At 40.2% G+C, this 115,343-nt stretch carries 73 protein-coding genes, 10 tRNA genes and 10 pseudogenes (2 of these 93 cut by a window edge); 29 read left to right on the top strand and 64 right to left on the bottom strand.

The window, feature by feature from the left end:
* Positions 1-5,800, bottom strand: the 5' portion of a protein-coding gene (locus tag JCM15074_RS02925; protein WP_025819815.1) for a GEVED domain-containing protein. It extends 608 nt beyond the left edge of the window; only the first 5,800 of its 6,408 coding nucleotides appear in the window; its start codon is at positions 5,798-5,800; the stop codon falls past the left edge of the window.
* A 483-nt stretch (positions 5,801-6,283) separates the two neighbouring features.
* Between JCM15074_RS02925 and JCM15074_RS02920 the strand changes: the two genes are divergently transcribed.
* The 5 genes and pseudogenes from JCM15074_RS02920 to JCM15074_RS24730 form a co-directional block, all read left to right on the top strand.
* Positions 6,284-7,336 carry an efflux RND transporter periplasmic adaptor subunit gene (locus JCM15074_RS02920; protein WP_025819814.1) on the top strand — a complete coding sequence of 351 codons (1,053 nt, stop codon included), beginning with the start codon at positions 6,284-6,286 and terminating at the stop codon, positions 7,334-7,336.
* A 9-nt stretch (positions 7,337-7,345) separates the two neighbouring features.
* A complete protein-coding gene (locus JCM15074_RS02915; RefSeq protein WP_025819813.1) occupies positions 7,346-10,597 on the top strand; it encodes an efflux RND transporter permease subunit in 3,252 nt (1,083 codons plus the stop codon).
* Complete coding sequence (locus JCM15074_RS02910) at positions 10,594-13,632, top strand: efflux RND transporter permease subunit (protein WP_025819812.1); 3,039 nt, start codon at positions 10,594-10,596, stop codon at positions 13,630-13,632. The genes JCM15074_RS02915 and JCM15074_RS02910 overlap by 4 nt, the downstream gene beginning before the upstream one ends.
* Before the next feature lie 241 nt (positions 13,633-13,873).
* Positions 13,874-14,428, top strand: coding sequence for a GNAT family N-acetyltransferase (locus JCM15074_RS02905; RefSeq protein ID WP_025819811.1), 555 nt, complete (start codon positions 13,874-13,876; stop codon positions 14,426-14,428).
* A gap of 41 nt (positions 14,429-14,469) precedes the next feature.
* Positions 14,470-14,649, top strand: a pseudogene (locus tag JCM15074_RS24730) (IS4 family transposase); the annotation flags it as partial.
* Positions 14,650-14,709: 60 nt separating this feature from the next.
* Here the strand turns inward: JCM15074_RS24730 and hrpA are convergent.
* The 3 genes and pseudogenes from hrpA to JCM15074_RS02890 all read right to left on the bottom strand — a co-directional run bounded on the left by hrpA (position 14,710) and on the right by JCM15074_RS02890 (position 20,328).
* Positions 14,710-18,584, bottom strand: a pseudogene (hrpA, locus tag JCM15074_RS20620) (ATP-dependent RNA helicase HrpA).
* 116 nt (positions 18,585-18,700) lie between these two features.
* Positions 18,701-19,117, bottom strand: coding sequence for a CBS domain-containing protein (locus JCM15074_RS02895; protein WP_025819810.1), 417 nt, complete (start codon positions 19,115-19,117; stop codon positions 18,701-18,703).
* Positions 19,118-19,284: 167 nt separating this feature from the next.
* A complete protein-coding gene (locus tag JCM15074_RS02890; protein ID WP_025819809.1) occupies positions 19,285-20,328 on the bottom strand; it encodes an isoaspartyl peptidase/L-asparaginase family protein in 1,044 nt (347 codons plus the stop codon).
* A 129-nt stretch (positions 20,329-20,457) separates the two neighbouring features.
* Here JCM15074_RS02890 and JCM15074_RS20615 point away from each other — a divergent pair.
* A pseudogene (locus tag JCM15074_RS20615) lies at positions 20,458-22,306 on the top strand (autotransporter assembly complex protein TamA).
* The gene (tamB, locus tag JCM15074_RS02880) at positions 22,303-26,121 is read left to right on the top strand and encodes an autotransporter assembly complex protein TamB (RefSeq protein ID WP_025819808.1); all 3,819 of its coding nucleotides are present in this window, start codon (positions 22,303-22,305) and stop codon (positions 26,119-26,121) included. The pseudogene JCM15074_RS20615 and the gene tamB overlap by 4 nt, the downstream one beginning before the upstream one ends.
* A gap of 169 nt (positions 26,122-26,290) precedes the next feature.
* Here tamB and rplY read toward each other — a convergent pair whose 3' ends face one another.
* Entirely contained in the window at positions 26,291-26,578 is a 288-nt protein-coding gene (gene rplY, locus JCM15074_RS02875) for a 50S ribosomal protein L25 (protein WP_025819807.1), read from the bottom strand.
* Positions 26,579-26,879: 301 nt separating this feature from the next.
* Here rplY and JCM15074_RS02870 point away from each other — a divergent pair, with 301 nt between their 5' ends.
* Positions 26,880-27,266, top strand: a complete 387-nt coding sequence (locus JCM15074_RS02870) for a hypothetical protein (RefSeq protein ID WP_025819806.1) — start codon at positions 26,880-26,882, stop codon at positions 27,264-27,266.
* On the opposite strand, the gene JCM15074_RS02865 is transcribed toward JCM15074_RS02870, so the two are convergent.
* The 10 genes from JCM15074_RS02865 to uvrY all read right to left on the bottom strand — a co-directional run bounded on the left by JCM15074_RS02865 (position 27,256) and on the right by uvrY (position 32,311).
* Positions 27,256-27,858 carry a prepilin-type N-terminal cleavage/methylation domain-containing protein gene (locus JCM15074_RS02865; protein ID WP_148300719.1) on the bottom strand — a complete coding sequence of 201 codons (603 nt, stop codon included), beginning with the start codon at positions 27,856-27,858 and terminating at the stop codon, positions 27,256-27,258. The genes JCM15074_RS02870 and JCM15074_RS02865 overlap by 11 nt on opposite strands.
* A gap of 523 nt (positions 27,859-28,381) precedes the next feature.
* Positions 28,382-28,467, bottom strand: a tRNA-Leu gene (locus JCM15074_RS02855).
* A gap of 32 nt (positions 28,468-28,499) precedes the next feature.
* Positions 28,500-28,570 (bottom strand) — tRNA-Cys (locus JCM15074_RS02850).
* 48 nt (positions 28,571-28,618) lie between these two features.
* A tRNA-Gly gene (locus JCM15074_RS02845) sits at positions 28,619-28,694 on the bottom strand.
* Between the two features lie 44 nt (positions 28,695-28,738).
* Positions 28,739-28,823 (bottom strand) — tRNA-Leu (locus JCM15074_RS02840).
* A gap of 32 nt (positions 28,824-28,855) precedes the next feature.
* Positions 28,856-28,929 (bottom strand) — tRNA-Cys (locus JCM15074_RS02835).
* 12 nt (positions 28,930-28,941) lie between these two features.
* Positions 28,942-29,017, bottom strand: a tRNA-Gly gene (locus tag JCM15074_RS02830).
* 182 nt (positions 29,018-29,199) lie between these two features.
* Entirely contained in the window at positions 29,200-29,748 is a 549-nt protein-coding gene (gene pgsA, locus JCM15074_RS02825; protein WP_025819803.1) for a CDP-diacylglycerol--glycerol-3-phosphate 3-phosphatidyltransferase, read from the bottom strand.
* Between the two features lie 46 nt (positions 29,749-29,794).
* Positions 29,795-31,627 (bottom strand): excinuclease ABC subunit UvrC, encoded by a 1,833-nt coding sequence (gene uvrC, locus JCM15074_RS02820; RefSeq protein ID WP_025819802.1) that lies wholly within the window; start codon positions 31,625-31,627, stop codon positions 29,795-29,797.
* 39 nt (positions 31,628-31,666) lie between these two features.
* Positions 31,667-32,311: a UvrY/SirA/GacA family response regulator transcription factor gene (gene uvrY, locus JCM15074_RS02815; RefSeq protein ID WP_025819801.1), complete on the bottom strand. Its 645-nt coding sequence runs from the start codon at positions 32,309-32,311 to the stop codon at positions 31,667-31,669.
* 743 nt (positions 32,312-33,054) lie between these two features.
* Between uvrY and JCM15074_RS02810 the strand changes: the two genes are divergently transcribed.
* Entirely contained in the window at positions 33,055-34,482 is a 1,428-nt protein-coding gene (locus JCM15074_RS02810) for an endonuclease/exonuclease/phosphatase family protein (RefSeq protein WP_025819800.1), read from the top strand.
* 145 nt (positions 34,483-34,627) lie between these two features.
* Here JCM15074_RS02810 and JCM15074_RS02805 read toward each other — a convergent pair.
* The 7 genes from JCM15074_RS02805 to JCM15074_RS20610 all read right to left on the bottom strand — a co-directional run bounded on the left by JCM15074_RS02805 (position 34,628) and on the right by JCM15074_RS20610 (position 40,775).
* Positions 34,628-34,717: transfer RNA gene (locus JCM15074_RS02805), tRNA-Ser, on the bottom strand.
* Positions 34,718-34,801: 84 nt separating this feature from the next.
* Entirely contained in the window at positions 34,802-35,974 is a 1,173-nt protein-coding gene (gene pncB, locus JCM15074_RS02800) for a nicotinate phosphoribosyltransferase (protein WP_025819799.1), read from the bottom strand.
* A 343-nt stretch (positions 35,975-36,317) separates the two neighbouring features.
* Positions 36,318-36,407, bottom strand: a tRNA-Ser gene (locus tag JCM15074_RS02795).
* 106 nt (positions 36,408-36,513) lie between these two features.
* Positions 36,514-36,969 carry an aspartate carbamoyltransferase regulatory subunit gene (gene pyrI / locus JCM15074_RS02790; RefSeq protein ID WP_025819798.1) on the bottom strand — a complete coding sequence of 152 codons (456 nt, stop codon included), beginning with the start codon at positions 36,967-36,969 and terminating at the stop codon, positions 36,514-36,516.
* A 1-nt stretch (position 36,970) separates the two neighbouring features.
* Positions 36,971-37,900, bottom strand: a complete 930-nt coding sequence (gene pyrB / locus JCM15074_RS02785) for an aspartate carbamoyltransferase (RefSeq protein ID WP_025819797.1) — start codon at positions 37,898-37,900, stop codon at positions 36,971-36,973.
* A gap of 478 nt (positions 37,901-38,378) precedes the next feature.
* Positions 38,379-39,857 carry an NCS1 family nucleobase:cation symporter-1 gene (locus JCM15074_RS02780; protein WP_025819796.1) on the bottom strand — a complete coding sequence of 493 codons (1,479 nt, stop codon included), beginning with the start codon at positions 39,855-39,857 and terminating at the stop codon, positions 38,379-38,381.
* Positions 39,858-40,517: 660 nt separating this feature from the next.
* Positions 40,518-40,775 (bottom strand): type 2 periplasmic-binding domain-containing protein, encoded by a 258-nt coding sequence (locus JCM15074_RS20610; RefSeq protein WP_025819795.1) that lies wholly within the window; start codon positions 40,773-40,775, stop codon positions 40,518-40,520.
* 272 nt (positions 40,776-41,047) lie between these two features.
* Between JCM15074_RS20610 and JCM15074_RS24725 the strand changes: the two genes are divergently transcribed.
* Together JCM15074_RS24725 and JCM15074_RS02770 are read left to right on the top strand one after the other, a co-directional pair.
* Positions 41,048-41,254, top strand: a complete 207-nt coding sequence (locus JCM15074_RS24725; protein WP_306302211.1) for a YdhR family protein — start codon at positions 41,048-41,050, stop codon at positions 41,252-41,254.
* A 9-nt stretch (positions 41,255-41,263) separates the two neighbouring features.
* The gene (locus JCM15074_RS02770) at positions 41,264-41,635 is read left to right on the top strand and encodes a hypothetical protein (RefSeq protein ID WP_025819794.1); all 372 of its coding nucleotides are present in this window, start codon (positions 41,264-41,266) and stop codon (positions 41,633-41,635) included.
* A gap of 52 nt (positions 41,636-41,687) precedes the next feature.
* Here JCM15074_RS02770 and JCM15074_RS02765 read toward each other — a convergent pair.
* The 7 genes from JCM15074_RS02765 to JCM15074_RS02735 all read right to left on the bottom strand — a co-directional run bounded on the left by JCM15074_RS02765 (position 41,688) and on the right by JCM15074_RS02735 (position 57,999).
* Positions 41,688-41,777 (bottom strand) — tRNA-Ser (locus tag JCM15074_RS02765).
* A gap of 100 nt (positions 41,778-41,877) precedes the next feature.
* Positions 41,878-42,393, bottom strand: coding sequence for a GNAT family N-acetyltransferase (locus JCM15074_RS02760; protein ID WP_084266944.1), 516 nt, complete (start codon positions 42,391-42,393; stop codon positions 41,878-41,880).
* 114 nt (positions 42,394-42,507) lie between these two features.
* A tRNA-Ser gene (locus tag JCM15074_RS02755) sits at positions 42,508-42,597 on the bottom strand.
* 98 nt (positions 42,598-42,695) lie between these two features.
* The gene (locus tag JCM15074_RS02750) at positions 42,696-43,193 is read right to left on the bottom strand and encodes a GlyGly-CTERM sorting domain-containing protein (RefSeq protein ID WP_025819792.1); all 498 of its coding nucleotides are present in this window, start codon (positions 43,191-43,193) and stop codon (positions 42,696-42,698) included.
* Positions 43,136-49,468: a M4 family metallopeptidase gene (locus tag JCM15074_RS23400; protein ID WP_159105269.1), complete on the bottom strand. Its 6,333-nt coding sequence runs from the start codon at positions 49,466-49,468 to the stop codon at positions 43,136-43,138. Before JCM15074_RS23400 ends, JCM15074_RS02750 begins: the two co-directional genes overlap by 58 nt.
* Positions 49,469-49,854: 386 nt before the next feature.
* Positions 49,855-56,778 carry a M4 family metallopeptidase gene (locus tag JCM15074_RS02740; protein WP_025819789.1) on the bottom strand — a complete coding sequence of 2,308 codons (6,924 nt, stop codon included), beginning with the start codon at positions 56,776-56,778 and terminating at the stop codon, positions 49,855-49,857.
* Positions 56,779-57,207: 429 nt separating this feature from the next.
* Positions 57,208-57,999: a PhzF family phenazine biosynthesis protein gene (locus JCM15074_RS02735; RefSeq protein ID WP_025819787.1), complete on the bottom strand. Its 792-nt coding sequence runs from the start codon at positions 57,997-57,999 to the stop codon at positions 57,208-57,210.
* A gap of 277 nt (positions 58,000-58,276) precedes the next feature.
* Between JCM15074_RS02735 and JCM15074_RS20600 the strand changes: the two are divergent.
* The 8 genes and pseudogenes from JCM15074_RS20600 to JCM15074_RS02695 all read left to right on the top strand — a co-directional run bounded on the left by JCM15074_RS20600 (position 58,277) and on the right by JCM15074_RS02695 (position 67,576).
* Positions 58,277-60,333, top strand: a pseudogene (locus tag JCM15074_RS20600) (bifunctional 2',3'-cyclic-nucleotide 2'-phosphodiesterase/3'-nucleotidase).
* Between the two features lie 101 nt (positions 60,334-60,434).
* Positions 60,435-61,040 (top strand): DUF938 domain-containing protein, encoded by a 606-nt coding sequence (locus tag JCM15074_RS20595; protein WP_037468962.1) that lies wholly within the window; start codon positions 60,435-60,437, stop codon positions 61,038-61,040.
* Positions 61,041-61,071: 31 nt separating this feature from the next.
* On the top strand, positions 61,072-61,917 hold the full coding sequence (locus tag JCM15074_RS02720; RefSeq protein WP_025819786.1) for a D-hexose-6-phosphate mutarotase: 846 nt from the start codon (positions 61,072-61,074) through the stop codon (positions 61,915-61,917).
* Between the two features lie 82 nt (positions 61,918-61,999).
* Positions 62,000-64,759, top strand: coding sequence for an intermembrane phospholipid transport YdbH family protein (locus tag JCM15074_RS02715; protein ID WP_084266941.1), 2,760 nt, complete (start codon positions 62,000-62,002; stop codon positions 64,757-64,759).
* Positions 64,760-64,782: 23 nt separating this feature from the next.
* Positions 64,783-64,953 (top strand): YnbE family lipoprotein, encoded by a 171-nt coding sequence (locus tag JCM15074_RS02710; RefSeq protein ID WP_084266946.1) that lies wholly within the window; start codon positions 64,783-64,785, stop codon positions 64,951-64,953.
* 10 nt (positions 64,954-64,963) lie between these two features.
* Positions 64,964-65,287, top strand: a complete 324-nt coding sequence (locus JCM15074_RS02705; protein WP_025819783.1) for a YdbL family probable chaperone protein — start codon at positions 64,964-64,966, stop codon at positions 65,285-65,287.
* Between the two features lie 138 nt (positions 65,288-65,425).
* A complete protein-coding gene (locus tag JCM15074_RS02700) occupies positions 65,426-66,499 on the top strand; it encodes a methyltransferase (protein ID WP_025819781.1) in 1,074 nt (357 codons plus the stop codon).
* 93 nt (positions 66,500-66,592) lie between these two features.
* Positions 66,593-67,576 (top strand): TDT family transporter, encoded by a 984-nt coding sequence (locus JCM15074_RS02695; protein ID WP_025819779.1) that lies wholly within the window; start codon positions 66,593-66,595, stop codon positions 67,574-67,576.
* An 80-nt stretch (positions 67,577-67,656) separates the two neighbouring features.
* On the opposite strand, the gene JCM15074_RS02690 is transcribed toward JCM15074_RS02695, so the two are convergent.
* The 10 genes and pseudogenes from JCM15074_RS02690 to JCM15074_RS20580 all read right to left on the bottom strand — a co-directional run bounded on the left by JCM15074_RS02690 (position 67,657) and on the right by JCM15074_RS20580 (position 75,216).
* On the bottom strand, positions 67,657-67,914 hold the full coding sequence (locus tag JCM15074_RS02690; protein WP_025819777.1) for a nicotinamide mononucleotide transporter: 258 nt from the start codon (positions 67,912-67,914) through the stop codon (positions 67,657-67,659).
* Positions 67,915-68,031: 117 nt separating this feature from the next.
* Complete coding sequence (locus JCM15074_RS02685; RefSeq protein ID WP_025819776.1) at positions 68,032-68,625, bottom strand: HAD family hydrolase; 594 nt, start codon at positions 68,623-68,625, stop codon at positions 68,032-68,034.
* A 100-nt stretch (positions 68,626-68,725) separates the two neighbouring features.
* Positions 68,726-69,961: a NupC/NupG family nucleoside CNT transporter gene (locus JCM15074_RS02680; RefSeq protein WP_025819775.1), complete on the bottom strand. Its 1,236-nt coding sequence runs from the start codon at positions 69,959-69,961 to the stop codon at positions 68,726-68,728.
* A 365-nt stretch (positions 69,962-70,326) separates the two neighbouring features.
* Complete coding sequence (locus JCM15074_RS02675; RefSeq protein ID WP_025819773.1) at positions 70,327-70,899, bottom strand: prepilin-type N-terminal cleavage/methylation domain-containing protein; 573 nt, start codon at positions 70,897-70,899, stop codon at positions 70,327-70,329.
* Positions 70,900-71,023: 124 nt separating this feature from the next.
* Positions 71,024-71,439: pseudogene (locus tag JCM15074_RS20590) on the bottom strand (DUF3010 family protein).
* 164 nt (positions 71,440-71,603) lie between these two features.
* On the bottom strand, positions 71,604-71,705 hold the full coding sequence (locus tag JCM15074_RS24720) for a DUF3144 domain-containing protein (protein ID WP_234400149.1): 102 nt from the start codon (positions 71,703-71,705) through the stop codon (positions 71,604-71,606).
* Positions 71,680-71,895, bottom strand: a complete 216-nt coding sequence (locus JCM15074_RS20585) for a DUF3144 domain-containing protein (protein ID WP_234400148.1) — start codon at positions 71,893-71,895, stop codon at positions 71,680-71,682. Before JCM15074_RS20585 ends, JCM15074_RS24720 begins: the two co-directional genes overlap by 26 nt.
* Before the next feature lie 256 nt (positions 71,896-72,151).
* Entirely contained in the window at positions 72,152-73,003 is an 852-nt protein-coding gene (locus tag JCM15074_RS02660; protein WP_025819772.1) for a PA4780 family RIO1-like protein kinase, read from the bottom strand.
* Between the two features lie 118 nt (positions 73,004-73,121).
* Entirely contained in the window at positions 73,122-74,153 is a 1,032-nt protein-coding gene (gene curA, locus JCM15074_RS02655) for an NADPH-dependent curcumin/dihydrocurcumin reductase (RefSeq protein WP_025819771.1), read from the bottom strand.
* Positions 74,154-74,174: 21 nt separating this feature from the next.
* Positions 74,175-75,216 (bottom strand): annotated as a pseudogene (locus tag JCM15074_RS20580) (alkene reductase).
* A 151-nt stretch (positions 75,217-75,367) separates the two neighbouring features.
* Here JCM15074_RS20580 and JCM15074_RS02645 point away from each other — a divergent pair.
* Both JCM15074_RS02645 and JCM15074_RS02640 read left to right on the top strand, forming a co-directional pair.
* The gene (locus tag JCM15074_RS02645) at positions 75,368-75,952 is read left to right on the top strand and encodes a TetR/AcrR family transcriptional regulator (protein ID WP_025819770.1); all 585 of its coding nucleotides are present in this window, start codon (positions 75,368-75,370) and stop codon (positions 75,950-75,952) included.
* A gap of 66 nt (positions 75,953-76,018) precedes the next feature.
* On the top strand, positions 76,019-76,714 hold the full coding sequence (locus JCM15074_RS02640) for a tRNA (adenine(22)-N(1))-methyltransferase (RefSeq protein ID WP_025819769.1): 696 nt from the start codon (positions 76,019-76,021) through the stop codon (positions 76,712-76,714).
* Positions 76,715-76,716: 2 nt separating this feature from the next.
* On the opposite strand, the gene JCM15074_RS02635 is transcribed toward JCM15074_RS02640, so the two are convergent.
* From JCM15074_RS02635 to JCM15074_RS02605, 9 genes and pseudogenes are all read right to left on the bottom strand, one after another.
* Positions 76,717-77,373, bottom strand: a complete 657-nt coding sequence (locus JCM15074_RS02635) for a LysE family translocator (RefSeq protein WP_025819768.1) — start codon at positions 77,371-77,373, stop codon at positions 76,717-76,719.
* A 124-nt stretch (positions 77,374-77,497) separates the two neighbouring features.
* On the bottom strand, positions 77,498-78,013 hold the full coding sequence (locus JCM15074_RS20575; RefSeq protein WP_234400147.1) for a thiol:disulfide interchange protein DsbA/DsbL: 516 nt from the start codon (positions 78,011-78,013) through the stop codon (positions 77,498-77,500).
* Positions 78,014-78,141: 128 nt separating this feature from the next.
* Positions 78,142-78,750: a Rossmann-fold NAD(P)-binding domain-containing protein gene (locus tag JCM15074_RS20570; RefSeq protein WP_051536807.1), complete on the bottom strand. Its 609-nt coding sequence runs from the start codon at positions 78,748-78,750 to the stop codon at positions 78,142-78,144.
* 20 nt (positions 78,751-78,770) lie between these two features.
* Positions 78,771-78,965, bottom strand: coding sequence for an NAD(P)-binding domain-containing protein (locus JCM15074_RS24715; RefSeq protein ID WP_051536806.1), 195 nt, complete (start codon positions 78,963-78,965; stop codon positions 78,771-78,773).
* Complete coding sequence (locus JCM15074_RS02620) at positions 78,955-79,443, bottom strand: DUF2919 domain-containing protein (RefSeq protein ID WP_025819766.1); 489 nt, start codon at positions 79,441-79,443, stop codon at positions 78,955-78,957. Before JCM15074_RS02620 ends, JCM15074_RS24715 begins: the two co-directional genes overlap by 11 nt.
* Before the next feature lie 48 nt (positions 79,444-79,491).
* Positions 79,492-81,500: pseudogene (gene ligA, locus JCM15074_RS20565) on the bottom strand (NAD-dependent DNA ligase LigA).
* 102 nt (positions 81,501-81,602) lie between these two features.
* Positions 81,603-82,030: pseudogene (gene zipA / locus JCM15074_RS25560) on the bottom strand (cell division protein ZipA); the annotation flags it as partial.
* Positions 82,031-82,390: 360 nt separating this feature from the next.
* A pseudogene (locus tag JCM15074_RS25555) lies at positions 82,391-82,534 on the bottom strand (cell division protein ZipA); the annotation flags it as partial.
* Positions 82,535-82,557: 23 nt separating this feature from the next.
* Complete coding sequence (locus tag JCM15074_RS02605; RefSeq protein ID WP_025819765.1) at positions 82,558-85,965, bottom strand: AAA family ATPase; 3,408 nt, start codon at positions 85,963-85,965, stop codon at positions 82,558-82,560.
* A 163-nt stretch (positions 85,966-86,128) separates the two neighbouring features.
* Here JCM15074_RS02605 and cysZ point away from each other — a divergent pair, with 163 nt between their 5' ends.
* Positions 86,129-86,902 (top strand): sulfate transporter CysZ, encoded by a 774-nt coding sequence (gene cysZ, locus JCM15074_RS02600; protein ID WP_025819764.1) that lies wholly within the window; start codon positions 86,129-86,131, stop codon positions 86,900-86,902.
* 190 nt (positions 86,903-87,092) lie between these two features.
* On the top strand, positions 87,093-88,061 hold the full coding sequence (gene cysK / locus JCM15074_RS02595) for a cysteine synthase A (RefSeq protein WP_025819763.1): 969 nt from the start codon (positions 87,093-87,095) through the stop codon (positions 88,059-88,061).
* Positions 88,062-88,144: 83 nt separating this feature from the next.
* Here cysK and JCM15074_RS02590 read toward each other — a convergent pair whose 3' ends face one another.
* The 9 genes from JCM15074_RS02590 to napF all read right to left on the bottom strand — a co-directional run bounded on the left by JCM15074_RS02590 (position 88,145) and on the right by napF (position 98,787).
* Entirely contained in the window at positions 88,145-90,958 is a 2,814-nt protein-coding gene (locus JCM15074_RS02590) for an ExeM/NucH family extracellular endonuclease (protein ID WP_025819762.1), read from the bottom strand.
* Between the two features lie 531 nt (positions 90,959-91,489).
* Positions 91,490-92,689, bottom strand: coding sequence for a conjugal transfer protein TraF (gene traF / locus JCM15074_RS02585; RefSeq protein ID WP_025819760.1), 1,200 nt, complete (start codon positions 92,687-92,689; stop codon positions 91,490-91,492).
* Between the two features lie 407 nt (positions 92,690-93,096).
* Positions 93,097-94,110: a class I SAM-dependent rRNA methyltransferase gene (locus tag JCM15074_RS02580; RefSeq protein ID WP_025819759.1), complete on the bottom strand. Its 1,014-nt coding sequence runs from the start codon at positions 94,108-94,110 to the stop codon at positions 93,097-93,099.
* A gap of 132 nt (positions 94,111-94,242) precedes the next feature.
* Entirely contained in the window at positions 94,243-94,383 is a 141-nt protein-coding gene (locus tag JCM15074_RS23915) for a TIGR02808 family protein (protein WP_084266939.1), read from the bottom strand.
* Positions 94,384-94,391: 8 nt separating this feature from the next.
* Positions 94,392-94,967 (bottom strand): NapC/NirT family cytochrome c, encoded by a 576-nt coding sequence (locus JCM15074_RS02570; protein ID WP_025819757.1) that lies wholly within the window; start codon positions 94,965-94,967, stop codon positions 94,392-94,394.
* A gap of 14 nt (positions 94,968-94,981) precedes the next feature.
* Positions 94,982-95,461, bottom strand: a complete 480-nt coding sequence (locus tag JCM15074_RS02565) for a nitrate reductase cytochrome c-type subunit (protein WP_025819756.1) — start codon at positions 95,459-95,461, stop codon at positions 94,982-94,984.
* A gap of 54 nt (positions 95,462-95,515) precedes the next feature.
* Positions 95,516-98,002, bottom strand: a complete 2,487-nt coding sequence (napA, locus tag JCM15074_RS02560; protein ID WP_025819754.1) for a periplasmic nitrate reductase subunit alpha — start codon at positions 98,000-98,002, stop codon at positions 95,516-95,518.
* A gap of 7 nt (positions 98,003-98,009) precedes the next feature.
* On the bottom strand, positions 98,010-98,288 hold the full coding sequence (locus JCM15074_RS02555; protein WP_025819753.1) for a chaperone NapD: 279 nt from the start codon (positions 98,286-98,288) through the stop codon (positions 98,010-98,012).
* A complete protein-coding gene (gene napF / locus JCM15074_RS02550; protein ID WP_051536805.1) occupies positions 98,278-98,787 on the bottom strand; it encodes a ferredoxin-type protein NapF in 510 nt (169 codons plus the stop codon). The genes JCM15074_RS02555 and napF overlap by 11 nt, the downstream gene beginning before the upstream one ends.
* Before the next feature lie 318 nt (positions 98,788-99,105).
* Here napF and JCM15074_RS02545 point away from each other — a divergent pair, with 318 nt between their 5' ends.
* The 4 genes from JCM15074_RS02545 to JCM15074_RS02530 are packed head-to-tail and all read left to right on the top strand — an operon-like array spanning position 99,106 to position 103,306.
* A complete protein-coding gene (locus JCM15074_RS02545; protein WP_025819749.1) occupies positions 99,106-100,581 on the top strand; it encodes a NarK family nitrate/nitrite MFS transporter in 1,476 nt (491 codons plus the stop codon).
* 56 nt (positions 100,582-100,637) lie between these two features.
* Positions 100,638-102,368, top strand: a complete 1,731-nt coding sequence (locus JCM15074_RS02540) for a bifunctional protein-serine/threonine kinase/phosphatase (protein WP_025819748.1) — start codon at positions 100,638-100,640, stop codon at positions 102,366-102,368.
* Between the two features lie 25 nt (positions 102,369-102,393).
* Complete coding sequence (locus tag JCM15074_RS02535) at positions 102,394-102,777, top strand: hypothetical protein (RefSeq protein WP_025819747.1); 384 nt, start codon at positions 102,394-102,396, stop codon at positions 102,775-102,777.
* 25 nt (positions 102,778-102,802) lie between these two features.
* A complete protein-coding gene (locus JCM15074_RS02530) occupies positions 102,803-103,306 on the top strand; it encodes an HPP family protein (protein WP_037468953.1) in 504 nt (167 codons plus the stop codon).
* A 32-nt stretch (positions 103,307-103,338) separates the two neighbouring features.
* On the opposite strand, the gene JCM15074_RS24710 is transcribed toward JCM15074_RS02530, so the two are convergent.
* From JCM15074_RS24710 to JCM15074_RS02500, 7 genes and pseudogenes are all read right to left on the bottom strand, one after another.
* Positions 103,339-103,665, bottom strand: coding sequence for a peptidylprolyl isomerase (locus tag JCM15074_RS24710; RefSeq protein WP_234400146.1), 327 nt, complete (start codon positions 103,663-103,665; stop codon positions 103,339-103,341).
* The gene (locus tag JCM15074_RS24705; RefSeq protein WP_234400145.1) at positions 103,626-104,150 is read right to left on the bottom strand and encodes a peptidylprolyl isomerase; all 525 of its coding nucleotides are present in this window, start codon (positions 104,148-104,150) and stop codon (positions 103,626-103,628) included. Before JCM15074_RS24705 ends, JCM15074_RS24710 begins: the two co-directional genes overlap by 40 nt.
* A 75-nt stretch (positions 104,151-104,225) precedes the next feature.
* Entirely contained in the window at positions 104,226-104,903 is a 678-nt protein-coding gene (gene narI, locus JCM15074_RS02520) for a respiratory nitrate reductase subunit gamma (protein ID WP_025819745.1), read from the bottom strand.
* A 10-nt stretch (positions 104,904-104,913) separates the two neighbouring features.
* Entirely contained in the window at positions 104,914-105,648 is a 735-nt protein-coding gene (gene narJ, locus JCM15074_RS02515) for a nitrate reductase molybdenum cofactor assembly chaperone (RefSeq protein ID WP_025819744.1), read from the bottom strand.
* Between the two features lie 4 nt (positions 105,649-105,652).
* A complete protein-coding gene (narH, locus tag JCM15074_RS02510; protein ID WP_025819743.1) occupies positions 105,653-107,191 on the bottom strand; it encodes a nitrate reductase subunit beta in 1,539 nt (512 codons plus the stop codon).
* Between the two features lie 11 nt (positions 107,192-107,202).
* A pseudogene (locus tag JCM15074_RS20550) lies at positions 107,203-110,965 on the bottom strand (nitrate reductase subunit alpha).
* A gap of 110 nt (positions 110,966-111,075) precedes the next feature.
* Positions 111,076-112,680, bottom strand: a complete 1,605-nt coding sequence (locus tag JCM15074_RS02500) for an MFS transporter (RefSeq protein WP_025819742.1) — start codon at positions 112,678-112,680, stop codon at positions 111,076-111,078.
* A gap of 328 nt (positions 112,681-113,008) precedes the next feature.
* Between JCM15074_RS02500 and JCM15074_RS02495 the strand changes: the two genes are divergently transcribed.
* Both JCM15074_RS02495 and narL read left to right on the top strand, forming a co-directional pair.
* Complete coding sequence (locus tag JCM15074_RS02495; protein WP_025819741.1) at positions 113,009-114,736, top strand: histidine kinase; 1,728 nt, start codon at positions 113,009-113,011, stop codon at positions 114,734-114,736.
* A gap of 18 nt (positions 114,737-114,754) precedes the next feature.
* Positions 114,755-115,343: the 5' portion of a two-component system response regulator NarL gene (gene narL / locus JCM15074_RS02490; protein WP_025819740.1), read on the top strand. It continues 53 nt past the right edge of the window; the window shows 589 of its 642 coding nt (coding positions 1-589); it begins with the start codon at positions 114,755-114,757; its stop codon lies beyond the right edge, outside the window.

Raw genomic sequence — 115,343 nt, 5'->3', positions numbered from 1 at the left:
TATTATTTTCTAATAAACCATCGTTATTGACGGTGCCAACTTGCGGTGGGCATAAGCCGGGGGCAGGAATGGTCTCATTGGCGGTTTCATAAATCGTATAATTATGTCCATCTAAAGCGGCTAATGCATAATCACCATTAACATCAGTTTGAGTAGACTGACAAGTCCCTGATGTTTGGTCATATAAGGTCACGACCACATCCGCAATACCTGCCTCGCCAGTATCAAGCACGCCATTATAAAATGGCAAATTATTAGCAATAGAGGTATCAGTACCGGCATCATTAAACACTTTACCACTGACTTTATAACCAACAATAACACTGTAATCTTCAACTTCACCGTCTTGTACAAAACCTGCTGAATCTGCAGCGGATAAGGTTTCAGTCGTCAAACGAAGACGAGCAAAGGTAATCGCTGGCACTGTTGCCGCTGTAAAACCACTAAAGTTTAACGTGGCACTGCCATCAGTCACTGTATCAACATCATCACAAGTCGCCTCTGCGAACTCATTATTACTGGCATCAAAACTGCCATTATTATTAAAGTCTACCCAACCATATACTGTGCCACCTAGATCATCAGTCCCATTATGATCGTTACAAACCACTGTCACTTGGTAATCGGTACTGTCTAAAAATAACCCCGGCATTCCCGGCACACCATCTTCATCATTACCATTAGAAATACCCGAAGTATCGGTTTGATCATCATCAGTTGCCGTATTAGGATAATCCTCAACGCCATCACTAAAACCATCACTATCAGCATCTGCGGCCTTTGAGCCAAGATGTAAATAAAAGCGGTTACTGCCTAACCCATGCTCTGCACCAGCTTCAGCTCTTATCGTTAAATAGCTACTCGGCGCATCACCAAAATCAGACTCTAAACTAAATACAAGCTTATGATCTTCAACCTCACCACCATCAACTTCCCCAGTTGAGCGTTCATCCCAACTAGTATTAGCAAGATCTGCGGGTAAACTTTGATTAGTTATTCGTAAACGTAAATAACTATTACCCTCCTGCACATTTTGAATATCAATCCATCGTAATAAAGCGGCACCAGTAGTTGACTCATCATCGTCAACACACTCTCTAGATGTATACTCACTGGCTTCAAATTGGTTATTTGCGTTAAAGTCAATCCAACCATGGACAATTGCCCCTAAATCAGCGCCACCAGCAAAATCATTACAGCCTAAATTAAGGGTAAAAGTAGATTTAGCTGAATCAAGTACCACATTATTAATAGCATCTTCATCATTACCAGCTGCAGTACCAGAGCTATCATTACTATCATCTAAATTGGCATCGGTACTTTGATAACTGCCTTCATCCAAATCGCCCTTTATATCGCCCAAATAAATATCAAGACCATTTAATTTATGCGCCGCACCGTCACTGGCTAAGAGTGTATGAAAACTATTATCTGTGCCATCATCGGGGGCATCACCAAAATCTTTGGCAATGGTACACACGTCAAAATCAGGTACTGTAGTGGTTAAATCAATACAAGCACCGCCAACGCGATAGCCAAAACGTTCACCCCCGGGGATTGCACCAGCGCCGCTTGCTGGTTGAAATTGATTATTAAAATCAATCATGCGCATCTGAATCAATGCAGCTTGGCTTAATGTCACTGAAGCCGTTAAATCATTATTATAAGCATTAGGATAGCCTTCACCATTGACGAGCGTCATATCGGCTTGTTCACCACTATATGAATAAGCAATTGAATAACCATCGTCCATCGAGCCACAAAACTCATAACTGCCCGGCCCAACCCAAAAGCTGTACTCAAGCGCGGTCATAGACTCCATTACGGTCGGAATAGGTAAAAAACTGGTGCTAATCGTTTCAGAGGTATGCGGCCCGCTAGGAGTGACCGGATTCGTGATATCCCATACCTGATCAGCGCTTTGACTGCCATTTGTAAATGACGCTAAACCATCCCAGCGACGAATTCTTACCTGCTCTTTATCTAATACTGAGCCCGCCCCATTACCAGTGCCTAAACTGCCAAAACTACACTGCGCAATAGGCACCGCTAAGGTAATTTGATGATCCTCAACTTCACCATGCTGCACCGGGTTATAAGCACGGTCATCTTGCCCAATACCATCACCATCAACCATCGGCGTGTCGGTAATTCGTAATCGTAAATAACTGCTACCGGGGCTGGTTATCAAGCCAGACCATGCTAGATTAGCACTACCATTTGTAGATATTGAGGTATCATCACACGCTGCAGTGGCATATTCACTGACCTCAAAATCACCATTACGATTAGCATCAATCCAACCATGAACTGTTGCCCCTAAATCACCACTGCTGCTGAAATCATTACAAATCACATTGAGAGAGTAATTGGCATCAGTAATGGTGAGTGGCAATGTGACCCCATCTTCATCGTTAGCAGAGCTGCCCTCAACGTCATCATCGGTTGCATTACGATTAGCATCGACACCATCAAAAAAACCATCAGTATCTTGATCGCCAACGTTACTCCCCAGATAAATATCACCATCAATGGTATGCGCTGGGCCACCATTAATAGCAAGCGTTTCATAATTACCCGTTGCGGTTCCCGCTAATGTGTCGGGCGCATCACCATAATCACAGGCGCTGCTATCCGCTACCACAAAATTAGCGCCACCAAATACATAACTACTACTCGCAGAATCATTAAAGTGAGTGGTATGGGCAAAATAGATACCATTATTAGGATTAACGGGGAGTACACCCGTTTGTACTGGCGAGGTTTCAATTACCGTACCATCATCATACATAGTGGTTAACTGAATAGTGGTACTGTTATCTGACTGAACATACATCTTCATCCGATAACGCTTGTAAGTACTGTTGACTCTTCCTGCATTATTAGTCATTGGATTGACTGCTCGATTAGTATAATTAATCGTTTGCGCCGTGCCATTCCAAGTGGCATGTGAGCCAACCCACAGTGCATTATCACCAATCAATACACCATTCATATTGTTATGGTCAGTTAACCAAAACATGGGGTCAGTATCTTCATTAAAGTAATTACGCAGCCTAAATTCAATTTCAATACCAATCGGATAAGTAAAAGCTTGTCCTGGAGCTAATATCTCTAATTCAAAGCGCTTCATTGGATTACCGACAGAATTACCTGCATTAGAGGTGAGCTCATCGCCTGTTATTGTTACCCCTGAAAAACCATCGGCAGGATCATCGTTATAATTAGACAATTGCGCAATTTCGGCGCCAGTCGCCGCCTGCTCTGAAGCAGAGCAAATCAATTGCGGCAATGACGGATCATTACTGACCACTAACTGTTGGTCTTCAATTTCGCCAAAGCCTGCAAGACCATAAGAGCGTGGATCTTCATTAGTTCCAGTTGCAGCATCTGTAAGTAGTTGATCACTCACACGGACTCGCATCATATAGGTATCAGCTAGCATTAAAGACGGTAAACTGGTCCACAGCAGAGTCTCTTCTGTGCTGCCATTTGCCACAACAATGGCATCGCCATTACCTGTGCCACCTTCAACAAATTCATCTCGATCAAAACGGCCATTTTGATCCCAATCTATCCAAGCATAAAGATAAGCATCACTGCCGCTGCTATTATTGACCATTTGATTATGCGTAAAACCGGTACTGGTGGCGTATAGCGCAACGTTACTCGGCTTATCTTCATCATTACTATTGTCATCGTCATCGGCACTAGCATTGCTATTTTGTAGACCACCGTTATCAGCATCAGGACTGGTCGCCCCTAAATAGATAGTAGGGAGAGTCGCAATTTGATGACGGGGACCATCATCACTTAATTGAGTACGATAATTGTTAGCGGCAATACCACTACTGGGATCAAGCGCATCACCAAAATCATAAAATCCACCCGTGGCACAACTACTGACATCATAATGAGCGCTATCAAAAGTCCAATTAGTACGATTACTTACCGGAATATTATCAATGACAAAGGAGATAGTTTGCCCAGCACTTAACGTAAATACTGGATATGCGAGACCGTTAGTGCCATCAATATGTTCCTGTCTAAGCTGCAAAACGGTGTAGGTTTGATCTGGCACAATATCAATGCCATCAGGATCATAATCTGTTTGCACATTATTATATGATGGATGCAGGTACATTCTGCCCTGCCCATAATTACCACTCACAGTAATCGTAGTATCATCACTGTATATGCCCGCACTCCAAAAGTTATTTATCTCAAAAGAGATACTATTAGCCTCATAACCTGCTGCGGGCAGGTATTGATAGCTAATTTCAACCTTGCCATCAGCAACATTCGAGTAATAAGTCCGATATTGTGCGACCTCCCTAACCGTATTAGCATCGGTTCTATGCACAAAATAACCAACAAAGCCGCTATTAGCTTGATTTATAGCATCGCTATAGGTCGCCTCAAGTCGGCCAATGGTTGGGCCATTATTGCGAATTAAATTGGCAGACCAACTGGTCGCCGTAAACTGCTCAGCGTAACTGCCATTACTGCCAGTCCACCTCATATAATTAGAGAGCGAATCTTCAAAAATATCGGTCACACAGACTTGATTAACGGGAGTTACGATACTTGTCGCTCTAATCGTCAACAGATGATCTTCAACATCACCAGCGCCACCAGCACTATATGAGCGAGGATCTTCATCAGCCCCAGTTGCAGCCCCAATTGGTAACACCGTACTAGAAAGACGCATCCGCAAGTAATGTTGGCCGTTTGCAACCAATCCAGCTAACCCCGTCCACTCAATATCTGCAGTTGTTACGCCATTTGCTACCGTAATTTCACCATTAGACGCACTGCCATTGGTCGCTAATTCATCAAGATCAAAACGGCCATTATTATCCCAATCGACCCATGCATATAAATAAGCATTGGTTCCTGTGGTATTGGTTAACGTAAGAGATTTATTTAACGATATCGCACTCTCAAAGATACTCAGATTACTGATGCTATCTTCATCATTGCTCGTATTACTATCATCACCATCTGCCGCGGTATTTGTATAAGCATCCGACTCATCATCAGTGACATTATTACCTAGATACAATTGGGTCGATAACGTATGACTAGGGCCATTATCATTAAGCTTAGTGCGATAATCGCCCACACCAACACCGATGCTAGTATCAGGGGCATCACCATAATCAATCCTCTCGACTACAGTCACAGTTCGGCTACCACTGGTCGTCCGCCAGCGATAATATTGATCATTTAAATGGGTATACCAACAATTTGAGCTATTTTGACCATCTTCAGCATTAGCAATACAAAAAGTCATATAGTCCGGCAAGGTAATATTGGCACTGCTGCCAGTATCTTGAAAACGGTGTAATACCGCTCTTACGGCCACATTACGATTTTGGTTACTGTCATAATAAGGGCCATAGAAGTTCGGATGAGTACTGCCCGTATTACAATGCTGCTTCCACTGATTATCTAAAAATAGTTGAATTCTATAATCTGGATTACCTAAATTAGTGATGTATCCACCCGAAAATGAGAGTCCATCAGGGCCACAACGCATTAAATGATGAATATTATCTTGGGTATCATCAGTATGCTGTAAATTAACAGAGGTATTGAGTAAGGTCAGTGATTGACCCACATTTAACTCATTAATGCTATTAGGAATAGAATTAGTTTGATTGGGCTCAACTCGAAAATAAACAGTCGCATGACTTGGCAAAGCTAACATGCATAAAGCAACCCCCACACATAATTGAATAAGTTGACGCGTAAGTGATAAATTCAACCTAACCTGAAAACCCAAAGTAACTAACATTTTATATCCTCGTACTAGGACCCTATAAGCTAAAGTTCACTCAACTTATTTAGGCGCATGCCACGATCTATTTATTAGTAACTTTTGCAACTATCACACCAACTTTTAATCCATTGAAAATACTAGTTATTTAATGATAATTCAGCTTGTGACAGGCAATTTAGAAATGATTATTTGCAAATTGAAATGGATTTTAAAATTGTGAGGTATGTTATAAATACTATTTAATCTCAAACAATTACAACTAAAGTATTAACCTTATTTTAAGGCTCACTAAATCATTTAGATATTCATCTATTATTCACAAGCATCCTGTTACATTTAAGTTAACTAATTTAGTGATTTTCACTACTAATTGATTAACAATTAATATTCACTCATTGTGCTATTTTTATTAAGCTATTGTTAATTAATAAATAAACGTCCTTGGCATAAAGCTGCTTATTAGCACATCATCATTAGATTATTGATTGGACTCAGCAAATGGATTTATATAAAAAAATAATTACCTTAGCATGCATCAGCTTGTTGATTAGCGGTTGCCAACCTGAACAAGAAGCTGAAGAACAGCAGGTATATGCGATTCCAGTCGAAACGGGGCAGATCAAACAAGGTCAAATCGCCTCTTTTTATGAAACCCATGCCACCCTCGAAGCACCGCAATCAGCACAAGTTGTGAGCCGCATTACCGGACTAATTATTGATTTAAAGGTTGAAGAAGGCCAGCAAGTCACCCAAGGACAATTACTGGCAACCATTGATGCTAAACGCCAGCAATATGATTTAGACAAAGCCGATGCTGAAGTCAAAATTATCAAGCAGGAGCTAGATCGTTTAATCAAAATCAAAAATAAGCAATTCACCAGTGCAGAGCGCATTGCTAAGCTCGAATTCAATTTAAAAGCTGCGATTGCTAGACGTGATCTTGCCGCACTGCAAGTTAAAGAGAGCCAAATAATCGCCCCTATTGATGGTGTTATCGCCAGTAGATATATCCATATCGGCACCATGGCTAAAGAGTTTGATCCACTCTTCTTTATTGTTAACCAACAGCAACTGCACGGTATCATCCATCTACCAGAAGCTGAACTTGGCAGCATTAAACTCGGCCAACATGCCAGCATTATGACCGCAGCAAAACAACACCATAATGCGAGTGTACTTAGAATAAGCCCTGTTATTGATAGTCAAACCGGCACTTTTAAAACCACATTATTAATACCTAACCCAAACCAACAACTTAAAACGGGCATGTTTACTCAAGTTAAATTGCAATACGACAGTCGTGACAATGCAATGACCATCCCCTATGAAGCCATCATCAATCAAGATAACCAATACAGTGTTTTTATTGCTGATGGTGATAAAGCCCTGCAAAAAACCGTACAACTTGGTTATAAACAAGATGATATGGTTGAGATTATTAACGGACTTGAGCTCAACGATAACTTAATTGTTAAAGGCCAACAAAACCTAAAGGACGACGTCTTAATCGAGGTAATTAATCGTAAAAACTTAGCTTCAGCAGATCAGTAAGGAGCTAACATGTCATTAATTACAACCTCAGTAAAACGCCCTGTCACCGTGTGGATGTTTATGATTGCGGTGATGATGTTCGGCATGGTGAGCTTCTCTCGCTTAGCCGTTAAACTGTTACCCGATTTAAGCTACCCGACCTTAACCATACGCACCTTATACGATGGCGCCGCCCCAGTTGAGGTTGAGCAACTCATCTCAAAACCTGTAGAAGAGAGTGTCGGTATTGTTAAAGGGTTACGTAAAATTCAATCCATCTCTCGCTCAGGTATGTCAGATGTAGTACTTGAGTTTGAATGGGGCACCAACATGGATATGGCCGCCTTAGATGTACGAGAAAAACTGGATTTAATCACCTTACCACTTGATATTGAAAAGCCACTCATACTCAGGTTTAACCCTAATTTAGATCCGATTATGCGTGTCGCGTTGGCTATCCCAAATCCAGAACCAAGCCAACTCAAACAAATCCGCACCTATGCCGATGAAGAGTTATCACGACATTTTGAAGCCATTAGTGGCGTGGCAGCAGTAAGAATTTCTGGCGGCTTAGAGCAGCAAGTCCATATTTTATTGGATCAACAAAAGCTGGCACAACTTGGACTCAATGCTGAACAAATTAATCAACAAATTGCCGCTGAAAATATTAATGTCTCTGCCGGTAAAGTGCTGCAAGGCAATAAAGAATATTTAGTGAGAACCTTAAATCAATTTGACTCGCTCGATGATTTAGCCAATACCATTATTTATCAAGATAATCAGCGTTTAATTCGCCTCAGAGAAATTGCGCAAGTTATCGATGCCCATAAAGAACGCGATAACATAACCCGCATCAATCAACAACAATCGATAGAGCTTGCCATCTATAAAGAAGGTGACGCCAATACCGTCGATGTATCAAAACGATTACAACAGTTTTTACAAAATCAACCACAACTGCCCTACCAATTACAAAGTAAAATTATCTACAACCAAGCTGAGTTTATTGAAAATGCCGTTAATGCAGTTACCCAAGCTGCCATTTGGGGCAGTTTGCTTGCCATGTTGGTTATCTACCTCTTTTTACGCGATGTGATAGCGACCCTCATTATCTCCATCTCTATCCCATTCTCAGTCATTGCCACTTTTAATATGATGTATTTTGCTGATATCAGCCTCAACATTATGTCATTAGGCGGCATTGCCTTAGCGGTGGGATTATTAGTCGATAATGCCATTGTGGTACTTGAGAATATTGACCGTTGTAAACAACAAGGATTAGACAAGATAAGCGCCGCCATCAAAGGCACAGCGCAAGTATCATCGGCTATCATCGCCTCCACCTTAACCACCTTGGCGGTATTTGTACCGCTTATATTTGTTGATGGTATAGCAGGAGCGCTATTTTCAGATCAAGCGCTTACTGTCAGCTTTGCATTACTGGCCTCATTATTAGTCGCTCTAACGGCGATCCCAATGTTAGCCTCACGCCAAGCCGTCAGTATCGATAAGCAAGCATTAATCCCAATTGAGCCTATCCAATTTACGGGTCGCTGGCACAAAATTCGTTACTACAGCATGAAAGTGCTCAGTGCGCCGATACTACTGCTGTTTAAATGGTTGCCGCTAGCATTGCTTAATTTCGCAGTATTAATGGTGCGAGCCATCAGTTGGTTATTATCGTTATTGATGCGTCCACTTAGCGCCGCGTTTAACGGCTTATTTAACCTTGTTAATCGTTATTACCAAGCCTTACTCAATCTCGCGCTTAAAGTCCCCAAATTAACGATTACCATCGCCATTATTGTTAGTGGCCTCGGCCTCGCCTTATTACCTAAATTAGGTGTAGAGCTGATCCCCAATATGAATCAAGGTGAGTTTTACCTTGAAATTCAACTGCCACCAGGCACCGAAGTCAGTCAAACCGATTTGGTACTCGCTCAATTAGCCAGCAGTATCAATCAACATCCTCAAGTCAAAGCCAGTTATAGCCAAGCAGGCAGCGGCGGCTTAATGAATGCTGATACCAATCGCAGTGGCGAGCATTGGGGACGCTTACAGGTCGTACTCACCGAGCCGCAGGCTTATCCACAAGTGAGTCAAATTTTGCGAGAGCAATTAGCCACTCAAGTGAATAACAACGCCACAATCGATCATCCCGCCCTATTCACTTTTAATGCGCCGATTGCAATTGAACTGACAGGTTATAACCTACAACAACTTAAACAGAGTGCAGACATACTGGTCAGTGCGTTAGCACAAGAGTCACGCTTTACCGATATCAGCAGCAGCTTAAAACAAGGTCAACCAGAGCTGAGTATTGAGTTTGATCACCAACGCCTTGCCGCTTTAGGTATTGATGCGCCAACGGTTGCCAGCCGAATTGCTCACCGTATTGGTGGCACAGTTGCCAGCCAATACACAGTCAATGACCGCAAAATTGATATTTTAGTGCGTAGTCAGGAACAGGAACGTAATCAGATTAGCGATCTTAACCAACTGATCATTAACCCTGAAAGTAAAATGCCCATTCGCCTCGATGCAGTGGCTACCATTAATCAAACCTATGGCCCCGCCGCAATTAATCGCATTGACCAGCAGCGAGTCGCATTGGTCACCGCCAATTTAAGCTATGGCGATTTGGAACAAGGCATTCATCAAGCCAACCAAGTATTGAGCCAATTATCACTACCGCGTTCAATTCAGGTTAACTTTGGTGGCCAAAATGAGGAGATGCAAGCGTCATTCGACTCACTCAAGATAGCCCTCTTACTGGCTATCTGTTTAGTCTACTTTGTGATGGCCAGTCAATTTGAGTCACTATTACACCCGCTACTTATTCTCGCAGTGATCCCAATGGCATTGAGCGGTGCAATTTATGGATTATATTTCAGTCAAACACCTCTCAGTGTGGTGGTGTTTATTGGGGTCATTATGCTCAGCGGGATTGTGGTCAATAACGCTATTGTGCTGATTGATCGCATTAATCAGTTACGCCAACAAGGGCTTGAAAAAATGGCCGCCATTTACCAAGGTGCCTGCTCAAGATTAAGACCGATTATGATGACCACGCTCACCACCTCTTTGGGGTTACTGCCGATGTTAATGAGCAGTGGTGAGGGTCATGAAATTCGAGCACCGATGGCAATTAGTGTGATTGCAGGTCTATTGTTATCCACCCTGCTCACCTTGGTGGTTATCCCTAGCCTTTATGCGGTATTTGATCGTAAGCAATTCTCAACCCATGCGAGCGAAACAAACACACAGGAGGCACAGTCATGAATATCACGGCACTTGCCTTAAAACGTCCTGTCACCACCAGCATGTTCTTTATTGCGATTTTGCTATTTGGTTTAGCGGCGGCAAAACTATTACCGTTAGAGTTATTTCCGGGTATTGAGATCCCACAAATCAATGTCCAAGTCCCCTATCAAGGTTCGACTCCAGCTGAAGTCGAACGCGATATTACCGCCATATTAGAGGAGTCATTGGCAACCATCAGTGGCATTGAACAGATAGAGTCTGACTCCAACCAAGATGGCGCCTACATTGAATTGGATATGAAATGGGGAGCAGATGTCACCAATTTAAGCCTGCAAATACGAGAGAAAATTGACAGCGTACAACATCTGCTACCAAAAGATGTAGAGCGTATTTTTATTCAACAATTCTCCACTTCTGATATGCCAGTATTAACCATTCGCTTATCCAGCCAACGGGAATTGTCAAATGCCTTTGATTTGCTCGACAAACAATTAAAAAGACCACTTGAACGAGTGATGGGAGTTTCAAAAGTCACACTATATGGGGTAGATCAAAAACAGATCGATATACGCGTTAATGCTCACCGCTTAGCGGCAACGGGATTATCACTCCAGCAATTACAACAGTATCTACTCAAACATAATTTTGTCATTAATAGTGGTGAAATCAGAGGTAATAACCAAATTATCCAAGTTTCCCCACAAGGTGAGTTCAAAAGCCTTGATGATATTCGCCAAATTGTTATCGCCCAAGGCACAACGCTCGCCGATATAGCCGACGTAAACTATCGCCTACCCGATCCGTTTGAGGGCCGCCATTTAGATCAAAAATTTGCAGTAGGACTGGATGTATTTAAAGCATCAGGCGCCAATCTGGTTGAAGTCTCTACGCGGGTTTTCAAGATTATTGATCAAGTCAAACAGAACCCACAATTTAATGGCATTAAGCTCTATATCATGGAAGATCAAGCCGAAGGTGTGGTGACCTCGCTTAACGATTTATTAGTCACAGGTTTAATCGGTGCGCTATTGTCATTTATCTGTTTATGGTTATTTATCAGACAGCTAACCATGACCTTGATTATTGTGGCATCGGTCCCGCTCTCCATCGCCATCACCCTAGCAGCCATGTATGTATTGGGTTATAGCCTTAATGTTTTATCTTTGATGGGATTGTTATTAGCGGTCGGAATGTTGATTGATAATGCCGTAGTCGTCACTGAAAGCGTGATGCAACAGCAACAAAACCAACAGCTAAGTCGCCAGCAACAGGTTCTCACGGGAGTCAACAAAATTGCCTTAGCAATATTAGCGGGAACGCTAACTACCGCCATTGTGTTTCTACCCAATATTTTTGGGGTTAAAGTGCAATTAACCATCTTTTTAGAACATGTTGCCATTGCGATTTGTATCTCACTGCTCACCTCTCTATTAATCGCTAAAACGTTAATCCCACTGCTACTCAGCAAGATTCAATTAAAGCCTCACAGTGTGGGTCAATCAGGTTTAAGTCGATATTACCAAAGGACATTAACTTGGGTGCTTAATCATCCTAAATTAAGCACCTTGTTCGCTGTACTGATACTGGCGTCTACCGCCCTACCGCTGCAAATGGTCGAACAAGATAATAACGAAGGCGGCGATAGTAAACGTCTATTCATTAATTACCAACTAGAAGGACGCCACAATATTGAAGTCGTCGAAGCCTTAGTTGATAAAATGGAGCACTATCTGTATGCCAATCAAGATAAGTTCCAAATCGATGCCGTCTATAGTTACTACGCGCCCTATACCGCACAATCAACCTTAATATTAAAACCTGAACACGGCGTTGAAGTTAATCAGTTAAAAGAAATGATTAAGCAAGATTGGCCCAAATTTGCCATCGCTAAACCTCAATTTGGCTGGGGCGGTAATAATCAAGGGATAAGATTATATCTATTAGGACGTTCAACCAGTGAATTAATCAGATTAAGTGAACAAGTGATCCCGCTACTACGAAATATAGAGGGCTTAACGGATGTAAATTCCGAATTTAATGGTGCTCAACAAGAGGTCGTAATTGCCATTAATCGCGATATGAGTGCTCGCCTTAATATGCCACTTAGTGACATTGCCCAAAATATTGGCCTCGCGCTACGCGGCGCGCCACTACGCTCATACAGACATGATGCTAACGGTGAGATCAGCATTGAGCTGGCATTAGAAAAGCAATGGCAACAGTCATTGAGTCAGCTTGAGCAATTACCCATCCTTAAACAGCATGGCCAAGTTTATCAGCTCTCACAACTGGCCCAGATTAGCATCCAGCCCAGATTTGACAGTATTAGTCGCACCGATCGACAGACCAGTCTGCAAATTGGAGCAAACTTAGACGACTTGACCACCGAAGCAGCCCAAGAACAAATTGAACAAGTGATGCAAGCGATTAATTTTCCACCGGGATATCGTTACTCATTATCAGGCAGTTTTGACAGACAAGCTCAAGAACAACAAATTATGCTGACCAATATGGTGCTCGCATTAATGATGATCTACATCGTAATGGCAGCACTATTTGAGTCGTTATTATTACCAGCCGCCATTATCAGCTCCATTATCTTTTCAATTACTGGCGTATTTTGGGGCTTATGGCTAACTGGCACACCAATGACCATTATGGCCATGATCGGCATCTTGATTTTAATGGGAATCGTGGTCAACAACGGCATTGTATTGATAGACCAAATAAATCAAAAACAACCGACTTTAGCTAATTTAAGTGAAAGCATCATCAATATTTGTATCAGTCGTTTACGGCCAGTATTGATGACAGTGAGCACCACAGTATTAGGCTTATTACCTTTGGCATTAGGCGATAACCAAATTGCTGGCGGCGGCCCTGCTTATGCACCAATGGCAACAGCGATTGTCTCGGGTTTGATATTTTCAACCTTAACCAGTTTAGTGCTAGTACCGCTTTGTTATCAAAGCTTCTATCGATTGCGTCACCAATGGGGTCAACACCTCGCTAGCGCTCAAGCACGCAGCCAACGCTGGTTATTCTGGACTTGATTATAAAAAAACTCACCATGCAAAATTAGAGTTGTTCAATAAAACGTACTACTGCTAGGTTATTAATAAATTTAAGTAAATACTGTTATATTTTTGAGGAGACTTAATGAAGTATTTAATCATTATACCTGTAACAATTATTTGCACAGCCAGAATATTCGCCCAAAAGTAATTTGTTTAAAAATGACAATTATACATTAGACATAACAAGTCAATAAAACGCTTAGGTAATTATAGTTATATGAGTAATTTTCCAATAATCGAGACTGAACGACTTATATTAAATGAACAAACCATTGATGATTCCAAATCAATTTTAGCGATGTTTTCTGATAATGATGTGACCCAATTTTATGATTTACACTTCAGCGAAGAAAATGAAGCGTTAGCATTAATCAACAGCGACATCATTAGATTTAAAGAAAGTAAGAGTGTTAGATGGGCAATCCGCGAAAAATCCAACAATAATTTAATAGGTAGTTGTGGTATTAATCGTTTTGACGAAAGCAACGATGTCGCAGTAATTGGTTATGAGTTAATGAAAAATTCATGGGGTAAAGGCTTTGCGACAGAAGCAGTAGTAAAAGTTGTTGAATATTCTTTTTCTAATCAATCCCCTAAACTCATCAATAAAATAGAAGCATACGTTATGCTTGGCAACACAGCATCTATACTTTTGCTCGAAAGAATAGGCTTCCAATGTGATGGTATATTAAGACAACACGGTAAATGGAAAGGCTCATATCATGATCTTAAAGTCTTTTCTCTTTTACGTTCAGATTTTATAAAAGCATAACACTACCCTCGGTTATTTGGACTGAATTATTAAACCATTACATAATAGACACACAATTGAGGTGGCTTACTTTATCACCTAATGGAAAATTTCCTGTTAAGCTGAAACAAATGCGAGCCGATATAAAGCACTTTATCCTTCCAGATAAAAGAAAGCACCGAACGTATCCACGCTCAGTGCTCTATATACCTAGCCGCTATCCACTTAAATATAAGCAATAATGATTATCCGAATAACATTACACTTATGAGTGTTTTTTATCTGAAGAAAACAATTAAGCTTTACACTTCATTCAACTGATTCACAATACGTTTTTCAGAGATTGGGTAAGCGGTACCTAATGTTTGCGCGAAACAAGAAATACGATATTCCTCAATCATCCAACGGGCGTCTAATAACACCTGCGGTGTAGGTGCCATCTTAGGGACTTTATTGAGCTTTTCTTGTAACAGTTGCTGCACTTTAGCAATGCTGATCATATGTAAGCGATCACGGGTTGGATCAACCGGTAATTTATCTAAACGAGTAATAATCCCTTTTAGATAACGGCTAATATCCGCTAAACGCTGCCAGCCACAAGCTTCAACAAAGCCTTTATAAACCAAGTGATCAAGCTGGGTTTGAATGTCACTCATCGCAAAGGCGATATCAAGGCTAATCTTACCTTTTAAGCGCTTCTTGATTTGCTGATACAGTGTCAAAATTTGCTCAACCTGCAAAGAGATAACTTCAGCAGTTGGATTTAAATCTTGTCTTACAATGTCTTTTGCTACATCAAATTGCTCACTTGAGCGCACACCTAAGCCTTTTTGATCTAATAATTGCTGCACCGCTGCGGCAATTATGTCGTCAATCAGGATCTGTACTTGCCCAAATGGATTAAAGTACATTGCAAGCTTGGCTTTATTGGGCAATGCTTGTTGTAAATGCTTAACCGGAGACGGAATATTGATTAATAACAAGCGTCGTAAACCTTCTCGATGTGCCTTAGCGGCATCGCGCTCATCATCAAACAATTTAATCGCCACACTGTCTTTTTCATCGACAAGCGCAGGAAACGCCTTAACTTCGTAATTGCCTTTACGTTGCTGGAACTGCGCCGGCAAATCACCAAAAGTCCACTCAGTCAGTGCTTGTTTTTCAATGCCTTTATCAGCCACATTCCGAATGGCTGTTGCCACAACCCCTTGCAGATTATTTTTAAGCAGATCGAGATCGCGCCCTTCTGCCACTAATTTGCCTTTATCATCTTCAATCTTGAAGTTAATCAATAAATGCTTAACCAGTTGTGTTTGATCAAAGTCTTCAGGGCTAATTCGTACACCGCTCATGCGCAGTAACTGCTTACACATAGCGTCAAGTAAACTGGCGCTAAATGGCTGCATAGCTTGCAAACATGCACGGGCATAATCAGGAGCTGGCACAAAATTACGACGTAAGTTTTTAGGTAATGATTTAATCAGTGCCACACATTTCTCATGTCTTAAGCCCGGTACTAACCAATCAAAGTCACTGTCTTCAACTTGGTTCAGCAACGCCACCGGAATATGCACTGACACACCATCATCTGCTGCACTTGGCTCAAAATGATAACTTAATGGCAAAGTAAGGTTCTGTTGATGCCACACATCAGGGAAGTCCAATGCCGAAATATGGTCACTATCACGCTTCATCAACATCTGTTCGTTAAAATCTAACAGAGTTGGATTTTGGCGCTTAGTTTTATTCCACCAGCCGTTAAACAGCTGAGCGTTATAGATGCCATCAGGAATGATTGGCTCATAGAAATCAACCAACACTTGCTCATCAACCAAGATATCGCGACGTCTTGATTTATGTTCAAGGGTTTCAATATCTTCTAGTAACTGTTGATTATTAATGAAGAAGGCTTCTTTAGTACGCAACTCACCTTCAGCTAAACCGGCACGAATAAAGATATGGCGCGATTCAATCGGATCAATTGGACCATATTGTACTCGGCGACGACTCACAACCGTTAAGCCGTATAGCTGCTGATTCTCAAGTGCAACCACACTGCCCTGTTTGGCCTCAAAATGTGGCTCAACATAGCTTTTCTTAATCAGGTGCTCTGCTAACGACTCAATCCATTCAGGCTGAATTTTGGCACAATGACGGGCAAACAACCGTGATGTTTCAGTTAGCTCGGCTGCCATAATCCACTTTGGCCCTTTTTTGGCTAATGGAGAGCCAGGGAACACAAAGAACTTACGGTTACGTGCACCTAAATATTCGTTATTCTGATCTTTAAAACCGATATGACTCAATAATCCAGACAATAATGCCTGATGAATTGCATCATAATTAGAGGGTTCTTGATTCAAACGCCATTTCAAGTCATGCACACTTTGGCGTAACTGAGTGTATAAGTCTTGCCATTCGCGTACACGCAAATAAGCAAGAATTCATTACGGCAATTACGGCGGAATTGACTGGCACTCAAATCATGACGTTTAGTTTGCACGTGCTGCCATAGGTTTAACCATGACATAAAATCAGAATCTTTATCTGCAAAACGTTTATGTGACTCATCAGCTTGTTGCTGTTTGTCTAATGGGCGCTCACGAGGATCTTGAATTGACAAGCCGGCAGTAATCACCAACGCCTCTTGTAAACAGCCAAGCTTATTCGCCTCAAGTACCATCCGCGCTAATCTCGGATCCAACGGAATTTGTGATAACTGACGGCCAAGTTGGGTTAATACCAGTTGACCTTTGCGACTCGCAACCGCTTGCAGTTCTTCAAGTAGCAGGAAACCATCACGAATATGACGCTGATCTGGCGGCTGAATAAATGGGAATGCGCCAATATCACCTAAACCAATCGCCAACATTTGCAAAATAACAGAGGCTAAATTGGTACGTAGGATTTCAGGATCGGTAAACCCACTACGGTTAATAAAATCTTGTTCGTCATACAAACGAATACAGATACCGGGCCCCACACGACCACAACGCCCTTGACGTTGATTGGCACTTGCTTGTGAAATCGGTTCAATCGGTAAACGTTGTACCTTGGTTCGATAACTATAGCGACTAATACGCGCAGTACCGGGATCAATTACATAACGAATACCGGGCACAGTTAATGAGGTTTCGGCCACGTTGGTCGACAATACAATACGTCGACCAGTATGACTTGAGAATACCTTTGACTGTTCGCCATATGATAAACGGGCATACAGTGGCAAAACTTCAGTATCACGATAATTACGACGATTTAGTTGCTCGGCGGTATCGCGGATTTCACGCTCGCCGTTCATAAAGATAAGAATGTCACCGGGACCTTCGGCTACTAACTCATCAACTGCGGCAAAAATACCATCCATTAAATCAAGATCAGCATCACTGTCCTGTACTAATGGACGATAACGGGTTTCTACCGGGTAAGTTCGACCTGACACTTCAATAACAGGTGCTTTATTAAAGTGATTTGAAAATCGTTCAACATCAATGGTTGCAGAGGTAATAATGACTTTTAAATCAGGACGCTTTTTAAGTACCTGCTTTAAGTAACCTAAAATAAAATCGATATTTAAACTACGCTCGTGGGCTTCATCAATAATAATGGTGTCATATTGATTGAGCAGTTTATCAGAGGTTAATTCTGCTAATAAAATACCATCGGTCATCAACTTAACATATGACTCTGGTTTAATTGCATCAGCAAAACGAACCTTAAAGCCCACCACTTCGCCTAACGGTGAGTTAAGTTCTTCAGCAATACGAGTGGCCACACTACGAGCAGCCAAACGTCGTGGCTGGGTATGACCAATTAGACCTCGGCTACCACGGCCAAGCTCTAAACAGATTTTAGGTAATTGAGTTGTTTTACCAGAGCCCGTTTCACCGGCAACAATCACAACCTGATTTTCATCAATGGCTTTAGCGATTTCATCACGCTTTTGTGAAACAGGTAAAGAATCTGGATATTCAATTGTGGGTCTTGCGCGTAAGCGTTGTTGCGCTTTTTCATAAGCTGCTAGTGCTTGTTCGCCAAGTTCAGTGAGTTCGTTAGTTTTTGCTTCACTTTCCGCCTGTTTATTCAATTTAAAAAGACGGCGGCGGATCCTAGCAGCATCAGCCTGAAAGCATTGTTGTAGAAAGGCACGTGAAAGCGGGTGAGTTTTAGCGTTCAAAACTAAATTCCCTTGCTAGAATCAAAAAAAGCGATCCTAACAAGGTTAACCGTATTTGGGTATCACTATTCGATGAAAAAACTATTACTGATTATCAAATAATGTGATTTTTGAGTTTAGGCAGGGGTTAAATAGCATTGCTGCATATAAATCGCCATGGCTTTAAGCACATCTGTACGATTAATTGTACCTATCACCTTCCCCGCATCAACTACGGGGTAAATTTTTGGCTTAGGGCCAACCATCTGTTCAGCAAGTTGCAAAATACTCTCTTGTGACGACACAAATAATACTTCCGTTTTCATACAATCTTCTACCGTTGCAACTAAATCACAGTGATAACTGCTTTTTAGCATCACAGCCAAACAATCCTGTTGTGATAAAAATCCCACTAAATGTTTTTGCTTATCAACCACAGGCGCACCCATTTTTTGATGTTTTAACAGCATATCAACGGCTTCAGCGATAGACATGCTTGCCTGTAGCAATACAGGTTGACGATCCATGTTATCGATTATTTTAATAGAATCCATAATTCAACCTCATCAAATGTGTTAGTAACATTAGTAAGTGTAGCTAATATAAATCATTATTTACGCCTCTAAACCGATTACACTAATCGATTGGTTCAATAGTATGAATTTGCCATAAAAAAACCGACTCAAAGTCGGCTATTTTAAGGTCATTAACGACAATTCAATTACTGATCTTGCCAAATCATCACTTGTGCGGGTTCGCCTTTACTACGGGTGGCGCGATACATACCCTCGGTATTAAACGGCGTCGCAATATTGCCGCGTTGATCAATCGCAATTACGCCCCCCGAGCCCCCTGCAGTAATCAATCTTTGGTTGATCACTTCATCTGCAGCGCGAATAATCGATTTATCCTGATATTTTACTTTGGCACAAATATCTCCAGCGACCATATAGCGAATAAAGTATTCACCGTGCCCCGTTGCAGAAACTGCACAAACACCATTTTCAGCATAAGTACCGGCTCCAATAACTGGCGAATCCCCAACACGCCCATAACGTTTTGCTGTCATGCCACCGGTAGAGGTACCCGCTGCTAAATTACCTTGCTGATCAAGTGCTACCGCACCTACCGTACCAAACTTATAATCTAAGTCGAGTGCATTCACACTGGCTTGATAACCTTGTGTCATCTCTGCCGCAGTGATTTTCTGCTTGGCATCGAATAGTTGCTGGTAACGCTGGGCAGTATCAAAATACTGGGTAGGCACTAACGACATACCTTGAGTTAAAGCAAACTCTTCTGCTCCTGCACCTTGCAACATGACATGAGGAGAATCTGTCATCACTTTATAGGCAAGTTCAATGGGATTTTTAATGTGTTGAACCCCAGCAATTGCGCCAGCATTCATAGTACGGCCATCCATAATCGATGCATCTAGCTCGTGGCTACCATCAAAAGTATATACCGCACCTAAACCGGCATTAAATAATGGACTATTCTCTAAGATAACAATTGATGCTTGAACCGCCGCCAAACTATCGCCCCCTTTGGCGAGTACCTTGTAACCAGCATCAACGGCTTCAGTTAATTTAGCGCGATATGCTTGTTGCTGTTCCATGGTCAGCTTGGCTTTAGAGATAGTACCTGCACCGCCATGTATCGCGATTGCAAAGGGTTTATCTTGAGTATTAGCTAATGCTGTATTTGTTAATGAACTCAAGCACAGTGCAAGTGAAAGTGATAATAGCGTTATGTTTCTTTTCATTATTGTAAGGTCTCTTTTTTATTTGAGTTATTTATCGCCAATTCGACCAGTAAATGACATCCTATCCTTGCTTGCAAGCAGAATACTGGTGACAATAGTCACAAGTTTGACTTTATATAAGCATTTCATTTGTTAGTTAAGTTATTTGGTTGTTACTTACGTCTTATTTTGTTGCTCACGCTGTTTACCTGCGCATCTGTTTATGCGGCAGATAATGATTGGCTTAATGTTAAAGTCAACGGGATAAATGGTGCGTTAGCTCAAAATGTAAACGCTTATTTAGGCGATATGCTACATCTGCGATTCATCGTCGTGCCTATCTGTTTAGCGTTAAAGATAAGGTAGAACAAGCCCTACAATCAATGGGCTACTATCACGGCAAGATCAGTCAACAAATCCAACAAACTAAAAAAGGCCCTTGGTATTTAACCCTATCGGTCACACCAGGACCTGTGACAAAAATCCAATGGGTTGACGTTAACTTTTCGCCTGAAATGCAACATGATCCAGTCTTCACTAAGTGGTTATTATCAGTCAAGATGAAACCCGGTGATGCCCTCAATCAAGGCACCTACGAAGCAGTCAAAAATGAACTATTAACACTGGCATTATCACGTGGCTATTTTGATGCACATTATAGTCGCTCTGAAATCCTAGTTAATCGGGACTTAAATACGGCGCAAATCAGCCTTGATTTTGATTCAGGCAAACGCTATCGCATTGGTGATATTAGCTTTGAAGGTGATACGCTTGAAGATGGCTTTTTAGATAGGCTGATCCCGTTTAAACCCCACAGCAAATATAACGCCAATAAGCTGAGCAAATTAAACCAACGTCTATTAGCGACCGGTTACTTTGCAAATATTAAAGTGATCCCACAAATGGATCAGGCGCAAGACCAACAGATCCCGATAAAAGTTGAGCTGGCGGATAAACCAGGCAACTCATTTCAAATAGGTATAGGTGCTGATATTGGTGGTAACACCACTAAGCCTTTTGACCCTCGTTATCGAGTCACTTGGAAAACACCACAAATTAACCGTTATGGACACTCACAAGAAACCACTTTTGAATGGTCTAAAGATCAACCAAAGTTTTTGACGACTTATACCATTCCGCTGACCCACCCATTAAATGATCAGCTCAAAATCCGTATGGGGATATTGCGTGAGCAATATGGCCTTACTCAGAGTTACAACAGTAATGATCATCAATTTGATAATACTGGTCATCTGGAATCAACTAAGCGACTATTCGGCGTATTAAGACAGCAATCTCTTAAACATAAATGGTTACTTGGCTATTCTGTTGAATCGATAAAGGAATCTTATACTCAATCAGAAATTGATTATGATCCTACTTTTTATCTATTTGGCATGAGTCTACAAAAGACGGTTCGCGGTGATAACAGCTTTGACCTAAATGGGGATACCAACAAATTTATAGTTTGGATTATGCCGACCCTGCATTAGGTTCTGCGACTCGACTTGCTCGCCTGCAGGCCAAGTTTAAATGGATCCACACCTTCTTTACTAAACATCGCATTGTCACCCGTTTAGATTTAGGTATTAACTACGCTAACGATTCTGATCTTGCGTTGATCCCACCATCATTAAGATACTTTGCCGGCGGTGATCAGAGTATTCGTGGTTATAGTTACCACGAGTTAGGCCCATATATTGATTACAATGCAGCCGATGGTAACATTTCACGCCAAGTCATCGGTGGCCGTTATCTGGCCGTTGGTAGTTTTGAATATCAATACTATCTAACCCCTACTTGGCGCGTGGCGGCATTTGTTGATGCAGGTAATGCATTTGATAAAAATCAGTTTGAACCCATCGTCTCTGTCGGCGGTGGTATCCATTGGATCTCACCAATTGGTCCAATTAAGCTCGACCTAGGCGTCGGTCTAAAAAATACTGAATTTCAACATCGCTCATGGCGATTGCATTTAACCATGGGTAGTGATCTATGACCGACGTAACCACACAAACTGAAACTGTAGCGCCATTAAAGCCTAAACCATCGCTATGTTGGCGAATCTTTAAATGGACTTGCCGTACAATTATCTACTTGCCACTGTTAATATTAATACTTGTGGCATTATTGATTGGTACCTCGTTTGGTAGCCGTGTATCAGTTTGGTTAGCATCAGAATTTGTACCCAATCTGCATCTGCAATATCAATCAGGCCGCTTAAATAAGAGCCTGCAATTAAGCCATGCTAGCTGGTCAATGGATGGTATTGCAGTGGCAACAGATGGCTTATCATTAACTTGGCAACCTCAGTGCTTATTAAAAAAACTGATTTGTGTTGATGAGTTAAGTAGTAGCAAAATAAAGGTGGATATAGACACCAGTAAATTTGCTAGTGATAGCAAACCAACTCAAACAGAATCAGATAAGCCTTTTCAATTAACGCTACCTTTTGATATTAGTCTGGACAAAGCCGACCTCAATAAGATTGATATTGCCGTTAATGATATGCACTACGGCGCTAATCATCTTGATTTAAAAGCAGCATGGACTCAATCAGGCTTAAAAGTGATGCAGCTAAATAGCGCAGGCTTAAAAGTGAATATTCCACTTGCAAGTGATGCCAACAAACCAGCTAAAACCCCACAATCACATGATAATGGTTGGCCTTTGGCACATATGCCAACTATTACGATGCCAATGCCCTTATTTGTTGATCAACTGACGATGAAGAATTCAGACCTGATCATTGGCAAAGAAGTTAATCACTTCAACAGTATTCAATTACAAGGCAGTTTTATTGGTAGCAAAATTAGATTAAAACAATTTGATATCGACCACACAGATGGCACCCTTGATTTAATGGGCAAAATTAGCTTAGCTGATAACTACCCTATGGCACTAAAATTAAATGCCGATATCAAACAATTAAGTCAATTACCGCAATTGAAGCAACAAAAGCTATCTCTCGCAGTAAGTCAAAGTTTGGCTGACTTAAAGATTAAAGCTGATGCTCAAGGGCCAATAAACTTTGGCCTTACGGGGTTAGTCAACTTGATGGATCCTGCATTAACCTACAAAGCTAATCTAACCAATGCCAAAGCCCATTGGCCACTCGATAAACCTGAATACAAAATGGCCAGTGTTTATCTGCAATCAGCAGGCAATTTAGACTACCAACAAGCTGTTGTATCCGGTTATGTGAGTAGCCCCTATAACGCAAGCGTTGCCATTGCTGGTGAACTTGCCCATCAACAACAGAAACTGGCAATAAAATCATTCAACCTTGTTGGTAACATGGGACGTGTTAGTTTAGATGGCTGGTTAGATTATCAACAGCAACTGACTTGGTACGCCAAAATGTATTTAAGTCAGTTTGATATGGCTAAACTCGGGCTAACCACCAAACAAGCTTTGCCACAAAGTTTAATTAACGGAAATTGGGTTACTACAGGCAAACTGAAAGATAAACATTGGCAAGTTGCATTGTCACAAGCCAATATTAATGGCCATGTTGAGCAATACCCATTCACCGTTAATGGCGATCTTAGCATCAATGATCAATACGCAATCAACTCTAATGGCTTAACTGCTGATGTGTTAGGAGCAAGTTTGCATGTAAAGGGTCATACCAATAAACACTGGAATATTAATGCTGATCTCAACATTCCGGACTTTAGCCGCTGGTTACCAGATGCGACCGGTGATTTGAAGGCAAAAATTGATGTCACAGGTAGTCGCGATAAACCTCAACTGAATGTCAATGGCCATAGCCAAGGGATCAGTTACCAGCAGTTACAACTGCTTGGTTTTGATATTAAAGGACTATATCAACTGTATGGTAAGCAGCAATTTTCAGCGCAAATGAGTTTAAAGCAACTGCAGCAACAGCAAACAGAGTTGAGTCATATTTTACTCGCAATTTCAGGCAATAAAGCAAAACAACAACTCACTCTATCCACCCGTGGTGATGTTGACCTAAATGCGAACATTCACAACCAAATTAGCGCTGACTTGCAAGAGTTCACTCCAGAGATTAATCAGCTTTCAATTAGCTCAATATTAGGCCATTGGCAACTGGACCACAGTATTACAGGTCAGTGGAATAATCAGCAACAGCAAGGTGTTGTCAATCCATTTTGCTTAGTTGATGGCGATAACCAACTCTGTTTAGATGAGCAAGTCAAACTGGCTAAACAAGGACAAGCAGCACTGCATTTTAATGGTAATGTAGGTCAATTATTGGCGCCATTTATGCCAACAAATATGAGCTGGCAAGGACCCGCAAAACTCACTTCAAGTTTTGCATGGCAACCTAAACAAAAACCAACGGCAAAACTTGCGTTAACCTTTGCGCCAGGCCAAATCAGCTTGACTCAACCTAACCATCAAGTTGCAAAAGTAAATTATCAACAAATTGCCCTGAATGCAGACTTAGATGCCAAAAAACTTAATGCCGCAATTAAAGTCGATACCGATAATTTGGCAGATTTAAATGGTCACATCAGTGTGAATGTCACGCCTGACAGAGCGTTAAGCGGTGAGTTATCATTAACACAAGTGTCACTATTGACCATTAAACAGTTTATCCCTCAGTTAGAGACATTAGATGGTAAATTGTCAGGTGATATTAAACTGGGTGGTAGCCTGATGTCGCCACAAGCATCTGGTGCAATCAATTTAGAAAAAGGTAAATTATCAGCCTCTGCCAACCCAACGTTAGTAAAAGATATCAATTTAGCGCTTAATTTTAGTGGCCAACGAGCAACAATTCTAGGCGCCTTAACAATGGGCAAAGGCCAAGCTAAAATTGATGGCGGCTTTTCTTGGCTAGATAATAAGTTAATTGCCAATATTAAAGTAAAAGGTGACAAACTTACTGTTATTCAGCCACCAATGGCAATCGTGCAGGTATCGCCAAATGTTGAAATTAGCTATAAGCAACATGCACTTAATATATCTGGTACGATCAATGTACCATCAGGCAATATTAAAATTGTACCGTTAGCACCCGGCGGCGTACCACTTTCAAGCGATGTGGTATTTAATGACTCTATTTCAGCAAAAGAGAAACAGGCTAAACCTATTGCGATAACGGCTAACTTAAATATTAATGTAGGCAATGAGTTAAAAGTCGACGGTATGGGACTCAGTGGCAAGATTGAAGGAACCTTGGCACTACAGCAAACGGCTTTTAGACCTCCGCTGCTTTTTGGTGATATAAAAGTCGTTGATGGTAATTATAAGTTTTTGGGACAAACCCTCGACATTAAACGCGGTGAAGTACAGTTTGCAGGCCCCATTTCCCTACCATCATTGAATATTGAAGCAGTAAGGGTCATTAAGGATGCCGATGTAACTGCGGGGGTTAAGATTACTGGGACACCGAAAAAACCTGTCGTTAAGCTATTTTCCAACCCACAAATGGAACAAGCAGAAATACTCTCCTATATCATCAAAGGTACTGGTATATCTGCTGATAGCCCAGACCAAAATGACTCATTAATGATGGGCGCCGCATTAACCCTAAGCTCACAGTTAAGTGGTGGTGCGATTAGTAATATTGGTAATACTGCGAGTAGCTTAATTGAGAAACTAGGTTTCTCTAATGTGCAACTAGATGCAAATGATGATGGTAAATTTGCGATTAGTGGTTATATCGGTAAAGATTTAATGGTCAAATACGGAGTTGGCTTATTTAATCCCGGCTACGAGATGACTGTCCGCTACTATCTATTATCACAACTCTATTTAGAGTCAGTTTCTGGCACGCTAGGACAAACTCTCGACCTTTACTATAGCTTTGACCTATAAACGATGACTAACCTCTCTCGTGGGTGCTAGAGAGGTTATCTAAATAAGAAACACATCCCCTCTTTAAACAAAGTCATCATCGACCACCGTAATAGTCTAACGCTCATCATTTCATAAATTATAGATACAAAAAAAGCGCCCTTAGGCGCTTTTACATATAAGCTTAAAATTAAGCGTATACGAAGTCGATGTGCTCAACTAATGGCTTGAATACGTGGCGCTGGATAGCTTGTGCACGTACTTTAACTTCAGTACCATCAAGAACGATAGTTAGATCGTTGTTGTAGAAATCAGCATTAGCTTGAATGTTGATAACATCTTTATGTTCGAAAACAATAGATACTGGCTCTTTACCAGCACCATAGATAACTGCAGGTACTTTACCAGCATGACGTAGGCGGCGGCTCGAACCTTTCCCGATTTCAGTGCGGGTTTGTGCAACGATAGTGTAAGACATGATCTACTCACTTAAATAAAATTAAAATGTGCTACCACTTTCGACCAGCGATAGCTCGCGCTCTGTACTTAGAGCGCGCGAATACTAGCATGCAAGCCCGAGTTTAACAAGTAATAGTTAACTCATTACCACAGGCATGATCTGTATCGAGACAAGATACAGATATGACAACTAAGCTTAAATGTATCTAATACGTTGCATAGCAAATCTATTATCGTTATGCAATATAGAATTACAGAGGTGGATCACACTTTAAGCTAAATTTTGCTGATAATGTAGCCAAAAATAATTGGTGAAACTTATGAAAACAAAATTAATTCACTTAAAAAACGATATTTGTTTATGTCAGCAATTAAGCGTCGAACTGCAGCAAGCAATTACCCAAGCTGCTTTTATTCCAGACTCAATTAATATTTTATTAATTGAGTTTTTAACCTGTAATCAAGAACAACATCAAAAGCTCACTATTCTTAGTATTTTAATTAAACAGCTGGTTAGTACTGAATATTTACATAGACTAGCGGCTTATATTCAAACACTGGATCAATACGTTGCTCAATGGCAGCAGCAACCCAATATGCAGCAGCTGAATAATATTTCACAACTCGTTAATCAACTATCAACTGAGTATATTCAAGCGCTAGAAGCAATACAGTCTAATGAAAATTTAGCCAATATCACTTCGTAATAGTCAGAACAGATTGCGTGATCTTGGTTTGCCCTGTTGCAGGAAAATATTGTAATTGCCAATTTTTACTGCCGATCGTTGGATTATCAGCAATATAATTATAATAGCAATATGCATTTGGATTAGGTTGATCATCTTCATCATATAATTTGTCAGCTTGATACCAATAAACGATATCATTACCAGGTGCAAAAGAGGTGGCAGACTGAGCGACTAATTTATAATGATTATCTAATAATCCATACCATAACGTTTCACAATCATTACCTGTTAGTACGGTCCCTTCATTACCATATACTCCAGTATCCACACCTAAAGGATAACCCGTTTTAGATGAATCAATATTACCTTGTCCATAACAAGCTAAATCCTTCGCAAAACCATCCTTACCCGATGCTAACCAGCAACTATGATATAAGTTCACACTAGATTTAAAGGCACCAAAAACAGCTTTAATCGTTTTTTCATGTGCATCTTGTTGTAAATTAATAAACTTAGGAATTGCTACTACCGCAATAATCCCAAGAATAATAATCACTACAACTAATTCTATTAATGTAAAACCTTTATTTTTAGCAATTTTATGAATCATTGAACTACTTGCCTCATCACCCCAAGCATACCAACGATTGGAGTTATAATTTGAGCATTATTATACTGCTGCCATTGCAGCTATATGAGTTAATTATAGTTTAATAATATGGTGCAATGCAGCTCAAAAAGAAATGAATGACAGTGGCAGGAGTTAATGATGCTCCCAAAGGTCACGTTATTTTTAATGCTAAAGAGAACGGTGAAAATAAAAAACAGATTAATATTGAAATCTGTTCTTCACAAAAATAATGGTACCGAAGTCAGACTGGTTTCTCGTTAAACTGATATGTTCATTCATACCTAACTCATCACTAACTCATCGATACGGCTAAATTTGAGATATAAAAAAGCCCCGACAAATGTCGAGGCAATCTCTTAATATGAGCATAATGGTACCTGAGGTCAGGCTTGTATCTCATTAAACCGATAAGCTTATTCATACCTAACTCATCACTAACTCATCGATACTGCTAAATTTGAGATATAAAAAAGCCCCGACAAATGTCGAGGCTAATCTATAATGGTACCCGAGGCCAGACTTGAACTGGCACGCTTATTCAGCGAGGGATTTTAAATCCCTTGTGTCTACCGATTCCACCACTCGGGCGTTGTCGTGTGTCTTATTAACTTTACTCTATGGAGCGCGACCCGGAGTCGAACCGAGATCGGCGGATTTGCAATCCGCAGCATAGCCATTCTGCCATCGCGCCCTAAAGCATTTTGTAATCATTTAGCCTACGCTAAACAGTTACTGAATTTGGAGCGACATATCGGGTTCGAACCGATGACCTATACCTTGGCAAGGTATCGCTCTACCAACTGAGCTAATGTCGCATATTGTGTTACATTTTATACCACTTCACTACCACTTTAAAAAATGGTACCCGAGGCCAGACTTGAACTGGCACGCTTATTCAGCGAGGATTTTAAATCCCTTGTGTCTACCGATTCCACCACTCGGGCATAGTGTGTTTAACGTATTGTCAAACATATAGTGGAGGCGCGACCCGGAGTCGAACCGAGATCGGCGGATTTGCAATCCGCAGCATAGCCATTCTGCCATCGCGCCATCTGATAAGATTGGAGCGACATATCGGGTTCGAACCGATGACCTATACCTTGGCAAGGTATCGCTCTACCAACTGAGCTAATGTCGCATTCTCTTACTTAATTTAACCGCTTAAGATAAGCTTTTAAATTAACTTCTTATCTTAGCCAAGCAGCGCTAACTGCCTGACTACGGGGACGCATTCTACCGATTTGGTTACCAGTGTCAATTAAGAATTTGCATATAAATAACTGGTTGCACACTAAATAATCTTATTGCACTTATTTTGATCTATTCAGCGGTTAAATCCTTCCAGGCCGCCATAATATAATTAAGCATTGACCAAAAAGTGAGTATCGCAGCGATATATAATAAGACAAAACTTGCATATACCATCCAATCGTCGTACTGCCAGATTAATCCCATAATCGCAATCATTTGTGCGGCAGTTTTATATTTACCAATCCATGACACCGCAACCGTACCACGTTTACCAATTTCGGCCATCCATTCTCTAAGCGCTGAAATAACAATCTCACGACCAATCATAAAGAGTGCCGGAAGCGTCAGCCATATATTGGCATATTGATCGACCAACAATACTAGAGCAGCAGTCACCATCAACTTATCAGCAACAGGGTCAAGAAACGCACCAAAGCGAGTCGACTGTTTCAGCTTTCTAGCAGCATAACCATCTAATGCATCAGTTAATGCAGCAAACCAAAACACAAAGGCTGCAGCAAAGGGAGTCCATGTGAATGGCAAATAAAACACAACAATAAATACAGGTAATAAAACTAAACGAAAAAACGTTAATGCGATCGGTAAATTAAACGGCATGATAAAACCAAAAAAGTCAAAAAGCAGCGCCAATCTTGCCCTAATTTTAATCCCCTCGCAATGCATCATGTATAGTTTGTGCCATTTCTTGGCTAATACCTGGTACTTTTGCTAGTTCAGCCACGCTTGCACCCTTTACTTGTTGTAATCCGCCTAAGTATTGTAATAATGCTTGCCGTCTTTTGGGACCGACCCCAGCAATAGTTTCAAGTGTTGATGTATTACGCGTTTTTTGTCTTTTATTTCTATGTCCAGTAATAGCAAAGCGATGTGACTCATCCCGAATATGCTGTATTAGGTGCAATGCAGGTGAATCATGAGAAATAGTAAAACTTTGCTCTGAATCGCCATAAATAAGTGTTTCTAAGCCGGGTTTACGGCCCTCGCCTTTAGCAATACCAATTAGCATTGGCACTTTATCGATATTGACAAATTTTTGGTCAACTATTTTTTGAGCGATACGCAGCTGCCCTAAACCACCATCAATAAACAAAATATCAGGGATCTTGCCCAGCTCAGTGATTTTATCAAAGCGGCGGTTAAGTGCCTGATTCATTGCAGCATAATCGTCACCACCTGTAATGCCTGAAATGTTATAACGCCGATATTCAGCTTTATTAGGACCTTGTCTATTAAATACCACACAAGAAGCGACAGTGCTTTCTCCCATCGTATGGCTAATATCGAAACATTCCATTCTCGCAATAGGTAACGATAGCTCTAATATTTCTTCTAACAATTGAAAACGTTGCTCAACCGTATTGTTATGAGCAAGCTTGGTCATCACCGCATTGGTCGCATTCGTTTGTGCTAAGCGTAAAAATTTAGCCCGGTCTGAACGCACCTGAGATTTAATCTGTACTTTTTTATCAAGCGCAGTACTAATCGCACTGCTTAACGCATCCATTTCATCAAATTCATGCTGCAAAATGATTTCTGTCGGGATGGTACGTTGTATATCGGCATTAAGATAAAACTGTAATAAAAATGAACGTAATACTTCATTCAATTCGGTTTGTGCAGGAATGGTAGGATAGTAACTACGGCTACCGAATATTTTACCTTGTCGAATAAACAACAGATGGAAGCAGGCAATACCATTGGCATAATGCACGCCAATCACATCCATATCTCCACGCTCACCTGAAACCTCTTGCTGTTCACTGACTTTTCTAAGTGCCAAAATTTGATCACGAATACCCGCAGCCACTTCATAGTGTTGTTCAGCAGCAGCTAATTGCATATTCTCAACTAAACTGTTCATTACCTGCTTATCTTTACCCCGTAAAAACAGTTCAGCCAGTTTCACCTGTTCCATATAATCATCTTCGCTAATCATATTCACACAGGGGCCGCTACAACGGCCGATTTGATATTGCAAGCATGGGCGAGAGCGCGATTTATAATAGATATCGGTGCATTGCCTTACTGGAAATATTTTTTGCAGCAGATGCAAACTCTCACGAACCGCACCGCCATTAGGATAAGGACCAAAATACTTACCTTTCGCTCGTTGTGGGCCACGATGATAAGCTAATCGAGGGTGTTGATGCTGGCTGAGGAAAATATAAGGGTATGATTTATCATCACGTAACAACACATTATATTTCGGCATATATTGCTTAATATAATCATGCTCTAAAAGCAATGCATCAGTTTCACTGTGAGTTAAGGTGACATCGACATTGGCAATATGAGAAACCAAAGCTCTGGTTTTTACGTGGCCAACGTTCTTACGGAAATATGAGGAAAGACGTTTCTTTAGATTTTTAGCTTTACCAACATAGATAACAACATCATTAACATCATACATACGGTAAACGCCTGCCGATGTTGATAATGTTGATAAAAATGCTTTTGAATCGAAATCAGAAGACATAACAAAATAGGCTAAGAAAAACTTAGCCTATCTATGCCACTAGAACTGTCCAGTATCAAGCATTTTATAGCGAATCGCTAAACGCGTTAATTCAACATCCCCATTTATGCCTAATTTGGCAAATAAACGATAGCGGTAACTATTCACCGTTTTAGGGCTCAAATTAAGCTGTTCAGAAATATCACTAACTTTTTCACCATTGGTAATCATCAGCATGATTTGTAACTCACGCTCAGACAAAGATGTAAATGGATTATCATCGGTTTGATTAAACTGACTCAAAGCCATTTGCTGTGCAATTTCAGGCGATAAATAGCGTTGTCCATGGGCAACTTGTCTAATCGCTTGCGTGACTTCCTCAGGTTTAGAACCTTTAGTGAGGTAACCTGATGCTCCAGCTTGCATTACCTTGGTTGGAAATGGATCTTCACTATGAATACTTAACACAATAATTTTCGCATCGGGTTGGATTCGAATAATTTTACGTGTTGCTTCCAAGCCACCAATCCCTGGCATATTCATGTCCATTAAAATTACATCTGCTTCGTTCTTACGACACCATTGGACTGCGGCCTCTCCATCGCCACACTCACCAACGACTTTGATTCCGCGCTCATCTTCTAAAATGCGGCGGATTCCAGTACGAACCAAATCATGGTCATCAACTAAATATACAGAGATCAATTCGTTATCCTATTGCTTTTTGGTTATTTGGTCTTGCTCATTGTTAATCTAACTTAATTCAAACAAATTAAAAAGAGAGTTGTTAAATAAATGCAACAAAAATAACGACATTTATTATTAAGTTAGCTTTATTATTGCATCAACAAGTTAGTTCAGCATAGATTTAACTGATTAAAATTAATGCTTACTTAATTGAAAAATAAAGAATTGTAATATCCACACCTTTAACATTAGCTAACCCTAAAGTAAGAAGCAGTCGATATTCTAACGACGAACATTTTTTTAACATTATGTAATTGAATTGGATTTTGCTTAGATAAAGGCAAGAAATCAAAGTTAAATTTATAATTTCTTGAGCGATATAACATATATAAGAAAAACTTGATAAAAACGGTTAACCCCGAAAGTGTCTCAGCAAAAAATCATACACGAAATAGTTACGACTTAATGCGATAAAACCACGTTAAAGCAGACTAAATCGATCAACGCTTGGATCTGTAAAAATATCGCCACTATCATCACTATGGGTAGAAAAATTAGATAACACAGTTCCAGACTCTGATAGTAACTGTGATGCAGCTATAACTGCTGCGTCATATTGCCTAACACCTCTCATTTATACATATCGTAACAAAGCTAATATTGCTTGAGCTACATAAATAAAGTCTAATTCAGCTCGAATAATTCCCTCATAAGCAATCAATAATAACGCTGCTATCTGGTGTTATTAATGGAAAACAACAATGAAAAAAACACTGCTATCTGCCCTACTTTCTTCGTTCTTCTTACTTGGCTGTAATTCAGATGATACTGTTACAGTGCCAGAGCCGACACCAGTACAAGGTGTTAAGTTTGCTCAATTCAACTTAGCCTTTGCTGTCGATAACGATCCGACTGAAAACTATCAGCGCTGGGTGGGGTATATGGCGCTAACCGTAGCTGAACAAAATGCATTGATTGACGCGTGGAAACTCGATGTAGAATCTGGCTCAGTTGCCAATGAAGAGCAACATCTGTTAGCTGAACGCGTTATTCAAATCCGTAATATTGCCGCTATCATCCAACAAAATCGCCCAGACGTATTATTGATGAATGAGTTCAATAACGATGGCACCGCAACCGATACTCAGGTATTAGAAGGTTTTCAAAACAACTATTTATCAGTATCACAAAGTTTAAACAGTGTTGATGGTGGCGATAGATTAGAGCCGATCCACTATCCATTCGCGCAGAACTACGCGACCAACACGGGTATGACTACAACATTTGACTTAGATAATAACGGTCAAACAGGTGATGCTAACGATGCCCAAGGCTTTGGTTTCTACCATGGCCATTACGGTTTTACCTTGCTATCAAAATATGAAATTGATACTGCTAATACTCGTACATTCCAAAAGTTTTTACGTAAAGATTTACCAAGCGCAGTCAATCCTAAGATCGAAATCTGTGATAGCCCTAAACATAAAATTCCTGAGGGTATGAAGTGTGGAGATCTATGGTTTGAAGAAGCAGAATGGAATGAACTGCGTCTATCTTCTAAAAACCACGTTGATGCACCAATCATCATTGATACACCAGAAGGTAAAGTAACCGTTAACGTACTTTTAGCGCACCCAACACCATCTGGTTTTGATACTGTGACTTATAATAACCGTTACCGTAACAGCGAAGAAAACGAATTTTGGAACTTCTACATCAATGGTGAACAATCACTTTATGATGATCAAGGCCAAAAAGGCGGTTTCAGCGGTACACACTTTGTGATGATGGGTGACATGAACGCTGATAACGTTATTGGCTCACAAATCCATGCTCCACACGACGGTATTATCAAGTTCCTTGGTAATGATTTAGTTAATCAAAGCGTTGCACAAGTCGGTCAAGCACATACTCCAATCAGTGCTGGTGCTGCTGAATCAAAGAACCCAGCCAATAACTGGAACGGTACTCACCCATACCCTGAAATTCGTACCAGTGTATTTGGCTCTCGTGCAGATTATGCCGTGCCATCAGCCAGCTTAGAAGTGATTGATTCAGGTGTTTACTGGGTTGCTGAAGGTGAAACTGGCCGCTTATTATTCAATGACGAGCGTGTTGGTAAGTATGGTGATAGCAAAGAAATTTCATCAGATCACCGCTTTGTTTGGACCACAGTAAAAGTTAACTAATCTGAACTATTAAAGGTGTAATTGCCATAAACGGGTAATTGTTGCTATCACTGGCTGCAATTATCCGTTTTTTTATGTGTAGAGTTTTACTTTGTTGCAGATAGCAAAAAGGCGCTTAACCTAAGTTAAGCGCCTTCTCTAAATATGGCGGAGGAGCAGGGATTTGAACCCTGGAACGGGATAAACCGTTGCCGGTTTTCAAGACCGGTGCATTCGACCACTCTGCCACCCCTCCGACGCGATGCATAGTATATACATCACTTAATGATGTAAACCGATTTTTATCAATTCAAGCGCGTTTGCTGATTAAACAGGCAATTTATAGTGGTAATTGATACGCCTGCTTTAATAACTGGATATACTCAGGATCACGACACATGGTTTTACCGGGACTGTCAGATATTTTAGCCACGGGTAATCCATTACATTGAGTCATTTTCAACACAATATTCATCGGCACAACCCCCTCTAAGTCACAAGTTAGATTGGTACCAATACCAAAACTAATTTGTGCTTTTCCTTGAAAATGCTGATATATCGCTAACGCTTTATTAATGTCTAATCCATCTGAAAAGATTAATTTCTGTTGCTGTGCATCAATACCAAGTTGCTGATAATGAGCAATTGCTTTTTCGCCCCACACAATGGGATCACCACTATCTTGTCGCACTCCACTGTATTGCTGAGCTAGCGCTAAATCAAAATCCGCTAAAAACGCATCCATACTAATGCAGTCAGTGAGTGCAATCCCCAATGTTTGAGGATATTCAGATAACCAAGCTTGTAACGCCATGGTTTGACTTTGACGTAAATCACTTGATAAACGTTGGTGACCTTGAAACCACTCATGAGCTTGAGTACCAATGGGAGTCAACCCTAGTTGCTTTGCAAATAAATAATTACTTGTGCCCACTAAATGTTGTGGCACTTGTTCAGCTAATTGCGTTAATACAAATTGCTGCACTTGATGAGAAAAACGGCGACGACTACCAAATTCAATCAACTTAAAATCAGTAAACTCACTCTTTTTCAACTGTTCGATTTTAGCCTGTAACGGCTTAATCGCTTGTTCAATCCCTTTTAACGGATACAAACGTCTATTACGTACTTCACTAATAATTTCAAGAATAGGGATTTCCCATAGAATCACCTGATGCCATGGGCCATCAATGCTAATATTCAAACGCTGATTAGCGGTAGTAATCTGTACTTGTTTTGGATCAAATCGAAATCGAGATAGATAATCCAGATAATCTGCTTTATAAAAACCTAAACTGGCTAAATATTCGATTTCGCTATCAGTTATAGCAAGCCATTGCAGCTGATTTATTTCCGCTTTAATCTCATCCAGATAAGGCAAAAGATCTTCATTGTTACGACATTCAAATTCTAAGGTAACCTGAGCTTGTGGATAGAGATGCCATACAGCTTGCTGCATATGTAACTTATAAACATCAGTATCTAATATGCTGGAAATGATTGGGTCGTTCACAGAGGTTCCTAAGATAACTAAACAACAAAATGAAATTAATGGAGTAACTTTGACATAATCAAGAATAAATATAAAAGTGATATTGCCTGCTTTTAAGCTTTATCGGTATCAAATGTATTAAAAACAAACAAAACGTACATTTACTCAATATAAAGTCGGCTTTTACATAACAGTTTACTTAAAACTTATGTTACTTCCCATTGCAAACCATAATTCTAATTAGTTTCTAAATAACAACAATACAGAGCATTGGTAAATAACTATTACTGAATAGCAATAATATTTTGCCAAATCATAGATAGCAAAAAGGCGCTTAACCTAAGTTAAGCGCCTTCTCTAAATATGGCGGAGGAGCAGGGATTTGAACCCTGGAACGGGATAAACCGTTGCCGGTTTTCAAGACCGGTGCATTCGACCACTCTGCCACCCCTCCGACGCCGTGCATAATAGCTAGCACCAGAGAGATTGTAAACCATTTTATTTTGAAGCAAGCTTAATCGTTCACAAAAACAACAAGTTGCTGTAAAAATGGTTAATTATTAATGTAACTCAGTAAAAAGACCACTTAAGAAGGTTTTTTCACAATAATGGCATTTCAGCTTTAATTCACAGCCAGTTTCACGTACGTTGAATTTGCTAGTAACAGGCTCATTCAAGCTAATGCAGTTGCTATTAGGGCAAGCAAATACACCTTCAATACGATTTGGCATAGCGACTTTAAACTTCTTTACCACTTCAAAGTTATCAATCACGTTAACTGTGGCATTAGGCGCAAACAAAGCTAACTGGTTAGCTTGCTCTTCAGTAAACTGAGTATTTTCAATTTTGATCAGATCTTTCATCTCGCCGTGACTCGGTAAATTTAAACCAATCGTCATACGTTTTGATGCATCAGCTAATTGAAAGAATCGTAAAATTTTAATACCAGTACCCGCTGGAATATGGTCAATTACTGTACCTTGAGCAATTGCCTCAACTTGTAATTGTTTTTTCATCTTATACTCCAAACTCATTGGTCAATACTAACGCTAACAATGCTTGTCTTGCATACACACCATTTTCCGCTTGTTGGAAATAATATGCATAAGGTGTGCTATCCACGTCCGTTGTAATTTCATCAATACGCGGTAATGGGTGCAGCACTTTTAAATTCGACTTCACACCATGAAGTAACTCAGACGTTAAGATAAAGCTTGATTTCATATGTTGATATTCAGTTTCATCTAAACGCTCTTTTTGTACTCGCGTCATATACAGAATATCTAATTGCTCCATCACCCCATCAAGTCCTTCATGTAAAGTAAACTTGATACCTTTATTTGTCAGTTCTTCTAACAAATAATCAGGCATACCTAGTGCAGCAGGAGCAATAAAGTGGAACTCACAGCCAAACAGTGACAAAGCTTGTGCAAGTGAGTGTACGGTACGACCATATTTAAGGTCACCCACAAATGCCACTTGCAAGCCTTCTAGAGTCCCTTGCGTTTCATAGATACTAAACAGGTCTAATAAGGTTTGAGTTGGATGTTGATTTGAGCCATCACCGCCATTAATGACTGGCACAGAAGAGAACTCGCTCGCAAGTCTTGCCGCCCCCTCTTGAGGATGACGCATAAAGAATGCATCACAGTATGATGAAATAACCTTTACCGAATCGGCAAGTGTTTCACCTTTTTTACCTAACGACGTATTACCACCGTCAGGAAAACCAATAACACTGCCACCTAGGCGCTGCGCTGCAGTTTCAAAAGATAATCTGGTACGTGTAGACGCTTCAAAAAAACAACTCGCAATAATCTTGTTTTTTAATAATTCAGGGCGTGGATATTCTTTTAATTGATTGGCGGTAGAAACGATAAGTTCTAACTCTGAACGAGTTAAGTCAGGGATGGAGATAATATCTTTTTGATACAAAGGGTTATTCATTGGCACAGCATCCTATTCCGATATTTAATCGGAGAAAAATTATAACAGCATATTTTAAGGACGTATACTTAATGTTCGTACAAACAACAACTTTTATGTACTAATCATACCATTGTAGCAGTTAGCCATTATAATTAGATTAAAACCGCACAAAACAACAAAATCAAACTGGCCGCACAAAAATAAAAATTTGAAACCAATAAAAACAATAGATTACAATAAAAAAATAAAAACCTCACTTTCCAAGCTAAAAAAATACCAACTACAACCATCGCCTTAGATTAGACATTTAAATAGAAAATGTTTTTTATTTAAAACTTTAATGAGTAAATGCTATTTTTACACAACCTAAAGATTAAAAGTGCATCTTAACAATAAGTTATACAATACAATAAAAACCATTACGGCAAACAATCAATCGTACTTCAACATCATGAAGTACGATTAAAATGAACAAAAACAACCGATATCAGATCAATTAACGTACAGCAATGGCGTTATGAGCGTTACATCGTTTATCATAATACTTAATCACTAATAAATAGCTAATAAACGCTGTAAAAGCACCAATTACATATGAATTATCAAAAATAAACCGGCTAACATTAAAAAACTGAGATATTAAACAGAAAAATGTGATACTAAATAAACATACAATCGCAGTTACATTAACACCTTTACAATAATAGTAGCGCCCTTCAGTGACTTTATATAAATCAACAAAATCTACCTCTGTTTTATGTTCAAACCAATAACTTGCCATATAGATACCAGCCATAGGCCCTAAAAATGCAGCCAAATTACCTAAAACAACAAAAATATAATTATCAGGATCTGCTAACACACTCCATGGCTGCCCAAGTAACGCCAAAAAGCTCGCTAAAATTATCGCTTTCTTATAACTTAAATGCTTAGCAAACAATGAACTAAACACCATCCCTGGCGGTACTAAATTACCAGCAATATTGGTCGTAATTGTTGCAAGAATAATAAACATTGAAAAAATAATAACGACGAAAGGATTATCAAAACGCGCAACTAACTCTGCCGGATTCCAGATGGCTTCCCCAAATACAATTAATGAACCATTAGTCCCTATCACACCAACTAAACAAATAAAGAGTGTCATTATTGGTGCACCAATTAACTGCCCTACCACTTGTGCTTTTTGTGACACCGCATTACGAGTAAAATCAGAAGTATTCAATGCGAGCGTACCATCGAATGCAATCATGGCACTTAGTGCAGGGAAGAATAATAACCAAAATGAAATATGACCTTGTTCAGCAACTGTAGTTGTTAATAACTGATTCCAATCTCCATTTGCAGCTTGATATGCCCAATAAACAACAGCCACACCAAGAAAGACCAAAATTGGGGCTGCTAAATTTTGTAAAAATCTTATACCTTCAGCGCCATGATAAGCAATGTAGATATTTAAAATAAAAAACAGCCCAAAACTAAACCACAAATGTATGCCAATATTCGACCAAAGTTCAGCAAAGATCCCCGTTAAGACAGCATCAACGGCTTGACCGCCAATCCAACACTGTACTCCAAACCAAAAACAACCTAACAATGCACGAATTAGTGTCGGTAAATAATTGCCGACGGGTCCAAAGATCATTTTAGATAACAAGGCAAAAGATGCACCATATTTAGTACCAAAATGCCCTAATGCTACAGCAGGCACCATAACCAGTGTATGACCCAAAACAATTACCAATACTGCCTGCCACCAGTTCATCCCTTTAGAGATCAAACCAGAAGCAAGCATATAAACGGGAATGGAGATCATCATCCCTAGCCAAAGGGTAAAATAATTCCAACTAGTCCATGTTCTTGCGCTTTCAGCAATTGGCATTGAATCTTGACTTAAACAGTTTCGATATTCATTTATATTATTAATTTCAGCAGAACTAATATTTCGTATTTTGTCATTTATCAAACCAAACATACCTGCACTCCTTGGCTTTATAAACAATTTATAATTGAAGTCATTAACTGTTTATAAATAAAATATATTTATGATAAAGATATTGTTGAAGCTATAAAATTAACTATGAAATCCATCTATTACAGTGATGAAAATCAAAACATTCACAATATAAATCATAAAATAACTTTATTGCATGATACAAAACACATTTCGCATTAAAATGATACATTGAGCACAGTGATTCATTTAACCTACTCTATTACTTAATATTGTCCAAAAAAACAAGATCGAAACATAACCACCTGATTTATAAGTATAAAAATTTAACTCAATCTATTTACAAGTAGTTTCACAATATTAACTCTTCAAATCAAAATAACTGTCATTAAAAGTCGTCGATATTAAATGAAATAGCTATTTATTACTTCCATCTTATACTGTAGTTAAACCATAAATTAAACTGATAATGGCAAAAAATCAGAGCTAATCGAAAATTAATCCACCAGTATCTTTCCATTATTTGTACATTTAATCATTCGCAATTTATTTACCAAGCACCAACTCATTTTGAAATTTAAAAAACTTAAATTAGCGCTCACCAAATAACAAATCATCAATGCTAACGAATAGATTGAATCGCTATTTAAACTATGATTCATTGCGATAATGGATTATGGCTCACACGCCCGTTATTCGCCGATTGTAATAGCATGGCATAAAAATCTCTTGCTTCGGGGCCCGTTTAGGCAACGTCAAATGCAATGGCACTTGATATTGTTGCGCTTGCTCAATAGCAAGTACAGTAACTTTAGTATTCGCTCTATATTCAACAATATGTTTAGGCAAACGACAATAGCCAACGCCCCGCTCTACGGCTCGAAAAGCATGATCAAAATTATCGACAGTGATACGTTGTTTCGATTTTAACCAGCCCACATTTTGCAGTTCTCCCTGATTCGCTTCTCCACCTAGATCTCATATAACGATTTGTGGAACTTTTATATTTAATTTATATAGGTCATGATGGTTTTATCAAAAAAAGCATAAGTCACTCAGACTAAATATTGGACATTAACTTCAAATAAAACGAGAACTATTTATGACAAAGTTACTTCAGATTGATTTCAAATATAATGGTTCATTTGGTATAAATATGAGCAATTCGCTTATTAAACTGGTCAAATCAAGAAGCTGGACTCATCTGAAATATTTGGACTGAAAGCCGTCAAAACCAGTTAGAAGGTGGGATTTATCTTTTTGATAATGAAGTAAACGCACAAGCTTATCTAGCCAAGCATACAGTACGCTTACCGCAAATGAGGATTACTGATATTCAGGGGATTGTATTTGATACGAATCAATCACCTACCATTACTAATAATGGCCCAATACTGACAACCTTTAAACAAAAATAAGGAGGAAATATGACTAACAAAAACTTTTTAACGTTGCATGCGGCTATTTACTTGGTTTTTGCATTAGCACTATTTTTTATACCAAATATATTTTGGCCTATTTATGGTGTTGAGATAAATGATAAATATGCCTATTTTCTATCCCAACATACGAGTATTTTTCTAGGTGGAATCGCTGCTATTAGCTATATGTTAAAAGACATAGAACAAGGTGCTATCGCAAAAAAACTATTAACAGCACTATTAATAGCAAATGTATTAGGTACCATCATTACCGTGTATGCTGGCCTAACAGGTATCTTTGTCGGTTTCGGTTGGAGTGATCCGGCTTTCTTTACTTTTCTATCGGTCTTAACTTATCTACAACTAAGAAAACAATAACCGTTAGATAGCAAAAAGGCGCTTAACCTAAGTTAAGCGCCTTCTCTGAATATGGCGGAGGAGCAGGGATTTGAACCCTGGAACGGGATAAACCGTTGCCGGTTTTCAAGACCGGTGCATTCGACCACTCTGCCACCCCTCCGACAGGTGTGCATACTACAGATAGCATACGCTGCTGTAAATGTTTTTTTGTAAAATCAGCATCGTACGTTTATTTTTACAACAACTTGCTCAAAAAACACTTAATTTGGCTTAATTTCAAATAAATACAGATCTAAATCATGTCCCGGAGCTCTAAAGCCAAGCTTTAATAACAGTTGCTTAGAGGCAACATTTTCAGCACTTACGCCAGCAAACACTTGCTCAACTCGGCAAGATTCACCTAACCATGACATACACTGCCCTAAAACCTCAGATGCAAATCCTTGCCGCCAAAATTGATATGCTAATAAATAACCTAAGTGCACTTGTTTAATCACATCTTTATCGATAATGGCAGGATAAAGGAAAATAAAGCCCATCAGACAGTCATCAGTGTTATTTAAGATCACCAACACTTCTGCTTCAGCTTGCATCTGTTCCAACCAAGTTAGCGCTTGTTGTCTAGTCACAATATCTTGAAAATTGTCAGGCAACGATTGTACAACCTCACTGGATAAGGTTTGTATAATCTGATCAGCAATATTGGTTTTAGCTAACTGCTGATATTGCTGCGCGCTAATCACTTGCGTGCGGAGTGTGTTAAATAGCATATTCATTAGCCACTACAGCATTTCAACTTAACGATAATTTAGTGTAATTAAATATTACTTATAAGCAAACGCTAGATAGCAAAAAGGCGCTTAACCTAAGTTAAGCGCCTTCTCTAAATATGGCGGAGGAGCAGGGATTTGAACCCTGGAACGGGATAAACCGTTGCCGGTTTTCAAGACCGGTGCATTCGACCACTCTGCCACCCCTCCGACGCGTGAATATTACTCAGCTCCCCACTATTTGTAAACTGCTATTTTAAAAAATAGCGCCAACTGCTCAAAAGCAGATCAACTCGTTTAAAAACAGTTCAAGTTCTGTTTAATTGTTCAGCTTTACGAAAACCTGCAATAAATAACAGTGCTAATAACATCAGTAAATTAATACTGCCGCCACTGCCCTCTCCAGCATCTGGTTGCGGTTGCGGCTCAGGATCTGGCGTAATTGGTTTATCTTGTACCAATAATTGTAATGCTTGCTTTACCGTTTGCTGTCCATCACTCACCTGTACACCAAAGTTAAGCCAAGTGTCTTTATCGACTTTAGGTAAAGTTAATTCGATCACCCCATGCCTAAGTTGCTGGAAGCTAACATCTGCAGCAAACTGCCATGTAAACTGTAATGGGTCACCATCCGCATCCATCGACTGTGATGCATCGATTAACACTTTGGTTTGCTCTAATCCAGAATTAGCCATCTTAACCTTGATTTGCGGTGCATTATTTTTAGCCGTAGTAAAAGCCACTAACGTCAGCGCCACTTCGCCATTTTGATGACCATCATGATCTGCATCACCATTGTCTGCCAATGTAAGCCTAATACACTGACTCCCCATGCTAAACCTGCCTGATATTGGCTTGAATCAAGAGCAGGACAATTGCCCTGTTTATCCTTAACACTGGAAGCTATGCTATCTCGTGTTGACTCTTGCAGTGTTTGCCAACCCGATTGGACTTGATAGTGATATAACTGAGTTTGTACATCTACCACTAAATTATCATTGAGCGACACCACAATACTGGTATTGCCTCGATTAAGGGTTTCAGTCACAACAAGGTCGATGACGGGTGTCTGCGCTTTAAAACTCTCTTTCGTTGCAGCGGTTAACAAACAATTGTCAGTCGCTGTTATGCGCTCGCATAAGGACTGCCACTGCGATATAGAAATCCCCACACCTACCGAGTTCTTCGGCTCAATCAAGCCACGTATTTGCTGTGACCAAGCACCACTACGCAGCATTTGTGCCTTATCACTACTCACTGGTAATCCTTGATTGATGTGTAATCTTGATTGCGCACTATCATTATCGACATAGTTACTGATGCCATCGAGATCATCATCAAAATAGCCTTCATCTATATCTGCTATACCATCTTTATCGGTATCGGCTTGAGTCAATTGTGCTTGATTAGTCACCAATACCAACGGTAGTTGATAATGCCTTTTATAATCGACCGTTGTGTCTGTAACCGTTAATGAATAATCACCTGCACTGAGCTTGGCCGGATCTAGCTGTAATTGATAAGGCGCGCGCTTAACCACTGCACTCGCTAATGGCTCATCAATTACAAATTCAATTGGCGGCATCACGTCATCTTGCTCACTTCCAATGATCTTAGCGGTTACTGTGACCAGCCCTGCTTGCATATTGATTTGATTCACCGCGCGCTGTTGTTGGCTGACTTGTATCTGTAACACGCCAGCGCCATGTTGATGAGCTTGCACCTGAGCCGTGACCTGTTCGCCTAACAAGGCATGCTTTGCACTCAGTAGCGTTAATTGGCTACCAGCGTCTATTTTATCAATCGCAATATTGCCTTGCTGACTTTGATCTATCACTAATTGTGCTTGCTGATAGCGACCATCTTGTTGCCATTGATACTGCACAGTCACCGGATAAGTCACCGCCTGACCAGACAACACGACCTTGGCTTGTAGATGACCTTGATGAGTCATCATTAGCTTAGGCGCAATGGAGACTAATGGCACAATATGCACAACAGCGGTTGCGTTTGCATGATTACCTGACGCATCTGTAGCAGTAAGTGGCACCTGCTGTGCGCCGGAACGGTAGGCTTTAGGCTGCGCAATTTTAACGGTAATATCACCATCAACTTTATCAATAGCATACAGGCCTATATCTCCCGCTAACCAAGTAAAGTAACCTTGTGCTGAAATTTGTTTAATTTCATTACTGCTAAATACGGGCGCTTGAGTATCCTGCACTATTAACTGTTGTTTAGCCTGTGATTGGTTACCTGCACTGTCGGTTGCAGTCCAAACAATTTGATATTGGCCTAACGCCAATGCTGAAGCCAAATTATGGCTAACCGTCGGTGGTAGCCAACCATTATCGGTCACGCCACCAGCAGGAAACTCAATCTCAGTCAGTGGCCCTTGCGCTTCGACATAAAGCGTATCAGCCAAATGGAATACCGGCGGTAACAATGAGCCTAATGTTGGATCTAATGGTACTTCATCTTCACCATCGTCAATACCATCATTGTCGCTATCCGCTTGATTGATATTACTGCCGATTTGATATTCCTGAGCATTGATTAAGCCATCATTATCATTATCCAATAACGCATCGCTGGCATCGGTATTTGATAAACCATGGCTTAATTCCCAAATATCATTTAAGCCATCACCATCTTGATCAATCTCAACTTGTTCGCCATATCGAATATTATCAATCCAAACCGAATCTTCGCCTTTATCAGAAAACTTGTCTTTGACATATTCGAACCTGAGTTTGTGAATACCACGCGGAATTGCCACAATTTGCGTACGCCACTGGATAATGCCGCTCAATTGCAAGGTCAGTTTATTATCAATATAGAGGTTAAATTTATCACAGCATGATTCTGTTGAAGTTTTAATATCAAACAAGATATACGACGATTTAAACAGATGCTGAAGTTCTATTTGCGCCCGTTGCAATGGACCAATGTTATCCGCCTTTAAACTGTACTTGCCCTGGGTTGCATAAGCATCGCTAATCACCCAGCTCGCATCAGCTTTAGTGGGTTTATACCAATTAGCCGGAACACTATTATCCTCAAATGACCATATATGTTGGCTAGCAAATTGAGGGATATCGTTAGCATCATTAGGATCTGTCGCTGCAATAAACTCCATATAATTACTATAGCCATCAGCATCATTATCTAATTGAGCATCTTGTTTATTATGAGGATTAAGTTGATGCTGCACCTCCCAACCATCAAAAATATGGTCAAGATCGGTATCGATGTGTCGTGGTAATGTTTTAGCCTTAAATTCGGCTAAATTATTTAAACCATCACCATCGCTATCAATCAGCGCATCGTTTTTATCACTAATATTAAATTGATTGGCAAGTTCCCAAGCATCAAGCATACCATCCTGATCATGATCCAAATTTGAATTCTCTGGCACGATAACCACATTATCAAGCGCAAAATGAGCTTGTGCATTTGCTCCTTGATATTGCCAACGCAGACAATTAGCTCCGGCATTCACTTTAATGACTTGGGTTTGCCATTGAGCCGTCTCGGTTAATACATGTTGGCTGTTGTCACCGTGTAAACTTAGCTGCGCATGTTCTAATTGATAATCAAAAACAACATAGCCTTGTTTAAACATACCGCAAACTGCGAGTTGATTATTCGTCATCGCCCCTGTTATTGCTAAGCTCACCAAACCTGCGGACGCTTTAGCTTGAGTAAAGTGCCACGGGCTATTTGATAAGGTGAACATTTGCCATGGCGATGTTAGTTGCGATTGTTCAAAAGAATCCGCAAAACTAACCAATGCTTGCGGTTTATTAGCCGCATTATTGGGATCCGTATTGGCTAAAAATTCCTGTAATTGGCTAAAACCATCACGATCGATATCAGTAGTTGCATCTGACTTATCCAGAGGATTAAGTTGATGAGTCACTTCCCAACCATCATCAATACCATCAGCATCTGAATCAGCAATCGTTGCCGATGTGCCTAATTGAAATTCGCGTAAATTAGTTAAACCATCATTGTCGGCATCCCAAGAGGCATCTGCGCTATTACTGATATCAAGATTATTAGCAAGTTCCCAATAATCAGGCAGTCCATCAGCATCGATATCTTGAGTCGAGTTAATTGACACTAAATGTACATTATCAATGACTAAGCGACTATTTTTAGCACTCGACTTTACTGCTATTTTGAGCCAGTTAATGCCTGCATTGATATCAATAATTTGTTTACACCACGTCGCTGAAGGTTGCAATGATAATTGTTGGTGTCGAGTCAGTAGACTCGCCTGCGCAGTGCTATTTAACTGATAATCAAACACTAAATAGCTCTGTTTAAATCGACCTGATAACGCAAGCTCAACATCAATATTAGCTTTACCGTCAAAAATTAAGCTTTGCCCTTGAATCGCGAGTTTTTTAACTTGCCAGTTAACTCGGTGGTTAACTAGATGACGCCATCTTGCGGTATTTAAACCTTGACTAAAATCATCATAAAAATCGTCAATATCTGCTGGCGTCGATTGTTTATTGTTAGGCTGACTGCCACCAATATATTCAGATAATGCATCAATACCATCGGCATCAATATCAGTATTGGCATCATCAACTAACGGATTTAAGCCAAATTGCAACTCAAAGCCATCATTAATCAAATCGCCATCGCTATCAGCATTATCAAGTAAGGTTTGTTGCTGGAACTCTTGTAAATTCGATAAATAGTCACCATCCCAATCTTGCTGGGCATCAGCGGTTAAGGTGGGATCTAAGCCATGTTGCAGTTCCCAAATATCAGGGATCTGATCACCGTCAGCATCACCATCAAAAGCGCCATAACTGACTTTATCAACAAAGATAAAGCTGCTATCACCACAGTTACCCGTTTGATAGCGCCACGATACTTTATGCAAGCCCGCTGTTAACGGATAGTGGTAATTTTGCCATTGTGCATTCGCTTTTAAACTCGCCACAGGTCTGCCATCAACCATGACAATTAATTGAGCTTGGCAAACATTATCGCTTTGCTGTTTAAAATTAAAATGCACATAGCCCTTAGCAAAGTAACCTTGCCAATCTAATTGTGCTTCAGCTACCGCTGAGCTAACACTGAGCGCCATATTGCCATCATAAGCCGCTAGGTTACTGGGCTGCCAACTGTCTGATTGCCAATTATGCGGTAACTGTTGCTGTTCAAATGAATAGGTTTTTTGACGAATTAATTCAGGTTTTTGCTTGGCATTACGAGGATCGGTCGCCAATACAAACTCAACTAGGTTAGTGAATCCATCCTGATCGATATCTTGGTTAGCATCACGCTTATCTAACGGCAATAACTGATGCTGTACTTCCCAACCATCACTCATGCCATCTTTATCAGTATCAGCATAAATTGGGCTGGTTTTGTACTGCACTAATTCGGCTTTATCAGTTAAACCATCACTGTCACTATCGGCAAGATGTGGATTGGTTAATGCATTGAACTCTTCAATATTGGTTAAACCATCGCTATCAGGATCGAAACCTGCATCATTACCATTAATATCTAAATCGTGCGCCTTTTCCCAAAAATCTGACATGCCATCATGATCTAAATCTAATTCTGGTAACTGTTGACATTGCACGCCCACCACAGCAAATGCATCAATCACATCAAAAGGGTTATAACCGAGATCGGCAGCACTATTAATAACGCCACAAGCGGCTGAATTAAAATCAGTATTTGGCAACCAATAGTTTTTATTGGCATATAACATGGCACTAAATGCTTTGCGCACATTCCATTGTGGTTTATGCGCCAGCAGATAGAAGGCGTGATTAAAGATACCACTACCAAAGTGGACATCCATTCCTTCTTGATAATCCTTAATATGGGCAACTGAGATCCCATCTTTAGTTGGATCATCAAAATAGCGCATAGCAGGCTTATGCTTGCTGATATCAGCACCGACTAACCAATCATTTTCACCTTTAACAAAGTACTCTACTGCCTCGCCCGCCATATCTGAAAATGACTCATTAATGGCACCAGACTGCCCCCAATAAATGAGTTTTGAATGTTGGCTGGTAAAACCATGGCTGACCTCATGGCCAACAATATCCAACGACACCATTGGGAAGTATTTATTGCCACCATCACCAAAACTCAATGCACTGCCATCCCACATCGCATTTTCAAAATTTTGACGATAATGCACTCGCATAATTAATTTTTTATCGAGAGGTTTAATGCCAAACCACTGCTGATATAACTCAACCACATTGGTGGCAAAGGCGTGGGCATCATTTAATGGCGAAAAAGCGCCATTAACTTGTTTATATTCATTATTTCCGCAACCAAATTGGTAAGGCGTAGTATTAGTCGTGCCATTTTTCATATCAATAGTCATGACATTGTCATTATTAAACTGACATTGCCCATTGCTATGGCTGACATCTAAGAATGGATAATCTTGGCCAAATTGATACTGGCCGACTTTAATATTACCACCGGGGCCGGTTGCTTGTTCAAACTGTAAGTTATTCCAATATTTAAGTATTTTACCGCTTTCGAGATCAATAATAATCGATGGAATAGCAATATTCCCTTGTGTATCGGTTATTTTCTTTTGTACAAATAAACTTAAATAAGCATGACCATCATCAATATAAATATATTTATTTCGTTCAAGTTCCTGACTATTATTTCGATCAAACCATCTAAATTTTGACAATATAAAACCATCAATGTCATCATCGACATTAACATCTTTATAATAAGTTGTATTTTTATCAAGGATTATATGATTATTGATGATTTTTCCATTTATATTATAAATATTGCTCGCTTGTTTATGTAATATAACTTGATGCGACCAAATTGGAATACCAGATAAATACTGTTGATAACGCTCATGCTTAATATCCTGATTAGCCAAGATATTGTCTAATTTAGTGGCGAGAATGATAGGTTCAAGATAAGGCTTATCAGCATCTACAGTTAACAAGCGCGTACCTTGTTTACTGCCCATCCCTAACGCGATTTGATTTAAAATGTCATCCTTATCTTGCAATGAAACGTTGTCAGCTGCTACAGCAGCGCCAAAACTCATGCATAGCAAAAGTCCAAGCATATTTAATACTTTATAATTCATAATATTACATATAATAATGGGCATTAATAACATTTAGCTTTTGCATATTATTTTTATAAAACAATCGCTAATGATGAGTTCTGTATAAAACAGGAATAATGAATAACTCTATTCATTGAATAATATTATATAGAAAGCTTTAGTCGTAGTTAGTTATACAGATCACAATTATTAGCCAAGCCTAATATTAAATTATCTCCACATTTGCAAATAACGATTTTATTAATCTCAAAATACTAACAAACTTATACTTGTTATTTCTATTTAAAACATAACTACTTTAAAAATAAAAACAGCACCTATTTTAAGGTGCTGTTTTTATATGTGATTATTTTATTAAGGCATTATTTTTGATAATACCTTGCTCTTATAATAAAAAGAACTAATAAACTGAGTATCGATAACGAACCACCACTACTCTCTTGTGCTGGTACTGCAGTTTCACTCACTACATTATTCACTTGTACCTGCACTTGCTGACTGACCTCGGCAATACCGTCTGACACCATTAGCTCAATGGTAAATTGAGTATGACTATCCACATTAGGCAGTTGCACTTCGAGCTTACCAGTAGCAATCTCAGTTGCCACTAATGCGTCAGGTAAAGTCCAGTGATAACGAAGTCGATCACCATCAAAATCAATCGATGCCGAAGCATCAATTATTATTTTGGTTGCTTCATTCGCCTGTGTCACCATTTGAATCACAATTTCAGGCAAAGTATTGGCTCTTTCAGTGACCACGACACCAGTAAAACTTACATGGCCATTACGCTCGTTATCATTATCGTATATGCCACCATCTGCTAGGGTTAACAAAATACAATTATCACCACTATTTAAACCAGCTTGGTAATTATCACTCATCATGTATGGGCAATTACCATTGATATCACTTTGTGCACTGGCAATATGATTATCACCATCAACCTGTAATGCTTGCCATTGATGTTCATCTGTATAAATAGCCAGAATATTATTTTCAGTTAATACTTTTTCCGACATAGCAGGCATTAGTAGCATAGCTTGAGTCGATGTAGTTTGATTCACCAACACAATATCAATAACAGGCGTTACCTGAGTAATTTGCGCATCAACAACCATGGTATTGTTTGTTGAAGTCGTCAATAAGCTTGCTCCCCCACCTGCCGGCTGATAAGGCAACAATTTGGCTATTGTTTCTAAGCTTAAATCTGCCGTTGCAGCACTGAGTCCATTAGTTTGTAAATTCAACCAACCTAAACGTAATTTTTGATGGCTCAAGGTCTGCAGTGGTGAATCACCATCAGAGATAGGTAATCTGGCATGATGACTGTCATTATCTAAATAATCGGCAATACCATCACTATCAGTATCAGCGAGGCCTTCCAGCAAGTCATCCACCCCATCACCATCACTGTCTTGATTACCTAACTGCGGCGTGTCATTAACAACCACCAATTGGCTAACATAATTAACAGTGTGTTTTTCGTGGGTATTAATCTCTGAAACCTGCACCGTAATTTGGTAAGTTCCCGCGGTTAATTGACTAGGGTCGATAATAAAGCCATCACTGATAGTACTGACTTGTGCTTGTTGCAGTTGTTCTGATAATTGATAACTCACCTGATGTAGATCAGAAGCATTGATATCATCGATATGAGTGACTAACGTCACTTCCCCAGCCGTTGCGCTCACTACGCTGACAGTCTGTTGATTTTGTTGTAATTCGATCCCAAGATCAGGCGCGAGGTTATAATCAATAATATTGACTTTGGCTTGTCTTTGCTCACTAAGACCGCTATTAGTGCTATAAACTAACTCGGCTGTCACCTCTGTCGAGGCATTAGCACCATCATCGACCACAAACCAAATCGCGCCTGATTGTCCCTCATTGATTTGAACGGAACCTGTCACTAACTGACTTAAACCATGTACTTGATAATCGACAACAACAGGATATTGCGCGGCTTTACCACTGAGTAAAATGGCCACTTGCGCATATTCACCCGGCTCAGCAAATGACTGCTCAACAATGCTCAGTTGAGGCAAAATTTCAACATTAACCAGATAAGTGGCTTGATTGCCTGCAGTATCAGCAGCCATCACACTAACTTGATGAGCACCCGAAGAATATTTTTGTGGCCCTTGTAGAGTCACTGATACTTCACCGTCAACTAAATCGAATGCGATAACATTAAGATGTTCACTGACATTAGTATAAAAACCGGCAGCATCAATTTGAACAACATCAACCAAGTCAAATTCAGGTGCCGTAGTATCACGAATGATGACTTGCTGCTGCGCTGAAGCACTATTACCTTCCCCATCAGTCGCAACCCAAGTCACTTGATATTGTCCAATCTCTAATTGGGCGGCTTGATCGTGCGTCACTTGCGGTGGTAACCAACCATTATCGCTTACCATTACTTGCGGCAATGTTAATGCGGTTAATGGCCCAGTGGCTTCGATATATAAAATATCATCAAGGTGAAACTGCGGCGCTTGATGTTGGCCAATATCGTCATCCATTGGCGCAGAATCTTCATTATCAATCACACCATCGTTATCAGAATCTATCGCGTTAATATTTGAACCAATTTGATATTCAAGTAAATTACTTAAACCGTCATTATCATTATCTAGTGCAGCATCAGAAGCATCCCATTGGTCTAAACCATTTAGGATCTCCCACTCATCCGGGATACCATCACTATCACTGTCTTTAAGTTGACGAATACCAAAGCGTAGATTATCGATCCATACCGTATCTTGTCCCTGCGAAGCACTAAAGTCTTTACGATAAACCAAACTCATTGTATGTACGCCAGCATCAATATTCACTAGCGCATTTTGCCAATCCTGCTCACCACCCGCACTGAATACCAATTGATTGTCGATTAACAAATCAAAACGGTCACAACAAGCTTCACTGGCGGTTTTAATATCCATTAACAGAAATGAATCACTAAAATGCGCTTGCCATTGAATCACTGCCCGCTCACTATCTGTAATCATATCTGCACCTAAACTATAGATCCCATCAGATGCTTGCGAATCGTCGATACGCCAACCCGCATCGGCAGCTTCAGGGATATACCAGCCTTGCGGTATTTCAGCTTGCTCAAATGATTGCGCCATCTCGCTAATAAACTGTGGCACTGAATTCATTGATGTTGGATCGGATTGAGCAATAAATTCTAAGTGATTACTGTAGCCATCACTGTCTGCATCTAATAGCGCATCATGTTGATCTTTAGGATCCAATCCATACTGAACCTCCCAGCCATCAGGCAGTTGGTCACCATCGCTATCAGCATAAAATGGATAGGTGGCCGCTAAATATTCACCTAAATTATCTAAACCATCATTGTCAGGATCTTGGCTCGCATCACTGCTATCACTCAAGTTAAGATTATTTTCGACTTCCCAAATATCCGGTATACCATCATTGTCATGATCACGCGCTGAATCACGAGCAACAATATGGATATTATCTAAGTGCATTAAACCCTGTTGATTAGATGACTCATAAGTCCAGCGCACAAAATCAGCGCCTCCATGATGAAAGATAACCTTAGTTTGCCATTGACTATCATGAGTTAAGGGCTGAGCTTCACCATTAATGACAATATTGGCACTGCAACAAGAAGCATCTTCAGGTAATAAATAATCAAAAACAATATAACCAACTGGCATTAAGCCTTTAATGCCGACACCTTGCGCTCCCATGGTCTCTGAGTTAATAGCAAGGCTTTGCTGACCATCACTGGCACTATCACGGTTAACTTGCCATTGATGCTCTCCATGCCCCACCAGCAACCAGCCGCTTGGTAATTCAGGCGTTTCAAAAGATTGGTATAAGTCAAATAACGCTATTGGCGATGATGTTGCATCAACGGGATTAGTCCCAGCCATAAATTCTTGCAGATTGCTGTAACCATCATTATCGCTATCAAGCTCGGCATCGTCATAATCTAATGGGTCTAACCCAAACTCGACCTCCCAGCCGTCATCTATTTGATCAAAGTCTGAATCACGGTTATTAGGTTCGGTTGATTGCTGGTACTCAGCTAAATTTGTTAAACCATCATTATCTAAATCTTGCAGTGCATCAGAGGCATCACTGATATTTAAGCCGTAACTTAACTCCCAAAAATCAGGCATTTGATCGTTATCATGGTCAACAGTAGAATTAGCACTGACCAGCAATACATTATCTAGTAATATTTGGTCGCTATTATCAAGTCCCTTAAACCACCACTCAATCAAATGACTACCAGCATCTAGACTAATAGCTTTAGTCTGCCAGCCTTGATTCTGCTTTAGCTCATGATTGTGATTATCCACTTTTACAGCGGCAACAGTACAACAAGCATCAGCAGCAATAATTTGATAATCAAACACCAAATAACTTCGTTTAAAAATCCCCCCAAGTGCTAGATTTAATGGAAATAACTGCTCACCATTGACCTTAATTAACTGTTGACCGTCAGGTGCGTTTTGTTGACTAAGATGCCAATTATTGGCGGCAATAGTATTTGATAATAATCGCCATAAATCTGGCAATTGAGCGGTTTCAAAAGAGTGTTTAAAGTCTGCTACCGCTTGAGGGGTTGAACTTTTATCTTGAGGATCACTATTAGCATAGAATTCTGCTAGATGATGATAGCCATCACCGTCACTATCTTGTAAATAATCAACCACTAATGGGTTAAGTTGATGGCTTACCTCCCACCCATCTGGCATACCATCATTATCACTGTCTGCTAAATAGATATCAGTGCCTAATATGGACTCATCAAGATTACTGACAAAATCGCCGTCCCAATCTTCACTGGCATCATTAGCATTAAACGGGTCCATCCCATGATTTATTTCCCATAAATCAGCAATGCCGTCACTGTCGCCATCACCATCAAAACGACCAAAACTGATATCATCAATCCATGCAGCATCAGCACCGCTGGTGACACTTGAGTCTTTACGGTATCGCCAACTAATACTGTGCACTCCCGCGTCTAGATGGTGGTTAACATGCTGCCACTGTTGCTGTGTATCGAGTTTTTTAACTAATTCACCATCGATATAAAGTTCAAGATAATCGCCATAACTTTCACTATCTAGATAGTAATTAAAATATAAATAACCCTCCTCAAATAAGCCTAACCAATGAATCTCTGCGGTTTGGTCATCATCAATCGAACGCGATCCTAATGAGTATTGACCTTGATGAGCTTGTTGATTATTAGTGAGCCAACCAGTATCAAACTGAGATGAAGTCGCCCACAGATGCGGTAATTGCTGGTTTTCAAACCCAAAATGTTTATTGGTAATTAATTCAGGTCTAGATAAGTGATCTGTCGGTATAGTGGACAATTGGAATTCAATTAAATTACTAAAACCATCACCGTCAAAATCATTATTGGCATCACCACTAAATAAAGGATTAAAACCGTATCTCACCTCCCAACCATCATTAATTAAGTCACCATCACTATCTGCAATCAGTGGCTCAGTTGCATAAATATTAACTTCATCACCATCGCTTAACGCATCATGATCGGTATCTGAGTGGAATGGATGAGTTTGATAATTAAACTCTTGTAGATTAGTTAGGCCATCTTGATCACCATCCAAGGCGGAGTCATCACTATTTGGATCTAAGCCAACGCCTATCTCCCAAAAATCAGACATGCCATCTTGATCTTGATCGATATGGTCAAGCCCAGTACACACGACTCCTACTTGAGTGAATGCACTATGCACATCGAATGGACTTAAGCCTAAATCGCTAGCGGCATTAATCGCACCGCAGGCACCATCAATATAATCTGTGCTGTTCAGCCAATAATTAACATTGGCATATAGCATCACATGAAATGCCTTTCGCACATCCCAGTTAGGACTATTAGCCAATAAATAGAATGCACGGTTAAATACGCCACTGGAATAATGCACATCCATTCCAACTCGGTATTGATCCGCGTGTTTTATCGAACGGTTATCACGGGTTGGATCTTCAAAATAACGTAATGCTGTGGTTCTCTTAGTAATATCGGCACCGACATACCAATCATTTTGCCCTAATAAAAACGACTCAGCAGCTTCACCTGCCATATCAGAAAACGCTTCATTAATACCACCGGATTGACCTTGGTAAATCAACTGCGAATGTTGCATGGTAAAGCCATGACTTACTTCATGGGACACCACATCAAGTGACACTAGCGGATAGAAGTCATCATGACCGTCACCAAATGTCATTGAGCTACCATCCCAAAATGCATTTTCATAATGGTTAGAATAATGTACCCGCATCAGTAATTGAAAATCGAGCGGCGCCATGCCATACCATTCTTGGTACATATCAAACACGGCATTACCAAAGGCATGGGCATCATTTAGCGGTGAATAAGCACCATTAATTTGTTTATGAGTATTACGATGACAATCAAAGCTAAAACTTTGATGATTAGATGAACCATGGGCCAAATCTACGGTTTTGACATGCTCATTTTCTAGGATACAAGTGTCACCTTCTTGAGTAACCTGTAATGAGGTAACATCTTCGCCATATTCATAAATACCCGTTTTTGCATTACCACCAGGCCCCGTAGCTTCAACATGTTGTACGTTATTCCAATGACGATAAATCACACCTGTTTCAGCATCAATAAGCAAATACGGCAAGGCGATTCCGCCCGTTTTGTCTTCTAATCTCGCTTGGTAATAAATAGTAATCCGCGCTTTATTAGCCTCAGTGACATAGATATAAGTTTGCTTGCTTACCTCAATATGGTCTGAGCTAAACTGTGGGTATTTAGTCGTAATATACTGATTTATCGCCTGCTCAATGGCAGGAGATATTGTTGCTGAATCATGTAACGCCAGCGCTTGTGCAGAAATGTCTTGCTCTAAATCTTGTGCCAATTGACCGTTTATCGCATAAACCTGATCATTATCTTTGCTATGCACCGCCACTTGCTGAGCCCAAATCGGTAAATGACCAAAATATTGTTGGTATTTTTGATGGCGGCGGTTTGAGTTCTGTTGGGGGGAAGCTGTTGATAATGCTTGAGGCGTTGAACCATTTAACGGTACTAGTCGGTATTGGGGATACGTTGCATCAGTGCTATGAACAGAAGTAGATGTATAGGATGAAGATAACTCAAGTTGGGCGACAATGTCAGCCTGATTAGCCATGCTGATTTTTGAAGATTGTGCCGCCAATGCCATCGTAGGCATTAAAACAATTGCAGTCATCCATACTGACATTCTATATTTCATCGTTAACATCCCTGTTAGTTGTAACCATGCAAACTAACTTTACCGATTACAATGCTGCGCTAAACTTCTGCATTTAATCTAAGTCATCATCCTTGTACTTATACAAATAGTAACATTTAGGGATTATTGCAACCAATTACTGAATACTTAATTAGGTATCACTAATCAAATGAAAAACAGAGAATTATTTAGGGAAGTCATGACAACATCATGATTTGTTAACAATTAATATTATTATTTAGTAAAATACATCAAAACAATGCCAATAAAAAGGTAATAAATATATTTATTTATTACCTAAAAGCATGACGAGTATCAGACTGAAATTTATAGTAAATCAACAGCGAAACAGGCAAGAATGAACAATAACTACGCCTTAAGACTTATTTTAGTCGTAGTCTGACCAAAATCACGACTTGTCAGACCAATTTATGCCTCTTCTAGCCAAATATTGCCTTGTAAATAATCGACAGCATGACCGGTTAATAACACTCTTTGCGCAGTGACTTCACAAATAATGTCACCGCCTCGAGTAGACAACTGCTTGGCAACTAATATTGATTTATCCAATTTATTGGCCCAGAAAGGCGCCAGTTGGCAATGAGCCGATCCGGTTACAGGGTCTTCTTTAACGCCAAGTTCGGGATAAAAACATCGACTCACAAAATCACATTTATCCCCTTTCGCAGTAACTATCACACCACGATAATCAAGTAATTCCCATGCGGCAAAATCAGGCGTTAATGCTAATAACTGCTGCTCACTTTCAAGCTCAACTAGATAGTCCATCCCAGCAAAAGTTTGCTTAGGAACAATCCCGTTTAGCCCTTTTAATAGTGCTTTTGGTGGTTCAACAGCTTGCTGTTCTACTTGAGGAAAATCAAGGGTTAAACCTTGGTCATTACGGGTAACCCATAACTCACCACTATTGCTATAAAAGCGTAACTGTTGTTGCGGGTGACCTAAATGAGTAAATAACACATGCGCCGCCGCTAAAGTGGCGTGTCCACATAAATCAACTTCTTCAGTTGGGGTAAACCAACGAATATCAAAACCTGATTTATTGGCCACTAAAAAGGCGGTTTCAGATAAGTTATTTTCCATTGCGATTTGTTGCAACAACTTATCATCAAGCCAATATGAAAGAGGACAAACGGCAGCGGGATTACCACTGAATGCTTGTGTGGCAAAAGCGTCAACTTGAAATATACGTATTTGCATTATTGTTCCTTCAACAATGGGTTAGCGCGTTAGTTTCGCTAAATGTCTGTTTATCTTAATTCACCCAATACAAGTTTCAAACACATTTGTATCATTCAGTTATCTTAATTTAGCAAAACATCGAGATATCAATCACAACTTATTAATAAACCAGTATCTAATTCAGACTGTACCGCTATTATTATGTGCCATACCGAGTTATTCCTACTACAACTTGGTCATGATTAATAGCAATTAAGCTATTAAATCCCTACTTAAAAATATTAATGAGATAATCATGCATAACAAGAAGATCCTGACGTTAATTATCGCTGGTGCTTTGGGCGTAACAGGCTGTAATTCAGACGACAATAGCCCAATTATCACGCCAACAGTTGAGTTACGAGTTTTAGAAACTTCTGATATTCATACCAATATTATGGATTATGATTATTTTAAATCTAAAGAAGATCAAACCATTGGTTTAGCGCGTACCGCATCTGTAATTCACGCCGCTCGTACCGAAGCTGACAACCATGTACTCGTTGATAATGGTGATCTATTACAAGGTAGTCCAATGGGCGACTACATGGCTAAGATCAAGTTAGAAGAGTGGAATGGTGAACACCCTGCGTATAAGGCAATGAACACACTCGATTATGCAGTCGGTAACATTGGTAACCACGAATTTAACTATGGTTTAGATTTTTTAAAGCAAGCGGTTGATGGTGCTAACTTCCCTTACATTAGCGCTAACGTTTTCTGTAAAATCGATAACTGTTATGACGGCAAAATGAAAGATCAACCGTTATTCAGCCCTTACCTGATTATCGAAAAACAAGTGACAGATACCAATGGCAACAACCATACCTTAAAGATTGGTTATATCGGTTTTGTGCCACCACAAATCGAGCAGTGGGATCGCGCGCACTTAAACGGCAAAGTATATGCCACAGGTATTGTTGAAGCCGCTGAAAAATATGTACCACAAATGAAAGCTGAAGGCGCTGATGTGATTATCGCTATTCCGCACTCTGGTATTGGTTCAACCACGGCTCCTGCTGATGTTAGCGCTGAAAACGCCACTTATGCATTAACCAATGTTGAAGGTATTGATGCGATTATGTTTGGTCACAGCCATGCTATCTTCCCACATGCAAGCTATGCTGACTTACCAAACACTGACATTGAAAAGGGTTTACTAAACGGCGTGCCTTCAGTGATGCCTGGTCGCTGGGGTGACAACTTAGGTATTGTTGACCTAACGTTAACCAAAACAGATGGCAAGTGGAACGTAGTTGATTCACGTGCAGAATCTCGCCCAATTTATGATGGCGCCAATAAAAAGCATTAGTCGATGCTGACAAAGCAATCCAAGATGCTGTCGCACATGAACACCAAGAAACACTTAAGTTTGTGGACCAGCCAATTGGTGAAGCATCTGCACCAATGTATAGCTTCTTAACCCTAGTGCAAGATGATCCGTCAGTACAAATCGTATCTGATGCGCAAATTGCTAAAGTTGAACAAGCTATTGCCAATATGTCAGAAGCTGAAAAAGCAAAGTTTGCAGGCAAGCCTGTACTCTCTGCCGCAGCGCCATTTAAAGCGGGTGGACGTCATTCAAGTACTGCAGACTCAGCGCAATATGTACAAGTTGATGCAGGTGAGCTTAAATTTAAGCACGCCGCTGACTTATACCTATATCCAAACACCTTAATGGCTGTAGAAGTTACCGGTGCTGAGCTGAAAAACTGGCTTGAATGTAGTGCAAACCAATTTAACCAAATTGATCCTAATAGCACTGCCCCACAAAACCTAATCAATTGGACTCACCCAACCTTTAACTATGACGTTATTGATGGCGTAACTTATAAGATCAACGTGACTCAGCCGAGCAAGTACGATGGTAACTGTGCTCTTGTTAATGCCGATGCTAACCGTATTGAGCAGCTAAGCTATACCAAACCTGATGGTACGATTGTGACAGGTGACGAGCTAGCCGCAATGAAGTTTATTATTGCGACCAACAACTACCGCGCCTATGGCGAAAAGTTTGATGGTACAGGCCCAGATCATGTCGTGATTGAGTTGCCAGATGCAAACCGTGAAGCTTTAGCGGCTTATATTACGGCAGAAACGGCTGAGCATGGTGTAGTAGATACTACTGCTGATGGTAACTGGGATTTTGCTGACATCAATACCCCTGACTTAGATGTACGTTTTGAAACGCAAGATTCAACTAAAGCAGCGGGCTTTATTGACACTTATAAAAACAGAGCGATGACCCAAGTAGCTAAAGACGACTTAGGTTTTGCTATCTATAAGCTTGATTTAACACCACAAGCTAAGTGATTTTTACTTAAAATAATCTAGCTCATATCAAAGCCAGTCGACCGACTGGCTTTTTTTTGTTGTAATAAGGCCACTGATCTCTTCACTAGATTTAAATCATCATGTCGATAGCTCAAATGGCGTTTTCGCAAGCCTGTGAAAATAATAAACAGCCCATTCTTAATCAATTAGAGTCACTATTAAGCAAGAGTAAACAGGTGCTTGAAATCGGCTCAGGGACGGGACAACACGCCTGTTTTTTTGCAGCGAATATGCCTTGGTTAACTTGGCATACCAGTGATCGCGCAATTAACCTACCCAGCTTAAATGCCAGATTGGCCGAACAAGCACCAAGCAATGTTAATAGCGCAATCGAGCTTGATATCACTCAAACCATGCCCGCAATAAGTCAGCAAATTGATTGCAGTTATAGTGCGAATACCCTGCATATTATGAATCAATCTCAAGTAGAGACTTTTTTTAATCGACTTGGCGACAGCTTTCCTAAATTACAACAGGCTATTTTTTACGGCCCGTTTAATTACCAAGGCCAATTTACCAGCGCCAGTAACCAAGCATTTGATAAAACACTTCGCGAACGCCAATTAGGTCAAGGGATCCGTTATATTGAATGGATCATTGAACTTGCAGGCCGTAATCAGTTACAGCTCAAACAAGATATAGGCATGCCTGCCAATAATCGTTTATTACAGTTTGTGTGTGTTTAATACTTTATATGAAATAATCGAAGGAAATAATATGGCTTCTATCTCGCAACACACCCATGCCAATGGTTTAGATTATATCGCAATTACTACCCCGCTATGTGATGCCCGTATTTTTCTACAGGGCGCACAAATAGACCAATTTACCCCAAAGGATAAAGCTGACTTGCTGTGGGTCTCAAGTGCTGACGAATATCTACCCGGTAGTGGTATACGTGGCGGAATTCCAATTTGTTGGCCTTGGTTTGGCGCTCATTCTAATCCTGATTGGCCACAACACGGTTTTGCTCGTACCCGTTTATGGCAACTTGATCAAAGCCGTATTGAAAATGATATCGCCTACCTCACTTTTAGCCTTACAGTTAATGAACAAGATAAACAATATTGGCCACACCAAAGCCAAGTGAGCATTGAGTTTGTATTGTCAGAAAAACTGCAGGTCAGTTTAATTACGACCAATACTGGTAGCGAAACATTTGAATTTACCCAAGCACTGCACAGCTACTTCCCAATTGGTGACATTCACCAATTAGTCGCACACGGTTTTGCAGGCTCAAAATATATTGAATTTGGTCAAGGCCCTTATTTACAAGAAGGCGATAGTGTTCGTTTTGACCGTGAAACGGATCGCGTCTATACACAACTTGCAGATAGACAATTACTGGAAACCCCTAATGGTGTTATTGAAATCATGCGCGACAATAGTCGCTCGGCGGTATTGTGGAACCCTTGGATTGATAAATCGAAATGGCTTGCTCGTTTTAATGATGAAGATTATCTGAAGATGGTCTGTTTGGAAGCCGCTAACGTCCTTGAAGATAAAGTGCAGCTTGCGCCAAATCAAAGCCAACGCTTAACCACCACTATCAGCTGGCGTTAACATCAATAGCTGACTACTGCACTGTAGTCAGCTAATTCCACAGCTGCTACACTAAAACAACCACTTGATTAATCAGTTAAACATGTCATTAAGATTATTAAAATACGTTGGATTATCAATAGTATCGATAACACTTTTAGGCATATTATTGTTTGTTAGTGGACGCTGGTGGTTGCCACAATTAGCGACGCAATTAACAGGACAACAACTCAAGATAGAGCAGCTTGACTATCAGCTCAATCTGCCAAATAACCTGCAAATATCACAATTTACTGGCCAATATCAGCAGCAACAAATCAATATCAAACACGCTAATATCCATTTTTCATTATGGCCATTACTGTCATTTAATTGGCCTAAAATGACTGCGGTTGATGTCGCTAATATTGATATAACCATCAACAGCAAAGTCCTTGCTCAACAGTTACAACAACCTAGCCATTCGCAATCAACACCATTTACCCTTGAACAGTTCAATCAGTTATTAGCAGAACTTCCCGACAGTAAAATTGATAAGCTCTCGCTATTTATAGATCAACAAAACACGCCACAATGGCAATTGCACCATTTTGCTTGGCAACAAGGTAAAGTGCAGGCTTGGCTATATTGGCAACAGCAAGCTTTAGCGATTATTCATAGCCAATTGAGCCAGCAAGATTGGCAAGTTAACGCCCATATTCCAGTGATGAATAATTTGAATATGCTACGTTGGCTTAGCCAACAACCGTATATCAATCACCAACTGGCGATTCCCACCGCTTATTTACAACAACTCGCAAAAGTCAGCACGCCAGCAACCATTGATGCTTCATTTAATATTGAGCCTGCGCAGCAACAAGCAACTGCCACAATCACCATTAATGATGCTGAATTCACGCTTGATTCGACTCATTTGCAGATTTTAAATAATACACAACAACCGCAACTCACCATGCAACTACAATATGGTTTACAGCAGCAACAACAAAAAAGTCTAACTGTTGCGCCATTGTCGTTAACGGTCCCTATCCATGCAGTGGCTAACTGGATTGACTTACCTGCCCCGCTGCAATTGTTGTTAGCAGACAAACCTCAGCAAACAGTGCTCAGTTTGCATACTGATCAACTGAGACTCGATCTTGCTCGCCAACAGCTCCAATTGGCTAAGCTAACCACACAACTGTCTGGTGCAGTAAATGCCACACTCACAGCCACTGACAATCAATTGAGCTATGCCAAGACCAACGCTTATTTAAACAATCACTGGCGGTTACAACTCGATGCCAATAAGCTTGATTTGGTCAAGCTAAAGTTAGTCAACAACCCAAAAACTCAGGCCAATATCGATAAGATAACACTGCAAGCTCAAGGGCAACTTGACATCAGCCCTAGCCAGCAGCAATTAGTCATTTCGAATAACAGTCAATTAACCATGACTAAACTAAAGTTAATTGACCAAGCTCAGCGGCTTACGAGCGAACAACTGACACTCATCAGCCTTAGCGATAGTCGTTTTAGCCATGATGCTAACACTGACACCAAGGTCACTAAGCTTTTAGGAAACGTATCACCACTAACACTGCAACTTAAACAAATCAAAGCCACAGACGACTCGGCTAAAATTGAAGCCGATATTGCTAAACTACTGCTCAGTAGTCATAAGCCTATTTCATTTGCAATCACGCCCTCTACACCACAACTACAATGGCAATATGCGCCACAACAAAATCAACTTAAGCTTAATCTGACAAATACCCAAGTAATCCAGCAAAAATCTCATGGCCATCAACAGCTGTTTATCGCAGAGAATATTGCACTGCAACAGCAATTAGATTGGGATAAAAAACTCACCACTCAAGAACAATGGCACTGGCAACAACTGCAGGTGACCAGTCAACATCAACTAACCAAAGCACTTCAGTTAGCGGGACAATGGCAAATCGATTGGCCAATACAACAACTGACCCAGCAACTACCACAGTGGCAATTACCCACATCGCTTAATGATATAAATGGCCAACTTGGGCTTAATATTGATACAAAAATGCAGCTTGGAACCCAGCCAAAAATCACAGTAAATCTTGATAGTCGTATTAACAATAGCGACATTAGTTTTGCCAATACTAAAATTAGCCAGCTTAATGTAAGTAGCCAATGTCACTGGCAAAACTATGGTAAACAAGCTCGCCAACTCAACTGTAATAAGCTTTCAAGCCAAATTGAGTCGATTGATAATGGCTTAACATTGTCAGATATTAGCAGCTCAGGCACATTGCAATTGACCCCGAATACTCACGCCCCAATCGCACTTAATTTAGCCGCCGAGGCTAAATTATTAGGCGGAAAATTAATGGTGCCCGCTTTCTCACTTGAGTCAAATCAAGATGCAAACTTATACCTCATTTTACAGGGCCTCAGTTTAGCGAAATTATTAGCGATTCAACCGCTACAAGGTATCTATGCCGATGGTGTTTTTGATGGTGTATTACCAGCAAACTTAACACACAATAAACTCACGATAAGCGGTGGCCGTTTAGCCGCTCGCGCTCCCGGCGGTCTGATTGAAGTCACTGATAATCCATATGTGACGGAACTCATGCAGTCTCAACCGGAGCTGTCCTTTGCTTTCAACGCATTAAAACACCTGCAATACTCAACTCTGGCGAGTACTTTTGACATGGATGCAAAAGGTGATGCTATATTAAAAGTCAAAGTGGAAGGAAAAAGTAAAGGAATTGAACGCCCTATTGTGTTTAATTACAGTCATCAAGAAAATATGTTACAACTATTAAAGAGCTTGCAAATTAGTGATAATTTACAAGATAACTTAGAGCAATCCATTCAGGATAAGGGGTCTTTGTGAAAATTAAATTAAGTCATGCCGTCATGCCATTAGTTGCAGGCATGCTGGTGTTATCTGGCTGTACGCCGACAGTACAAATAGCACCGCCAGACAAACCGATAGAGATTAATTTGAACGTTAAAATACAACATGAAATCAAAATCAAAGTTGATAAAGATCTCGATAAATTAATCAGTAACGATGAGTTGTTCTAAGGAAATTAAGATGAAATCAAAACTACTGCTATTAGTTGCAGGATTATTGTTTAGCTTGAATGCCTTTGCAATGACCCTACAAGACGCTAAAACAGCGGGATATTTAGGCGAACAACATAATGGCTACCTTGGCCTCGTTGCACCCAATGGCCAAGCTAAAGCGTTAATGCTAACGGTAAATGCTAAACGTAAAGCGTTTTACCAAAAAATTGCCACTAAAAATAATATCAGTGTTGAGCAAGTCGCTAAACTTGCAGCGCAAAAAGCTTATAACGCTACTGAAGCAGGCCAGTATATTCAAGACAGTAATGGCCAATGGCATCAAAAACAATAATCAATGATATAGGGCAATCATTACATTGCCCTAATTTCGCTATCCAATCGAGTAACTGGCATAATAATTTGCTTTAGTTATAATGGGTTAAGTTTAAATTACAGGTCATTTTCACCTGTACTAATAATAAGAATGAGTATGGCATTTTACCAATCACCAAAAAAAATCTCCGCATTCGACGCAAAATTTGAAGCTCAAAAAATCGCTTTTGCCCCAGTCACCTTCCAAGTTGCTCATTGTTTATTAAAGTTTGGCATCCTTGATTTTATTGATAAACAAGGTGATGAAGGTGCGAGTCTTACTCAAATCACTGAAGCACTATCTTTATCTGAATATGTGGTCAGTGTACTTATTGATATGGGACTAGGTATGGGCTTGGTATGGCAAAATCAAGATCACTATATTCTCGACAAGACTGGTTATTTTTTACTGCATGATGATATGGCCACAACTAACCTTAATTTTATTCAAGATGTTTGTTATCAAGGTTTGTTTGAACTGGATAAGTCACTATTAAGCAGTAAACCTGAAGGACTTAAAGTCTTTGGTGATTGGGATACCATTTACCCAGCATTAAGCCAGTTACCTGAACAAGCTAAAAAGAGTTGGTTCGAATTTGACCATTACTATTCAGATCATGCCTTCCCTATCCTATTACCACTGATTTTTGAACATCAACCAAAACACTTGGTTGATATTGGCGGTAATACGGGTAAATGGGCGCTTGCTTGCACTCAATTTAATGCCGATATTGAAGTCACTATTATGGACTTCCCTGGTCAGCTCGCCGTAGCCAAACAAAATGCCATTGAGCATGGGGTCGAACAACGAGTACACGGCTTTGCCACTGACCTATTAGACGATAACAGCCCATTTTATCAAGGCGCTGATACTTATTGGATGAGCCAGTTTTTAGACTGCTTTGCCAAAGATCAAATTTTAGCGATTTTAAAACGTGCAGCAGCCGCGATGAATAGCGATAGCCAACTGTTTATTTTGGAAACCTATTGGGATCGCCAACCGTTTGAAGCATCTGCATATTGTGTTAACGCAACCTCGCTTTATTTTACGGCAATGGCCAATGGTAATAGCCGCATGTATCACTCTAAAGATATGCTGAAGCTAATCAGTGAAGCAGGTTTATATGTTGATCAAGATACTGATGACATCGGCTTAGGTCATACCTTATTGCGTTGCAAACTTAAGCCTTAAATAAAATTTAATGTTAGATTAAACACAATCAATTATTTTTATTGTAATTAAAAACCTATAATCCTCTTATTGAATTAGATTATAGGTTTTTTTATGCGACAATTATCAAAAGCATTCGTTGCCAAAACAGCACATTTACCGAGCCCTATGGCAGGTTTAGCGCTAGGTATTGCTAGTTTAGGGTGGTCATGGGAATCAATGACGCCTGCATTACATGGCACTGCGCAAATTACAGGCGCAGCAATTGCTGGAGTAATGTTGCTATTTATTACCTTAAAAATTCTATTTCACCCAAAGGTTTTGATTAGTGAATTGGCACATCCTGTTGTTGGTAGTGTGCTACCAACTTATGCCATGGCATTGATGGTTGTGTCTAAAGCTGTTGGTATGTATGCAGCAAATGTAGGACTGGCATTATGGTTAATTGCTATTGCAATCCATATCGTATTTTTAACGGCCTTTATCTATTTCCGTGCCATTGATTTTAAATTAGAACATATGGTGCCAAGTTGGTTTGTACCACCAATCGGTATTATTGTTGCTGCGGTATCATTCCCAAGTGATGGCTATCCAATGCTAGCCAATGCAATCTTGATTTTTGGTATTGCTAGTTACATGGTGATGCTACCACTGATGTTATATCGCTTAATATTTTGTACACCAGTGCCAGATGCAGCCAAACCTACTATCGCTATTTTAGCTGCGCCAGCAAGCTTATCGTTAGCCGGCTATTTAACTATGATCCATAATCCGTCTATTCCATTAGTCGCATTATTGTTAAGTATTGCAGTATTAATGACATTAGTTATCTACTTAGCATTTTTCCACTTACTAAAATTACCATTTAGTCCTGGATATGCAGCATTCACCTTCCCAATGGTTATTGGTGCAACCGCATTATTTAAAAGCGCACATTGGTTAGTCCAATTTAATGGTTTTGAACAGTTTGCCCATGATGTTTTTAGAGCAGCGCAATTTGAATTAATCATCGCCACCATTGTTGTTAGCTATGTTGCCATTCGATATTTAATGCACTTTATACCTAAGTCACAACCAATGACTGTGGTTCATAAGTAATCTAATTTATTCAATATCAATCAAAATGCCGCCTATTATGGCGGCATTTTTGTCTATTGATATCACAGACTAGATAGTCCCTATTTAACGGCAACGTCGGGCTCAATATGCGCTGGCCGAGACCACTTGATGACTGCCCACACATTCATTAAGAAAAATAAAAAGTTTGCCACAACCATAGCGACACTGGCGGTCATGTACCCTAATAGTACACAGCTTAAATTGCCGGCAATCATAAAAATAAAACCTATTTTGTTTTTATTACCTACTTGCCAAATCGCTAAAAAAGTTAAGCTCATTGCTAGCCAATCGATACCATAATACTGCAAGAAATCCATTTCCTACCTATCCCTGTTAAGCTATTAACCACACTTGTATCACTACAGCATAGTTTGCTTAAAATAAACTCAATCAGGTTCACAATAACGACTAAAAACAAAGTAGAAATTTAATTGCTATTTGATCCGTACTCCCTGCATATATTGCTCATCAGCAAGCGCTAGCATCGCTAAATCTTCAGGGGTGTCACCATAGGCATAAATATACGCAAACTGCTCTAACATCACATAGTCTTTAATTCGTTTGGCTTTAGTCTCTCGGCTGCAATCACCTTGTTGATATTGACCGCTATAACGACCGTTAATGACTTCTAATTCACTGCAAAGTAACTCAATTCCTAACGAATCACACCAAGGCTTTAAGTACAAATCCAATGATGCCGATACCACAATGACTTTATCACCTTGTGCTAAATGCCAGTGAATTTTAGCCAACATATTATCCCGCACAAATGCTGGAATAACCGTTTCAGCAAAATGCAGCCCTATCGTCTTAACATCATTCGCCATGCGTCCCTTAAAAGCGTTACGAGTCACTCTTGGGCGCATTTTATAAGCTGGATAAAGTCCTAAGCGATATAAACAGTAATGAGGTAATACCGCTAAGCCACCAAAGACAAATCGCGTTTTTGTGGCTGAATAACGGATAAATTTTGAGTAGATATCGGCATCGGTAATGGTGCCATCAAAATCAAATAATGCCAGATTCATAGGGAAAGAAATAAAGAAGAGATGAACATCAGTATAACAAGATAAAGCCGCTAATTTATAGCGGCTTTAGTCATAGTCATTATTCTTAATTTGCGCTTTTTTAAGCCGCTAACTGACCAATACTGAACAGTAAACCTGCAATGGTTCCGCTCATTAAGTTCGCTAACGTTGCGGCAATCAATGCTTTAGCACCAATCTCGCCTAAATCTTTACGACGTTCAGGTGCTAATGACGCTAACCCACCAATCACCATCGCTAATGCCCCTAAGTTAGCAAAACCACAAAGCGCAAAACTGATAATCACTTGAGTTTTTTCAGATAACTGATCGGCAACCTTGATAAAGTCAACATAAGCCACAAACTCGTTAATCACCATTTTTTGGCCAATAAATGATGCCGCTGTGGTTGCTTCACTCCAAGGTACACCCAGTATCCAAGCCAAAGGTGCAAGCAATACCCCTAAAATAGCTTGCAGTGATAAATTATCAAAACCAAACCATGCGCCCGCACCGCCAATCATGCCATTAACCAGTGAAACTAAGCCGACAAACGCAATCAGTAATGCTGATACGCCTAGGACTTGTTGCATCCCCATAGCGGCGCCGCTTGCTGCGGCATCAAGTACGTTCGCAGGCTTATCTTCTAGCTCATCCATCGCGCGTTTGATGTCATTATTAGGCGTTTCAGTTTCAGGCCAAATTAACTTAGCAAACAGTAACCCCGCAGGCGCAGTCATAAAGGCGGCAGTTAGCACATATTTAACATCCACCCCCAAATTGATATAACCAATCATGGTGCCACCAGCTACCGAGCCTAAACCACCCGCCATCACGGCAAACAATTCAGATTTCGTCATGCCTTTAATAAAGGGTCTCACCATAGATGGCGCTTCAATCGGACCAACCATAATATTTGCGGTAGCCGACAATGACTCGGCATGACTTGTGCCTAAAATTTTAGCTAAACAGCCACCGACAATACCAATAACCCACTGCATAATGCCAAGATAATACAGCACGGCGATAACAGATGAGATAAACACAACAACACACAAGACGTTAATCACGAAGATAAAGCCGACACTGAAATTGGCGAGGTTACCGAATAAAAATGTTAAGCCCTGATTACCATAATTAATCACATGCATCACACCAGCGGAGATGCTATCAAGCATGGCCTGACCTGCTGGTACATACATCACAAACGCACCAAAGCACACTTGGAAAATTAAGGCACCTACCACAGTACGAATATTAATCGCACGACGATTTTCAGAAAACAAAACAGCCAAGCCAATTAAGGTCAACATACCTAATAAACTGATGAAAACTTCCATACATTTTGATCCAATAAAATAAGCACCGAGGCAGTGTATATATCGGTTAAAATGCAGCAAGCGATCTACATCACGTTAACAAGTATATTTAATCACTAACTAATAAATTATTATCAATTAATCTTAATCAGCTTGACATGCGAGGGTTTAATAACACTTCTGATATCAAAATAAATAATGTTTAATAATAATTATAACAAGTAATATATTATTGTATGATTATATTGCAGATGTTATTTAGTTCAATACACATTGAATAATGTCTTATATTGATCTCACAATAACTTTATAGAAATTTTATTACATATCAATTAACTAAATCTAATAAACAATATATTTTATTAGATTTAGTCTACTAAAAATTATTATAACTGTTTATCTTTTACTGACTCATAAGCCGCATTATTCACCTCAATATCACCAGTATTGTGGTTATAAACCATTTGTAAGGTATCTTGTTTATTCTGTACAAAATAAGCGGCAACATAAATACAAGTATCAGTGGTATAAGTAACACCGATATCAGAATCAATAATACCAATATGATTATCTTGATCGGTACCTTCTGCCGTGGTGCTGTTATCGGTTAAACCCTGCCATAACTCAATACAAGCATAGTATTGTCCATGCTCAGTAGTATCTGGCGAATATATTGCATCGACGCCCCAAGGATAACCCGTAGGTGAAGAATCAATAGTACCATCGCCATAATTAGCAAGGTTCTCCACCCGTCCCTGATGACTGCCAGTTAGCCATAATGAATGATAAAGCTTAACGGCTGAATCAAATGCGGCAAATTGACCTTTAATACTGGCGCGCTGCGCATCATCTTGTAAATTGATAAATTTAGGGATAGCAATAACACTAATAATTCCAAGTATGATGATAACCACAACCAATTCAACTAATGTAAAACCGTTATTTTGTTTACTTGCCATTTTAAGTTTCCCTTAATAGCTCAACGAAATTAACCATAGACTAGCCTATTGTTATAAGACGCTGATTATAATCAAGCCAACAGCATACAACATTAGTAGTATTGTTTTTTGTGAGCTAATACCATTACTCAGGCAGTAACTCATAGGCAAGATCATAAGCCTTACCTAAATCGACTGTTTTAGGCTTAACCGACTTATTTGTACCTGAACGTTTATCCGTTGCTCGAATCGTCGCCGGATGAACCAACTCAACCGCAACAGGGCTAACAGCGAGTAATACGCCTTCGAGAAGAAAAGTACCAGCTCCGCCCGCGCTTGACCACTGGTAGCACGGCGATTAATGACCACTTGTTCAACTTGATGTTCAAGGCAATAGGCTTTAAATGATTGGATAAACTCAGTCACGTCAGCTTGGGTGGGATTTTTAACTAATGCGAGCTTATTAAGCTTAGGAGCAAGCAATTGATGTTCTGTGCGAGTGCCCGTTAACGTGACAACTCGGCATTCATTTGCTTTTAAAAATAGACCTGCAACAACCATCGGATTTCTCGTTATATTGAATATTGTAGCCAACATAACGTGTTTAAGGGCAACGACCAACTATGAGTTGCCCTAACTGCGTAGATTTTAAACCAAATGAGTCAATTATTTACGAATAAACACCTTGAATAAATACCATGACTCAATATCAATACTACGGCGAATTATAGATGTGGATTGTACTTGTCGTAATTAGCGATGTACTCATCAATATTCTCAACCAACATCTTTTTATATTGCTCAGATAAAAAAGCGAATTGCTTCATCTTTCTCACCTTTAAACTCTTCTAAGCTTTCAGCCATTGCAGCAACATTAAATGCATTATAACGTGCCGCGGCATATAGAGTTGATGAACTCACAGCGCCAACATCAGCATCTTTAACTTGCTTGTTAGCTACAGCAATCACTTCATCAGCTCTTGCATAAAACTCTTTTGTTAACATTCCATCACTCATATTCTTGTTCTCATTCTAAATTAGGGCTACTTGATAGCAGCAAAAAAGCTGCTGCTATCATTGATTAAATCAAAAATGAAGCCAAGTTTTTTAGTCGTTTTCGTCATAAGATTGTTAACTGAGTCACCCAAACTAAGCAATCATTGCCCTACCTCGCAAAATGCTTATTTAGGCTTATACAAACTGAAAATTAGTACTATAAAAAACGTAATTAGATCAATAAATAGGTAATGAAATATTCAACCACCCCACAGTATTACTGCTCTGCGTCACTTATACGTTCAAGCCGCTCTTGCTCTTCCTCATATGCCGCTTTAATCTCATCAAGCACAGTATTAACGTCAGCTAAACGAGTATCTTCAACAAATTGACCTGTTAGCGGAGTATCAGGGGTTAACTCGCCGGCTTCATATAACGCCCAAATCTCTTGTGCATATTTAGTCTGTAATAACGGCGGCGCAAACTGACCATAATAGTGAGTAATATTGTCGACATCACGAGCAAGCATCGCTTTAGCGTTATTGTTAGCTGAGGCATCAACCGCTTGCGGTAAGTCGATAATAACAGGGCCATCGCTATCAACCAGTACGTTAAACTCGGATAAATCACCATGCACAATACCCGCGCACAACATACGAGTGATATAAACCATCATCTTGGCGTGATCGCGTATCGCCTCTTGCGCTGTAAAGCTGACATCATTGAGTCGCGGCGCTACATCACCATTGCTATCCGTAATAAGCTCCATCAATAACACACCATCAAAACAACCATATGGTATAGGAACTCTTACTCCCGCTGCGGCACATTTATATAAAGCATCAACTTCGGCACTTTGCCACGCTTTTTCTTGTTGTTCACGACCATATTTAGAGCCTTTCTCCATGGCACGACCACGGCGACTATTTTTACTCTTGCGTCCTTCTTGATATTGCGCAGCCTTTTTAAAACTACGTTGTAGCGCTTCTTTATACACTTTTGCGCAGCGGATATTATCGCCGCTCTGCACCATATAGACAGTGGCTTCTTTGCCACTCATTAATTGACTAATGACTTCGTCAACTAAGCCATCTTCAACAAGTGGCTGTAAACATTTTGGAGTTTTCATAGCGACGTTATACCTTAATTAGCGCAAAAAAATAAGTCAGCGTCATCATTTTCCTTGATATTTTGGCAACAAAAAAGGAGCCGTTAGGCTCCTTTTTCACAATAACATCAATGGTACGTTATAGCGGCTGATTAACTTGCACGACTAACTTACCAAAATTTTTACCGTTAAACAGTGTTAAAAATGCTTCAGGTGCATTCTCCAACCCCGTCACCTTATCTTCTCGGTATTTAATCTCACCACTGGCTAACCACGTTGCCATTTGTTGTGCAAACTCATTATAACGAGGCGCATAATCATCAAAAATAATAAAACCTTGCATCTTAATGCGCTTAATTAACAAGGTGGCCACTAACATAGACATGCGATCTGGACCATCAGGCAAGGCTGTCGCATTATATTGTGAGATCAAGCCACAAACAGGAATACGCGCTCCGGTATTAAGTAACGGTAGCACCGCATCAAATACTTTACCGCCTACATTCTCAAAATAAACATCAATGCCGTTATCACAAGCTTGAGCAAGCTGCTCTGCAAAATCATCAGCCAAATGATCGATACACTCATCAAAACCGAGTGTTTGCTTAGCATAAGCACATTTCTCGGCGCCACCAGCAATCCCCACTACACGACAACCCTTAATTTTTCCTATTTGACCCACCGTAGCGCCAACCGCACCTGTTGCAGCAGCCACAACTAAAGTCTCACCCGCTTTGGGTTGACCAATATCAAGCAAGCCCATATAAGCCGTAAACCCCGTCATACCCAATATGCCAAGCGCATATGACGGTTGCATCACATTGGCATCAATCTTAATCAGACCTTCACCATTAGAAATGCCATAATCTTGCCAGCCAGTATAAGCCAGTACCCACTCGCCTTTGACAAAGTCGGCATGCTTAGATTCAACCACCTGACATACGGTTGCCCCAACCATCACGTCATTAATCGCAACGGGATCAGCATATGAGGCTTTATCACTCATACGGCCACGCATATAAGGATCAAGGGATAAATAGACACTTCGCAGTAAAACTTCGCCATCAGTTGGCATGGGCGTAGCAACAGTTTCAAGACGAAAATCACTCGCAATAGACATCCCTTCGGGACGCGATGCCAATACCAAACGGCGATTCATTAATGTATTCATATTCAATATCCAGTTATACCGTTAAATCAGCTGCGCAAGCATCTCATCAGAGTAATCAATTAGAGGTTCACCACTTTTCAATTTGGCAACGTAATCGGGATTGGCAATCAATGGGCGACCGATAGCAAGTAGATCAAATTTACCGGCTTGAATCGCATCACTGCCAGTAGCAGCACTATAACCACCTACACCAATCAACGTTGCAGCATAATGCTCACGTAAATAACTTGAGACTCGACCATCAAGGAAATCAAACTCCAGCTGTCATCAAACATACCTTCATGCAGATAAGCCAAGTTACGTTGTGGTAATTGCGCCAGTAAATAATCAAATACCTGACGATCACGTGCATCTGCTGTCATATTGAAATAACCCGCAGGAGAAAGACGTAAGCCGACTCTGTCATGACCAATACGCTGACAAACTGCATCAACCACCATTAATGGAAAACGCGCCATATTTTCAGGCGTTTCACCAAATTTATCTTGGCGTTGGTTACTGGCATAATGTAAAAATTGATCGAACAAATAACCATTGGCTCCATGAATTTCCACACCATCAAAACCTGCATCAATTGCATTAGCAGCAGCTTGAGCGAAATCAGCAACCAATTGATCAATTTTGGTTTCTGTTAATGCTTTCGGCACGGTATAACTCAAATGGCGCATACGAGGCAAAGTGCCTTCTAAACCAATAGCGGATGGCGCTAGAACATATTCACCATCAAAGAATGATGGATGGGCAACGCGGCCGGTGTGCCAAAGTTGAGCAAATATTTTGCCGCCATTTTGATGCACTTTATCCGTCACTTTACGCCAACCCGCTATTTGCTTGTCATTGAATAAACCCGGCGTATTGGGATAGCCTGACCATCTGCTCGTATCAGTGTCGCTTCTGAAATAATTAAGCCTGTATCAGCTCTACGACCATAATATTCGACCATGGCATCGGTTGGGACTAGCTCATCATCCGCCATACAACGGGTTAATGGTGCCATCACAATGCGGTTATTTAAGGTTAATGTGTCGTTTAGTTTAAACGGCTGGAAAAGGATATTGTTCATGCTGATCTCATCTTGATTGCAAAATATGCTATTTACACTATTCTTTTTTGAACGAACGTTCAATACATATTTGAACGTTCATTCAAAATAATTTTGTCAGCGTCAATAAATACGATAGAATGACGCCACTTTAACTTTGTAAGAGCCCTTAATGCGTAAAGCTGAATTTGACCAACAACAAGTATTGCGTGCAGCGATGGAAGTGTTTATAGCCAAAGGCTATAGCAAAACCAGTATGCAAGATTTAAAACAAGCAACGGGCTTGCACCCGGGGTCAATTTACTGTGCGTTCACCAATAAGAAAGGGTTACTGCTAGCCGCACTAGAACATTACCGTAATGAACGCTTACTTGAATTTGAAGCACTATTTGCGAATACAGATTCAACACTTGCAGGCATAAAGTGCTATCTACAACACGTGGTTGATGAATGTGAACGAGAGCAAGTGAAGGATTGCTTACTACAAAAAGCATTAAGTGAACTCGTGCAGCAAGACAGTGAAGTTGAACAAGTCATTTGTGCCATGCTAAAGCAATATGAAGTTACACTTGCCAACAAGTTTGCGCTTGCTCAGCAAGCAGGTGAACTCAAGAATAACTGTGATAGTACCGAACTCGCGCAATTCTTTATGATGGGCATTTATGGCATTAGAACCCTGTCACACACTCACCCAGCCAAAGGCACACTGGCACAACTTGCGAATAAGTTATTTGATTATTTAACCATGCCAAGCTAATAAGCCGCTTCGCTAACACGCAAAAATCCCTTACAATGCCCGCCTTTTGTATAATAGCCATTAACAATGAAACTCAGTAAAAGATTGCAGCAAGTTGAACAAATAGTTGAAACCGGATATGACCATATTTGGGATTGTTGTTGCGATCATGGCCAACTTGGCGCGGCCCTGCTTAAAACGCAAATAGCCAAGCAAGCAATCACACCAGCTCAAATTCACTTTGTCGATATTGTCCCTGAGTTGATGGATACCGTTGCCAGTAACGTTAAGCGTTTCTTACCTAATACTGAGTCACTGTGGCAAACTCATTGCCTCGATGTCGCGCTGTTACCTTTAGACCTATACCAAGGTAAACATCTAATCATAATAGCCGGCGTAGGCGGCGATCTTATGATGCATTTTATCGATGCCATTCATCAGCAATATCCAACCCTTGAACTGGATTTTATTCTTTGTCCTGTACACCATCAATTTGCATTAAGGCAGCAGTTAATTGAGTTTAATTTTGGGTTAAAGCAGGAAGTGTTAATTAAAGAAAATAATCGTTTTTATGAAATTTTATATGTGACGAGTAGCCAACATAAGGGCGCGAATATTAGCCCTATTGGCGATCAAATTTGGCATGCAAGTTCAGTAGCACAAGCTGAGATTATCCAGCAATATTTAACCAAAACCCTTAGCCATTACCAACGTATTGCCCAAGGGACACCTGAGCAGGTTGAACCTATTATTCAAGCGTATAAAACAGTACAGATAAATTAACACTAAGACATATTATCTAACGTCGCTAATTTAACACCAAAGCTAATCAGTACCACGCCAGTAATCGACTTAAACCAGCGTTGCAAACTGCTATTTTGGCCAAAACGCTTAAGCCTGATAAACAGCATGATCATCAGTGAAAACCAAATTAAATTAATCAATGCGTGTAATGTCACCAACATAAAAGCACTGTAAATATCAGCGTTTGCTGATAAAAATTGTGGGAATGCCGCAAGATAAAACATCGACACTTTAGGGTTTAGCATATTCGTCAAAAAGCCTTCACTAAAATCACGACTAAAGCTGAACGCTTTTTTGTCATTATCGGCATACCGATTTTGCGAAGTGATTGTCCCTGAATGCTGTTGGTATTGCCACGCTGAAATTAATGATTTAATTCCAATCCAACACAGATAAAGCGCGCCTAACATTTTAAATACCAAAAACAGCTGCGCCGATTGAAGTATCACTATCGATATGCCCAATATTGATAATGCGCCATGAATATAAAAGGCCGCCATAAAACCAAGAATATTAACAAACCCCGCCTGTTTACCTGCAATCAATACTGTTTTAGCAATAAGAACCCCATTAGGGCCAGGGGAAATCACAAGTAAACTGGCAACGGTGATAAAACTAATAATGTGTAGCCATTCCATGATTAATCGCCTCCCGTTAAGAATTTCCTAAATAACATAATGAGAAAACTTTAAATTGTCATGTCTTTATTAAAACAAAAAAGGCCAGCAATGCTGACCTTTATCTATAACGCTTTATTACGATTTATTTGGTTTTCAATGTCATCAAATAATCAATTAACTTAGCCGTTTCAGCTGGGGTTTTATAACCCACTTGAATCACATACTTACCATTGACCAATAAAGTCGGTACGCCTGTAATGCCAGACAGTTGAGTTTCGACATCGTAATTTGATAATGCAAACTTCATATCAGTCGATTTAAGTGCTTGCTCTACTGCTGATTTTTTTACGCCATGATCAGTAAAGAAATAAACTAAATCTTGGCTATTCATAAATGGCTCACCTTTATCATGGATCTGGCTGAAGATATCCATATTAATTGATTTAGGTAAGTTAAACTTCTGCGTTAAATAATAAGCTTGCTGGCCTAAGATCCAACTTGGACGCCCTGCACCTACGGGGGTACGAGTAAAGGTGACTGTTTTAGGTAATAGGCTGACTAATTGTTCAATATTTTGTTCTTGCTCATAACAATGTGGACAATAATAAGAGAAAAACTCACGCACTACTGGCGTTTTAGCTTCTGGAATGCCCTGCACCGTTAAGTAATCAACTCCATCAACATATGCTGCGCCATTGCTTGTGCAGACATCATGCTCATTAGCATGATAAAAAAGCCTGCTAGACTTTTATTTAATAACTTCATTCTATTATCTCTATTGGTTAATCAACATGCATCCAGCATAGTTAATGGATCTTCAAATTGATAAACAAAGCCAAGTTCCTTGGTTATTAAGCTACCATCGACCTGTTTATCGGTGACTACTGTCTCATTAAATTGAGGAGCTGCTAGCCCCATATGCAGACAAGCTGCAGTATAAAAAGTTTCTTTAGTGGGATGCATAGGCGCAACTAGATTATAAACCTGACTGACCATAGGCCGAGTTAATAATAATTTAACTGCGCCAATACAGTCCGCTTGATGCACTAAATTAACGCAGGCATTAGCACCACTAATATTTTGTTTACCCGCAAAAAAACGACCAGGATGACGCTTAGGGCCAATCAAGCCTGCAAAACGCAATACCACCGTTTGTGGGTAGGCTAAAAATAACTGCTCAGCTTGTAATAATACTTGCTGTTTAGGTGAGTCATTAACCGCATCTTGCTCGGTCATTACCCCTGCATCGGCATAAACCGCTGTGCTGCTAATAAAAATAATCCGTTTAAATGAACTGAAATCAATCTGTTCAATGAGTGTTTGCAGTTGATTTAAATAAGCTTCCGCTTGAAACACTAAGGTTTGAGGTTGACGTAGCTTGGGCGGAATACTCACAACAATGGCATCTGCGTCACTTATTTGAGAAATTGCTGCAGACGATACGCTTGATCCAAATCCAGTTGTACAGGTTCAATACCATATTGTGCGAGCTGCTGAGCCGTTACTTTTTCGCGTTTACTGCCGCAAACGGCAATATTATCGGCAATTAACGACTTTGCTAAGGCTAAACCAAACCATCCACATCCCACTATGGCAACTTTATTGACCATCAACTACGCCCTCTTCTCTATGCCAATCTTTAACATAAAACTTTAAATGCTTGGAATACAATAAATATAACCCACTCCAAAACAGTAATAGGATATCAACGGCAAAAAACCAACTAAATAGATAATCAGCATGATAAAGTCGTTGCCCCAGCAATACGCCATCAAGCAATAATAAGCCCCAGAGCACAATCATCATTTGCCTAAATACAGGTGCTAGCCATTGTGGTTTACGTTGCCGCTCTGCAATCACTAGCCCAAACAAAATTACCGCACCGATACCGGCAATCAATGCTTGAATAAAATCAAATCTATCAGGATAAAATAAACGCACAATTGCAGCGCGATCACTCGCTTGCGTTAATGATGCAATCCACACACACCAACCGCGGGCAAGATAAACCAAGATGGCATATAACCAAATCGGCGGTTTAACGTGGCCTTTATCATCGACCCATTTTATATGCTGAAAATCTACCACATATTTTCCTATAAAAAAGCCGTCAAATGACGGCTTCAATATCAACGATTAATACTGGCTAAACAGATCGAGTAAGCCTTGTTCATCAAGTACTTTAACGCCCAGTTCTTGTGCTTTAGCCAATTTAGAACCTGCTGCTTCACCAGCCACAACGCAATCGGTCTTTTTAGAGACACTGCCAGCCACTTTTGCACCAAGCTGCTGTAACTTTGCTTTAGCGTCGTTACGATTTAACTGTGCTAGCGTCCCAGTTAACACCCAAGTTTGCCCTGCAAGTGGCTGCGCATCAGCGGCAACTTCTGCAATCGCAGGCCAATTAATTCCTGCTGCCAGTAGTTTCTCTAATACTTCAAGGTTATGTGGCTGCGCAAAAAAGTGATTAATATGCTTAGCGACAACCACGCCAACATCTTCAACCGTTTGTAAGGTCTCAATATCAGCCGCGATTAATGCCTCTAATGTTTTAAAATGATTGGCTAAGTTAGCGGCAGTAGCTTCACCCACTTCACGAATACCAAGCGCATATAAAAAGCGTGCAAACGTAGTTTGTTTAGCGACTGCAATTGCATTAACGAGATTAGTCGCAGACTTAGTGCCCATTCGCTCAAGCATAGTCACAGCTGAAATAGTTAAACTAAATAGATCTGCAGGGTTTTCAACTAACTCTTTATCAATCAGTTGCTCAACCACCTTATCGCCCATACCATCAATATCTAACGCTTTACGTGAAGCAAAGTGTTTAATTGCCTCTTTACGCTGCGCACCGCAGAATAAACCGCCACTACAACGAGATACCGCTTCACCTTCTAGGCGTTCAACCAAACTGCCACACACGGGGCAATGGCTTGGGATCACAATCTCTTTAGCATCGTCTGGACGCTTTTGCGGCACAATCGCAACAATTTGTGGAATAACATCGCCAGCACGACGCACTATCACAGTATCACCGACTTTTACGCCTAAACGCGCTATTTCATCCGCGTTATGTAGGGTTGCGTTTGATACCGTTACTCCACCCACAAAAATAGGCTTTAAGCGTGCAACAGGCGTCACAGAACCTGTACGCCCAACCTGAAAATCAACGCCTTCAAGTAGCGTCATCTCTTCTTGAGCTGGAAACTTATAAGCAATCGCCCAACGCGGGGCTTTAGCAACAAAACCTAATGTTTGTTGCTGCTCAAGTTGATCAACTTTAATCACCACACCATCAATATCAAATGCAAGCTCTGCACGGCGCGTTAAAATTGATTGATAATATTCCATTACCTCGGCAATGCTCTGGCAACGCTTTACTTCGCTGCTGACAGGAAAGCCCCAACCTTTTAACTGCATAAGTTGCTGGAAATGGGTATCGGCCATCGGCCAGTCTGTCGGCTCTATCACACCTAGTGCATATGCATAAAACCCTAACGCACGCTTAGCGGTAATTTTACTGTCTAATTGACGTAAACTACCTGCTGCAGCATTACGTGGATTAACAAACTCTTTATCGCCATTTTTACGGGCACGTTCGTTTAATGCATCAAATGCCGCTTTAGGCATAATCACTTCACCACGAACTTCTAAAAGTGGCGGAAAGTTTTCGCCACGCAATGTCAGTGGAATTGACATAATGGTACGTACGTTTTCGGTAATATCTTCACCCGTAGTGCCATCACCACGGGTCGCTGCACGCTCAAACTTACCGTCACGATAAAGCAGACTCACGGCTAAACCGTCAAGTTTAGGCTCACAACAATAAACGACTGCGCCAACACGATCAGTAATACGCTTATTAAAACCAGCAAACTCCGCCTCATCAAATACGTTATCAAGCTAAGCATTGGCTTTAAATGGGTAATTTGATCAAACTTGGCTAATGCCATGCCCCCCACACGCTGACTTGGTGACTCTGGCGTCACCAATTGTGGATACTCGGCTTCAATCGCCTTTAATTGTTGCATTAAGCGATCATATTCAGCATCAGGAATGGTGGGATTATCATCCACATAATAGCTGTAGTTATGTTGATTTAATTCAGCAATAAGCTGTTGTAATTGTTCAATGGTTGCTTGCATATCACTACCTAAGAAATCGGTTTAATACTCTATTAATGACCACTCGTATTAAACGTGATAAGGCCGCAAAAAGCGGCCTTATTAAAAATTATTGATATATCGTTAAACAGCTGCCGCAGCCTTAATTCGAGATAGGTAGGCTTGTTTACTCACCTCGGTCCACAGCTCACGTTTACCATCAAGCACAATGGCATCTAAGTCGTCAGCTAATTGATAAGCTGAATTTAGCATGATGGAGAAATTGCGCTTAGCATCACCATGGCAAGGTAACTGTAAAAACATCACCACACCATTAGTGGTAAATTGTTCCATATTATCTGGATCAAATACGCCAGGTTTAACCATATTCGCTAATGAGAACAGTACAGGCCCTGTGCCCGCATTATCTTCATGACGATGGAAAATCTGCATATCCCCAACTTAAGGTTCAGAGTTAATAAGCAAGGCAGTAATTCGTCACCGCCTAACACTTTGCCCTCTTTTGCTACCACATGTAAGACCAATACATCGACTGGCTCACCTAAAGGCTCAGGCTCTTTTGCAACAGGTGCGGCTTCAACGCTTGGCTCTGTGGCAGCAGCTTGAATGGGTTCAGCAACTGTTTCAGTTTCAACTACTGGCTCAATGGTTACCTGTGGCGTTACTTCTGGTTCAGCAATTGCTGCTTTCACTTCTGCGGCAATAGTAGGTTCAACTTGCGGAGCAATGCTTGGCTCCACTTTGGTCACCGGCGCATTAGCCGAGTTCACTTCAGGCTCAACATGAATTGATGGCTCTTGGCGCTGAATGTGTGAAGATGCGGGCTTTTTAGGCGGCATACGCGGCTCTTCTTTAATCACGCGAGGCTCACTCACATATTCGCTACCACTAACGTCGGCCTGTTTTTTAGCGGCTTGATCTTTATAAAAGTCAGCCATAGGACTATCTTTTGCAGATTTAGGTTGCTGCTTTCGGATCGACCAAAAACCGTGTACCAGTACCGCAATAATTGCTACTGCCCCTAATACAAATAATAACAGCTGAAAATTTTCCATTGGTTACCCTATTATTCCTATGGTTATCCAGCGTCGGCCATCGCCACCGCTTCATCTATATCTACTGCAACTATACGCGACACTCCTGGTTCATGCATAGTTACGCCTGTTAATTGATCAGCCATCTCCATGGTGATTTTATTGTGACTAATATATATAAACTGTACCTCTTTAGACATCTCTTCCACTAAGCGACAAAACCGCTCAACGTTAGCGTCATCTAAAGGTGCATCAACTTCATCGAGCATACAAAATGGTGCTGGATTCAGTCTAAAAATAGCAAATACCAATGATAAAGCGGTTAGTGCTTTTTCACCACCAGAAAGCAGGTGGATAGTGCTATTCTTTTTACCTGGAGGTCTGGCCATAATGGTGACCCCAGTTTCTAATAAATCATCGTCAGTGAGAGCTAAATAAGCACTACCACCGCCAAATACCTTAGGAAATAAAATACTAAGATCTTGGTTTATCTGGTCGAAAGTCGTTCTAAAGCGACTTCTTGTTTCACGGTCAATCTTGCGAATAGCTTCAGCTAAACTCGCCAATGCTTGCTGTAAATCGTCATTTTGTCGGTCAAGATAACTCTTACGCTCATTTTGCTGTTCAAATTCTTCAATTGCCGCGAGGTTAATCGCACCAAGACGTCCTATTTTTAAGCGTAACTTATCTAACTGTATCTGACTTTGACTAATGTCTAAATGTTCAGGTAATTCGGCTAACACAGTGGCAATATTAATATTATCTTGCAGCAATTGCTGTTTATAACTGCCCGATTGACCTTTTACACCTTCACAGCGTAACTTTAACTCGCTGATCGCCTGAGTCAAGCTTTCTATCACACTAACTAACTGTTTTTGTTTTATTGTTGACTCATCTAACGCATGCTGCCATTGCTGTAACTCAGCACGAGTCTGTTGCAATTGCTGTTGTTGTTGCTGTTGTTTATCTAACTTTAACTGTAACTGCTGTTGCAGCAACAACTGACGCTGCGCCGGATCTTGTATTTGCGAAGTATCACTACTCAGTTGTAACTGTTGTTGACGTTGTTGTAATTCAGCAATACGTTCGGTGGTTGCCGTCAGTTGTTGCTGCGCCAATAAATATTGCGTTTGTTGTTGATTTAACTGATTCGTTAACGTTTGCTGTTGCTGCTCAATCTGAGTCACTTGCTGAGTTAACTGCTTTAAATTTTGCTGTTGCTGCTGGCGGTCATGACTTAGCTGACTCAAGTCATTAGCACGTTTTTGCAGATCATCCTGCTGCTGTTCAATCTGCTCTTCCGTCAAAATGCGCGTATTTAACTGCTCAATTTGCTCATTCAAATTCTGCTGCAACAAGCTGTATTTTTGCTGCTCAGCTTTGACTTCAATTTGGCGCGCCAGAATATGCTCTGATTCAGTTTGTAGCTTGGTTAACGCTAACTGGCTTTGCTGTTGATTAAACTGTAATTTTTTCAGTTGTTGCTTCTGGGCTAACAATCGATCTGATAACAATAATTGCTGCTCAACTTTGTCATCAATTTGTTGCTGCAACATGGCGATTGCATCCGTCAATATCACCTGTTCACTGACCAATTGAGCGGCATTAGTATCGTGACTTGCAGCTGCGATACGCACACCTCTGGCCCATATATCACCATTTTGCAGCACAATTAATTCATGTTCAGCCAAGCTTGGCAATAACGCATAAGCTTCTGCCTCACTGGTTAACCAATGTACATGATGACACCAAGGTTCAAGATTAACCGATGCAGATAAAATTGGTGAAAAAGCACGCCGAGCTTGATGGGTAAAACCATATTCATCAATGTTATGGGTCACGCCCTGTCCAAGCAGATGCCCAAGTAAACTATCAACAGCAGTTTCCCAACCTTGAGCAACCTCAATTTGTTGCCACACTGACTCTTGTTGGCCGTGTTGCTGTAAATTAAGCAGCCACTGCTCAACCAGCTCTAAACGGGCTTTTTTAGCCGCTAACTGCTGACGTTGCTCGCTGATGGCATCATCGAGTACGCGATCTTGCTCAGTACATTGCGCCTGTTGCTGCTCAGTTGCCACTATTTTAGTGACGAGCTCGCTGACTTCGGTTTGCAATGTGGCAATACGCGCTAGTTGAGTGCTTGCTTGTTGATGATCAAATGACTCAAGTTTGGCCATTTGCGCCGTTACATTCTGTAAATGCTCCTGCTTTTGCTGCAAATTTTGCTGATTATGCTGTTGCTGACTTTTAGCTAATTCAAACTGCAACTTTAACTGACTTTGTTGCTCTTGTTGTTGCTCATAAGCTAGGTTTAATTCATCAACCTTGGCTTGCTGAATTTCAACTTGTTCATGCAATTGCTCTAACTGCAGCGCCAACATCTCGCACTCTTGCGTCAGCGGTGATTTAAGTCGCTCAGCTTGTTCAATATGCTGCTGATTATCAGCTTGCTTCTGTTTCAGTTGTTGTAACTGTTCAGCAATGGTCTGCAACTGCGTTTCAGTTTGACTATCTTGTTGCTGTTGATGAGTTAATTGCTGCTCCAACTTAGCAATATCAGTATTGGTTTGATAATAACCTTCAACTTTTTGCTGCTCTTGGCTGGTTAAATCAGCCATTTTTAATTCGATTTGTAAGCGATCTTTATCAAGCTTTTGTAACAGCGTTTGCTCTTGGGTACGCGCTAACTCTTGCTTGGCTATTTGCTGCTCAAGCTCACTAATTTGCTGCTGCAACTGCTGATACTTAGCCACCGCTAATTGTGCATTAATGCTACGCTCTTGCTGCTTTAATTCGCGAAACTGCTTGGCCGCTTTCGCCTGTGATGACAATTTATCTAATTGTGTCCCTAGCTCGTGGCGAATATCACCTAATCGTTCTAGGTTTTCACGGGTATGACGAATACGAATTTCAGTATCGCGGCGGCGTTCTTTATAACGCGAGATACCAGCTGCTTCTTCAATAAAGGTACGCAGCTCTTGCGGTTTAGATTCAACTAAGCGTGAAATAGTACCTTGACTGATAATGGCATAACTGCGAGCACCGAGTCCGGTACCCATAAAGAGATCGGTAACATCTTTACGACGACACTTTTGGCCATTGAGAAAAAAGCCTGTGTCACCATCTCGGCTCACTTGCCTTTTTACACTAATATTTTCGTAATGAGCATAGGGACCTGAAATGCGGCCAGCATTGTTTTCAAATAACAGCTCAACAGAAGCAACAGAGACCGGGCGACGAGCAGTCGAACCGTTAAAAATAACGTCGGTCATAGAATCACCGCGTAGGTTTTTAGCTGAGCTTTCGCCTAATACCCAACGTACAGCGTCAATCACATTCGACTTACCACAACCATTGGGACCAATAATTGCAGTGAGTGGGTGATTAAAGGGAATTTTGGTAACATCTACAAACGACTTGAATCCCGCTAATTTTATTTGTTTTAATCTCATGGAAAAGTCGTTGTACTCAATTGATGTCAGAACGGATATAGCCGACCACTTTAGCAAAATGGGCCATACCTTGTAACGCTTTTTATCAATTTAGACTTGTCATCCGCACACAGCTTGCTCACAATTCAATTATTATTCCTCTTTTTATGACAAACTGAGCAAAATGACAGCAAATCAACCGTCAACACCTAAAAGTGGTGCGAGCTATTTTATGCAGGGCTTTAATCTCATTACTCGCCCTGGCCTACGCCGTTTTGTATTTATTCCACTCATGATCAACCTTGTACTGTTTGCCATCGCATTTTATGCCGCCATTATTCAGCTTGAATCACTATTTGCATGGTTAAGCAACGCGCTACCTGATTACCTAAGTTGGTTAAACTTCCTATTATGGCCACTTGCCATTATTGCCCTACTCGTCGTCATCTCATTTATATTTAGTTCTGTGATGAACTGGCTGGCGGCACCATTTAATGGTTTATTAGCCGAGCAAGTTGAACAGGCTCTCACCAATAAACCGCTATACACTGGTGGCACTGCCGAGTTAATCAAAGATCTACCGCGTGTGTTGGGACGAGAGTGGACTAAATTAAAATACTACTTGCCCCGCGCAATCTTATGTTTACTGTTGTTTTTAATCCCTGTGATTGGCCAAACCGCAGCGCCTGTTATTTGGTTCTTATTTACCGCATGGATGATGTCGATTCAATATTGTGATTACCCATTCGATAACCACAAAGTTAAATTTGATGATATGAAGCAGGTGTTAAAATCAAACAAAGGTCGTAGTGTCAGTTTTGGAGCAACGGTGACCTTGTTTTCGATGATCCCAGTGGTTAACTTTATTGTCATGCCAGTGGCAATTTGTGGCGCGACAGCAATGTGGGTAGACCAATACCGTAAAGACTACAAACACCCAGTTATTGCCCCTGAATAATGGGTTATCATGATAAATTAAAGGCTGCTTATGTAGCCTTTCCTTTATTTATCCAATAGTTACGAGTAAATATCAATTATTATCAATACAAAGTTGCTTATAACTTTTTGGAATATAGAAGTGCAAATTTTCACTTCTCTTTCAGCGTAATCGGATTATGCTTAACTTAACAATGAAAGGAGTCCGACCCATGAGTAAAATTTTTGAAGATAATTCGTATACCATTGGTAATACACCATTAGTGCGTTTAAACCGTGTCAGTAATGGTCGCGTATTAGCAAAAGTTGAAGCAAGAAATCCAAGTTTTAGTATTAAGTGTCGTATTGGCGCCAATATGATTTGGGATGCTGAAAATAAAGGGCTCCTCACCCACGACAAAGAATTGATTGAACCGACCTCAGGCAATACCGGTATTGCGCTCGCATATGTTGCTGCTGCTCGTGGCTATAAGCTCACCCTAACCATGCCGAATACCATGAGTTTAGAGCGTCGTAAGCTACTCAAAGCATTAGGGGCTAACTTGGTATTAACTGATGGCGCCAAAGGCATGAAAGGCGCTATCGAAAAGGCGGAAGAGTTATGCCAACAAAACCCCAATAAGTATGTATTATTGCAGCAATTTGAGAACCCAGCTAACCCAGCGATTCACGAACAAACCACTGGCCCTGAAATTTGGTTAGATACCGATGGTGAAGTTGATGTATTTGTTGCCGGTGTGGGTACTGGTGGCACGCTAACAGGCGTAAGCCGCTATATTAAAAACACCCAAGGGAAAGCGATTACCACGGTTGCAGTAGAACCTTCTGATTCCCCCGTAATAGCACAAACACTCGCTGGTGATGAAGTTAAACCAGGCCCACATAAAATCCAAGGTATTGGTGCAGGCTTTATTCCCGGCAACCTTGACTTATCATTAGTCGATAGAGTGGAAGCTGTCAGCAATGAAGAATCTATCGAGATGGCAAAACGGTTAATGCAAGAAGAAGGCATTCTGGTGGGTATCTCATCTGGCGCTGCCGTTGTTGCCGCTAATCGCATTGCTGCCCTACCTGAGTTTGCAGATAAGAATATTGTCGTCATCTTACCATCCGCGGCAGAGCGCTATTTATCATCAGCATTATTTGCTGGCGAGTTTGGTGAGTTAGAAACCGAGCAGTAAATAACGCAGTATCACAATATAAAAACGCCCTCAAAATGAGGGCGTTTTGGTTTTTATCAATACTCAAACTTAATACTGAAGAGTTAGTATTTCAATACGGTTTTATCTTTTAACCCGTCGTTATCAGTAACCACTAACTTCACTTTAGAAGCACTGCCAGCAAAACGAACTACCACAGGTGACAATGATTTATAACCATCATTAAACTTCCACTTATGGCGTTTAATATAACCATCGCTGTCGCTACTTTGTGAAATAAACAGATCGATAAACCATAAATCAATATGCTTGATTACCGCCTCAGGGGCTTGTTGCTCCACACCTTCTACGGTAACGGTCTTACTGAGCTCTGTTTGAGCACCATCATCATCCGTTACGGTTAACGTCACTTGATATTCGCCCGCTTCACTAAAGCTATGTTGTACTTGTTCAGTATCATATTCTGAACCATCACTGAGTTGCCATTGGTAAGCAACCACTTCGCCATCAGCATCGGTTGCATCAGCATTCAGTTGTACATTCAGCCCATCAATACTGATATCAAAATCAACTTCTGGCGCAACGTTATCAGCCTCAAAATCAAGACTTAATATAACAGGATCATGATCCGATGAACGGTAAGCATCTGCACTATACCAATCAGTGACTTGCTGCTCAGTCTTAAACTCAACATTATAATCCAGCACTTTAGGCTCATCGGTATTGATATGCCACTCAGCCGCATCAACCAAATGCTCCAATAACAGTTCGTTAGCGAGTGCATGATCAAGCTGACCTGATGCGCCTCTAAATACATAGGAGTAAGTAGGTACTTTACCTAAATACTCAGCCACTTCTTGATAGCCTCCCTGCTTTAAGGCTGTCAGTGGATCTTCTTTGGCATAGGCATTGAGATCGCCTAATACGGCAATAGGTTGTTCTGGATATGTTTCAGCAAGGTAACTCACTATCGCTTGTGCTGCACGAGTACGGGTTTGATTACAGTTGCCTTGACCATCACCCAAATCAGGATCGCCTAACTCATCACAATTACTGCCTTTGGATTTAAGGTGATTAACTGCAACCACAAAACTTTGTCCAGACTCATTATCAGTAAAGGTTTGTGACAACATTGGCCGATTTTTATTGTCATTAAACAGTGGTTGCTGCTGTTCATCCAATGCCGAGTTGGCTGAGGACAGAATATTAGCGGCCCCCGTTGCGGTTACGGTAGCACTGCGATAAATAATACCGACCGTAATTGCATCATCACCAATCTTGGCGACATCTGGCACCACGTAGCTATATTGCTGACCTGAAGCAGTAGATAACCCTTGAGTTAAGTCGGCAATGGCAGAAGTATCAGCAAAGCCGTCATTTTCAAGTTCCATCAGGCCATAAACATCGGCATCAATTGCCACCATCGCACTGATGATTTTTGCACGTTGACGCTCAAATTCGGCACTAGAATCTGCACCGCGATCGGTTGGATAACCACCGCCTAAGCCATCACCATTAAAGTAATTAAGTACATTAAAGCTGGCTAAACTGATATCGGCTTCAGTCAGTTGGGGGGCATCGCTGCGGGGATTAGTCGCGACAAAATTAATGGTTTCAGATGGCATTAATCGATATTGATTAAAACCATAATGCATAATGGCAGTGACATTGGTCGCACTATCACCCACTCGTAGCGTATTTTCAGCCGTCAATCCCGGTGCAGGATAACGGACAACATCGGGATTTTGTGCGGTTAAGCCGTCATCTAAAATAATACTGTCTTTAGTATTTGCCGCAATTACCGCATTAGCGTCATCACCCGGCATGGCGACTTGAGTCCCAATATAATGGCGACTGCTACCCAGTAGCACTTCACCATAACGGCCTAATTGATAAACTTCATTTACCATTAGATCCTGCTCAAAGCTCACTCGCATACCTTCTACCGCTTCAAACTCTGATAAATCGGTATATGGCAAACTGATCATAGCTGCCGTGGGTTGTGCCTGATTCGCCGCACATAATTTATCCGCTTCAATCATGCTTAATTGAGTTGCACCTTGATATTCACTTACTTGTGCTTTTAGACGAACTAAATCCCCCTCTTGGTATGTCATCTCACTGTTACCAAAGTAAACAAACACCCCTTCAGAAGTGGCACTATCAGCATCAATATCAGCATCTGGCGTTTGAATAAAGAGACCTTTTAACCCTTGCTGTACAGAGGTCACTACAGCTTCAACTTCAACAACTTCGCCAGCTAATGGAGTGCTTTCACCACTTCCCTGCAATTGATGGATCATGGTCGCTGGATCATTACACACTAGCTCACCACCCGGTGGCGGTACAATTGGGTCCCCGCCCTCAAACTGACCAAGATCACTGATATCATCTTTAGCAAAACCCAACCAACTTGATAAATCAGCAGCATCATCAATAATGGTATCTACAACGATGTTGTCTGGATCTCGGCGTATGGTGTTATCTTTAGTCGACACATCGCCACTGCCCCATTCATTTCCCGGATCCACACCTACTTGGCCGATACTATCGAGCACTTGATCGCCGACACTTAATACCACCGCGTCATCACCATTAAAAAAACTGGCATTACTGGCTAAATCTGCCACCGCTAATATCGCTTCATTAGCATCATTATCGGCAATCACATAAGTAGAGTTAGCACTCAGCACCCCCTCTAAATTAATCACAGATGATGGTTCTGCATTGCCATTAAAATAGAAAGATAATTGATAATTGGTGAGATCAACATTACTGCCGGATGGGTTATAAAGCTCTATCGCTTTATTATTAGCACTACCTTCAACGTATTCAGAAATAAATAAATTATCGGCAGCAATAGCAGATTGACTTGCCGCAGCTACGGCTAAAGAAATAACACTTAATTTTGACAACATATAATAACCTCAAAGTATCCATACAGGGTATTACAGACAAGATACCGATTAGATTAAAGATGTGAGTAATTCAGAGCTTGTCAGCCTTTTCAGTTCTAGGCGCATTGATGAAGTAATGGCTATTCCCTTCCGAATCGATGCAACACAGAAATGAAAAGGCCTGCCATGCTCACCTCGTGCGGGTTTCAAGGCACTTTATACTGCGTTGAACATTCTCAAAATAGAATAACTATTCCAGTCAAATGTTCGTCTTGTCTACAGCGCCTTGAACTCCCGCTGAATACACACTTTCTTAATATAATTGGTATCTATTGTAATAACGTCGCGAAGTACTATAAATGGATTTAATGTCAAAATCGTTACAAAATGATACTTATTTGTTAAAAATTATCCACATTTACAATTGCAAAAATATAACTTAATGAAATGCTAACGATTAAAAATTTCCGCAGAAACTCGTTTGCTCAATAAATAAACAGCCATAAATCATCCTCATTTATGGCTGCTAATCACTTACTAAAATCTAATAAATTAGAACTTAAAGCCTAATTGTAGATTTGCACCATAATCATCATGTTCACTCATTTCTGCCGCAATATCTAAGCTGAACAGATCAAATGGTGATAAGCCTAGACCTACACTGTAATAATCTTGATAATTATTGGCTAAGTCAGTCTTATAGCCTGCACGTACTTGCACTTGCTCAAAGATATCAGCTTCTAAACCTAAACGAGCCCATTGGCGCTCTTGTAGAAACTGATCATTATCTAATACAAATGACTTGTCTTTAATTAAATCAACATCAAGCGCAGCAGTCATGCCCATACCCGTTACGGCAACACCTGCAACCACGGTTGGCTCTAAAGTCACTTTCTCACCTTTAATGTTTACAATCTCTTGTTTCACTAAGTTACGAGCCACTAAGCCTAACTCAACCATGCCCAAGTTTTTATGTAAACCTAAGTCAAAGTTAAAGCCAGTTTTGTCAGTGCGATATTGATCTTCAAAATAATCACTGTCGTCATAATTAGCGATCGTCGCAGTATACGCATAAGTATCAAGGCGCTGTACTTTAGGGGTAACACCCACTGCAAATTCACCGATAACAGGTAAATCGAATTGACGCGCAAAATTGAAATCAATGCTGGTTACCGCGATACCGCGAGCAGTACCATCAGACTTAATGTCTGTTTGATTAAAGTCACCAGACGCATAAGCATTTTCTAGCAACTGCTCATCACTGTCAGCAAATCTAAAATCACCTTTAGCCCAGACTTGTGAAGTTATAGCCATACCAAATGCAAAGGTTTTTGATGGCATATAAACGGCTAAATCAACGCCTACGCTAGCGTTGATCTTTTCTTTATCTAGACCTTTTAAATCGGCAATTAATAAGTCAGCTTGTTGCTGAGCATCTTCAGGCGAAACACCGCCACCAGCACCGACATTGACCATGCCTTCAAAAATATCTAATTGATGCTGTACATCATCTACTTTATCAATCGTATCTTGAAAATCATGTGCGGCCGCGCCGACGCCTAACTTAATATAAACATCATCATTAACATCAAACTTTGTTAATAATGCAGGGTTCAAGTTAGCGCGAGTAAAATCGCCTGCTGCAACACCAACACCTGCCATCCCCATACTTTTTGCATCACTCATGTCTGCTGCAAAAATAGTCGGTGATAAGGTTAATGCAATAACTGCGGCGATATGTGAAACTTTCATTAAATACTCCATTTATAATGTTTTTTGTTTTCAATATAAATTGTATCTAATAAAAATATGATCATGTCATAACACTTACGCTTTATTTTTAATATATGTATCACGTCACATTTTATGTAACAATATATTTCAAATATTTAAGTTTACTTTGCAAATACCAGATGGTTTAACATTAATAATACTTTCAAAATTAATATTTACTAACGATAAGGTTAAATAGTATAAATCATAAATACTTATACTCTTCAGCAATCAATATTTGCCAATAGCAATTAATTCTATAATTACGTTTTAAGGTATATTGATTATTATTTGTTTTATTAAGCACTCACTAATTTAATGGGTTGTATATAAAAAAACCGCATCTTTTGATACGGTTTATATATTATATAAATAGCACTTTAGTTTTAAATATCACTAATCGTTAAAGCCACCATTTTTAACGGGTGATTACCATCAAATGATGGAAAATCTTGCTCACACTCGAGCCATTGATGCGAAGTGACTTGTCGGCCTTGTTTTTCAACACAGCGAATTAAGCTTGTAAACCAGCTATCTCGATCAACTTTAGCCACGTTATTACAGCACACAATCGTACCACCAGATTGAGTGGCTAACATGGCAGGTTTAAATAAACCTTGGTAGTCATTAATTAGATCAACCGTACCAAATGGGCTTTTAGCGAAACGTGGCGGATCTAAAAATACCAGATCAAATTGAGTTGCGGCAAGCTTGGGATATTTAGGCAGCTTCTGATTTCGACGACCACCAACATTTACCCCAGCAAGTTGTCTAATCGCAGGAAATACATCACTTTGAACAAACTGACATTGAGCCTCAACCTGATTTAACTCAGCATTAAGCTTACCCGCCGCTAACGCAAATGAAGAAAAATCGACATTCATCACTGATTTGGCACCGCCAACTGCAGCAGCTGTACCAATGCCACAAGTATATGAAAATAGATTGAGTACGGTTTTGTCAGCGCTATTGGCTAACATATATTGACGACCTGCCCGCATATCTAAAAATAACAGTGGATCTTGTCCTTCATGACGTAACTGAGTCGTGAATTTGATGCCATTTTCTTGCATCACTAATGCCTGCTTAGCTAACTCATCATGTTGATCCGTTAAATCGTTACCGATACGCGAATTTTTAGCAGAACGATCATTATAAATCACGGGCAATGGCATTAACTCAGTCAATACCGTTTCAATTTCAGCTAAGGCAGCCGCAGTAAGTGACTCATGAAAAGTCTGGATTAACCAAGCATCACCGTAACGGTCAATATTTAAGCCATTAATACCTTCTACTGTGCCATGAAAAACACGGTAGCAATCAGTCTGATTGGTTGACATTTGCTGGAAGAAATCACGACGTTTTTCAATCGCCGTATTAAGTAATGCGGTAAATGACATAATAAATGGAAACTCTGCGCAGTATAGAAGGAAATTATCGGGGGCGGATTGTAACATGACCAGATCAATTAAGGGCTATTATTTAAAAGCCCAGCAAACCTTGCTGGGCTTATTATCACAACTACTAAACCATTACTCCGTAGTCGATGGTTTATCCCATCTTGAAAGAATAGCGACTGAAATTGCAGCGACCACAGCGAAGCCGGTTAAAATAATCACTGGCATAGCAATGTAACCTAAAATATGCCACATCACGTTTTCAAAGGTACTCATAAGCTCTCCTATTGCCAGTTTTCGACATTTTTCATATCAGGTAATTTATGTGCAATCCCCTTATGACAATCAACACAAGTTTTATCGCCACTTGCTAGTGCAGTCGAATGTTGTTTGACACTTCTTGGTGCTTGCTCTGAAAAGTCCATAAAGGCAAATTCATGACAATTACGGCACTCTTGCGAGTTATTGTCCTTCATCCGCTTCCACTCACGCTCAGCTAAATGCGCACGACGAGCTTGGAATTTTTCAGTGGTACTAATTGTCCCCATCGCAAAAGCCACCAGCTCTTTTGACGCTTGTACTTTACGTACAATTTTGTCTGTCCAATTATGTGGTACATGACAATCTGAACAAATAGCTCGAACACCAGAACGATTAGAATAATGGATAGTTTCTTGGATTTCTAACACAATCGGTGCATGACACCCTGAGCAGAATTCCTCTGTATTAGTCGCTTCCATTCCAGTATTGAATGCGCCCCAAAACAGCAAACCACCAATAAATCCCATAAATAATACAATACCTAACGCCGCTTTACTGGGCGAGGTTAAGCGTTTAAAAAATGACTTTAATAATGCCATATTACACCTCGCTGCTAGTCGTTACTGTTAGGTCTTAATGATTCAACTTCTTTAAAATCATTCTTGATTAACGGCTTAGCATCTACCTGAGGTACATGGCACTGCACGCAAAAATAACGTCTAGGTGATACGTCTGACAAAATCTGATCACTGCGGTTTTGATAATGAGTCACACTAATCTTAACCGCCCCTGACTCTTTCGCTTGTTTCCAGCTATGACAAGATAAGCATTTATTGGCATTCATCGATATTTCATAATTACGAATATGATGAGGGATCATTGGTGGCTGACCCACAAAGTTGTTATCCAACTTACTGACCTGTCTTGATACTTTTTTTAAGGGATCTGCTGGCCGAGTTTGCTCTAACTCTGCATCACCACGTAGAGAATGTACTCCACCGATACCACCGGGATTATCATTAGCAGTCGCCCAAGTAGAGGCCATTAATATTGCCGTGCTAAATAAACTGGTGAAAATTATTTTATGCTTCATATTCACACTCCATTGTGTGGCTAAATATTGGTAATTTTTATCTGCTCTCAATCACTAAGCTTTGCTAATTTTAATGGCACACTTCTTAAAATCAGTCTGCTTTGACAAAGGATCTGTTGCATCTAATGTCAGCTTATTAATCAATATTCGCGCATCAAAAAATGGGACAAATACCAAGCCTTCAGGTGGACGATTACGACCACGAGTTTCAACTCTACATAACACCTCACCACGACGAGACTGCAGTAAAACCTCATCACCACGACGAAGATTACGCTTTTTAGCATCTGCTGGGTTGATATAACAAAGCGCATCTGGCACCGCTTTATAAAGTTCAGGTACACGCGCCGTCATCGTACCTGAATGCCAATGCTCTAACACACGACCAGTACATAGCCACATATCATATTCTTGATCTGGTACTTCAGGTGCACCTTCAAATGGCGCAAAAATGATGTCAGCTTTACCATCTTTTTTACCATAAAAGCGGAAACCACTACCTGCAGGCACATAAGGATCGCTGCCTTCAGCAAAACGCCATTGCGTTTCTTTACCATCAACAACAGGCCAACGTAAGCCACGCACTTGGTGATACACATCATAAGGAGCAAGATCATGACCATGACCACGACCGAATGTTGCATATTCTTCAAATAGTCCTTTTTGAACGTAGAAGCCTTGATCTCGTGCATCATCATTTAAAGGTTGTGCTTCTGATAACGGATATTTATCCACTTGACCGTTACGGAATAGCACTTGATACAAGGTCTTGCCGGTATACTCAGGATGCTGAGCAACAAACTCCTTGCCCCACGCTTCTTCTACCGTAAAACGCTTAGAAAACTCCATTAATTGCCATAGATCAGACTTCGCTTCACCCGGCGCTTTAACTTGCTGATACCATGCTTGAGTACGGCGCTCGGCATTACCATAAGCCCCCTCTTTTTCAACCCACATTGCGGTTGGTAAAATAAGGTCAGCGGCTTGGGCTGTAACGGTTGGGTAAGGATCACTACAAACAATAAAGTTCTCTGGATTACGGTAACCAGGTAAACGTTCTTCATTAATATTTGGGCCAGCCTGCATATTGTTATTACACATTACCCAATAAGCATTTAACACCCCATCTTTGAGTTTGCGGTCTTGCAATACCGCATGGAATCCTGGTTTAGGCGGAATAGTCCCTTCAGGCAACTTCCAGATTTTTTCAGAAATTTGACGATGCTTAGGATTCGCCACCATCATATCAGCAGGTAAACGGTGTGAGAATGTGCCCACTTCACGCGCCGTACCACAAGCTGAAGGCTGCCCCGTCAATGAAAATGGACCATTACCCGGCTGTGAGATCTTACCGGTTAGTAGATGAATGTTATAAACCAAACTGTTCATCCACACGCCACGAGTATGTTGATTCATACCCATCGTCCAAAGTGACATCACTTTTAAATTTGGATCAGCATAGTACTTGGCGAGTTCAAGTAGGCGCTCAGCAGGAACCCCTGTCATTTCAACGGTTTTCTCTAACGTATATTCAGCAACTGCGGCCTTATACTCATCAAAACTCATTGGTGACATTGCACCACTATTAGGATTAGCCGCGGCTTTTTGCAAAGGATGATCGTCGCGTAAACCATAACCAATATCTGTTGCTGTACGCTTGAAGTTGGTGTGTTTATTAACGAAATCCCAATTTACTGCATCATTTTGGATGATGTAATTTGCAATAAAGTTAGCCATAACCAGATCAGATTGCGGCGTGAAGATAATGCTATTGTCCGCTAACTCAAATGAACGATGGTGATAAGTCGATAACACATTAACGCGCACATGTTCATGACTCAAACGACGATCAGTTAATCGGGTCCAAAGCACAGGATGCATTTCTGCCATATTTGAGCCCCACAGCACAAATACATCAGCATTCTCAAAATCATCATAACAGCCCATTGGCTCATCAATACCAAAGGTACGCATAAAGCCACCTACAGCAGACGCCATGCAATGACGCGCATTCGGATCGATATTATTAGAGCGGAAACCCGCTTTCATTAGCTTAACAGCGGCATAACCTTCCATCACCGTCCACTGACCAGAGCCGAACATACCGACACTCGTTGGCCCTTTGGCTTTTAATGCTTGCTTCCATTTGTCTGCCATCACATCAAAAGCGGTATCCCATGACACGGGATGAAACTCACCATGCTTATCATACTTGCCATCAGTCATACGAAGTAATGGTTGCTGTAAGCGATCACTGCCGTACATGATTTTTGATAGAAAATAACCTTTTACACAGTTTAAGCCTTTGTTTACAGGTGCTTCTGGATCACCTTGGGTACCCACAACGCGACCATTTTGAGTCCCCACTAACACAGAACAACCTGTGCCACAAAAACGGCACGGTGCTTTTTGCCATTTAATCTTGGTGTCGTCTGAACTGACAATTAAATTGGTTGCTGATGCGGGTAAAGAGATCCCTGCTACGGTGGCGGCAGAAAGTGCTGCATTCGCCTTTATAAACTCACGTCTTGTGATTGCCATATATTAATTACCCTTCTATTTCACTCGCTAAAATTGTTGATTTTGGTTCAATTTGGTGAAATACCAAAAATGCGTTCAATACGTGTTCTAACTGATTAATCTGCTCTAATGTTGACGTAATTTGATGCTGCTTTTCACACTCAAGTACCACCACAATCTTGCCCACTTCACTACTGGCAAAAATTTCAGCACCTGCAAGTAACTTAATTTGCTGTTGTACCGTATTGAGAAACTGAGGTTTCACATGTACAACTACACTCGAAATATGGACTTCATCAAAAGCCATGATTCTCCTCCTGAAAATAATGCTGCACTTTAACAACTGAAATAGCCTCAACCGGGCATGTGTTAATACATGCGCCACAGCCAGTGCATTTATCTTGTTGTAGAAATATTTGATGGCCGCCAACTTGCGGCAAGAATTTGATTGCTTGCTCATCACACACATCATTACAGCTACGGCACTCCACCTGCCGTAATGACAAACAATTCGCATTTATCTGCGCCACTTGTAGCCAAGGGCGCTCATGCTGAGGAAGAAATAATGGAAGTTCACAGGCGTTAGCACAGGCATAACAAAAAGTGCATTCGCCTTGGCCTTTTTTGAAGTTAATAACAGGATAACTAAATTGATTAAGCTCAATAATATGGGTTTCACATGCATTCATGCATGCATTACAACGACTACATAAATCATAAAATTCTGACTCAGTTTTAAGCCAAGGCATTACGCTAGTATGTGAATCTTGTAATCTAAATAACAATTTACGTCGCTGTTTATCCATAATTTTCAAATTGCATTCCATGCATAAGCTTAACGTTCAATGCAGTAACAATACCACTTAACGCATCGATAACGAACAAACACACAAAATATAACACCAACAACATTGATAGAGATCAAATAGTAACAAATCAAACACTAATTAGCACCAACTAGTTACATATGAAAAAACAATAACCACAACAAACGTATTGTTAACAAAATACAAACATAAGCCATACCTAATTGATACAGATCAACGTCCCATGCTCATTTTTCAGTAAAAATATTAGTAACTTCTAATGCGTTAAAAGATAAGAAATCACCTTGGGGCTTGCCGATGTCTAAACACACACAATTACATTTGCTCAATTTTGCAGATCCAAAAATTAGAACACTTCATATCACTTGGTTTGCATTTTTTTTGACTTTCTTTGTGTGGTTTAGTCATGCCCCATTAATGGTATTTATTAAAGAAGCCTTTGCACTTTCATCAGCACAAATTAAGGCTTTACTGATCCTCAATGTCGCATTAACGATTCCAGCAAGAATAATTATTGGCATATTGGTCGATAAATTCGGACCGAGAATCGTTTATTGCAGCTTGCTCGTGTCGGCCTCCATTTTGTGTATCACTTTTGCAACTGCAAATAGCTTTGAACAATTGGCTTTCTTTCGATTTTTACTGGGTTTTGTTGGTGCTGGATTTGTCATTGGTATTCGCTTAGTTGGCGAATGGTTCCCTGCAAAACAAGTTGGAATAGCTGAAGGAATTTATGGCGGCTGGGGCAATTTTGGTTCTGCGGCAGCAGCAATGACCTTGCCGACTTTAGCCTTAATGTTTGGAGGTGATAATGGCTGGCGCTATGCTCTTGGTTTAATAGGTATATTAATTGGCATATATGCCATTATTTTCTACACATTAGCGCGCAATACACCAAAAGGCTCTACCTATTTTAAGCCTAAAAAATCAGGTGGATTAGAAGTCACAAGTTGGAAAGATTTTTATTTTTATCTTGCCATGAATATCCCAATGTATATTGCATTAGCGGTATTAGCATGGAAACTATCGCCAGCAGGCGTTAACCTTTTCAGTGCCAATATGATGTACCTCATGTGGGGCAGTTTAGTTATATTATTTTTAGTTCAAGTTAATTCTATTTGGCGAGTGAATAAAAGTAATTTAACCAAAGGAGTACCCGATCTTGAAAGATATGAATTTAAACAAGTTGCCATTCTAAATATTGCTTATTTTGTTACCTTTGGCTCTGAACTTGCAGTTGTATCAATGCTACCTCTGTTCTTTTTAGAAACATTTGAAGGACTTGACCCAGTAAAAGCGGGCTTACTGGCGTCCGGATTTGCATTTATGAATTTAGTCGCTAGACCTACCGGGGGGTGGTTTAGTGATAAATTTGGGCGACGAAAATCATTAATGATCTTTATTGGGGGCCTCACATTAGGTTACCTATTGCTAAGTCAAGTAAGTGGAACTTGGTTTATAGCCTTTGCGGTGATAGCAACTATGGCATGTTCATTTTTTGTTCAAGCAGGAGAAGGCGCAGTTTTTGCTATCGTTCCCCTCGTAAAACGCCGAATGACGGGGCAAATTGCAGGAATGACGGGGGCATATGGCAACGTAGGCGGTGTGACATATCTAACCATTCTTTCCTTCGTCGATTACAGTACATTCTTTATATTAATAGCAGCATCTGCCGCTGTGATATTTTTTGCAGTCATGTTTCTAAATGAGCCTAAAGGTCATATGGCTGAAGTGAATGAGGATGGCACGGTTGAATTAATCGATGTTAATTAACATTTATGAACCTATACTCGCAATAGACCGATACCAATATAGTGTGGTGCATCAATATGAATAACAATAACCTACTTAATATTGAACTTGCTAGCCACAGTATACGGGGCTTAAAAAAGATCAATGAGGACAGTGTAGGTTCTTTGTCACCGACTAATGAGACACTGCGTAATGAAAAAGGGGTGGTACTTGTTGTAGCCGATGGTGTTAGTAGTGCAGAAGCAGGCAAAGCAGCAAGTGAAATGGCCGTCAACCGGTTTATTGAAGATTACTATGCAGCCCCTGATACTTGGTCAGTAAAGCATGCTGGTCAAAAAATATTGTCCAGCATCAATATCGCGCTTTTTAAACGCAGTCATGAATTTGCTAGTGATGAAAAAGGTTACCTGACCACATTTACTGGCGCGGTGATTAAATCACAAACTTGCCATTATTTTCATGTTGGTGATAGTCGGGCTTACCTGTTAAGGGCCGGAGAGCTGTCACAATTAACTCGGGATCATACCGCTAATATTGCCAATGGCCGAAGCTTCCTAACTCGGGCATTAGGTATGGATAACTGCCTACAAATCGATTATAGCAAACTTAATTTAAAGTTAGATGACCAGCTAATATTAACAAGCGATGGCATTCATGACTTTATTGAGCAAGACAAACTAGTAGAAATCTTATCATCAGAGTCGAGCAACCAACATAAAATTGAACAACTCATAAATTTAGCCCAAATAAATGGTAGTGATGACAATATTAGTGGGGTTATAGCCCGAATTATTACCCTACCGAATGAAAGTTTAAATGACTATAACAATAAGCTTACCTCCCTTCCCTTCCCTCCAACACTTTACACAGGTGTTGTATTAGATGGTTACAAAGTACTCGACGAGCTCTTTGCTAGTAGTAGAAGCCAAATATATTTAGTAGAAGATATAGAAACAGGCAAGGTCATGGCAATGAAAACACCATCAATCAATTTTGCTGAAGACGCTGGTTATATTGACCGTTTTATTCAAGAAGAGTGGATTGGGAAAAGGATTCATAGCGACTATGTGGTTAACGTTATTAGGCAGGAGAGAAAACGCTCTTGTCTCTACTATTTAATGGAATATATTAACGGTAAACCTCTTGACCAATGGATGCTAGAAAATCGTTTCCCAAAGCCTAAGCAAGCCATCACTATTATTGAACAAATTGCTAAAGGTTTAGCTCAATTCCATAAAATGGATACTATTCACCAAGACTTAAAACCTGCAAATATCATTATTGATGACGATCTTAATATTAAAATAGTCGATTTTGGCTCTGTATTTGTGGCGGGGATTGCAGAAGTATTTATCCCCCTAGAGCATGACGGAGTACTTGGCACTGCCACCTACTCAGATCCCAAATATTTACTCGGCAAAAACACAGGGATTCAAGGCGATTTATATTCACTTGCAACTATTACCTATGAGCTATTTTGCGGTGGACTGCCCTATGGTAATAAAATAGAGGAGTGTCAAACAGCATTTCAATATGACAAACTTAGATATATTCCTGCCAATACTAAAAATCCAATTATTCCTATTTGGTTCGATCGTACGTTACAAAGAGGTGTCAGTTTTGATTTAGAGCAAAGATATCTACACATTGATGACTTTATTAACGATCTAAAAACACCAAATGCTGATTATCTACTGGATGACCCAATAATAAAAAAAGACAAAAACAAAATTTTATTTTGGCAATTACTTTCTGGATTTTGGATTTTAATGTTCTTTTTAGTTATCGCCGTATTTAAATATAATTAACTATCACAACTATAGAGTAAATATAATGATTAGCACGTTTAATGATTTAATTAACATATTACAAAACCAAACTAATCCACAAAGATTACTTTTATTATTTGCTAATGCTGAATCAACAGATTCACATAATAATCAAAATGGGTTTATCACACCTGTGATGTGTGTTGATAAATCACTATCCGACATCACATCATTTCATCACCTCATTAAAGAAGCTGATGAGATAAACAAACAGTGGAACTTTATGTTTGTTGCCTCTTTAAGTGGTGAGAAAGACAAAGAACCAACCACCACAGAAGCTGAACCATTTCTCAATAAAATGGCACATGATATTGAAACTGGAAACAGTATTAATCGTTATGTTATTTTCGATAGAGAAGAAAACCCAATAGAAATAGAAGCAAACTAACGCATAATAGGGATACTGCATCACGATGCAAAAAATGTCACCAACCGAAACCATCGCTTCTATTATTGGTGCTTTTTTTGCCACGCTTTGTGCATCATTTTTTAGCAATAGTATTTTGGAAGCGAGCAATATGCCGATGGTATTAGCATCCACAGGCGCATCAGCAATGCTCATATTTGGCATACCGCATAGCCCTGTTTCACAACCATGGCCATTGGTCGGTGGTCACCTGATTGCCGCTTTTATTGGTATATCGAGTTATTATTTAATACCTCATCCAGTTATAGCCTCATCTGTTGCTATTGGAGTCAGTATGTTAGCGATGCACCTATCGGGGGCAATGCATCCACCAGGAGGAGCAACAGCGGTCACTGCGGTCATTGGTGGTGATACAGTACATGAGTTGGGCTATTATTTTATTATTGTGCCCGTGTTTTTTAATGCCATTATTTTATTATCCATCGCGATGGCAATAGGTTCATTTAGAGCAAAAAATCCATACACATTAAATAACAAAGACAATAAATAGCGGCATTATTCTCTTTGTTATTCACAATAGACCTAAACCGCAATATTTGCAGAGGGTTCAAAACCAACCTCAATCCCTTGGATATCAGCAACTTCTATTAAGTTATAGATATAAGATTGAATTGCCAATCTTGAAGCTCGGTCAACAAGATACCCTCTAATTTTATCTTCAACATGAGGATAATCTAATTGCTCTCCAGTGATTTTGTTTACAATATTAACCACATGAATACCATAACGAGACGTTATTGGTTCAGCAATCAACCCTTGCTCATACTGTAAAACTTGCCTTTCAAATTCAGGTACGGTTTGATTACGGCTTATTTGCCTAATGCGCCCCCCACCTGTTTTGATGGACAAGCAGAATGTTGCTGAGCTAACGTTGCAAACAAAGTTATATCGTCTAATAGCATTTCAATCAATCGCACGGCAGTTTGCCTTGCTTGCTCTCTCTCTATCGGTTCATCAATCGCAGCTGGCAATAAAATATGATCGAGTGCTAATAATGGTTCAGTTGTAAATGTCGCTCTATTATTCTCATAGTATCTAAGACAATCCTCTTCAGTTGGAACTTGATAGGTCACTTGTTGCTGGAGTAAGAGTGAAATAGCACTTTCTTCTCCAGCGGACATATCACAACCACAAGCTTCAGCCTTTTGTTGCAATAACATTTTAATCACTAAACTTTGGCCTGCTTGTTGAATAACTCGCTCAAAATCATCGTGAGGATGATATTGCAACTCGTTTGCTAAAACCGTTTCGTCAATAAAAACACCATTAACACTAATCATTGGCATTTCAATCTCTGTAGGTTGTGGTCTTTTTTGGGGTACATCTGTATCCATGATGGCTCCAATACATAATTTATCGTGACCCAATATAAAAGGAGCTAATGAATAATTAGCTCCTTTTATATCATTTTATCTTTGACGAACAATTTGATAATTACGAACTAAATACTTTATTGGCGCACTAATTACATGTACCAATCGCGTAAATGGAAATATCATAATTAACGTTAAGCCGACAAACACATGCAACTTATAAACGATACTTACAGGCGCAATCATTTCAGCAGCCTGAACGCCTTGCAGTGTCACAATACTCTGTGCCCAATTGGCGAGTAACACCATGACAGAACCATCCAAATGCTGAGCAGAAACGACTATCGTTAATAAGCCTAAACAGACTTGAATTAATAACGCATATAACACGACCATATCTGATGTTCGAGTGTTCGCTTTTACACGAGCGTTATTCTGTCTTCGTAGAATAAGCATAATAACGCCTATCAAACATAATATTCCAAAAAAACCGCCACTGATCATCGCTAATAGCTGTTTATGCGGTGTTGAAATAAAATGATGGTATATTGATTCTGGTGTTAATAAACCGACGAAATGACCCGCTAAAACAAATATCACCCCGATATGAAATAGATTACTCGCAAGACTAAAACCTTTGTTATCCAGCATTTGGCTTGAGTCCGCTTTCCAACTATAGGGTTCTCTATCATAACGAATCCAACAGCCAACAATAAATACAGCCGCCACGATGAATGGATAGACTCCAAATAGCAAAAAGTTAAGATTTGACATTATTATCTCCTTACAATCCTGCGACGTCGGCAGCATCGGCATCATGCCATTTAATGGGTACTTGATTGATGGTGTTCGGGTCTAGCGCATGTTTTGACGAATGTAAGCCTTGATTTGGGCATGGCCCTGTCATTGGGTCATCAAAACGGATCTCCTTATCCTCCCACGCTTGATCAATTGCCGCCACGGTATCATCGCGCTCTTCCGCAGCGACAATGGTTGCAATTTCCACACGATCTAGCTCGACATCAGTTAGACTAATCAAGCCATCAAACAACACGCTATAATCACACTGTCTTTCAATTAAACGCTCAGAAAGCATGGCCAATAGGTGAACAATGTCTCCTAACCATTCATGGATATAGTCGATAGATTGCTCACTGAGATACTCTAAATAAAGAGGCAAATAATCAGGTAGTTGCGAACTGTCTATATCAAACCCATTCGTGTTATATACGGCCATTAAATCAACCATAGCTTGGCCACGATCACGAGATTCACCATGTACATGTTCAAATAGCAATAATGACAGGGCTCGACCTCGATCAAATAGCAGATCATATCGCTCTTGCGCATCAAATAGATCTTGGGCCGTCAAATCATCAATAAATTTAAGCAGCGCTTGTTTCTCTGGCGGTGCGATATCAGATGATTGCTGTACCACGCAAATCATCTGTTCTGATGCATCAAATAGAGCCTGAGTTGGATAGTCTAATAACCTTGAAATAACCTTCAGAATTAACATGCTATTACTCCTCCAGTTTGACTGTTTTGATGACATCACGGCGCGTTATCTTTTTGCCTCCGAACATATTGACCCCATTGTGACCATCGCTACAGCCATTCCCAAAGGTAAAGCCACATCCGCTTTTCTCCCCATAGGCTTGTGGTACATTCATCTCCCGGTGCCCACTTGGAATAACATAACGATCTTCATAGTTCGCAATAGCAAGATAACGATACATCTCATCAGCTTGTTTCTTAGTCAGCCCAACTTGCTCAAGCACCTCTAAGTCTTCAAGCCCTTCCACATTTTCAGCGCGCTTATAAGCTCGCATTGCTAACATTCTTTCTAATGCCTTAGCCACGGGCTCTTTATCCCCTGCTGTCAGCAAGTTAGCTAAATATTGCAGCGGAATTCGTAGTGAACGAATATCCGGTATAACGCCAGCTTTGCCTAAAGTCTCTGCTTGCACTGCATTTTGAATCGGGCTGAGTGATGGGATATACCAGACCATAGGTAATGTTCGGTATTCAGGATGAAGCGGTAATGCCAACTTCCAATCCATTGCCATTTTATAAACGGGTGATTTTTGTGCTGCTTCAATCACAGAATCTGCAACGCCATCACGTCGAGCTTGTTCAATCACGGCAGGATCAAAGGGATCTAAAAATACCTCTAACTGCTTTTGATATAAGTCTTGCTCAGATGCTGTTGCTGCAACCTCTTTAATTTTGTCTGCGTCGTAGAGCAATACCCCTAAATAGCGAATACGCCCAACACAAGTTTCAGAGCAAACGGTCGGCATACCCGCTTCAATACGTGGGTAACAGAAAATACACTTCTCAGATTTACCTGACTTCCAGTTGTAATAAATCTTCTTGTATGGGCAGCCAGAAATACACATACGCCAGCCACGACATTTCTCTTGATCAATAAGCACTATTCCATCTTCTTCACGCTTATAAATTGCACCTGAAGGACATGAAGCGACACAGGCAGGATTTAAGCAATGCTCACATAAACGAGGTAAATACATCATGAATGTATTTTCAAACTCGCCATACATCTGCTTTTGCATATTATCGAAATTCTTATCTTTACTGCGCTTTTCAAACTCAGTCCCTAAGATCTCCTCCCAATTAGGACCCCATTCAATTTTTTCCATCCGTTTACCAGAAATAACCGAACGTGGTCTTGCTGTTGGCTGGTGTTCAACAATAGGAGCGGTATGCAAATGTTGATAGTCATAGTCAAAAGGTTCGTAGTAATCATCAATAGCAGGCAGATCGGGATTAGCAAAAATACTCGCTAAAACACGGTATTTTCCCCCAATTTTAGGTTGAATTTCACCATTTGATTTACGCTGCCAACCGCCATTCCATTTATCTTGGTTTTCCCACTCTTTGGGGTAACCAATTCCCGGTTTAGTTTCAACATTATTAAACCATGCGTATTCCACCCCCTCTCTAGAAGTCCATACGTTTTTACAAGTAATTGAGCAAGTATGACAACCAATACACTTATCAAGGTTAAGCACCATACCGATTTGAGAACGTATTTTCATGACGTGGCTCCTTAAGCTTCATCTGGATTAGTGGGTAGAGGACGGGGTAAATCATCGCTGTCAGAACCTTCTAACCAGTCAACTTTATCCATCTTTCTTATCACAACCATCTCGTCACGATTACAACCAACCGTGCCATAATAATTAAAGCCCCAAGATTGCTGAGCATATCCACCAATCATATGAGTTGGTTTCATGACAATACGCGTAACCGAGTTATGGTGACCACCACGTGTACCTGTCATTTCACTTCCTGGAACATTCACGATCCGCTCTTGGGCGTGATACATCATGGTCATGCCTTGATTAACACGTTGTGAGACAACCGCACGACAAGCTATCGCCCCATTAGCATTAAAGACTTCGACCCAATCGTTATCCTCAATACCTGCATCTTTAGCATCAACTTCACTCATCCAAATAATGGGTCCACCACGAGAAAGTGTCAGCATCAACAAATTATCTGAATAAGTACTATGAATGCCCCACTTTTGATGCGGAGTAATCCAATTTAATACAATCTCTTTATGGCCATTTGGCTTAGTGCCTTTGACATAATCAACAGTCTTAGTATTAATTGGAGGACGATATGAGATCATCTGTTCGCCAAATGCTTGCATCCATTTATGATCTTGATAAAACTGTTGCCTACCCGTGATTGTGCGCCATGGGATTAGCTCATGCACATTGGTATAACCTGCGGTATAACTGACATGTTCATCTTCTAAGCCTGACCATGTTGGTGATGAGATAATCTTACGAGGTTGTGCTTGTACATCTCTAAATCGAATCTTCTCCTCCTGCTTAGGTTTAGCAAGATGAGTATGATCAATACCGGTTGCTTCACTTAATGCTTCCCAAGCTTTAACGGCAACATTACCATTGGTCTCAGGCGCTAACGTCAAAATAGTCTCAGCGGCATCAATTGCAGTTTCTATAATGGGTCGACCTTCACTTATTCCCTCATCGGTATGACGGTGATTAAGATCTCCAAGTAATAAAATCTCATCATCTGTATTCCAGTTAATCCCTTTTCCCCCATTACCTAATTTGTCTAATGCTGGACCGAATGAAGTAAACTTCTTATATGTGTTGGGATAATCACGTTCGACTTCCACCATATTAGGCGCCGTCATTCCAGGAATAAGTTCACATTCACCTTTTTTCCAATCTTTCACATCAAATGGTTGTGCTAATTCACCTGGGGTATCATGTAGCATAGGCACGGTAACAAAATCAGTCTCATGACCTAAATGACCTTCACACACTCTTGAGAAGGCTTTAGCAATTCCCTTATAAATTTCAAAATCTGATTTAGCTTCCCATGCTGGGTCAACTGCAGTTGAGAGTGGGTGAATAAACGGATGCATATCCGATGTATTCAAATCATCTTTTTCATACCAACAAGCGGTAGGCAAAATAATATCGGAATACATACAAGTGGATGACATTCTAAAATCAAGAGTAGTCACCAGATCAAGCTTACCGACCGCGCCCTTATCAACCCACTCAACCTCTTCAGGTTTAAAGCTACCTCGTTGCCCTAAATCATCATTCATCACACCATTTTTGGTGCCTAATAGATATTTGAGCATATACTCATGCCCTTTACCGGATGATCCCAATAAATTTGAGCGCCAAATAAACATATTACGAGGGAAGTTTTCAGGTGCATCAGGTGCTTCTGCAGCAAATTTAAGTTCACCCGACTTTAACTTTTCAACGGCATAATCTTTAGTCGACATTCCAGCGTCTTGTGCATCTTTGGTTAACTGTAATGGATTACGATTAAGCTGTGGTGCTGATGGTAACCAGCCCATACGCTCAGCCTTAATGTTGTAATCAAGCATATGCTCAGGGAATTGTGATTTATCCGCCATAGGCGATAACACTTCATGCACACTGACTTTCTCGTGACGCCACTGTGATGAATGATTATAAAAAAACGAAGTTCCATTCATTTGACGTGGAGGACGTGACCAATCTAAACCAAAAGCTAATGGTTGCCAGCCTGTTTGTGGACGTAACTTTTCTTGACCCACATAGTGTGACCAACCGCCACCTGATTGGCCTACGCAGCCACACATCATCACCATATTGATTAAGCCACGGTAATTCATATCCATGTGATACCAATGGTTCATTGCCGCACCCACAATGATCATTGATTTACCTTTGGTCTTATTGGCTGTATCAGCAAATTCGCGGGCGATTTTGATCACTTTATCACGTGATACACCGGTAATTTTTTCCTGCCATGCAGGCGTACCTGCAATATCTTGATCATAACTAGAGGCAACATTCTCCCCCCTAATCCACGGTCAAGACCATAGTTGGCCATCATTAAGTCATATACGGTGGCAACAACTAATTTTTCGCCATCGGCATTTATGATTGTCCGAGTGGGTACATTACGGACTTGAACCTGCTCCTGCGCACATGCAACCCAATGCTTATTCGCATCATCTCCCGCAAAATGGGGAAATGATACTGGTGAGATATCTTCACCAATCAGTGATAGTTGCAGTTTAGTTTCTCGACCTTCTGCCCCTTCACGTTGCTGAATATTCCATTTTCCTTTTTCCCCCCAACGATAACCAATTGATCCAGTTGGAGAGACGAAATCATGGCTATTTTCATCTATCGCAACAGTTTTCCACTCAGGATTATTGGCTTGCTCCAGATGATTGGCTAAATCAGATGCGCGTAAAAAACGGGTTGATTTAAACGAATTATCATCATATTTATCCAAAACAACCAGCATCGGGAAATCAGTATATTGACGCACATAATCAGTAAAATACTGACTTGGATTTTCAAGGTGAAACTCACGCAAAATAACATGCCCGAATGCCATTCCAAGCGCTGCATCGGTTCCCTGTTTTGGGTTTAACCACTCATCTGTTAACTTTGAAACTTCAGCATAGTCAGGTGTTATCGATACAGTTTTAGCGCCTTTATAACGAACCTCAGTAAAAAAATGCGCATCTGGGGTACGTGTTTGTGGCACATTTGAGCCCCAAGCAATAATATAATTTGAGTTATACCAATCGGCAGACTCAGGCACGTCTGTTTGCTCCCCCCAAGTCATTGGTGACGATGGTGGTAAATCACAATACCAATCATAAAAACTTAAACACACGCCCCCAATAAGAGATAAGTAACGGGCACCAGCTGCATATGAAACCATCGACATTGCGGGAATGGGAGAAAAACCAACGACACGGTCAGGCCCATAGGTTTTTGTGGTATAAACATTTGCAGCAGCAATAATTTCATTCACTTCATCCCAAGTTGAACGAACAAAACCACCTAAACCACGCTTAGATTTATATGACTCAGCTTTCATTGGATCTTCAACAATCGAAGCCCAAGCTGAAACAGGATCTTGAGTTGCACGAGCATGACGCCATAACTTTAATAGTGGCTTACGCACTTTTGGGTATTTGAGGCGATTTGCACTATATAAATACCATGAATAACTGGCACCACGCGGACAACCTCGTGGTTCATGATTAGGTAAATCAGGACGAGTACGGGGATAATCAGTTTGTTGGGTTTCCCATGTCACTAATCCATTTTTTACATAAATTTTCCAAGAACAGGATCCTGTACAATTAACCCCATGGTTGAACGCACGACTTTGTCATGCTGCCACCGCTGACGATAACTGTTTTCCCACTCACGACTCTCATTCGTGGTATCACCGTGACCATCACTAAACTCACCTGTTTTCTTTTTAAAAAACTGTAAGCGGTCAAGAAAATTGCTCATCTCTTACTCCATGTTTTATCAAGATGAGTGGTACAACTCATATCCACCCATTATTGTTTTACTGTCCTTGATAATTAGTGCAGCCCCTATATCGCCACACAATTATCAAGTTATGGGTTTTTATGTTCTGCGCCAGGACGGAGATAGAACCACCAATTAATGGCAATACATACGCCGTAGAATATGGCAAAACCATATAAAGCATTTTCAGGAGTGGTCAGCTTAATTTGCTCACCTAATACTTTGGGAATAATGAAGGCGCCATAGGCGGCAACAGCAGATGTCCAGCCAAGCACAGGACCTGCTTGCTCTTTATCAAATACCATTGAGATAGTGCGGAAAGTTGAACCATTACCAATGCCCGTTGCGGCAAATAACACCAAAAACAACACGAGGAAAGGAACAAAGAATTCTTGAGGAGTTTCAGAGGCATAAGCAGCCTTCATAAAGTATGCAACACCCACGGCACTTGCAATCATAATGAAGGCACAAATTTGAGTGACTTTGGCTCCGCCCATTTTGTCAGCAATCCAACCACCGACCGGACGAATTAATGCACCAATAAAAGGTCCCATCCATGCATACATCAATGCACTAGGGCCATTAGGATTCGCAATATCATGATTCATGACGCCATCAACCATGACATGTTGATATCCAAAAATCACCTTAATCGATAGACCGAATCCAGCAGCAAAACCAATAAATGAACCGAAAGTCATGGTATAAATAATACTCATTACCCAAGTATGAGTATTACCAAAAATCTTATATTGGCGAGTTAAATTATTCTTTACTTGCCCCGGAATTAATTTTAATAAAAACACCGTTAATGCAATAACTATGGGTAATACAAGCCACTTACTTAACTCAAACCCAGAACCGCCAACCTTTTCAGGTAACATTAGCCATAAGCCTAAGATTGATGTCAAAAAACCAACTGCAAGCATGCCACTGATAATACTGAAAGAACTGATGGGATTGGGAAGTTCAGGTGTCACATGTGCCGCTTTAATGTTATTCATCCCCAGCCAACTCACGATAGCTAATGGAATGAGAAATAATAACCACACATAACCGGCATTTTGGATCCATGCATCGGAACCCGCAGGAATTTTACCAATCAAAGTACCAGAGGTATTCACCAATTCCATAGGCTCGCCGCCAAAGATGCCAAAAGTCATCACTAATGGCACCAATATTTGCATGGTCGTTACCCCAAAGTTACCTAAACCAGCATTTAGACCAAGCGCTAACCCCTGTTGTTTTTTAGGAAAAAAGAAGCTGATATTTGACATTGATGACGCAAAGTTACCGCCACCAAAACCTGAAAGTAAAGCTAACATTTGAAATACCCATAACGGCGTATTCTTATCTTGCAGCGCGATTCCAGTACCGATTGCAGGTAACATCAATAAGGCCGTGGTAAACACAATAGTGTTTCTGCCACCACATAACCGAATAAAAAAACTACTTGGTATTCTTAATGTTGCTCCCGTTAAACCAGCAACCGCCATTAGCGTAAATAACTCAGATTTTGCAAACGGAAAACCTAAATTAAGCATTTGAATGGTAATAATTCCCCAATATAACCAAACAGCAAAACCACACAATAAACTTGGAATTGAAAGCCACAAATTACGATTGGCAATTTTTTTCCCCTTTTCATCCCAAAACTTAGGATCTTCAACATCCCATTTATCTATATCAGACATTCGCTTCTCCAATCATGGCGAATATGTTGCTAGCTAAACGGTTGATAATTGATTAAGAAATTAACGTCGTTTATCCAAGCAATGGTCACCAAGGTTTACTTATATTTAACGAGAAACTAACATCCACGTATAATGATGATTTGACTGAGATCATTCTTTTTACTGTTAAAAATTGTTGTTCACCACAAAACTACCACCAAAGTATTAGCCAAAAAACAAGCATACAGCTTTGTTTTTAAACAATATAAATATATTCTTATATAGTGAATGCTCAGGGTGGAAAATTTGGTAGTAGTCTCATAAAACAATTAAATATAGGCATATTGCCATGACAAGTAGCAATACATTAGAACAACCAGAACATCACAATGACGCATCATTAATTGCAACTGCAGGATTATATATTTCGATTATTATCACGCTGGCATTAGTCAGTATGATTTCATCAATTTTAGTGACTGAACGATTAGCGGGTGATGCTGAATTACTCAATAAAAGTGGCGCATTACGACTACACCTCATGCGAGTGTCGCGTGCAGATTTACTATCGAATACTGAGCAGATACAAGAAAAAACTATTTTTAATGATAAATTAGCCAACTTAAAGCAAACAAGTTTTGATACCAGCATTAATGAAAAATCAGTTAAAGAACAATATCTTAAAATAATAGAGCAGTGGCAAATTTTATATAGAGATAATAAGCAACCAACGCCACAAGATTATGACTTATTAACAGACGAAATAAATAAACTTGTTTATTTAATCCAACTAGAATCTGAACATAAATTAAGTTTACTTAGATTAATTCAAAGTATTGCTGTTTTTATTATTTTGATCATTAGTGCCTTTGCACTGATTAAATTAAATCAAATCTTAATCATCCCCCTAAGAAACCTTGTCTATGTGGCAGAACAAGCAGGCAAAGGTAACTTTGAGACTAAAATTACCTTTGATGCGAATAATGAATTAGGTCTCCTCGCAACCACCATTAAACAGATGTCGACACAACTTAGTTGCACCTACCAAGATTATGAGCAAAGAGTACAACAAAAAACAACTGAATTGACCCGCAGTAATCAATCATTAGCGCTGCTATATAAAACTGCTAGACAGCTTACAACCCAAGATTACCACCAAATAAAACATGACATTATTAACGATGTTGAAGAATTAATTAGCGCAGGAAGAATTTCAATTAAACTGATCCATAAACAGCTTGATAAGCTAATAATATATAGAGCAAAAGAGATGAAAAATGATGATACTTTTGTGCATACGCTACAATTTTCACTGAAAAAACATAATAAGATTTTTGGTGATATCATCTGGCAACTTCCGCCAAATTACACAGCACAAGCATGGCAAGAACAATTACTGCAAGCAATGGCCGATATAGTGGCAACGGCCATAGAACTTGAACAACAAAAAAATACCGAGAATCGATTACTCATATCTGAAGAACGAGCCATTATTGCCAGAGAATTACATGACTCACTAGCGCAATCATTGTCCTTCCTAAAGGTACAAATGAGCCTATTAACACGTAAAATGGAAAAACAAGTCCCAAAACCTCAAATTGATGAAACGATTTCTGAAATAAAGTTAGGCTTAAATAATGCCTATCTACAATTACGAGAATTACTAACGACTTTCCGCTTAAAACTCGATGCGCCAACCATAGAAAGTGCCCTGCAAGGCACTGTGGCGGAATTTAGTCAGAAATGCCAACACCCTATTCGATTTAATTATAATATTGAACAAAACTGTTTATCTGCTAATCAAGAAATTCATTTACTTCAAATCATAAGAGAAGCATTATCAAATATACAGCGACATGCAAAAGCAACAACTGCGGGGATATCTTTAACACAAAATGAGTCATTAATTGTGTTAACGATATGGGATGATGGGCAGGGATTTAATATAGATAAAACGAATAAAGGACACTTTGGCCTCAATATTATGAGAGAGCGAACTCTATCCTTATCTGGTAAATTAGTATTAGCAAACAAGAATCCATCGGGAACGATAATCACAATGACTTTCAACCCATAATATCGATAAGGTAATAATATGGAAAATGCGACTATTTTACTCGTTGACGATCACCCCGCCCTACGACAAGGTCTCGCTCAATTAATCTCATTAGAAGATAATCTTGATGTTATAGCTCAAGCCAGCTCAGGCGAAGAAGGGATTATACTTGCACTACAACATAAACCCGATCTTGTACTACTCGATCTCAATATGAAGCAACTTAATGGTATTGATACGCTTATTTCATTAAAAAATGCAGATATTAACAGTAAAATTATTATTTTTACTGTTTCAGATAATGAAAGTGATGTGCTACAAGCCATTAAATTCAATAGCGATGGCTATCTACTCAAAGACTCAGAGCCCGAAGAGTTAATAGAAAAAATCCATCTTGCCCTACGCGGTGAATTTGTTATCAGTTCGCCATTAACCCAAATAATGGCTAAGTCATTACGCACTGACAGCAACCAAACATCCCACTTAGAGCTGTTAACTCAACGTGAGTTACAAAACTTAAAGCTCATCGCAGCAGGAAAAAGCAATAAAGAGATTGCAAAAAAGCTAGGGATAACTGAATCGACCGTCAAAGTTCATGTCAAAAATTTACTCAAGAAATTAGGCTTAA

Source organism: Shewanella marina JCM 15074 (assembly GCF_000614975.1).
GTDB lineage: Bacteria > Pseudomonadota > Gammaproteobacteria > Enterobacterales > Shewanellaceae > Shewanella > Shewanella marina.
The sequence above is the reverse complement of the archived record's forward strand: the minus strand, read 5'-3'. Positions and strand labels throughout refer to the sequence as shown.

Bases quoted from the DNA above. Each gene is read 5' to 3' on its own strand.
- JCM15074_RS02920 (WP_025819814.1), top strand. From the start codon at position 6,284: ATGGATTTATATAAAAAAATAATTACCTTAGCATGCATCAGCTTGTTG.
- JCM15074_RS02915 (WP_025819813.1), top strand. From the start codon at position 7,346: ATGTCATTAATTACAACCTCAGTAAAACGCCCTGTCACCGTGTGGATG.
- JCM15074_RS02910 (WP_025819812.1), top strand. From the start codon at position 10,594: ATGAATATCACGGCACTTGCCTTAAAACGTCCTGTCACCACCAGCATG.
- JCM15074_RS02905 (WP_025819811.1), top strand. From the start codon at position 13,874: ATGAGTAATTTTCCAATAATCGAGACTGAACGACTTATATTAAATGAA.
- JCM15074_RS02895 (WP_025819810.1), bottom strand. From the start codon at position 19,117: ATGGATTCTATTAAAATAATCGATAACATGGATCGTCAACCTGTATTG.
- JCM15074_RS02890 (WP_025819809.1), bottom strand. From the start codon at position 20,328: ATGAAAAGAAACATAACGCTATTATCACTTTCACTTGCACTGTGCTTG.
- tamB (WP_025819808.1), top strand. From the start codon at position 22,303: ATGACCGACGTAACCACACAAACTGAAACTGTAGCGCCATTAAAGCCT.
- rplY (WP_025819807.1), bottom strand. From the start codon at position 26,578: ATGTCTTACACTATCGTTGCACAAACCCGCACTGAAATCGGGAAAGGT.
- JCM15074_RS02870 (WP_025819806.1), top strand. From the start codon at position 26,880: ATGAAAACAAAATTAATTCACTTAAAAAACGATATTTGTTTATGTCAG.
- JCM15074_RS02865 (WP_148300719.1), bottom strand. From the start codon at position 27,858: ATGATTCATAAAATTGCTAAAAATAAAGGTTTTACATTAATAGAATTA.
- pgsA (WP_025819803.1), bottom strand. From the start codon at position 29,748: ATGCCGTTTAATTTACCGATCGCATTAACGTTTTTTCGTTTAGTTTTA.
- uvrC (WP_025819802.1), bottom strand. From the start codon at position 31,627: ATGTCTTCTGATTTCGATTCAAAAGCATTTTTATCAACATTATCAACA.
- JCM15074_RS02810 (WP_025819800.1), top strand. From the start codon at position 33,055: ATGAAAAAAACACTGCTATCTGCCCTACTTTCTTCGTTCTTCTTACTT.
- pyrI (WP_025819798.1), bottom strand. From the start codon at position 36,969: ATGAAAAAACAATTACAAGTTGAGGCAATTGCTCAAGGTACAGTAATT.
- pyrB (WP_025819797.1), bottom strand. From the start codon at position 37,900: ATGAATAACCCTTTGTATCAAAAAGATATTATCTCCATCCCTGACTTA.
- JCM15074_RS02780 (WP_025819796.1), bottom strand. From the start codon at position 39,857: ATGTTTGGTTTGATAAATGACAAAATACGAAATATTAGTTCTGCTGAA.
- JCM15074_RS02770 (WP_025819794.1), top strand. From the start codon at position 41,264: ATGACTAACAAAAACTTTTTAACGTTGCATGCGGCTATTTACTTGGTT.
- JCM15074_RS02760 (WP_084266944.1), bottom strand. From the start codon at position 42,393: ATGAATATGCTATTTAACACACTCCGCACGCAAGTGATTAGCGCGCAG.
- JCM15074_RS23400 (WP_159105269.1), bottom strand. From the start codon at position 49,468: ATGAGTTTTGGCGCTGCTGTAGCAGCTGACAACGTTTCATTGCAAGAT.
- JCM15074_RS02740 (WP_025819789.1), bottom strand. From the start codon at position 56,778: ATGAAATATAGAATGTCAGTATGGATGACTGCAATTGTTTTAATGCCT.
- JCM15074_RS02735 (WP_025819787.1), bottom strand. From the start codon at position 57,999: ATGCAAATACGTATATTTCAAGTTGACGCTTTTGCCACACAAGCATTC.
- JCM15074_RS20595 (WP_037468962.1), top strand. From the start codon at position 60,435: ATGTCGATAGCTCAAATGGCGTTTTCGCAAGCCTGTGAAAATAATAAA.
- JCM15074_RS02720 (WP_025819786.1), top strand. From the start codon at position 61,072: ATGGCTTCTATCTCGCAACACACCCATGCCAATGGTTTAGATTATATC.
- JCM15074_RS02715 (WP_084266941.1), top strand. From the start codon at position 62,000: ATGTCATTAAGATTATTAAAATACGTTGGATTATCAATAGTATCGATA.
- JCM15074_RS02710 (WP_084266946.1), top strand. From the start codon at position 64,783: ATGCCATTAGTTGCAGGCATGCTGGTGTTATCTGGCTGTACGCCGACA.
- JCM15074_RS02705 (WP_025819783.1), top strand. From the start codon at position 64,964: ATGAAATCAAAACTACTGCTATTAGTTGCAGGATTATTGTTTAGCTTG.
- JCM15074_RS02700 (WP_025819781.1), top strand. From the start codon at position 65,426: ATGGCATTTTACCAATCACCAAAAAAAATCTCCGCATTCGACGCAAAA.
- JCM15074_RS02695 (WP_025819779.1), top strand. From the start codon at position 66,593: ATGCGACAATTATCAAAAGCATTCGTTGCCAAAACAGCACATTTACCG.
- JCM15074_RS02690 (WP_025819777.1), bottom strand. From the start codon at position 67,914: ATGGATTTCTTGCAGTATTATGGTATCGATTGGCTAGCAATGAGCTTA.
- JCM15074_RS02685 (WP_025819776.1), bottom strand. From the start codon at position 68,625: ATGAATCTGGCATTATTTGATTTTGATGGCACCATTACCGATGCCGAT.
- JCM15074_RS02680 (WP_025819775.1), bottom strand. From the start codon at position 69,961: ATGGAAGTTTTCATCAGTTTATTAGGTATGTTGACCTTAATTGGCTTG.
- JCM15074_RS02675 (WP_025819773.1), bottom strand. From the start codon at position 70,899: ATGGCAAGTAAACAAAATAACGGTTTTACATTAGTTGAATTGGTTGTG.
- JCM15074_RS24720 (WP_234400149.1), bottom strand. From the start codon at position 71,705: ATGAAGCAATTCGCTTTTTTATCTGAGCAATATAAAAAGATGTTGGTT.
- JCM15074_RS20585 (WP_234400148.1), bottom strand. From the start codon at position 71,895: ATGAGTGATGGAATGTTAACAAAAGAGTTTTATGCAAGAGCTGATGAA.
- JCM15074_RS02660 (WP_025819772.1), bottom strand. From the start codon at position 73,003: ATGAAAACTCCAAAATGTTTACAGCCACTTGTTGAAGATGGCTTAGTT.
- curA (WP_025819771.1), bottom strand. From the start codon at position 74,153: ATGAATACATTAATGAATCGCCGTTTGGTATTGGCATCGCGTCCCGAA.
- JCM15074_RS02645 (WP_025819770.1), top strand. From the start codon at position 75,368: ATGCGTAAAGCTGAATTTGACCAACAACAAGTATTGCGTGCAGCGATG.
- JCM15074_RS02640 (WP_025819769.1), top strand. From the start codon at position 76,019: ATGAAACTCAGTAAAAGATTGCAGCAAGTTGAACAAATAGTTGAAACC.
- JCM15074_RS02635 (WP_025819768.1), bottom strand. From the start codon at position 77,373: ATGGAATGGCTACACATTATTAGTTTTATCACCGTTGCCAGTTTACTT.
- JCM15074_RS24715 (WP_051536806.1), bottom strand. From the start codon at position 78,965: ATGGTCAATAAAGTTGCCATAGTGGGATGTGGATGGTTTGGTTTAGCC.
- JCM15074_RS02605 (WP_025819765.1), bottom strand. From the start codon at position 85,965: ATGAGATTAAAACAAATAAAATTAGCGGGATTCAAGTCGTTTGTAGAT.
- cysZ (WP_025819764.1), top strand. From the start codon at position 86,129: ATGACAGCAAATCAACCGTCAACACCTAAAAGTGGTGCGAGCTATTTT.
- cysK (WP_025819763.1), top strand. From the start codon at position 87,093: ATGAGTAAAATTTTTGAAGATAATTCGTATACCATTGGTAATACACCA.
- JCM15074_RS02590 (WP_025819762.1), bottom strand. From the start codon at position 90,958: ATGTTGTCAAAATTAAGTGTTATTTCTTTAGCCGTAGCTGCGGCAAGT.
- traF (WP_025819760.1), bottom strand. From the start codon at position 92,689: ATGAAAGTTTCACATATCGCCGCAGTTATTGCATTAACCTTATCACCG.
- JCM15074_RS02580 (WP_025819759.1), bottom strand. From the start codon at position 94,110: ATGTCATTTACCGCATTACTTAATACGGCGATTGAAAAACGTCGTGAT.
- JCM15074_RS23915 (WP_084266939.1), bottom strand. From the start codon at position 94,383: ATGAGTACCTTTGAAAACGTGATGTGGCATATTTTAGGTTACATTGCT.
- JCM15074_RS02570 (WP_025819757.1), bottom strand. From the start codon at position 94,967: ATGGCATTATTAAAGTCATTTTTTAAACGCTTAACCTCGCCCAGTAAA.
- JCM15074_RS02565 (WP_025819756.1), bottom strand. From the start codon at position 95,461: ATGAAGCATAAAATAATTTTCACCAGTTTATTTAGCACGGCAATATTA.
- napA (WP_025819754.1), bottom strand. From the start codon at position 98,002: ATGGCAATCACAAGACGTGAGTTTATAAAGGCGAATGCAGCACTTTCT.
- JCM15074_RS02555 (WP_025819753.1), bottom strand. From the start codon at position 98,288: ATGGCTTTTGATGAAGTCCATATTTCGAGTGTAGTTGTACATGTGAAA.
- napF (WP_051536805.1), bottom strand. From the start codon at position 98,787: ATGGATAAACAGCGACGTAAATTGTTATTTAGATTACAAGATTCACAT.
- JCM15074_RS02545 (WP_025819749.1), top strand. From the start codon at position 99,106: ATGTCTAAACACACACAATTACATTTGCTCAATTTTGCAGATCCAAAA.
- JCM15074_RS02540 (WP_025819748.1), top strand. From the start codon at position 100,638: ATGAATAACAATAACCTACTTAATATTGAACTTGCTAGCCACAGTATA.
- JCM15074_RS02535 (WP_025819747.1), top strand. From the start codon at position 102,394: ATGATTAGCACGTTTAATGATTTAATTAACATATTACAAAACCAAACT.
- JCM15074_RS02530 (WP_037468953.1), top strand. From the start codon at position 102,803: ATGCAAAAAATGTCACCAACCGAAACCATCGCTTCTATTATTGGTGCT.
- JCM15074_RS24705 (WP_234400145.1), bottom strand. From the start codon at position 104,150: ATGGATACAGATGTACCCCAAAAAAGACCACAACCTACAGAGATTGAA.
- narI (WP_025819745.1), bottom strand. From the start codon at position 104,903: ATGTCAAATCTTAACTTTTTGCTATTTGGAGTCTATCCATTCATCGTG.
- narJ (WP_025819744.1), bottom strand. From the start codon at position 105,648: ATGTTAATTCTGAAGGTTATTTCAAGGTTATTAGACTATCCAACTCAG.
- narH (WP_025819743.1), bottom strand. From the start codon at position 107,191: ATGAAAATACGTTCTCAAATCGGTATGGTGCTTAACCTTGATAAGTGT.
- JCM15074_RS02500 (WP_025819742.1), bottom strand. From the start codon at position 112,680: ATGTCTGATATAGATAAATGGGATGTTGAAGATCCTAAGTTTTGGGAT.
- JCM15074_RS02495 (WP_025819741.1), top strand. From the start codon at position 113,009: ATGACAAGTAGCAATACATTAGAACAACCAGAACATCACAATGACGCA.